Source organism: Zobellia galactanivorans, assembly GCF_000973105.1.
GTDB classification, from domain to species: Bacteria; Bacteroidota; Bacteroidia; order Flavobacteriales; family Flavobacteriaceae; genus Zobellia; species Zobellia galactanivorans.
Genome location: NC_015844.1, coordinates 1,227,626 through 1,342,968, shown reverse-complemented (window position 1 = coordinate 1,342,968; position 115,343 = coordinate 1,227,626). Strand labels below are relative to the sequence as shown.

The window sequence follows — 115,343 nt, the reverse complement described above, 5'->3', positions numbered from 1 at the left end:
GATCGATATTTTGGACTATGAAAATGAAACGGCCCGATACGAATTGTTCGATTCTAGGGGGAGTCTTATAAAGAGTGAGCGTATTCATACAGCTACAACAAAATTACCGATGGACGATCTTAGGTCGTCCACTTACTTTTTAAAAGTGAGCGTATTGAACCGATTTGAAAAAACACTGACCTTGTTGAAATTATAGCTGATGACGACTGTGGGACTATCGGTGATTTTTTGGGGAAAACGATCTAAATAAGGGTATTTTGTCGATATTATAATATATTACATCGATTATTAGTAATTCTGCAGATCTTGTTTTTTCCAGTAAATTATTAATCCAAAACAGGTAATTTCACGTATACAAGTAGCCTTTGTCCCCCAACGATAGCGCTACTTATGAAAAAAATTGTCCCCTTGTTAGTATTGGTTTTCGGCTATGCTTGTGTGCAAGCTCAGCAGAATATAAGTAATACATCCGAAAATATGGTAATCTATAATGCTTCAGGAGGTGATGCTCTTTCCGGCAGTGGGTCGGTGGCCTATTCCCTTGGAAGTATTTTTTATAGTGTAATTGAATCACCCCGTATATTGGTTTGTGAAGGCGTGCAACAGGCCGAAATGGAGGAAGAAACGGTAGTCGATGAAGAGGAAGTCGATGAAGAGGAAATCGAAGATTCCGAAGAAAATCCCACCTTACCCGAGACTCCGATTGAAACCCCTGATCCCGTAGTGGATGAGGTCCCGTCGGAACCCTTGCCGGAAGCACCGGTAGACGAGGGGGAAGAGGAAGGTCCTGAGGAGAACCCTAGCCTGCCCGAACCCGAGACTCCGATTGAAACCCCTGATCCCGTAGTGGATGAGGTCCCGTCGGAACCCTTGCCGGAAGCACCGATAGACGAAGGGGAAGAGGAAGGTCTTGAGGAGAACCCTAGCCTGCCCGAACCAGAGACTCCGATTGAAACCCCTGATCCCGTAGTGGATGAGGTCCCGTCGGAACCCTTTCCGGAAGCACCGGTAGACGAGGGGGAAGAGGAAGGTCCTAAGGAGAACCCTAGCCTGCCCGAACCCGAGACTCCGATTGAAACCCCTGATCCCGTAGTGGATGAGGCCCCGTCGGAACCCTTTCCGGAAGCGCCGGTAGACGAAGGGGAAGAGGAAGGTCCTAAGGAAAACCCTAGCCTGCCCGAACCCGAGACTCCGGTTGAAACTCCTGATCCCGTAGTGGATGAGGTCCCGTCGGAACCCTTGTCGGAAGCACCGATAGACGGAGGGGAAGATGCCCAGGCACCTCCCTTGAGTCCCCTGCCGGAACCTGTTGTAGTAGACCCTCCGGTGGAAGAGGAAGTGCCGAACACCGACCAAGAACCCGGGTTGGGCCAGTCTTATGAACTGCCTCGCCCCTTAAAGGCCCAAGATATTGTAGGGCATGCGCTTCAAGACGTGGGAGAGGTTGACATTGTCACCTATCCGAACCCCGTAGTGGACGATTTTTCCATCGGAATTAAAAATTATAAAAATCAGAACGCCTGGTATCAACTTTTTGATCAGCGGGGTAGGGCGCTTCTCGATGGGCGAATCTCTGGGAGAACCACTGAGGTCGCCATACCCCATTTGAGTCCCGCTACCTATGTACTGCGAATATATATTGCCAACCAAACGGTCAAAACCTTAAGAATTTTAAAAAAGTAACGCTATGAAATTGAAAGTTCTATTTGCCTTTATGCTGCTCGCCTTCATGGACATGTCGGCGCAGGCCCCCGAAAAAATGAGCTATCAGGCCATTATCCGGTCGAGTGACAACAGTTTGGTAATCGATGCGCCGGTCAACCTTAAGATTATTGTGCGCCAAGGAAGTGTAAACGGAAGCGGCGTATACGAAGAGTCGCATTCGGCCACCACCAATGCCAACGGTTTGGTAAGTTTGGAAATCGGTGCCGGTAGCCAAATTTCAGGTGATTTTAGTGAAATACCATGGGACAACGGTCCCTTTTTTATAGAGACCCAAGTAGACCCCAAGGGCGGAAGCAATTACTCTATTATCGGGGTGAGCCAGTTGTTGAGCGTGCCCTACGCCATGTATGCCAAATATGCCGAAAACGTCTCGGGTGCGGCTACGGGCGGTGGGGGGTATTCCAGTGCCGCTGTAGTATCCTTACAGGCGTCGCGTAATATTGCCGCAGGTGATATCGGGAATACCTTGGAATGTACCAAGACCGCTACGGTAACCCTTACTTCCGGATTTTCGGATATGAAGGTGGGGGAGACGGTAAATTTAGAGGCCCATAACGGGGCTTCGCTTACCGTAAAAGCGGCAAGTGGTGTATCTTTGAATTACAAAGAGGGCGGTACTGCCAATTTTAAAAGCGAGAGCGGAAACGTACGCTTTGGACTATTGCGAAAATCAGGGGATAACGCCTATATAATATCAGGACAATGAGGTATTTTAAATTTCTATTTCTATTGTGCGTAGTTTCGGTAAGTGCGCAGAACTACAATTATGCATTGGATGAAAAACCGGTGCCTGACCCCCAACATCCGGAGGTAATTGAGGCGGAGAACCTGCCTGAGGAAAAACTCTATTTCGATTCATATCTACTTCCGCTTGAAGATGCATATAAATTACAGGAAGCCTTGGATACTTATGGATCAGTAAGGCTTGAAAAAGGTACATATCCTGGTACGGAAATTACTTTAAAAACTGGACAAAGGCTTTTTGGACACCCTAGTGTTACTAAATATAATAATACTATAACCATCAAAGCGGGAAGTAGTAATGTAAGGGTGCAAAACATGTATCCTCAAAAGATAGTTTTTGAAAGCGGCTCCACTATAAAAAATAGTACTTTCAAAAGTATCCGGAATACTAGATTAAATTGTGATAATTGTATACTTGAAGATAATACTTTTATTAATTTAGACGATTGTTCATTGAGATTTGATTGTAGTGTAAGTGGTTATTTTCGGAATAATAAGTTTATTAAACTTAGGTCGCATGCTCTATCGAATCAAACTATAATGAAGGGTAATTCTATCACGCCAAGTTATGGTAATGTTGTCTTGTGGAGAAATTATCTCATTCCGAGTGGTAATGCTACCGACTTTTCTAATCTGGAATCCTTTACTTTGGTAGGCTTTGATGCGGAATCTTGGAACTATAATAACCAAGGTAACAAACCTTTACTATATATGCGCGAGATGGGTGATGTTAAATTAGGAAGTATGTCTGGTTTAAATCATGGGAAAAGTCCAACGCCTGTTTTTGATATAGAGGCTGAAAACCTAATAATGTTTGGTAAGGATATTTATAGTAAATCTAGCGATGATATAGTTCGTTCTGGCACGAATATGATGATGATTTCAGGGAAGCATGAGGATTATGTTTATGAATCTTCGCCATCTTCAATAGATTTCAAAGCATACTTTAATAGTAAAGATTTATATTTAAATGAAAATAAGATAGACACGGAAATAGCAAGTAATTATACTGATCAGATAAGAAATAATCTGGTCGATAAACGCGCTGTCCCTTGGGAGAAACCCTTTTTTCCAAACCTTCCTAAAACGGTTAGTGATGAAGCGTTGGCCCTAAGGGGTTCCAAAACTGATAGGTCATCAGAAATACAAGAATTGATTGAAAAAAATGACATAGCACAACTTAAGGAAGGGGTTTATTATATTTCCAAACCGATTGTGATAAAAAGAAATCAAGGAATTATTGGAATGGGTTCAGGTAAAACTGCAATTGTTGGAATTACTGATGATTTTCCTTTAATTTTTGCTCAAGATGATGTTAGTCATAAATCTCTAACAAGCTCAAAATACTTTTTGGCACATATGACCTTGCAGGGAGGGAATACAGGTTTTTATGTGAATCCAATTGGTAAAGAGAATCATTTATTGCAATTGACATCATGCACATTTAAAAATTTAATTTTTAGAGACCAGAAAAAAGGAATCCATTTTGATAAATTCTATGGTGTTGACAATAATTTTTTTGACCAAATTAGTTTTGTGGATTGCGAAATTGGATTGTTTCAAGAGCCTGATCCAACATTTGATATGTCTAAAGGGGAAACCACCACAATGATGTATATGGATAAAAATGTTTTTTACAATTGTCAAATTATCCGATGCGGTGTAGGCTTTAGCATGTTGTCCAAAAGACCTAATAATTTGAACGCTTGGATTGATTCTAGTTTTGATGGAAATGGTATATCTGTAGATTTAGAAAATCAAATCAATGCAATTTTTGCTAATAGTATATTTAAAAATCATACAGGAGATTATATTATTGGGAAAGAAAAATCAGCAAGCTTCTATGGTTGTAAATTTTATAATAACTCATCAACAAAAATATTTGAACTAAGAAAGACATATATAGAAGGTTCTAGTTTTGAAGATAATTCCCCATTATTTTTAAATTTATCTAGTGAAGTTTTTATGTTGAATACTGAAGTTAACGGGGGTCTTGGGACAATGTCAGACGGGCTTTTGATGAACAACGTTTTTAAAAATAATACTTCTCTTAGTAACTTAATTGTGGAGATGCGCGATGAAAAAATTATTCAAATTCTATCGGGAACCGGTACAGGAAAACCACAGTTTTTAGTGAAGCTTAAATAGTTATATCTATTTTAATTATTTTTTCAAACTTTCCTTAGGGTTAACAATATCGTTGGATAAAGTGTTTTATTCTAGAGATATAGTGAACATTAATTGGTGTTTTATATTAAGCCTGTAAAAAATGAAGAAATCATTAAAAATTCATATAAATAGTTTGAAATTGCTTTGTAATTAAGTGATATTTACACCGCATAATTTTTTGTATTTCGCATGGAGAATGTAAGGGAGTTTATCGTTGATTATCACCTATGAATTATAGGTTAAAATTTGTTCGAAGACTATAATACATTGGTTTTCTATAGATAGATTAATAAAACGATAAAAATTAGTTGTAAACTGTTTTTAATGAAAATCAATTATTTTTTTCGTCACCCCAATGTTGGGCATTCAATTCATCGAGTATTTCGTACCATTATCGGAGAGATAAAAAAAACGAAGGATGTTACCATGTATGAGGTTCCATCTGAAGGTTCCATGCCTGCAGATGTTGTAAAAAATCTTTGGTTCACATATTCAAAAAGGGAGAAGAAAGCCATTCATCATGTTACTGGTCATATTCATGATGTGCTTTTAGCTTTGATTGGGGTAAAAACAGTTCTGACAGTTCATGATTTAGTGTTTCTGGATAATGTGAAGAATCCATTCAAACGTCTTTATAAATGGTTATTTTGGCTCTATTTCCCTGTCAAGATAGCGGATGTTGTGGTTTGCATCTCTAATCAGACCAAGCAAAACATATTGCAAAAAATAAAAACGGATAAACTAAGGGTTATTTATAATGCCATAGATCCAATATTTGTCCCGGTAGCAAAACCTTTTAATCAAGAAAAACCGATTATACTGCATATTGGAACAGGATGGAACAAGAATTTGGATCGTACCATTGAAGCTTTATCGGGAATATCGTGCCATCTTCGAATTATTGGAAAGCTGAAGGTTTCGCAAGTAGCTTTGTTAGAAAAATATAAAACAGACTATTCCAACCAATGTAATCTTACGGATGAAGAAATAAGGGATGAATATAAAAGTTGTGATATCGTAAACTTTCCTTCAATGTATGAGGGATTTGGGATGCCCGTGATTGAAGGACAAATGACAGGAAGGGTAGTGATAACCTCTAATATTGAGCCGCTAATTGAGGTGGCTGCCGATGCGGCCGTTTTGGTAAATCCCGAAGATGTGTCGTCAATTAGGGATGCATATGAAACAGTAATATCCAATGAGTCTTATCGTATTAATTTAATAGAAAAGGGACTTAGAAATGCCGAAAGGTTTTCAGTGGAGTATATAGCGCAACAATATCTTGAACTTTATAAAACTCTTTAAAATGAAGATACTCCGAGTGATTTCTAGTATGAATCCTAAACAAGGGGGGCCCTGTCAAGGTATACGCAATGCTATTCCTGAAATGGAGAAGCAAGGTGTAGAAAATGAAGTTGTTTGTTTTGATGAACCTAATTCTGAGTATTTAGGACAAGATACGTTTAAGATTCATGCATTAGGAGCGAGTAAAACACCTTGGAAATATAATAAGAACCTGATTCCATGGTTAATTGATAATTTTAACCAATATGATATAGTTATTGTTCATGCGCTTTGGTTATATCATAGTCATGCTACTATAAAGGCGTTGCTTTCGTTAAAAAAACAGAATATGAAAGCTCCAAAAGTATTTATTATGCCACATGGTATGTTGGATCCTTATTTTCAAAACGCTAAAGAACGAAAATTAAAGGCTTTGCGAAACGAGGTGTATTGGAAGCTAGTTGAAAGTAAAGTTATAAATCAAGCCAACGGTGTCTTGTTTACTTGTGAAGAAGAATTATTATTGGCACGCACTACATTTCCAAAGTATCAACCTAAAAAGGAAATTAATGTAGGATATGGTATTCAGCCCCCTCCTTCGAGAGCTGTTAAGATGAAGGAGGCCTTTACCCATACCGTGCCTCAATGGAATGGCAAACCTTATCTTCTTTTTTTAAGTAGAATTCACCCTAAAAAAGGGGTGGATTTATTAATTCGTTCGTATTTGCGACTTGAAAAGGAAATGGAAGGCTTACCTCAATTGATCATTGCCGGACCAGAAAATCATGAGTATGGAAAGGAGATGCAGGCCTTGGCCGCAGCATCTCCCAATATTTTGTTCTCAGGAATGTTAAGCGGGGATGCGAAATGGGGGGCTTTTTACGAGAGTGAAGCTTTTGTTTTACCGAGCCACCAAGAAAATTTTGGTATAGCCGTGGTGGAAGCTTTGGCTTGTAAAAAACCTGTATTAATCAGCAATAAAGTAAATATTTGGCGTGAAATCGCAAAAGGTCAAGGGGGGATTGTAAAAGACGATACAGAAGACCAAACCTATGGTATGCTTAGAGAATGGCTTTCGATTAATTTATTAGAAAGAAATAAAATGAGTCGTGCAGCGGAAAGAGTATATAAGGATTATTTTACCATAGCACAGGCCGCTAATAAATTTATAAATGAAGTCAAAAATGCATAATGAAGATACTTATACTGGAGCATCTTTCTCTATTAAAAATAGAACAACAAGATTAGTTTGGAACATAGTATATCTTATTTTTTTTAAATATTCTCCTAGGCCGTTGCACAATTGGCGTTCTTTTCTTTTGCGATTATTTGGTGCTAAAATTGGTAAAGGCGTACATATTTACCCAAAAGTTAAAATTTGGGCTCCTTGGAATTTAGAAGTTCATGATGAAGTTGGTGTTGCTGATGGTGCGGATTTATATTCCCAAGGTAAGATAATTCTTGAATTTCGCTCAATTGTATCCCAACGGTCCTATATCTGTACAGGCACCCATGATTTTACTTTAAAAGGACACCCACTTTACACTAAATCTATTAAGATATCAAAATTTGCTTGGGTGGCGGCAGAGGCATTTGTTGGACCTGGTGTGACTGTAGGCGAGGGTGCTGTTGTTGGTGCTAGAGCAGCTGTATTTAAAAATGTAGAACCTTGGGCCGTAGTCGGAGGTAACCCTGCTAAGTTTATTAAAACACGCGAAATAAAAGACTGATGCATTCCATCTCTACCTTTATTCTGACCTATAACGAAGAAAAGCATATTGAGCGCTGTGTCAAAAATGCGCAACGCTTTTCTGAAACCGTATATATTGTCGATTCTTTTTCTTCGGATAAAACCGTTGAGTTGGCGCAATCCTTAGGAGCAAAAGTTTATCAGAATAAGTGGGAAAATAATCATGCCAAACAGGTCAACTGGGCACTTGAAAACTTACCGATTCAGACTGAATGGGTTTTTCGTCTAGACGCCGATGAATATTTGACCGACGAACTCATCTTGGAAATTGGGAAAAAACTTCCTACGCTAGAGCTCCATGTTTCGGGTGTGGTTTTTGAGCGGAAAATGTATTTTTTAAATAAGCTCATGACCAAGGGAATGATTCAGATGAACATCTTGCGGATGTTCCGTTATGGGAAGGCGGTTTGTGAAGATCGTTGGATGGATGAGCATATAGTGCTTACCGAAGGAGATAGTATACAGTTCGATGGGTTTTTTGTAGACCATAACTTGAATCCTTTAGGCTGGTGGATTGAAAAACATAATAATTACGCGATTCGTGAAGCTGTAGAACTGTTAAATTTAGAGTTTGGGTTAATAGAGCCGAAGGGTGAAACTGCAAAATATGCCATGTCTGCCGATGCCCAATCCAAACGGGACAAGAAAAAAAAGTACGCGAATATGCCCCTGTTTTGGCGGTCCTTTATCTACTTTGTCTATCGTTACTTTTTTAAATTCGGCTTTACCCAAGGCAAGGAAGGGTTTTTATGGCATTTCTTGCAAGGCTGGTGGTATCGTACTTTGGTTGATGCTAAAATATACGAAGTAAAAAAAGCTTGTGGAGGGGATATAGATAAAATGAAGGAGTTCTTGGCAGAGAACTATCGTATATTTATATAGCTGAAAAATATAGTATTGTCAGGATTTGTGAAAATGCTCCCAGCCGAGTCCGGTAAAACAGGGGCCTTGCGTAACTTCTGAAAAAGCAACATCGCTACCATAGCCATTCCATTCCATTAAAACCGTTTTGCCCTCTTTATCAATAATAAGGTCCCAGCCAATAACCCCTACCATCGGCATTTGTTGGTGTAAGGATAGGGTATCGGCAACAGCTTCTTTAAAATTTGGGATGACTAGGCCTTTAAAAGCGATATGGTGGTCCGGGTGGTGGGTGCAACTTGTCCAGTTGGGATGGTAGCCTGTTGCATGCAGTGCTCCACTTGCCAAGTCAATGGCTATGGCAATTTCACTATGGTATTGTACATGGGTATCATTTGCCTGGCCAAGTCTTAAAAAAGCGCCTCTGAGTTCGGTCTGTCCATTGGGGGTTATGACCGTGGTCAGGCGGATACAGGCGGTGGAGACAGATGAGAATTGGTCAAAAAAATCGTGTTGCTCAATAAAGCGCTGCACCAAGCCATTTCCTTTTTGTGCCAATGCCCCTAAAGATAAAGTATCGGTTGGGCAAACAAAAATTCCCTGCCCTTGGTATGATCCGTCTAATTTGTATACGATTTTATCGGTTGCCGCTTTAAGCATTACTTGTATTTCTGCTTCAGGGAGGGGGGAGTGGTCCATGGAGTACCAGTTGCCATTGCTAAAGTACGCCAAGTCAGGGTGAACATCCCCTTTGAATAACTTATGGGTTAAGGATCTAAGGTTAGAGGTTTTTCCGTAATTGCCTTGTATTTTGGGGATGACGTTCGGGCCAAAATAGTTTTCCGGAATCCAACCTTCTTTGAATAGGCCCGATCGTAAGGTATAGAGGTAGAGCCACGGAGCATAGCCTTTCCATCCCAATACTTCGAGGGCGTAGGTATCACATAACCTTTTGTTGGAGCTACTTAATGGGCCAGTTTCTGTGGTTACTGCCTTAATTCTTTTTCTTACAAAACTATTTTGGTTTTGGTGATAGCGCCAAAGGAGCAGGCGTTGACTATTGGTTTTGATAAAGTTTTTTAGATACTCGGATTGTAACATGCGAAAACTTAATTGAGATGACTAATGATTAATGGAGTTTTAGTCGTTGTCCGTTCTATTTGGTCTACCCTTTTAGCAGTTACTACAATCTCGGATCGTGCCCTTTGCATCAAGAGATTTGCCATTTTTTCGGCTTCTTTTTGTCCTTCATTAGCTGTTCTAGGTACATATGCAATACAAACCGAAAAGTCGCCTTCCTGTTGCAGTTGGATTTCCTTAAAAACCTTCATATACCCGTTGAACATGGCCATCAGATGTTCCCCTCTTATGCGTAGACCGGAGGGGGTTTTGATGTTTACAGTTTGTCTGCCCCTTACATTTTCCATTAGAGGTAAAGGTCGGCCACAAGAACAGGTATGGTCGAGGTATTTGCCTTCGTCACCAATTTCATAGCGAATCAAGGGGAAGGCGTAATTGGTGAGGTCGGTCAGAAGTATTTTGCCCGTGGTATTGGGGGCTACGGGCTGATTATCTTGGTCAACGAACTCAATATGTACGGTGTCTTGCATGATATGCAAACCATTTTGTTCGGGGCATTCGGCCGCAATCAACAAAATTTCGGTATTGCCGTATTGGTCACATACAGGAGCCCCAAAAGCTTTTTCCATAAGTTCGCGCTGTTCTTCAAACAAGGGGGCGGAGGTGACCCATACCATTTTAGGGGGGTGTATTTTAATATTATTATCAAGGAGGTATAGGGCGAATTCGAATACAACATCTACATAGCCTTGTAACAAGGTGGGTTTGATACGATTAAAATCGCGAACAAATTTGTTAAGCTTTTTTTCGTTAAGGTCGGCGGCCGCCAAGAATATCCTTTGGGTAGGCCACCAAAGTAGGTTGTTTTTCAATCGTTTTAACAAAGGTCTCTGGTAGCGATAGATAAAGGCTTGGTTTTCCCATGGTTGAACACTCCACCAGTTTAAAATACGCCAGCGTATGGGGGTTTCTGGATGCCGGCGATCATGAAGAACTGAAATCGGGGATCCCGTACTGCCAGAAGTGGTGGCTTTTCGATAATCGGATTTGGAAATGTTATCCGCTTGTATACTGCCAAAGTTTTCCCTGAGTTCGGATCGGGTCAATGGGGGGAGCTTTGTAAAGTCCTCATTACGAATTACCCCCTTTTTTAAAAAATCCAACCCTTTATATTTTTTTTGATAAAAGGGGGACTGGGTCAAGGCGTGTTTGAGAAGGTCTTGACGCTTTCTTAGGTTTAATTCGGTTAAATCCTCCACTTGCAAGTTTGCGGCCGTACTGCGGCGTAAACCTTCAAGTTTTGGATTTACAATTTTGGTCTTAAATGAAAAAACCGCTTTTAAAAAGCTATTCTTCATAATGGTCAGGTATTAATGATAACCAAGATAAGGATATCGGATAATTATTTGGTCTTTCAAATTGGTCTGGCACTGTCAATTATGTTGTGGGGGATGATGCAATGAGCTTAAAGTTACAAATGAATCTGCAAACCGTACGGGATACTTTATCAATAGCGCTATTGATCGATAAACTACATGTGTTAATTCGCTCAAGTATACAGTTTTTTTTCAAATGTCTTCATGATGGTGTCGATGGCCAAATAGTTCTCGGCATAGGTTCTTGCCGCTTTTTTTATGGAAGCGTTATCTTGGTTTTGAAAAGCTTCTAAAATTCCCGTGTTTAAAGCTTCTTGGTTTTCGGCCGCAACTAAAAGCCCCATGTTGTATTTCCGTACAATTTTGTGCAAACTAGATTGTTCATTGGCTGTAATCAGGGCCAAACCGCCCACGGCCAAAATAGTAGTCAATTTTGAGGGCATAACGAGGTCACTGGCCTTTTCTTTTTGTATGACCAAATGTAAGTCCGCCATATTTAAAAAAGCATTAAAATCGGCTTTGGGCTGTAAGGGAAGAAAATGCATGTTCGGCAGGCCCATTTCCTCTGCCATATGGATTAGGGTTTCCTTATAAGGCCCTGTACCACAAATAGCGAATTGTAGTTGCTTATGACCTTTAAGGGTTTGGGCGGTATGGAGAATGGCTTCAAGGCCCTGTTTTTCACCAATGGCGCCCGAATAGAGTACCACCCAGTCGTTTGGGGCAAAACCAAATTTTTCTTTTAACCCCCCTCTATTCTCAATCATCGGATAAAAGCTATGGGTCTCCGTCCAATTTGGAAAGAACAATAGGGGTTTTTGGGCCTTTTTTTCAATGCGGGCCATCATACCGTCCGAAATACTGCTGACCACATCGGTATTCCTGAAAATAAAGCGTTCGGTGCCGTATAATAGCTTGAGCAGTCGAGGTGATTTTATGAGTCCTAAATCTTGGGCGGCTTCAATCTGCAAGTCCTGTATATGATGTAAGTGTTTGGCTCCCCTTAGTTTTTTATATAGAACCCCTAGAAGACCAAATTGAAAGGATGGGGCGACGGAGATGCTCCAATCGTATTTTTTTTGAAAGAGGAGGGGGAGCATACGAAGCAGGGCCGTGACCGAAAATGAGGTGTCCAGGATCATTCGTTTAAGACCACTAGGTTGTTCAGGCACGTACATAGGGCAGCGCAGCACGCGTAGTTTTCCTCCCGAAGCAAAGTTTTTAATCTCTTTCTTATACCAAAACCGATTTTTTCGATAAGGCTCCTGTACCTTCCAGTAAGGGTAATAGGGATAGGCGGTAAGTACGGTACATTCATGACCTTGTTCGGCCAACCACTCCAACATCTCGCCGGAGTATTTACCGATACCGGTCAGTTCAGGGGAGAAGTTGTAACCGATAAAAAGGATGCGTTTCTTCGTTTGTGTCTTCATAGGCGAAAATTAGTATAATTTATGGGCTGTCCTCTAAGTAAATGATGGGTATGTTTCAGTGTTTTAACTTGATTTACTTGATACGTTTGTATATTTTTTCAATTTGATCAAGAATCGTTTTTCCGTTAAATCTAGATACATTTTCTAGCCCTTTTGAAATCAGAATGTTTCTATCTTCTTGAGGGATTCGCAAAGTGCGCTCCAGTATTTTAGCCGATTCCGTAGCCCATGAATTCATCTCTTTGTTACTAGGGCAACGGTCTATATAAATAGCCGCGTCACCTCCCACTTCGTTCATTGGGGCTTCATCTGTAGTTATAACGGGACAAGCACAAGCCATGGCTTCAGCAATGGGCCATCCGAAACCTTCAAATAAAGAAGGAAAGAGAAATATTCGAGCACCTTGATATGCTTTCGCTAATTGGGTATTAGTTATGTCAGTTAAAAAGTGAATGTCTTTTTTGTATGGGGAAACTTCGTAACGACTATAGATACTCGAAGATGGGGGATATCCAATCATTAGCAGAGGTAATGGATTATTTGTTTGTTTTCTCCATGCATCATAAATAGCGATTACACCTTTTCTGTTTTTATAGAAACCATTGCCTCCTACATGAAGAATGTACCCGTCTTTTACCTGAAGTTTATGAGTGGTTTTGAAAGAAAAACGAGCTTCTTCAATTGATCCGGGTTTGAATAGATAATCAATAGCATTGTAAACCTGTTCGTTAAGTAAAGGTGTTTTGTTTAAGTATTGAACTAATTCATTTTGAGTGTTCTTTGATATAGGGATAAAATTATGGGCTGCAGAAAATCCTTTTAATATTAGTTTTTGATAAATTTTACCCGACCAAGAGGTAGGATTCTCTTTAATTTTACCTTCGGCCGATTTTAGTGCAATGAAGTCATGACAGTGTACGACATGTTTTTTTGCCTTAATCAATGGCATCCACATGCCAAGGGCTTGATCGGTGAGTACATAGAGTGTGTCTTGTGGCAACCGTTTGCTCTTCTGTATAAACCAAATAGGAAATAGTATAAATTGATCTAAATATCCCAGCCATTTTTTTAGACTCTCTGGAAAATTTGATTTTGCAAAATAGGTCTTAGGAAACCATATCTCTGTGTCAAAATCTCTCTTTTGCATACCCTCTTTCAAAAAATTCGTATAACGGGTCATGCTGTAACCCTTCTGATTTTCGTGGTGGGTAAGAAAGATAATTTTCATTAGAAAATAATTTTATTATTCTAACTTTTTTGGGGCTAGAAATCTAATCTTTATTATTTTGTCAAATAAAGAGGCTCATTTTTTATTCAAAACGACTTTATTAAATAAATAAATTGGTTTTAGATAATCTAACTCTAGAAATTTTAATTTCCATAGTAAAGACTTCTTTTCCAGTAAGTAACAACAAACAATAAAAGGAGGGATAACTAATAATTGATACTTAAGACTTATGCCTAGTTTCTGAAAGTATATCAAAATAGGATAGTGTAAAGCATAAATGGCATAACTCCCTTCACCAATTTTGAAGAATAACCTATTTATAAAGTTTTTAATTTTAGTCGTATTATACTGATCCAGAATAATCATCGAAAAGTAAAATAGGCCGTTTAAAAGCATTCCTTTTCCAATAACTTTTACGGTTTCCGAGGGTATTTGAGAGCTGCCTATAGTTACTGCTATACCAATCAGTAGGTTAGCTAGAAAAAAGAAGTTTCTTTTTTTCCAATAAACATAGTACTGGGCAGATATGTAACCTTGTATCCATGTAATAAATCCACCTAAAAATAAGAAGTAAGGAATAAAAATTATTTTTTTATTTACTACTATACCGAGTAAGACTAATGCTACTAAACAGACATATTTAGTATGCAAGCTAATTTTTATGAACCATTTTTGATTTAGGAAATAGACTAGTGGGAATAATATATAAAAAAACATTTCAAATGCCAATGACCACAAAGGCCCATTTAAGCCATAGGGGACAGCCCATGATTCAGGTATTGATGCACTGGTCTGAACAAATAGTAAATTTCCTAAGAGATTGTGAAAACTGAAATCATTCAAATGTAATATGCCTAGCACAGTGCCAGTTATAAAAGCCAATAATATAGCTAACCAATAAATGGGTAAAATCCTTTTAAACCTTCTGTAGAGATATGAGTTTAAGGTATTCCCATTCGTTAAAGGCCTTTTTGCTATGCTTAATGCGATAGAAAAACCTGAAATTATAAAAAATAGTAATACGGCTTCAAGGTTCAACTCAGAAATAAAGTCCATTACGTCAAATGTTAATGTGCTTGTATGGCTTTTCAATATTTCTTTGTTTAATTTGAAAATATGATGATATAGTACTAATAGAGCCGCCATTCCACGAATACTATCTAAGATTTTTAACCTTCCAAATTCTCTTTTTTTATTACTTAGCATAGACTTTTGAATCTTATCCATTTTTATTACTGAGTGTGTTTGTTTAGAAAATTAGAATGACATGCCATTGTAAGGGAAATTTAAAAAAATTAATCACATGTGAATTTGACTATTCTCCAAGTAAATATTTCCGGGATATGGGATTTTTCTTAAAAACATAATAAAGTAAAGTTGGAGTTAAAACTGAAATGGATAGAATAAGCCAAGGGTTAAGGTTAGGTTCTATATAGAGAATAAAATAATTGAAGGGTAAATGCAAATACATAATGACCATTGACGCTCTGCCAAAAAAACTAAATAAATGAAAATTTTTAAAAGGTTTAAATATTAGAATGCAACAAAAAGCGGAAATAACACTAAGGATAAAACTGAGAAAAGGTACGCCATAATCAGCAATTTTCATGTTTATGTATAGATTATTAAAGTAGAATGTACTTGTTAAAAAAATTAGGAACAGGATAGAAATAGGAAAAACAATTGATACCGATGTTTCTTCAATTATTTTTTTAAATAGAAACCCCATAAAAAATAGAGGGCATGAATATAAACAAAGATTAATGCTTAAAGGTATATTTATTGAAGGAAAAAAAATATCATTAACATAAGAGAAAAGTAAAAAAATAATCATTAGAATTGTTATATTCTTTATTTTCCAATTCGAAAATAGATTGAAAATTTGTTGGGTAAAAAAAAGGCATGTTATGAACCAAAAGACTCCGGTCCATGCATACAAATATGGGCCTCCTAGGAGCAGTCTGGCGATATATTCAATAACCCCTTTCTCTTCAAAAAACATTTGAATTGCTAAAACAGGAATAAGGTAAACTAAATAAGGAACTAAAAGATGCATTACCTTATGTTTGAAATAGGACTTACGCGGTTTGAACTTGAATAAATATCCGCTAATCATAAAGAAGGTAGGCATTCGCATTATAGAATTAAAGGTGTTATCAATACTTCCATCCGTGATGATATGCCCAAGTGCAACCAAAATTATCATTACGCCTCTTATATTGTCTATCCATTCAAAACGCTTTCTCATATTTTTTTTAATTAGGAAAAACCGATAAATTGTTATCTGGTCAATTGGAATATTTATTTTTTAAAATAACAGACTGGTATCATCCTTTAGTTTTCTTCTTTCGTTTGAACAGCGGCATAAGCTAGGCCATTAATGAATATCCCAAAGCCTAAAATGGTTGGCTGCCACCACTGCGATTGCAAAAGATTGATTAGTCCTACGCTAAGTAGTAGCCAAGGCAAGAGTTCTCCCTTTTTCATTTTTGCCAAGCTTCCAAAAACGAGTTTACTTGCTAAAGCGACGCGAACCAAAATCAAGGCAGTGCCTAAAAACACTCCCATCTCAGCTACGATGCGATTCCATTCAAATTCAGCAACCAAAAACTGCCTTTTACCACTTAAGATTTGACTTCCTACATTCGTGCCCATTCCTAAGCCGTACCCCCAAAAAGGAATTTCATTTGATGAAGTATAAGCCCTGAACATATAGCCGAATATTCGGTCAAATAAGGAGTTTGAGACCCCACCTTCGATATCACTTGCGGTTTCAAGCCTATTTATGAATACTGTAACAGCGGTATCAATAGCTTCAAACTGCATAAGTCCTAAAAGTATGAGGATTGAACCGGCTGCAATAAAAATAATATTGGTTATGCGTTTTGGTTCGAAAATGATACTACATAGATAGAAGACTATAGTAAGGCAAATAGAGTAGAAAAGCGTTCGACTAATTGATAATGGTATAGAAGCAAGCAAAGCTATGGTTGCTAGGCTTAAGATGATTGGGCTCAATTTAGATTTGCTTGTCCAAAAATAAACTACAAACACTCCTACAAGGCTAAAAAAAAGGGTGTTACCTACCTGAAAGGAGAAGGTTCCGGGAGGTCGAAAATATCCCATAGCACCTGTAAATCCAGCTCCCTCTGTATCTCCACCAACACCTAAATTGACCCAAGCGGATTGGGGGCTATAAAATTGTGCGGCAATAAGTAATAGCATAGGTATTGAGAGCCACATAATAAATTTGCCAAATCTATAAATGTCATTTTTGTTAAGTACTTTTCCCATTATTATTATTAAGGGAAAATGGATTAGTGTAATTCTTGCTCCGAACAGGGCCACCCAAATGTTGCCATGTCCAAATAACAAAGCGGTAATAACTCCTAAAATCGTAAATGCGGTCATAGAGATGATGAAATAATTTCTATTGACCAAGTTGAACTTCCATGCGTTATATATAATCCATATAGCGACTGGGTCCCGCACTACCAGTAGAGGATCTGAAAGGCTAGGAAGAAACCATTTACGAAGCGCCCCTTCAAAAATCAATAAGATAAAATAAAGCCATATCCCCGTCTTTATATCTTTTGGGATTGAGCCTTCGATTGAATTATCAATAACTCGACTTTCTATATTTTTTTTAAAAATTTTCACGGTCGATTAAAATGTAGTTTTTTAAGAGATTTAAAATCATTAAAACCATCCACTAAAAGTCCTTTAAGAGACATCCGCATTATTTTACATCCCTCCGGCATAACCAGAAAGACTAGTATTAAATCGAGGGATACGGCACCTATTGCCGCGCCTATGAGGCCCATTTGATGTGATAATAAATAGGTCAGCAGAACCGATAGGGCCGCTGCAATTACTCCGTACAAACCCATTTTCTTAGGTTCGTTTACGGCACGGAATACCATTTCGGTAGTATACCATAGGGCATTGAGTAACATGCCTGAAATAAAGAGATACCACATGGCTTGGGGGACTTCAAGCTCATGGTTGGTCCATATGCCATAAAACCAAAGGCCGAACACGGCCAAGAAAACAAAGCCAACGGCCGATAAGGCAAATACGCCCAGTATCGCTAATCTAAAAATCTTTTGGGCGGTCTTCCAGTCCCCTCTTCCAATTTGATTGATCAGCTCAGGGAAAACAGTGGGCTCGACCATATATAGGACCTGGTTAAATGAACGACTCAAGGTGCGTACCGTGTTAAAAATGGCAACGGCTTCTGGCCCTAAAACAATACGTACCACAAAGGTGGTGCCTTGAAAATAGATGATCTGCCACAGGGGTAACATCAAATAACTCAAGCCTTTGGTGGTGATGGCTTTTAGAATGGTGTTGTCTCTTTGGCCTCGATGTATCTTAAACAATCCGATGACCTGACGGCCTTTTATCCAGTATAAGGCCATAAATACCAACATGACCAGAAGTTGTGAGATGGCAAATTCTACAATGCCATACCCGAGGAGTAGGACCAATAATCCCGCACCTAAATTAGCGGCGGCTTTGGAGGTGATCAGATTGATGCTCAGGGCAGCTTTTTCGGCAGCTCTGTAGTAGGCTTCAATCAATTGAAGGTAGAAGTTCAATAATTGGGCGAAAATTAGAATAGAGACCGCTAAGATGGCTTCTTGGCTATCGATAAGGGATTTGTCAAAAACATGAAAGTGGTCTAGTGTAAAAATAGCAATGCTACTTATCATCATGGCTACAAATACCATGATGGTAATAATGTATATCCCGGTTTTACTAATGTTGGCCGCTTCTTGTTTGCGACCGGCGGCATAGCTTAAGACAAAGCTATTGGCTGCTGCGGAACCAAACCCTAGGTTGGAGAAGGCAATAATACTTGGGATAATGGTCAGCGTTAACCATTCCCCATAATAGGCGGCTCCCCAAGCCGATATAAAAAAAGGAACCAGAAACAATTGTTCCAGCACCCGAATCCCTTTTTGGAAAACGGATGCCAATCCATTACTTAGTACTCTTTTCTTTAATGACATTAAATAGTGGTCTTAACTCCGTAGCCATAACTTTGGGCAGCTTCGGTATCATTTAATAAGACCATGGTATTTCTTAATTTTCCGTTCTTATGAATTGATTCTATGGTCTTGGAATGTTCATTTTTAGTCAAATTTTTTCGGGTCACGTAAATTGTGCCATCTATGTATGCGTTTAGTGCGAAAGCATCTGAAATAAGTCCAATCGGAGGAGTGTCGATAATGATGCGGTCGTAGTCCTTTTTTAAGCTGTCCATTAAAACTTCAATTCGCTCGCTCAACATTAAACGGCCTACTTGGTTGATTTCCATTCCTGAGCCTATCAGGTAGAGATTGTCTATGGAGGGGTGTTTTTGAATGATGTCGGAACTATGGAGGTCCTTCTGGATTATAAAATCGGTTAACCCTGGCGTATCGGATAGGTCAAAACTTTTCATTAGTCGAGGCATTCTTAAATCAAACGATAGTACCACCACTTTTTCGCCGTTTGAAGCCATGGTTATGGCGAGATTTGAAGCGATGTAGGTTTTGCCCTCACCTTGGATAGTTGAGGTTACCAATAAAGTCTGATTCGTATCCGTTTTTTTTAAATATTCCAAGTTAAAGCAAAGTAAACGGAACAATTCAGCAGCTGGTGTGCGACTATTGCCTTCTGTTGATATTAATTCTCCATCTTTACTTTTAGCTATTTCTCCCAGAATTGGTGCTGAAATTAAATTCGAAAGATCTTCTATTGAGGTGATTTTGTTATTTAGGAGCTCTTTGGCATAAACCGTTGAGAAAGGTAGAAATAGCCCTAGGAGTAACCCTCCTAAGTAAAGCGCCGTTTTGTTGGGGCTTACAGGGTAGCGATTTGCTCTAGGTAAGCTTACTATTCTTGTTGAAGAAACTGGGGCCGCTAAAGAAAGTACTTCTTCTTCGCGCTTTTGTAGCAAGTATAGATAGAGGCTTTCTTTTGTGCTCTTATCACGGCTGATGTCTACCAATTGGCGTTCCATTGAGGGAATCTTGGCAATCTGGGCCTGGTATTTGTTGGCATTTGATTGCAAATTGCGCTGGGCAATCATCAAACGGTTTTTGGCACTACGGGCGTTCTCTAAAATGGCCTTCCCTAAATCGTTTAAAGTTCGGTCTAAGTTGACGATTATGGGGTTGGCGCTCGAAGCAGACTGAGACATTTGTCCTTTTTCTAACAGGGTTGCATTGTACTGTTCGATCATACTGGTCAAGGAGGGATCGTTGGCACTCAAGGCTGCAGGAATGGGTACATCTGAGTTACCTTGTAGTAAATAGGTTTCTATGGCATTAATAACATTTATTTCAGTTTGGTAATCAGTAATTAACTTTTTGTAATCGTTAGCTTGGGCAATGTAAATCTGTGTATTGTTGGCTACGCTACTTGGATCATTTTTTGTTTTAAACTCTTCCACGGTTTTTTCTACGCCCTCAATTTCACCCGAAAGTAATTTTAAGCGGTTGTCGATCATTTTGATCGTATTTTCCGCCAATTCGTTTTCGTACTTGATCATTTCGTCTACGTAGGTTTCTATTAGGCCGGCAACCACGGCTTCCCCTTTTTCTTTGTTTCCACTTACAAACCGAATTCCTAGAAGATTACTCGCTTTGTTAATTTGTTCAACATTTAGGTTTTTAAGAAAAGCGTCGATTATAATATCCGTATCGCGTATGACAAAATATAAGGGTTTTCCGTTGTCAATGTATTCGTGGTTTTCTTTTGCTGTAACGGTAAACGTACCGAAGGGTGCAGTTACTAAGTCGCCAAAAGTGTGTTGTGTCTTGTAACTTTGGTCATTTACGGTGGTTTCCAACTCGAATTCGGTATCGTTTAAGAACTTTATATGGATAGGGAGATTGTATATCAGGTCGGTAGCCGTTTCGTCTACCAATATTTCAATTGGGACGCTTTTACCGTAGACCTCGACGTCGCGAACTTTTCCTTCAATAAAATAGTTGATGTTTAGGGATCGATCAGCAATAACCTTTTCCATTAAACCAGTACTACGCAAAATGCCAATTTCATCTTCGACATCAGTGTAATTTTTGATGAGGCCTAAATCTTTTATGCTCTCTGCTTTAGCGGTTCCTTGGCCAATGTCCTTGTTTTTTACCAAAATTGTACTTACCACCTCATATTCCGTATCTGCCCAATAGCGTATGTAAAGAAATACGGCTGCTAAACAGGTAACAGTCCCAATGGCAAAAAGAGGCCAATGTTTAAAGTATTTTGAGAGTAGTTTGTTAATGTTTGTCTGTTCCATATAAAATCGGTTTAATACAAATCTTCAAGTTGAGTGAATCGGTTATTTGAGTGTGAAGCAGGATTCCATGATGTCAGTATAAGCTTTTTCTTTTTTCGAAAGCTTCGTAAAACAGTCAAAGAAACGGCATTTTTAGTATACCCAAAACTTTTATTCCCTTTAAATAAAACAGGGGATAGGAGCTTATTTGCAATCTGTTGAAATTGCGGATGGCCTATTGAATTAATATAAATTAGGGGCTTGTGAAACTGTATAAAAAACAAATCGAGGGCCATTTTATAAGAATATGAAATTTAACATTTCCGCTAGTTTTATATCGTTAGCCTAATAGGCCTTTTCTTCCCCGCGTACGGCATTGACTACGGTTTGTACTATGATCTGTAAATCCAACAACAGGCTCCACTTTTCCACATAAAAAATATCGAGTTTGGTGCGGTTGAGAATATCTTTCTTTTCCGCAATTTCGCCCCGATATCCTTTTACCTGGGCAAGGCCGGTAATGCCGGGCTTTACAAAGTGGCGTACCAAATACTTGTCTACCGACACTTCATAGTCCCACGTATGCAACTCCATATGCGGTCTGGGGCCTACCACACTCATATCGCCCAAAAACACATTGAAGAACTGGGGTAGTTCGTCTATGCTCGTTTTTCTGATAAACTTGCCTATACGGGTCACGCGCATATCGCCCTTGGTGGCCATTTTTGAGTCGGCATCCTTTGAGGGGCGCATGGATCGGAACTTATAACACCAAAAGGTCTTACGCTTTAGACCGTGCCGTTTTTGTTTAAAATAAAGGTCGCCCGGTGATTCCAATTTGATCAATACGTACATAATGGGCACGAGCCAAGAGAGTACGGTAAGAATCACAAGGGAAGAGAAAAGAATGTCGAAGCTGCGTTTGGAGATACGTGCAAATTCGGTATCCAAGGGTACTTTTCTCAGGTTGAGGACAGGAATCGTATCATATAGTTCAATCGACATGCCTCGGGAATATACTTCCTTGTTATCCGGAATGATCTTTATACGGATCAGGTTGTTGTCGGCAAAATCGATCAGGTTGCGCAGCTCTTTGTTGTTGAACTTTGAGGCAACGCAGTAGATTTCATCAATGTCGTTCTCCAAGATATAAAGGAAGCAGTCGATGACCGGCCCCAGATAGGTCTTGCTTTTTGATTTTTTATCGTCAAAGTAACCCATGTAACGGTAGCCCAATTCGGGCTCGTCAAATACCTTTCGTATTTTTTTTAGGTTTTTGTCACGGCCAATGACTACCACTTTTACGGAGTTGCCGCCCCATAGACGGTATTTGCGGCGAACCCAGAAAAATAGGGCCCTGTACAGGGTCAGGGCAATGCATATGGTCAAATAGACAAAGAGCTGGTGCTCCAACGATTCATAAATGCGTCCGGTAATGCCAAAAAGGGCAAAATAGGCCAGGCCATAGATAAGATAGAGCTGGACCATCTTATGTATGTTGGTCATAAAGCGCTCTTTACGCACCCTTACGTAGTACCCTAAACCATAGGTGATGAGCAGCCACGATATGTTGTAGTGTAAAATGTAATAGACATGGGTGTAGGTGTCGGGGGTAAGTAAAAACAAGAGCCCGTTTATGATACACAAATGTGCCGTTACGGATATGGGTAAAATTAAGTCTGAATTCTTTGCATTTATCATCTCCGTAGTTCTAGTAAATTGTCAACTGGAACACCTTGTTCGTTTGCAATGTAGTCTTTTTTATGTCGTGCATTTCAAAATGGACCATTGTAAGAATTTAATACATGGTTGATGTCACCGTAACAATAAATTTCAACACATTACCTCATTGTTTTAAAAAGATTTTAATAGTAATTTTTTAGCTTATGGGCACCTTTTAAATACGGCGACAAATATAAGATTTCGGCTATAACGGGCAAAATTATTAGGCTTCAATAAGCGGAATACGCAATCGTTTGGCAGGGATTTAATTCTTTAAAATGTAGACAGTTGTAATGAAGATAAGGGCTGCCAAAGGTTGGGGGCGAATGCATTTTTTTAAATTTTAATTTGTTCGTTTTTTTCTTGTTTTTTCAAGAAAAAATAGGGGTGCAATCTTCTCAAAATCCTCTATTCGATAATTTTCAACGGGGCTTTTGAGAAAGCTGAAATTAAATCGGCGGTTTGTTGTTGTATTCGCAGTTGAAATATGTAAAATCTTACTTTTTAGTATTTTTTAACCTTCGTATAAATGGGGCTTGCCCAAGATTGGGGCATAAAAAAGGGAGCGCACCCCTACGCTCCCTTTAACTAATTATACAATTACTATTTCACAAGTGAAATAGGTAATCAACCTACTTATGAGTTACAAAGATGGGGTGGTTTACCTTACTGTATTGACCCTAAAAAAATCAAGATTGACGCTATTGCCAACCCTAGTTGATCACATAGCCCAGTATCCAGTACAGAATGATAAAAACCACAATGCTGCCTATACATCCGCATTTGCCTCCGCCTATTTTCTTGGCGCCCCAACCGGCCAGTAGGGCTTTTAGTATATTTTTCATAGCGTTCTGGGTTGGGTTTCTGTTGGTCCGGTCCTATACTTGGTATTGTAATCCATTCGCAGACTTTGAATGGTGCTGTTCAAATCTTCTGCCTGTGATTGTAACAGGGCACTTGTAGTTTTGGGCAACTTATCAAAGGCCAAAAGGTTTTGATATTGTAGAACCAAGGCTTCTTCGTTGGCCGTAATTAAAACAATCACTTCCCTGTCCGATAGGTTCTTTTCCAACAACTGTTTTTCCAAGGGCTCAAATATAGGGGTATCTGTCCGAATATCGGGGACCACTTTATTTTCGTTTACGGCATGGTATTCGTCGGCTAAGATTTTATCAAAATCCCGTTCCTCAAAATGACGCTTTTTAAAATAGGTCTGCCAGGTGGGGTATCGGTCCGATTGTATTAAGGTACCGTAAGTGTGTTCACAAGCTTTTGTTTGTGCTACAAGTTCGTTCAGTGCATTTTCCCATGCGCTTCGTTCTCGTTCCATGTTTTAAAATTTTAAAGGTTCATTTCATTTTTTTTCGTCGCCATCAAATCAACCAAAAGCGGATTCTACGGCACCCCCATCGATACGGACATTACTTCCGTTAACGAAACTGGCGTGTTCCGAACACAAAAAGGCCACAACGGCGGCTACCTCTTCGGGCTTGCCCCTTCGTTCCATGGCAATATGGGGGCGTTTGTTTTTTGCAAACCATTCCACGGCTTCCTCTACCGAAATGTCCTTTTCCTTGGCCAAGGTTTCCATCATGGCGTCGGTCATCGGGGTTTCTATATAGGCAGGGGAAATACAGTTGAAAAGAAGGTTTTCTTTGGAGTAGGCCCGCGATAGGCATTTAGACAGGTTGATGATACCGGCTTTACACGCGTTGTACGGACTCTCTTCTTCGTAGGGTTGGAAGGCATTTTCACTGGCCACCAGCACCATACGGCCCCATTTCAGTTTTTGCATTTGGGGAATAAAGGCCCGGGCTACCCGTACGGCTCCCATAAGGTCGATGTCAATGGTCTTCATCCAATCGTCATCGGTCAGTTCTAGAAAATCGCCTGCGGCACCACGGGCTCCCGCCGAATGGAAAATGATGTGCGCACCGCCAAATTCGGCTTCGATTTTCTTGGCGAGGTCCAGTACTTCTTGGTTCTTTGAAATGTCAGCGGCAATACCCATTACCTTGGCACCGTCTTGGGCGTCTTTCTCTACCTGTTTGACCGCGTCCCTCAGTTCTTTGCCATTGGCTTTGTCCGATAAGACTACGTTGACGCCTTCCCTGGCTAAAAACTTGGCGGTTTCAATGCCTAGTCCTGAATCCCCTCCGGTTACGAGGGCCGTTTTTCCTTTTATATTTAAATCCATTGTCTTTGTTTTTACTCGATAATCGAGATTAAATGCTCCGAGGCTTGCCTCGTAATCAAGGTGTATTCCTTTTAATGCCTCGTGGGCTTGCCTCGAGGTAGTTTGCGTTATTTCTAATAGGTTGTCTTATCCGTTCGTGGTAAAGCCCGGGTAGCAGGTCATTCCGCCATCGACGAAAATAGTGGTACCATTGATGTATTCCGATTCGTCGGAAGCCAACCAACTGGCCACGCTGCCGATGTCTTCGGGTACGCCAATACGTTTATAGGGTATTAATTTTAGCATGTCTTCCTTTCCTTGTTCCGTGCTCCATACATCCTTGTTGATATCGGTCTTTATGGCTCCGGGAGCAATACTGTTGCACCGGATTTTATGTGGGGCGTAGGCTTGGCATATGCTTTCCATCAACATAAGGAGTCCCCCTTTTGACGCGGCATAATTGGCATGGCCGGCCCAGGGAATCTCTTCATGTACCGAGCTCATATGGATGATTTTTCCCAAGGAACGCGATACCTCCTCGCGCATGCCCCTTCTCAGGAATTCGTTAATGGCTTCCTTGGCACACAGAAACTGTCCGGTGAGGTTGACGTCCAAGACCTTTTTCCAAGCCTCCAAGGGCATCTCGTGTAGGGGGTGGTCTATTTGTAGGCCGGCATTGGCTACACATACATCGACCGTACCGAAATGGGAAATCGTTTGCTTGAACAATGCTTTTACGTCTTCCTCCTTACTTACGTCGCACTTTAGAACGATCGCCTCGCCACAGCTTTGGTGGGAATTGACCCAGTGGGCCACTTCCTCCGCAGCTTCCTTTGAACTGCGGTAATTGACTACAATATTGGCGCCTTCGGTCCCTAAGGCCTTGGCCACGGCGGCACCTATACCACCACTTGATCCGGTGATAATACAGGTTTGTTGTTCGAGTCTTTTATTGGGTTTTTGCATTTCTATCGTGGTTAGAACCTAAAATTACATTGGTGGGCCGGGCCGGAATGGCTCGATACATAAAATTGATAGCTCTATGCCATTAAACCTAAATGAAGGGGAACGGTAGCTGTCCCTTTTTGTTTTTAGGGCACAAATTTTTGTTATCAAGTCTGTCGAAGGCGTCAGCATCCTGTTATTTTGTAAGTAGAGTAGCTGACAGGGCTATTACATTTCAAATTGAATTGAAGCGAAACCTAAAATGTAAATTAAGGATGATTAAACCTAAAACGGAAGTACCCAAGATAGAACTCCCCCTTATAAATGATACGCAATGGAACTTGGCCGCCCAGAAAAGCGAGTCTTTTACAGTGTTGGTCTTTTACAGGGGGCTACACTGCCCGGTATGCAAGAATTATTTGGAGGAATTGGCAAAGAGATTAAAAGACTTCACCGATAGGGGCGCCCATGTGGTGGCCATCAGTAGTGATAGTGAAGCGCGTGCAAAAAAATCGGGAAAGGAATGGAACGTTCCCGAGTTGCCCATAGCTTACGGATTATCTATTGAGGAAGCGCGGAAATGGGGACTATTCGTTTCCAAGGGAATAAAGGATTCCGAACCCGATGCGTTTTCCGAACCTGGGGTATTTCTCGTGCGGCCCGACCATACCTTGTATGCCAGTGCCGTCCAGACAATGCCCTTTGCACGGCCCGATTGGGACGATATACTCAATGCCATCGATTACATAGAAAAGAACGATTACCCGGCAAGAGGAGGGGAATAAAGATGGCCGTTCTAGGGCGAATAGTTACGTTGTCGCCCTATAGATAACGGGAGGTAATCTTCGAATGATTTCCCAACTCTAGGCGTGAAAAATAATATATGCAAAGAAACACCATGGGAATACCCTGATCTCAAGGCTTGGGTAGGGAACATGTTAAATGCACAGGATTATGGAAGTGAATTATAAAATTTATCGGAAAGTAAAAATCTACTTTAACAAGGTCTGTGCCGCTATACCCCATCTTGAGCAATTACAGGAAAGGTCTTCGTTGGCTTTTGGCGCCTCCTTGGTTCAATCGAGAATTGAGGAAATGCGTTTGGTTCAGGCCGAATTGGTTAGTTTTTTTATGAATCCTTCCTTGAAGGTGCCCTTCGTGCCGGCTTCCAGGTGTTTGGCCTTGATGAATTGGTATTCCGATAATGCCTTGTTCTCTTGTGCAAGCCTAGCGGCCTACAGTGAGATGCTCGTCACGGAAGACCACAAAGTAATACAAGACGCCAACTATATTCTTTCCGATCGACTCTTGCCTTCAAGGTTGAAGGTGATATTTGAAAACCATAGGAGCAGGCTCCAAGGTATTCAAACCTCTAGCGATGTGTTAAACAAAGACTAGATGAAGATATATACAGGTTTGAAATACGAGAAAATAGGAAGGGGAAAAAAGACCATCGTCTTTGTGCATTATTTTGGGGGCGATGCCGGAAGCTGGCGTTGGCTGGCGAAGCGCTTACGCAAACGCTACACCTGTATCTTGCTGAATCTGCCCGGTTTTGGGGGGACGAAACCCCTATCGGAACCCTCGATTTACGGTATGGCGGAGTATATCAATCTGTGTCTGGACGAATTAAAACTTAAGGACTATATCCTCTGTGGACATTCCATGGGCGCTAAATTGATCCTCTACGCCGCACAGATCAAAAAAGGGAATCTACCCGAAAAGTTATTGCTTATTGCACCTTCGCCACCTACCGTGGAAGACATGGCCGACGATGAACGTCAACGTATGCTCAGACATCCCAATAGGGAAGAGGCGGCAAAGACCGTACTGGGCGCCACCAAAAAGAAAATGGGGAAGAAGAGAAGCTTGTACGCGGTCAATTCCCAATTGCGTATCGATGAGGCCACATGGCAATGGTGGTTGAAGGTGGGAATGAAAAACAATATTGCCGAACGTATTAAGCGACTCGATATGCCTACAACGGTCATCTTTTCGAAAGATGACCCCGTAATCGCTACTGAGGCCATCTACAACGAGGTCCTTCCCTATTTGTGCCAACCGTCTACCGTAACCTTGAGCAGGGTGGGGCACTTGATCCCAATGGAAATGCCGCGAAAATTGGCCCACATCATTAAAAAGTGGGACCGGTAGTCCACCTCTTATAGGGGTAACGTAGGTATAAGGTCAAGATGAATAGCAATTACGTCAATTTATGATGGTGAAAAGTATGCAAGTCATGGGCTTATTACTGATCTTTGTACCTTATGCAAGAGGAGAAAAGGAAATATAGGTGGCTAAGGCGCTTCGGACGGGTGTCTTTAGTGCTGGTCTTGCTATTTCTAGCCTTGGTGCTTTTTATTCGAAGCCAATGGGGGCAAGACCTCATTGTCGGTAAACTGACGGACTACGTTTCCCAAAAGACCAACACCAAAGTGACTATCGACCGCTTGTTCCTTACCTTTTCGGGGAATCTTTTTTTGGAGGGACTCTATTTGGAAGATACCAAGGGGGATACCTTGGCCTATTCAAAAAACTTGGAGGTCAATCTGGCCCTAAGGCCTTTGATCTTTGGGAATGAACTGAATTTAAAATCGGCTACTTGGGAAGGTCTCCGGGCAAATGTCCATAGGGCCGAAAATACCGAGGATTTCAATTTTACTTTGTTGGTCGATGCTTTTGCTACTGCCGATACCACTACGGTGTCTACAGATACGGAACCCATGAAAATACGCATAGGGGAGCTTCATTTTACGGATTTTAAAGTGGACTATCATGATGCTTATTTGGGAATGGACGGCCGTATCCGACTTGGTAAATTGCTATTGGATGCCGATGAAACCGATTTGGAAAAACTGAGGTTCGAGATCGATGGGTTTCAGCTATCGGATACGGAAATCTTCTATAGGCAAACAAAAGCCTTTTCTTCCGAAGATACGACCCAGACATCCTTACCTTACCTGGCCGTAGACCATCTTCAATTTAATAACGTAAAGGCCGACTATGCTTCGGTTCCCGATTCCACGTTTGCCCATTTGAATTTTTCAAGCTTTGAACTTGAATTGCCCAAAGCCGATTTGGCAACAAATACGATAGAGGTGGATAGAATGGCCCTAAAAGGTTCGTCATTAGCTTTGCATCTTCCGTCAGACGTCGCCGCGGTAGATTCGACCGAAACCGATGTTCCCGATGCCGCCTTTGAGTGGCCCAAGTTTTCGGTACGTGCCGATGGGGTCGATTTTGAAAACAACACAATTGTATATACTAGGGGAAGGGCCCAAGCCCAAAAAGGTGATTTCGATCCGAACGCGATTTCCCTATCGGAATTCAAGCTACAGGCGGGGGCGATACGCTATCAACCTAGAATGGTGCAAATGGATTTAAAGGCCTTGTCCTTTATTGAAAAAAGTGGAATCGTATTGCGAAACCTTGCCTTCGGTGCCGAGATGGATGATACTTCCGCAGCCTTGGAAGGCTTGCAATTACGCCTTAACGAGAGTGCTTTGGCAGGGGAAATGACATTGAGTTATCCCTCCGTGGAAAAGCTGATGGATACCCCAGGTCAAACCGAGGTAGATATGGCACTTGGGGAAGTATACCTCGATTTAAACGATGTGTTCACCCTTCAGCCCCAACTTGCGGATAACACCTATCTAAAGTCCGCGGCGCAACATCCCGTTCAGGGCGCAATTATGGCAGAGGGTACCTTGGAAGAGATCGATATAAAAAATATGCAGTTGAACTGGGGAAAGACAACCCAATTCATTGCCCGTGGAAGCCTCCAAAATATAACCCGGCCAGACGCTTTGTTCTTCAATTTCGATACCATTCGACTCAATACCGTCAAAGCGGACATCGCCCAATTTGTTTCTGAAAAGGAGTTGGGAATATCCCTTCCCCAGACCGTAGCTGTCGATGCGGAAGCAAGGGGGGAAATAAATGACCTAAGGGCCCAGGCAAAGCTAGTCATTCCGGAAGGGACCATAGCCGCAAAAGGCGACTACCAAGAAGGTACGGAGATGCGGTTTAAGGGAGACCTAAAAGTAGATGGCCTTCAACTCGACAAGCTGTTGAACAATCCGAAATTAGGCGGGCTTTCCTTTACCATGGATGTATCGGGAGGTGGCGATGTCAATAACCTCGACGCCAAACTTAAAGCCGATTTCTCTCAGCTTCAGCTAAACGACTACGACTTTTCGGCCCTAAAACTCGAAGGGGATATACAGAACGGTAAAGGGGCCATAGATCTTTCTTTTAAGGATGATAACTTGAACTTTACGGCCCAGACCAAGGTGCTGCTCGATTCTGTAAGTTCAGGGTTCGATGTCGACCTGAACATGATAGGGGCCGACCTCTATGCTTTGGGGCTAACAAAGGAGGACATTAAAGCTGGACTTCAAATGAATGCCCAATTCAAGGGCAATGCCGAGGTTTTTAATATAGAGGCCCAAATTGAAAATGGGGTGGCCGTCTATGATAATGAGCAGTATCAATTGGGAGGCGTTCAGCTAAGTTCTTCCGTAGATCCGGCCCATACAGGATTAAGCCTTGATAGCGATTTTTTGACGGCCCGTTTAGAGTCGAACGCCTCCCCGCAAGATTTGGGCAAAGCCTTGCGGCAACAGTTTGAAAACTATTTTAAGGATAGCCTCGCCGAAAAATCGGAAACGGATTCGGTAAAGGTGAAGATGAACCTAAAATTGTCGCCTACCCCCATTTTGACCGAAGTGTTTTTAAGGGGAGTAGAACGATTGGATTCCCTTTTGGTCGAAGCGGACTTTGATGCAAGGACCAAAAAGATGAATGCGGATGTATTTGTGCCTTCCCTGGCCTACCAAGGCAGTTCCATCGATAGTTTGGGCGTCCAATTGAGGGGGACCGCCACCGACCTGAATTTTAGTGCGGGCTTTGGGGGCTTGGTGTTCGAACCTATTCGAATGGAAGGTACCTATATCACGGGCAATCTAAAAAACAAGGAGCTTCTCTTGGATTTTGTGGCCCTGGACGGTAAGGAGGAAATGGTCCATGTTTCCTCGGTCATGACCCTTTCCAAGGACACTACCTTAATCCGCATCGATTCCTCCAACCTGCTATTGAACAAGAAAAAATGGACCCTTCCCCAAGACAACCAAATTGCCGTAGGTGAAAAATTATTGCGTTTTAGGAAGCTGAGTTTTTCCCGTAACGAGCAAGAACTAACCTTTAGCAATAGTATGGAAGGGGTTGAAAAGGAACATATCGGAATCGGCTTTGAGAATTTTAAGCTACAGACCTTTTTGAGCTTGTTGAACCCGGATGAGAACTTGGCTTCCGGTCTGGTCAAGGGCGATTTGGTAATCGAGAATCCCTTCGGGGCTACGGGCCTTGTGGCCGATTTTAAGATCAATTCCCTAGAGGCGCTCGAAAATCCCTTGGGCAATTTAAGCCTTAAGGCCAATTCCACCGGGGTCTCGGCCTATGACTTTAATCTGGCCTTGAAAGATGGGGGTGTCGATTTGGACTTGGTGGGCGATTATGCCGCAGCCGAAAAAGGGGCCTTGTTGAATTTAGACCTCGATTTGAACCGTATCGAATTAGGAAAGCTTCAAGGGTTCACCAAAGGCGCCCTTAAGGATGCACACGGTGCCATTTCAGGACGGATTAATGTATCGGGAACTACGGCATCCCCAGAATACAAAGGGGTGCTCGATTTTAACGGGGTCGATTTTAACGTAGCTTCGCTCAATGCCGTTTTTAAGATTTCCGAAGAGCAGCTCAAATTAGATACCGAAGGCGTATATTTCGATGGTTTTCAAGTGACGGATGCGGATGGAAGTGCCTTTACCGTGCAAGGTGGTATCGGCACCCAAAGCCTACTGAACCCCAGCTTTGACCTGAAGTTGAACGCCGAAAAATTTCGGGTCTTGAACTCTACCGAAAAAGACAATGAACTTTTTTATGGGGAAGCAAGTTTAGATGCCGATATCGCCGTTCAGGGCGATTTGGAGTTACCGAAAATCACCGGAAAACTAAGGATCAGAAAGGTTACCGATATCACTTACGTGGTACCTGAATCGCAGTTGGATGTAGAGGAAAGGGACGGGGTGGTACTTTTTGTAAACCGAGAAAATCCCGATGCCATACTGACCCGTAACGACCAAGAGGAAGTGCCTTCCTTTTTTCAAGGTATGGATGTGAGGACCGTATTGGAGATTGCCGAGGATGCCGATTTTCATGTTATTATTGATGAGCGTACCGGAGATAATCTAGAGGTTTCGGGCGAGGCGGCCCTGAACCTGAATATAGAGCCCAACGGAAGAATGAACCTTACGGGAAGGTATGAGCTTAAATCGGGCCATTACGAGACCAATCTTTACAATCTGGTGAAGCGCCGCTTCGAGATCAATCCCGGAAGCACCATTACCTGGCAAGGGGATCCCGCCAATGCCAAATTAGATGTAACGGCCGTTTATAAAGTGGAGACTTCGGCCGCGCCATTGATGGCCACGGTTACCTCAAGTGAAGATTTGGGCGTGTCGAGCCAATACCAGCAAGTACTGCCCTTTTTGGTGTATTTGAACGTCGATGGGGAACTTTTACAGCCTGAGTTATCGTTCGGGCTCGATATGCCCGAAGACGAACAGGGTTCCTTGGGAGGTGCGGTTTACGGAAGGGTACAGCAACTCAACGGTCAGGAAGCGGAACTGAACAAGCAGGTGTTTTCCTTATTGGCACTCAATCGCTTCTATCCCGATTCGGGAAGTGACGGAAGCTTGGGGGGTACGGCCGCCATCGCCAGGGACAACGTAAACAAGGTGCTCTCGGGCGAACTCAATGCTTTTTCCGATAAGGTTTTCGGCAGTACCGGCCTTGAGGTCGATTTTGACCTCGATAGCTTTACCGATTATCAGGGCGATACCCCCCAAGACCGCACCCAACTCAATATCAACGCAAAGAAGAAATTGTTCGATGACCGTTTGGTGGTTACCGCGGGTAGTGCCGTAGATGTAGAGGGAAGTGCCCAGTCGGGACAGGAGCAGACCCCTATTATAGGGAATGTAAGCTTGGAGTATCTGCTTACACAAGATGGACGGTACCGCCTTAAGGGCTTTCGAAAAAGTGAATATGAAAATATTGTTGACGGTCAGTTGATCGTTACCGGAATGGCCGTTATTTTTAATCGGGAATTCAATAAGTTCAGTCAGTTGTTCAACCCCTTAAAAAAGGAAACGGGCACGGACAAGAAGAAAAACAAGACCAAAGAAACCCAGGAGAATCAATAGATATGAAGTGGAGAACGCCCTTTATTTCACGCTTTTTTTTACTGCTCTTTCTATCGGGCCTGACCGCCTGTAGCGTGCGCAAGTACATACCTGGGGATGAAACCCTGTACAAGGGGGCCGAGGTCGACGTGGTTACGGATGGGGGCAAGGGTGCGAAGAAGGCCGTAACGCAAGAGTTACATACCTTGCTCAGGCCCGAGCCGAACGCTACGGTTTTGGGGATGCGCCTAGGCCTGTATTACCATTATAAGTCTCAGCGCAAAAAACCGGGGTTTTTAAACAAATGGCTCAATAAAAAGTTCGGGGAAGAGCCCGTCTACCTCAGTGACGTGGATCCCCAGCGTATAACGGAACTTATGCGCAATAGGCTCGATAATCGAGGGTTTTTCTATAGCAAGGTGTCGTCGGCCATTGACAGTACCCGAGACTATGCCTCTGTGGCCTATTCGGCCGAATTGTCAAAACCCTATACCTTACAGCAGTGGAAAATCGACAAAGATTCCTTGGCGATTTATGGGGAATTGGAGAAGGCCATGGCCGGTACACGGCTAAAGGCGGGCGAACGTTTCGATCTTGAACTGCTGAAGTACGAACGGGAACGCATAGACGGGGTTCTCAAAGGCCGGGGATATTATAATTTTAACCCTGATTTTTTGATTTTTGAGGCCGACACCAATCGTTATGACCAGAGAAAATTCGATCTGTTCCTGCGCTTAAAGAAGGGAACGCCACAGAAATCGGTGATTCCGTATACGATCGATTCCATTGCGGTCTATCCTAATTATTCGATTGAAAACGACAGTCTGCCCAAACCATGGGCAACGACCGAAGAGAACGGTATCTATTTTGTTCAGGAGGAAGAATTCTTTAAGCCCAAGCGCTTGGAGCCCTACATCCTTTTTGAAAAAGGGCAGGAGTACAATGCGGAAACGGCAAGATTGACGAGTAACCGACTTTCCGATTTGGGAAGTTACAAGTTCGTAAACATACGATTTAACGAAAACGATACGGTTTCCGCAGACGGAAAGGGCTCGCTTACGGCCGATATTTTTCTCTCGCCCTTGACCAAACGCTCGGTGAGGGCAGAACTTCAAGCGGTGACCAAATCAAATGGCTTTGCCGGGCCGGGTATAGCCCTGACCTACAACAATCGGAATGTTTTTAAGGGAGGGGAGACTTTTAGCCTAACGGGTGATTTTTCGTATGAAACCCAGCTATCGGGATCCCAGAATTCCGGTTTAAGCAGTATAGCGGGCGGGTTAAAGGCCAATTTACTATTGCCGAGGCTCCTGCCTTTTTCTCCCAGTCGTTTTAACTATGCGGTACCTAAGACCAAGATCAGTTTGGGGGGCGATTTCCTTAAGCGGAGCCAACTTTATACCTTGACCTCGTTTAATGGCTCTTTTGGCTATACTTGGAAGGCCAACCGCTTTGTGTTCCACGAGTTGAATCCCATTAATATTACCTATGTCAATCTTTCGAACACCACGGCGGAGTTCGATGCGATCTTAGAGAAAAATCCGTTTTTGAGCAGCAGTTTTGAACAACAGTTCATCGCCGGTCTCACCTATACCTTTAGCTATAACGAGCTGGTCGATGAAAATAAGGACCATCCTATTTATTTGTCCACAAGCTTAGATGTGGCGGGCAATACCCTGAGCCTTTTGAACGGGGGGAAGAGCACGGCTTTCGGTTTGGAATACGCACAGTATGCCAAGGCCGATATCGATTTTCGGTACTACCTCAAATGGGGCAAGGAGAGCGCCTTGGTAAGTCGCGTTTATGCCGGATGGGGTATTCCATACGGTAATTCTTCGACCCTTCCCTTTGTAAAACAGTTTTTCTCGGGAGGGCCCTATAGCGTTCGAGCCTTTCAGATCCGATCCTTGGGTCCCGGAACCTTTAGCAGTGATGAAGATGGGAACAGTTCGTTTTTTGATCAATCGGGAAACCTGCGCTTAGAGGCCAATCTTGAATACCGTTTTCCGATATGGTCGTATTTAAAGGGTGCTTTTTTTGTTGATGCGGGGAATGTCTGGTTGACCAATGAGGTGGAGGTAGACGAGGACGAATCGGCCGAAAGTATTGCCTTTAACCAGCGTCTGGCCACCGAAGGCAAGTTCGGTTCCGATTGGATGAAGGAGCTGGGTATTGGTTTGGGCTTCGGACTCAGGGTAGATATACAGAGCTTTGTCATCCGCTTCGATTTTGCTTCGCCCTTGCAGGTGCCCTATTGGCCCGAGGGGGAACGTTTGCGTACGCCCTTCATCGATGGGGGCAGCAATAATCTTATATTTAATTTTGCCATAGGGTATCCGTTTTAGGTATTCCTCCCAAAGGGTAACCTGTGGTAGTACTGTTTTTTACGGGTTTTACGTTCGTATCTGGTAATTTGTAATTACTTTTGCTATCTTCATGCATGCTGTTTGTGAAGTTTTTATTTAGAAATGGAAACGAGGGCAAGGAGCATTAGAATTTGCTTTGTACCATGGACTAGGGTCATGGGCAAAATAATCATCCCCATTCTATTTTAGAAATGTATACACTTACTTACGAGTCAAAAGCGATCAAAGGGCTTTCAAGTGCCGACATCGAAGCCATCTTAGAGACGGCTATAAATTTTAATAAGGACAATGGATTGACAGGTTGCCTCATTTTCTACAAGCGAAAGTTTATTCAAATCTTAGAAGGGGAAAAGGAAAAAGTGCAAGCGCTTTTTGAAAATATCAAACAAGATTCTCGGCATACCGGTGTTTACCTGTTGTCGGAAGGCGAAACGGAAGAACGGAATTTCCCGAACTGGGGAATGGTCTATTATCCCATAGACGATAACGAGCTCAATAAGAACGAGTACGAACAGTTCAAGAGAAATTTGCTGCTATTGGCCGATTTGTCGGTACATTCCAATAAGACGGCCATATTGTTTTGGAAACGGATGAAGGTCTTGATTACCATGCCCCCGGATACTAGGTAAGGTATGGGTTGTAAAAACATAAAAAACGGCGATATTATCGCCGTTCTTTGTTTGTTGATTGATCGGTTTTAATCGAACTGTTTTAAGGAGGCCCTTAGCATCCAAGCCATTTGTTCGTGGGCCTGAAGGATTCCTGTAATGAAATCCGCGGTACCTTCGTCGTTATGGGCCTCGGCATTATCGCCAATACTTTCCCTGATGAATTTGATGACCTTGTCGTGGTCTTTCAGCAATACGGTCATAAAGCTGGCGCTGTCGGTTTGGTCGGGCTTGTTCTCATCTAAATTTGACAACTCTAAAAATTCTTTTAATGTGCCCGGGGAATAAAACCCTAGCATGCGGATACGCTCGGCTACCTCGTCTATAAAGGTTTCCAGTTTTCCGTACTCTTCTTCAAAGAATACGTGCTTGGTGTGAAAATCTATGCCCTCAACGTTCCAGTGGGCATTGCGGGTCTTGGTATAGAGTAAAAATTCATCGGCCAATAACTGACGGAGCATTTTGACTACAGCCTCACGGTTTGATTTTTTTATACCTATTTCGGCTTTTTGTGCTTCTTTAACTTCCATGATGTTGTTTTTAGGTTCATAGGCAATGTACTATGGAAATGAGGTATTTGTTGACCTGAAAAATATATTCTTTATCCCTAAAAAAGTAGGGAATAGGAACGGGGTGACCTGGTTGTATTACAGCACTTTTTTCTTTAATCAGGTCAATTTTCTATGGCTACCTTGCTTATTTTTAGGCTTGCAAATAAGTAGTATTAATTTGAAAAGAGAAGGAATATGAAGACGTTGAACGACTTATTCGAGCATAAACTTAAAGATTTGTACAGTGCCGAAATCCAATTGTTGGCGGCACTTCCCGATATAGTGGAACACGCTAATGACAAGCGGTTGAAGCAGGCTTTCGAAAACCATTTGGAGGAAACCAAGGAGCAAAAGAGCAGAATTGAAAATATTTGCCGCGAATTGAACATTACGCCAAGTGGTGAAACGTGCCAGGCGATGAAAGGACTGATCAAGGAAACGAAACAGTTTATTGGGCAGGCCGAGGGCGATGAGCTCATGGACGTTGGCTTGATCGCGGAAATCCAAAGGGTACAGCACTATGAGATTTCCGGTTATGGTACCGTGGTGCGCTTCGCCAAGGAATTGGGCTACCGACAAATCGCAAAGACCTTGCAAGAAACCTTGAACGAAGAGTACGATGCCGATAACGTTTTAGAGAAACTGGCCGAAACCCGACTCAACAAAAAGGCCATAAACGACGCTTAGTCCATTTCTTGGCCATCCCCATTTTTAATTCTGTGAATCTATTTTGATAATAGGCCGTGTGGCATGGCCCCCGAAAGAGGGCATCACATCGTTATACGGCTATATTTCACTTTATCTATCTTCCTTTGGGGCACACCTCTTGATATAAGGGAGTATTACCTTAAGTTTCCCATTGCCTAAAGTGAGCCTAGGGTTGTTATGCATAAAAAAACCGGCACGTTATGTGCCGGTTCTTATCAACAACCAAACTATATAAGCGAATTTATTATGCCGATACGGCCATCATGTTTTGCTTGTCTTTGTATTGTTTAGGGCTACAGTTGTATTTGTTCCTGAAAATTTTAGAGAAGTAGCTACGGCTGGTAAAACCAATGCTATAGACCACCTCTGAAATGTTGAGGTCGGTGTTTTTGATCAGCTCTTCGGCTTTTATGATCCGTACCTCGCGGATGTAGTCGGTTACCGTAGTACCGTGCATGAGTTTAAAACCTTCTTGCAATTTACAAGGTGAGAGTCCTGATTTACGACAAAGCTCTGCAATGGACAGTTGTCTCTCGGGATAGTTGTGTACAAAACTGGAAATCTCCCTCACCGATTCCATTTCCCTGGTGTTCAGGCTTCCGGTCTGGTTCTCTTGGTTCTTAAGGTCGTCCGTGTGTTGTTGAACCTCTAGGGCCAAAATCATATGTACCAATCCCTCTATAAGAAGGCTGCGCACGATGCCCTGTTGCTTAATGGCCTTCAATTGTTTGATTTGATCGGCAATCTTTAGGTTGTACGAACCGATATAGATGGTGTTCTCTGCGGTCTTTCCCTTTAAGATACGTTCTTGAAGCCTATAGTTCAATCCGTTTCGTTTTTCGGTCTGTTCGGCCCCAACGGTCTTAACAACGATCAATGAGGTGTTGACCCGAACATCCTTTCTAAAGTATAAGGTATTTACGGCATTGCTCTCATTGGTCAATATTCCGGTTTGGAAATTCTCCAAGGTATGTCTTTCGCTCTCGTTGTTAAAACTGTGCTCGATACGTCCTTCGGAGCAGTAAGCAAAGCATATAGGGGCGTTCTTGTCCGTGCCGGTTCTTAAGGTTACGTCTTCCGAAAATTCCATATCGAATTCTAGGTAAGAAATTCCTCCTTTAAAGGTAATTCCCCTAATGTGTCCTCGTCCTAGCTCATTGTCAAGGGTTAGGATATGTTCTTTTACGTTTACCGAAAGCGACCCCCCAAAGTTGTGGTGAAGTTGTTCGAACATATTTTTAATAGCTGCGGATGATAAGGTGATAGTTGTCATAGTGTTCTTTTTTAAGGTTGTTAATTTCTTTTGGTTGAAATTGATTATCCTTGGGGGTGTTGTTCCGTTCGGGATGCCCCCATATTGAAATGGTCGGATGTTGCTCCATTAGCGGAGAACTCATGAATCGATCGTACGCGGCCTACTTTGGCCAGTTGTTCGGATACTTTTTCCATTAAATTTTTCATAAGGACCAGTTCAATTGTTTAACTGTTACAAATATCGGATGAGAGGGAGCCTAGCCTCTTACACAATTACTGCATTGTGTTATACAATTGTGGGTTTTGGTCAAAAAATGCGTTAAAATGGTCTAAAACGAAGGGTAGGGAGTGTCGTCCTTACTCGGTTTTAAGTCAAGTAAGGAGATATGTAGGCCGGGGTGGAAAACAAAAAATGGGAGCTTACGGGTTAGGCCGGAAGGTAAAAAATAAAGGCGGAACCTTTTCCTAGTTCACTAGTGGCATAGATAAAGCCATGGTGATTTTCAATAATCTTTTTACAAATGGCGAGTCCGATTCCCGTACCCGAATATTCCGATTTTTGGTGGAGTCGCTGAAATACTTCGAATATTTTTTCAGCGTGTTCGGAAGAGAAGCCGATACCGTTGTCGATTACGGTAATCTTATAATAGGTGTTGGCCGTCTTAAAGAAATTCTCGGGAATTTGTTTGGAATGTACTTTTTCGGCCTGAATGGTAATAGTGGGGACCGCCTCGACGGCCCTATATTTAAGGGCATTTGAGATGAGGTTGTTGAAGAGTTGTTCCAACTGGTACGACACCCCTTTTATGGAGGGGAGGTCTTCGCTCTTGATCAGGGCGCCGGTATCGGTGATATTGGAGGAAAGGTCTTCTTTTACTTTTTTCAGCACTTCGTTAAGGTCGATGAGGTCGAAATCCTCATGTTTTGAATCGATGCGGGAGTAGGTGAGCAGGTTCAATACGAGCGATTGCATACGCGAGGCGGCATTGACAACTTTTTGAAAGTAAATGCGTCCCTTTTCTGATAGGTTTTCGGCCTCGGTGCTCTCTAGGCGCGATATGAACATCTGTGTCTTTCGCAAGGGCTCCTGAAGGTCGTGGCTGGCTACCCGGTTGAACGATTCCAGTTCGGCATTGGAATGTTGTAATTGTAGGTTGCTCGCCCGTAGTTTTTCTTCGGCCGCGATGTTTTGGGTAATATCTTGGGCCACCCCTAGCATGACCGACGTATTGTTTTTCTCGATTAATTGTCCGTTGACTTCAAAATGTTTTACTTCTCCCTCGGTGGTGATAATACGGTACCGGTGTTCCTTGACCTTTAGTTCCTTTGTTGAATTTTCGATGTTTTCGTCGAACATCTTTACATCTTCGGGATGGATGAACTTACGAAACGCCTTTAATGACGATTTAAAACCTTTGGGCTCAAAACCTATCATACGATAAAAGTTATCGGAGATTTCAATTTCATCGGTACCTACGTGCCATATAAAACTTCCAATTTTGGCAATGCGCTCGGCATCGGTAAGTATGGAGTTCTGAATGGAGAGTTCTTGGTTGAGCGCCGCCACCCGATTTGTTTTTTCTTTTTCTTCGGTTACGTCGAGAACGACCCCCACCGAGGCTTTTCTTCCGTTTCGGATCATACTACGCCCGTTCAGTTCAATATGTTTTATATCGCCCTGCTTGGTGATGATGCGGTAGCCGTTTACCTGTGATTGGCCGTGTTCCGAGGTTTCCTTGCCCAATTGGTCGTACATCTCGCGGTCATCGGGATGAACAAACCTACGGTAGCTGTCGTAGTTGATTTTAAAGGCATTGGGCTCATAGCCCAAAATGCGATAGAAGTTGTCGGATATGGTAGCTTCACCGTTATCGAGATACCAAATGTAACTACCGATATTGGCAACGTTTTCCGCATCGATAAAAATGGAATTCTGGGTCTCTAACTGTGTGTTCAGGTGCAGCAGTTCGTCGGTCTTTTCCTTTTCTTCGGTAATCTCCCGGGTGGTAAGCGTAATGCCATCGCCTAGTTTAATGGCCCGGGCACTGAACCATTTGGTCTTTCCGTCTACCTCATAGGGTACTTCGTAGGAAGTAGGTTTTCCCGAGTTGACTACCTCTTTTAGATAGCCGAAGATTTCCGTTTCAAATATGGTAGGGAAGACGCTCGAAATGTTCTTGTTGATGATTTCCTGGGGCAGGTCTCCCGTAATCGGGGTAATCTTATCGTTGATGAACAGTATTTTAAAATCGATTATGGCGCCGGAACCATCCCTTACCGATTCAAAGTTCATGACCACATGGGAGATGCTTTTAAAGATATTGTTGAGAAAGGCCCGGTGATCCAACAACTCTAGGTTTTGTTCTTCCAGCTGTTGGTTGAGCAGTAACTGCTCTTCCTTTGCTTTTTCTTCGGCGGTTGAATTGCGTGCGGTAACCATAATGCCATCGGCCAATGGGGTAATGATCGATTTAAACCATAGTCGTTGGTTAGGGCCCAAAATTTGTCTGTCGAGCGTTATCTTTTTTTTCTCGGTGTAACAGGTTACCAGTTTTTCGAATTCGCCGTCCAACATTAGAAACGGAAAAACCTTTGAAATGCGCTCGCCTATGATTTCATCTGGGTCGAGCCCTAGGTAGTCGCGGTTGCATTCGTTGGCAAAGCTGATCTTAAAATCGATTATTTTTTTCTGGGTATCGAATATGGGTTCGTAATAATTGACGATGTTATCGGTGGTGGCCAAAACGCTACGCAGAAAACCTTCTGACCTCCGAATGCGCAATTTGTTCCGGTAAATTTTAAAGAAGGCCAAGACAAAGACCAATAAAGCAAAGAAAGCCAAGAAGAGCGATGTTAGCGGGGCCAGGTATTTATTGGTGTCGTATTCACTTCGGGCATTCTTTATGGACAAACGCTCTTCGGCCAGCATTTGGTTCTTGATGTTCCGAATACGATAAAGGGTAAAGTTGATGTTGTTCTTTTGCAATTTTTCGGCATCCTCCAAACTCAGGGTGTCGGAATTTGCCGTAGGTTCTTTCGACAAATTATAAAGGTCTTCGTACAGCGTATCTAGAAGCAATTGCATCGGGGCCAACCTAATCTGCTGCGATGAATCGCTGGCGGTCAATTTTCTTAGGGTGTCGAGTATCTTGGTGCCGTCTTCCTTATAGCTATTGAAAAGGGCATCATTCGTATCTACGGTTTTCAACTGCTTTCTAAACTCCTCAGACTCGGCTTGGGTATAATGGGCGCTGAGCTCACTTATGGCATTGTTCACCTGAAGGGTGTGGGCCACCTTTTCCGCAAGGTCTTGCATACGCATGATCTGATAATAGGCCATGTTCGCCGTAAATAAAATGATGGCGAAGGAGATAATCAGTAATACAATGTAGGTCTTTGAAGATTGATATATTCGTTTGAAATCCATAAAGTCTATATGCGGAACAGAAAAGTATCTTTGTTTAGGTTTGACGTATGGTACTGCCAATTAAGCTGCAATATACGTTCAACCGAATCTTGCAATTTAACAAAGTTGTTGGGCTTATTCAGATAAATATTTGCCCCATTTAAAAAGGTTTCCTCGATATCTTTTTCAGAGGAAGAAGTTGAATATATGGCAATGCAAAGGTCTCGCAAGGCCGGATTGCTTTTGATTTCCTTAAGGCATTGCATGCCGTTTTTGATAGGCATGTTGAGGTCAAGGAAGATGAGGTTGGGCAATGCGATATTGGGCGTGTTCAAATGCTCCATCAATTCCTGTCCGTGCTTGAAGCAGGTCAATTGGGTCTTGATAGCGATTTCTTCAATGGCTTCACTGAAAAGCATTCTATCATCTTCATCATCATCGGCAAGTACAATGTTTAACAGTTTGTTGCTCATGAGTAAAATTTAAGTTCCCGAAGGGGTCGTATAATTCGTCTTTTTCGCCATAATCCTTTGAAATGTGCTAGGGGTAAGGCCGGTGGTCTTTTTAAACTGCCCAGATAAATGGGCCACACTGCTATAATTCAATTGAAAGGCAATTTCCGTAAGGGTCAGGTCCGTATTACAGATCAGTTCCTTGGCGAGGTCTACTTTGCGCAAAATAATGTAATTTTCAATGGAAGTATAGGTACTCTCCGAAAAAATGGAGGAGAGATGGGCATAGGAATAATTTAAGGTGTCGGCCAAATACGAGGATACTTTGACGGATTTTAGCTTTTCGTCCTTTAAGAGTTCGTCAATGGCATTTTTGATCCGTTCCACCAAGGTAATCTTTTGGTCGTCTAAGATTTCAATTCCATATCGCTTTAACGAACTGGCGAGCGCTTGTCTTTGTTCTTCGGGAAGCTTCCCTTTTATATGGACTTCCCCCAGACTGCCCAAGGTGTATGAAATACCAAAAGCATCAAGATGTTCCTTTAAAAGTGTCTTGCATGCCAGGTTAAAATCATATTTCACAAAGAGAGTCATAGGGTAACGGTCAATGAATTTTATGAATAGGAAAGATATGTACTTTATTTTAAAAATTAAGCTATTTAATTTTCGATGGGAAGGAAAAGTGCAAATTGAAGATTTTTTTGATTACCGTTGTATTCACTTAGTTTTTCGGAGCCCTTGTCGACTGTGATAATATAGGTGTCGGTTAAATGATCCTCGGAAATACTATTTGGGCAAGACCCAAAAAAAAGCGGGAGCCTCCCCAAGGGAGAGCTCCCGCTTTAACAACCAACCAAACTTATTCTAATTGTCGTCTACAGCATCTTCGATACCGTCTTCAACATCTTCGGCGCCTTCTTCAATGGCATCTCCTGTATCGTCAATGGCATCCTCTATCTTATCACCGGTATCTTTATGCTCTTCCCTGCAACTTGTCAGGGTAGTGAAAGATGTGGTCATTATGATCATTAGCATGATATATAGTGTACGTTTCATATGTTTCGATTTTATAGATTAATATAGGTTATACGGTCTTCTTTCCAGTGAACAAAGAGATCACGAAAAGGATGAGAAAAATAAAGAACAAGACTTTGGCGATGCTTGCAGCTCCAGCTGCGATTCCTCCAAATCCGAATATAGCGGCAATGATTGCCAGTATTACAAAAGTGACTGTCCAGCGTAACATAATATGTGGTTTTAGATTAGTAATTCTTAGTGTCGTACTTATCCGACTTCTATGATACAAAGATGGGGGATAGTCACCGTTCGGGTTGACACTATAAATTTTGATTTTGCCTTAAAACAACAAGGGTGTGGGGCGTACTACGCTTAAATACAAGGGGGTAGGACTTAGTTCTCGTCTAGGTAAATGTTGTTCTGGTACAACAGCTCGCTTAGGGAAGTCGGCAGAAAATCTTCTTCCTTTAAATGGGGGAGGTCGCCATAGGCATCGGAATGCATGTCGTAAAGATAATCTTCAGCAACCGCTTCGGCGGTCAACGTGAGGGTAGCCGATAGGTCTACTTCGTTCACCGATATCTTATCTTCCAGCCATTCCCTGCGTTGATGATCCGGTATCAAAACCGGCATTTGATCATCGATGTTATGCACTTCGGAAAATGAGCCGTAGGCCTTTCGGGTGATGAGGGCGCTGGTGACAAAGCCGTCTTCGAGTTCGTTGCAAATTCCGGCAAGACAAAAGGGTTTGCCCGATTCTTGGGCCATATGGAAAAAGAGGGGTTCGCCTTCATGAACGAAAGTGGTGAAAAAGCCCGTTACGATCAAAAGGCATCTTTCCGTTTCTTCGGTCTGGGCATACCACGGTTTTGAGTATAAGGAAGTCCAAGGTACCGAAAGGGTATTTACGTGTTTTTGAAATACGGCCCAATCGCCTTGGAATTTCTTGGGCAATAGGCCCCAAATAGAGGTGATAATGGTTTTTTGCTGCCTTGAGGTAATTATGGGAACGGTACTCTCCTCGAGTCCGTTTACAATAGGTCGGGGCTTATAGATGTCGGGAAATCGAAAGTGGGCACCATAGGCTTGCTCGATCCGCTCCCGGTCTGCCCTGATAGATAATTTGTTGTACATGTCTAGCTTATCAATGGTTTGTAAAATGTAAAAAAGGGATACAAACGCATCCCTTTTTATTTTGGTCTTTACCACGCTTATAGCGCGTCTTCCACTCTTTTGATATTGTTTAGATCGGTACTGATCTTGTTCATCTGCTGGGTGAGTAGCGTAGTGGTCGAGGTAGGCAGGGAAACTTCCTTCAATACTTCCTTGTACTCGTCTATAGCCGCCTTTTCACCGGTAATAGCTTCCTCTAGCATGGCTTCGTCATTGTCTGCGCTAAACCAAGCTTTTACGTCCATCCAGCTGCGGTGCATAGCTCCAGCGGTGCTTCCGCCCTTTTCAAAATCTTGTCCGTAACGTACAATCTCCGTTTTTAAATCGTGACCGAAGCTATAACGTTCATCGGCCTTGCGCTTAAAAAAGGTTTTTAAATCCGTGCTCTTGGCGTGTTCGGCCGCTTTTTTAAAGCCTTTTTCCGCATCGTACGTTTTCTCCAATATGTTATTCAATTTAGTCTGTACTTCTTCGCTATATGTGCTCATAATAGTATCTGTTTAAATGAACGGCAACTTGTTTCTGGGGGATGTGTGCCGCATGACATCTTGTTAACTGATAGTAAAATTAAGGAGATGTTCTTGCGGGCCTTTACCTGAAAAAATCAATTCTTGATGCAATCCGTAAATGCGGCGTTCAAAGGGTATCTATTTGTAATTCAATGTGAAGTAAAATAAAGATCCGTGTTAAAATTGGGGAGTGTACTGTTCAAAGAGTTCGAGTATGACCATTTCGGAAGTGGAAAAATGTTCCGATTGAGAATCGCTTTTATGGGTCTTGTCGAAGTATTTTTTTATGGACCCGTCTTCATAGGAAGTAGGCAAAACCGGATGCACGTAATATTTGCGACATACATTTCTGGTATTACCTAGGGCCGCAGCGGCGGCATCAAAACCCATGAGCAGGTTTTTTTGGGTTTCCTTTTGGGTTTCCGCTAGGCCCAGGTCTAAAAGGGTATCGAAAAAAACCACCGAAGCGGCCCAAGTCCTAAAATCCTTGGCGGTAAAAAACTCACCGCTGATCTCGTGCAGGTATTCATTGACCATAGCACTGTCTACTGATTGTTTTTTGCCCGCTTCATCGTAATACTGAAAAAGTTCCCAACCCGGTATGTCTTCACAACGACTGATAAGGCGCATTAATTTTTTGTTGCGTACCGTAACCGAGTGCTTCTTGCCTTTTTTTCCCACGAACTCGAACTTGATATTGTTTTTAAAAACTTCAATATGTTTTTTGCGCATGGTAGAAAGTCCGTACGATTTGTTGCGTTTGGCATATTGCTCGTTGCCGATGCGTATGTGGGTTTCATCCATCAACTTTATGATCAGGGCCACCACTTTGGCCTTTGACCATTCTTTTAACGAGAGGTCTTTTTCTACCTGGGCCCTGATGACCGGCAACTTTTTTCCGAATAGGGCCATTTTATAAAACTTGGTCTGCTTTCTGATTTTTACCCAAGTCGGGTGGTAGCGGTATTGCTTCCTTTTTTTAAGGTCTTTGCCTACGGCTTGAAGGTGGCCATTGGATAGGTGGGTAATCTGTACGTCTTCCCATGCAGGTGGTAAAACAAGGCTTGTAATGCGCTTCAGTTCCTTGGGGTCGGTAAGGGGCTTTTGATTGTATATATAGGTAAACCCCTCTCCCTTTCGAAGCCGGGATATCGACAGCTTACCGTGGTCTACATAGACCAAGTCGAGGTTTTCGATGGCCAATTCGGGAGCTTTTAATAGTTGGCTTAATAATTTCGCTTTGGTCATCGGTCCGTGGGTGAAAAAGGGTTGTCTATACAGTTCAGTTTAAAGATATCCCAAATCGTATATCGGCTTTGGGCTCAATCGATTATTAGTTTGACCGTTTTGGTAAAAGCGCTTTTTAAAGCAAAAAATCGCTGTATATTGAAACAAATCGAGGGCTAAAACCTGAATATTCAAAGGGTTTTCCATCGTTTGAATAGGCTATTGACAAATCGAAAAAAAGGAAAATAAGTATGGAAAATAAAGTAGAGGATAAAAAAGTAGAGAAGGAGGAGACCGAATTGGCCAAGGAAGCCCACGACCCAAAGGAGTCGTACATCTTTCAAAAGAACGGAATCACTATAAAAGGGTTTTTCATCATTGTCGCCATTTTGGTGCTTTTGATCGTGGCCCTTGTGGCATCGGGAGTGGCTTTTTAAATTTAGGTACGACCTTAGAACGTTTGGAGTAAAATAGATAGAATAGTTACAGCCCTTTAGTTAGGGCCGTAACTATTTTGTTTTTAGAGACGACTTGTTTCAAGACCACTTTTATTACCGTATATGCGGGTACGGCCAGCATCATGCCCACAATACCGAAGAGCAGGCCGGCACAGAGTATTACCAAGAATATTTCAAGGGGATGCGACTTTACGCTATTACTAAAGATAATGGGTTGGGAGAAAAAATTATCGATAAGCTGGCCGATTGTCACCCCAAGAAGTACATATCCTACCTTGGGTAGAATAATGGTGCTAAAATCTAGGCCGGGATTGCTGGTAACGGTAAACATCACCATAATCGTAGCGCCTATCATAGGGCCCAAATACGGAATGATATTAAACAGGGCGCACATAAAAGCTATGAGAACGGCATTCTCCAAGCCCACCAAGATCAGGGTAATGGCATACAGGGAGAATAAGATGAAGAGTTGAATCAAAAGTCCGACAAAGTATCGCGAGAGCAGGTTTTTGATCTTCGTTAGGGAATTGAGGGTCTTTTCCCTATGGGCGTCCGGCACCGATAGCAAGATGGACCTTTCTATCATATTACTGTCCCTAAGGAAGAAAAAGGAAATGAAAAGTACGGAAAACATTCCGATCCCAATATTGTCCAATACCTGTAAAATCGATTTGATAAATGAGGGTACCAAATCTTTCCCGAGGTCATTGACCGAATTTTTATCCAAGGCAGCGTCTTCTACCAAGTCTTCAACCACTTTTTTGGTCGTACCAAAATACTCGGAAACCATAAGGTATAGTTTGTCGAATTCAGCTTGGATGATGCCAAAATCGAATAGGTACAGGTTTTTGCCCTGTTCGGTAAGTAGGGGTACGAGCAAGGTGATGATTCCGCCGAAAAGCGCGGTCAAAATCAGCATGGTAAAAATAACGGCCATGGTATTCGGTATTCTCAAGCGGGTCTTCAGTAGGGTTACAACAGGTCTCCCTATCAGGGCCAATACGGCCGAAATAACCAGGTAGGCCACTATTGACTGTAGTTCGTAGATCAGGAATAAAAGAAGTAGAAAGCCGCATACCGCGGCGATCGCTTTTAGAATTCCTTGGGCTATTTCGTTCGATTTCATGAATTCACTTTAAGTGTATGAGTGTATGTTGAACAATAGGGTAATTTGGCCTCGTTGTTTTTCTGTTCGCCGGTCCTAAGACTCCGCTTTGATCGTATTGGCGTTCATGTTCAGGCTATTCTTTCCGAAATCCAAGGTGCGGATGGGGAAGGGAATATTGATGTCTTTGGCGTCAAAATGATACTTGATCAGTTTTACGGCTTCATGTCTGGCTTCGAGTTCTTGCTTGGCTCCTTTCATATCGATCCAAAAGCGGACCATAAAATTAATAGAGCTATCCCCGAATTCGGTAAAGAAAAATTCTACCGATTCATTTTTTTTCTGGGGAAAGTTTTCACCGATAATCTTCATTACCAAGTGCTCTACCTCCTGAAGCTTACTCTCGTATCCTACACCACAATTGACCGCAATACGACTTCTTTCGCTGAGGGAATAGTTTTTAAAAGACCCGTCAATAAATTTAGAGTTGGGTATGATCACGTAATTGTTATCGGGTTGACGGACGACAATATTGCGAAGGCTTATTTCCGAGACGAACCCTTTAATACCGTCACTCTCAATAAAGTCGTCAATATTTATTTTCGGCATAAAGGAAAGAATGAGTCCCCCAAAAGTGTTGCTCAATGTCCCTTGCAATGCCAAGCCGATAGCTAGGCCGACGACCCCGGCACCTGCAAGAATGCTGGTAAGGACCTTGTCAAGCTCGAGTACGCCCAAGGCGATGAAGAAGCCGATTAAAATTACGGTTAAGAAAACAAAGCGCGCAATAATATCTTGAATGGATTGTTGGCTGATACGCTTTAACAAAAACTTTAACAATAGCTTACGTATGCCCCGGGCTATAAAATAGAACAAGACCATAATGAAAATGGCCATTACGATGTTCGGAAGCTTTAGGATAATGGCATCGAGCCATCCGTCTAATTTGCCCCATAATTTACCGATTGAATTTTCTACTGAGAATTTACTTTCCATAATTCATATTCTTATAACATATTGGTTAATAAAAGGGAAGCCACTACCGCCAGAATAAGGCTCAAAAGGCCACCAATGATTAAAAAATGGCTAAACCTATAGTTTCCTAGGCTATATATAAGTGTGTTGGTCTGGTATCCTACGGGGGTGAAAAAGCTAAAATTGGCAGCGAACATAACCGCCAGGATAAAAGGTTTGAAGTCGTATTGCATTCCCTGTGCCACGGCTATGGATATAGGGGTCATAATAATGGCCGTAGCATTGTTGCTTATTACGGCACTTAATATCATTGTAGAAAAGAAGAGTGTACCTATGACCACATATCCGGGTTGGTCAAATAGAAATTTTAAAAGTCCTTCCGAAATAAAAACATCCGCCCCCGTGTTGTGCATAGCCGTACCTAAAGGAATCATACCGGCCAATAGAAAGAAAATCTGCCAGTTTACCTTTTTGTAAACCGTAGACAAGTCCAAATTTTTGGTCAGTAGTAGGATGCAGACCCCCGTAAGGGCACTGACCATAATAGATAGTATACCGGAAGCTGCCAGACCTATGACCAAAAGGAGTACGGCCAAGGAGAAATATCGTTTGAACTTAGAGCTCGATCGTACACTGTCAAATTCTTCGAGCAGTAAAACGTTCTCCATGGTGCTCAGTGTTTCTAGCTTCTCCCTAGAGGTTTCCAAGAGCAGGCGATCGCCTACCTTTAAAACCAATTTGTTCATGCTGCTACGGACCAACCTCTCCTTTAGGTTGGTCAGGGTTTTTCTTTTTTTTATGGCAATAGGAATAATATCTTGTATCATGGAACTCCTAAGCACACCTAAGGTCTTACCTAAAAATTGGGCCCCGGGAAGCATAAGGAGTTCAACAAAAACCCGTGCCTCGAGCTCACCTTCCTTTTCCTGGGCTTCTTTTGGGCCGATTTCGTCAAATGTTGATGCGGTAATATGTTGTTTCTCGTTCAGGCTGAGGTTTTCCGATGCATTTATCCGCGATAGGTTCTCTAGGTCGCACATCAGGAGCAGTTCGTCACCCGCCTTAAAGGTGATGTACTTTCCCGGGGAATTGTGGACTCTATGGTTTCGGGTCAATTTAAGGAGCGTAACATCGGGGTTTTCAAATAGAAAACTTTCTTGAACGGTCTTTCCGACCAATTGCGAATCGGCATTGATATGCACATGGGTCACATAATTATCGAGGTTATAGTCCTCGTCAATATTTTTTGTTTTTCCCCAAGGCAGCCAGTGTAGGGTAAGCGTGAGGTAAACCATTGAGATGATGAGAAAAATAGATCCCAAGAGGGAGAATTCAAAAAATCCCAGTTTTTCAGCGCCTAGGTCGGTCGCCACAGAATTTACGATCAAGTTGGTAGAGGTGCCCATAAGGGTGCAAGAACCTCCTAGAATACCCGCAAAAGATATGGGCAACAGCAATTTGCTTTGGGGTACATTGTATTTTTCCGAGAGCTGGTTTACTATTTTAATAAAAACAATAACGACGGCAGTAGTGCTGATAAAGGCCGATATGCCCGCGGTTACGAACATAAAGAGAGGGGCCATGACATAAAGGGGGAAGCCCTTGATCCGGCCCATGCCCGATGCCAGCCAATTGATGACGCCATTCTCTTCTAGGGCAATGGCAAGAATCATTAAGGCAAGAACGGCTATGGTGGCGCTGTTGGAAAAACCGCTAATGGCTTCCTCAGGTTTCACCAAACCCAACAGGGTAAGGGAAACGATAATCAAAAAGGCAATCTTATCGACCGGAAAAACCTCGAACACAAATAGGATTACCGTCACCAGTAATACACAAAACATTAAGGTTATTTCCCAAGTCATTTTTTTGTTCGGCCTTGAACCAGAGGTACAGGGCCAGATTAATTAGCCTTTAAGTTTTTTTCTCTTTTTCCTTCCCTTGCCTGATTCTTTGCTCTGTATGAGTTTGTATCCCAAGTAGGCAAATTGCATTCCTACCAAGGCAAGTTTGAGTTTTCTACTGCTGGCCAGTGCCGAGGCAATGCCAATAAGCGATGTGGGTTTCATATTCGTTCTTTAAAGGTTTTACATTGTGAGACATCGGTTTAGTGTTCCGACATCTTCTCTTTTATTTTTCGCAGTTGGTGTTCTAGGTCGCGAACGGTCTCGTTCAAGGCCGTATCAAAGGTCTCGGCATTGGAGGAAGCGAAGATGCGTGGTCCGGGCATGCTCAAACGGATATCGCAGAACATACCGTAGTCGTCGCTTCGGTTCTCAGTCTTGAAAAACACATCGGCGCGATGTACGAAATCGTATTTCTTTTCAAGCTTTTCGAGTTTTTCCTTGGCCAAGCCCTCTAAACGTTGACTGGCCGATACATCGTGATACTCATAGATAATTTGCATAGTATTTTCTTTTAGGTTATAATTTTTGATAGCTCTTGGTCGAGCCGAGCTAAAAAATGTTCTATAGCCAGCATCATGTTATATTAGGGATACTTTCAAAAAGTACTTAGCCCGATTAGGCTTATTGTTAATGCTATAAAACTGCTAGTGCTCTGGGGTTTCTGCTCTTATGCCCTTTCCCGATTTTTAGGTTAAGGTTTTAAATGTCAAGGCTCGTCGTGACTTATCTCTTTGCCGTATTCTTGTTTATAGATTTGAACGATGATAAGAAAGAGGCTGACAAATAGTGGGCCGAAGATCAATCCGATAAAGCCGAAAAGGGGAATACCGATAAGTACCCCGATCAAGGTTATTAGGGGATGGACATCATCTAATTTCCGGAGGATGTACAATCGGATGATATTGTCTGTAGAACCTACCACAACGATGCCGTAAATTAGAATACCCCAAGCCTGAAAAGTGTCTCCGTTCGATAAGGTCAGTATGAATACGGGCAGCGTGCCCAACATATTGCCTACGAAGGGTATCATTGACCCTATGGCTACGATGGCCGCCCAAAAAAATGGGTTTTCGATACCGAAAATGAGGAAGCCTATTAAGGCCACAACCCCTTGGGCAATCGCCACTAAGGGAATGCCAAGGGCATTGGCACGTACCATCTGTCTTATTTTACTGCCAATGGTTTTTAAATTGTCCGTGCTGATCGGAATGTATTCATAGAGCGACTCTCGCATTTCCTTGCGGTTCGTTAGCATAAAGTAAAGAATGAAATACATGATGCCAATAGCGATAACCGAGGTGAAGGTACTGCCGGCCAGTCCCTGTAGGTTGTCGGAGAGCCATCCCGATACGGCCGAAACGTCAATTTGCGACGACAGGTCGTAGCCGACATAGCGCTCTAGGTTTTCCAGTTGTGACTTTACGGCTTTTACCACTTTTTCTGAATTTTTGACCGTTTGGCTCACTTTGTTTCCCAACATGAGCACCGCACCGGAAACCGGTATTAAGATGACGATGACCGAGGCGAACATCAAAAGGCCCGCCGCAAGATTGGGTTTCCAGCCCTTTTTGATCAGTCGGGCCATGGGCTTTTTTAGTAAGACGTAGAGCGTAATAGCCCCTAGAACCCCTGAAAAATAGGGCGCCATTTCTTTAAAAATGAGTCCGCCTATAAGTACTATAAGCAATAGCACGAAAATTTGGCGAATGACTTTTGGATGTATCGATTTCATAGGGCATAGTTAAAATGGGAAATGACCGGGCGGCCTACTAATTGTTCCGAAGGGCATGGATGAGCTCTGACTTGCTCATTTTCGAACGGCCCTCAATGTTTACATTTTTGGCTTGTTCGTAAAGCTCCTCTTTGGTCCGTTCTTCATATGGCTTTGCTTTTCCGCCTTTCTTTCCGGGGTGGCTAGAATTGGCTATCCTCGCTGATTTTTCTTTGCTGTACCCCTTGTCCCTCAGCGCCTCGTATCGGTCTTCGTTCTTTATGCTAGGTATGTCCATTTTGTGCGTTTTATAAGTGAATAATCCGTTTCAAATCAAATGGGCCATTCTATTTTTGTTGCTCTGTAGGCATGATATAGACATCGTTGATATTGGCCCTGGCAGGTTGTGTCAAGGCGTAGTGAATGGCCTCGGCAATGTCTTTCGCTTCTAAAAAGGTCATTTTTTGCATCTCCTTAAAGGTTTCCTTGATATCCTCGTCGGTTATGGTATCGGTGAGTTCAGTAGCGACCGCGCCGGGTTCAATAGAGGTTACGTTAATACCATATTTAGGGGCAAGTTCTTGTCTAAGGCCTTCGGAAAACATTTTTACGGCCGATTTTGTGGCGCAATAGACGGCCCCGCCCGGGAAGTAATTGTGGGCCGCACTCGAAGATATATTGATGATGCTTCCTCCTTTGTTTTCGATCATGGTTGGAAGTACGGCCGCTACACCGTTCAATACACCTTTGATGTTTACGTCTACCATCTTCTCCCATTCGTCCGTCTTTAATTTTTCAACGTAAGAGAGCGGCATTAGACCCGCGTTATTGATAAGGACATCAATCGTTTTAAATTTGCCCAGCGTTTTTTCGACCAGTTTTTCGTAATCCGATTTTTTGGTAACGTCACCTGTGATGATCAAGGCTTCACCGCCCCTTTCCTCAATTTTCTTCTGTAGGTCTTTGAGTCGGTCTTCCCGTCGTGCGGTAAGTACAAGCTTGGCACCTTCTTCCGATAGTTTAAGGGCGGTAGCTTCCCCTATTCCACTTGAAGCTCCGGTGATGATGACAACTTTATTATCTATGTTCATTTTTTTATGTTTTTAAATTGAAAGTTAAAGTGTTACAAAGGTTCCGATTCGGGGCGTAAGGGCTTGATCACATCAAAAAAAATATTGACTATAACCGTCTGCTGGTGAAGAGGATTATTCGACCAGCTTTTCGGAAGACTCCTTGGGCACCCCATGCCCATATCGTCTGGCATAGACCCATGTGAATTCGGCCCCGAAGAAAAGGATCAAGCAGGAGTAGGAAACCCATAGAAGAATCAGCACTATGGTACCCGCCGCGCCATAGGTAGAGCCTGGGTCTGCCTCGCCAAAATAATAGCCTAAGAGCGACTTGCCCAGAACAAAGAGAACAGCGGTGATAAGGGCGCCTATCCAGACCGTTTTCCAGCGTATTTTCGTATCTGGAAGATAACGGAAAATCAAGGCAAAGAGCACGGTAATGATTCCTACGGAAACGGCAAAATCAAGAATATAGGCAATGTAAACAATAACGTCGGGCAAGATACTGCGGATGTATCCGTTGAGGGCCGAAATGGCAGCGGTGACCAAAAAGCTGATAAGCAACAAAAACCCTATGGCGAGAATAAATGCGAAGCTTCGGGCCCTATCGATAAGCATTTTTATAAAATTGGAATCGGGTTTGGGGTCGACCTCCCAAATCTGGTTAAGCGATAATTGCAAGTGGTAGAAAACCCCGGTGGCCCCAAATACCAGGGTTCCTATACCTAGAATGCTGGCAATGGTACTGCGGTCTTTGTTTTGGGTTTCGATCATCATCGACTGTATGGCCTCGGCGGCATCACGCCCTAGGGCACTCGATATTTCTTGGGTGAGCTCACCTTGAACGATTTCCGTACCCCAGACCGAACCTACCAGATTCACGATAATCACTAAAAGTCCGGGCAAGGAAAGCACCGCATAGTAGGCGATAATGGCACTCAGCCGAAAGGGGTCATCGGCCTCCCAAGCCTTGTAGGTATCTACAATAAGCCGTGGCAAGTGCTTGAGTTTAAATCTTTTTTCAGAATCTGTAGCTGTCATAAGGTTTAGGCTCAGGTAGGGTCTGCAAACCTGAGCGTGGTAAAATTAGCCTTAGGCTTTTCAAAGGCTTGACCGAAAAGCGTAATGTTTTAATGGGATTGCATCATGCGGGCTATGCTTTTTTATGGGAAGGCGGTTTAGGTAGGGAAATAAAAAACCATCGGGCGGACCGATGGTTACGGGAACAGGAAGGAAGTCCTGATTTTATATTTCGAGTTGGGGAAGAAGCCGTTGCTGAATGAATTCGATCCTGTCTTTGGCACGGGGCATAAAACGGGAGCTTATGGCCACGACCGTTTTCTTTTCCGGGCTCACGTAAATGATGTTTCCGCCATCACCAATGGCCGCAAAGCAAGGGTTTTCGGCCCCATCAATAATCCACCAGAGATAACCATAGTGTCGCTCTTTCCAGCGACTATGTGTTTTGGTGCTTGTTTCTACCCATTCTTCGGATACGATCTCTCGGTTTTGCCACTGGCCTTTGTTGAGGTAGAGTTGGCCAATTTTTGCCATGTCGCGTGTGTTTAGGGCCAGTCCCCAACCCGCTGTATTGACCCCTTTGGGGTCGATGACCCAACCTTTGACAAATCTATCTTTGAGGAAGGCAAAATGTTCTTCCTTATTATGGATGCTTACGTTAGGGGGCGTTTTGATGTTCAGGGGCTTGAACAGGTGTTCCGTGGCGAAATCGAGTACGGAGGTTTGTGTGGCGTTTGCGAGTATTCCTGATAATACCTGTAGCCCTACGGTGGTGTATTTAAAATCACCGCTTAAAGTTTTTCCTCCCAATAGATCCAATACGGCCTTTGTCCAATCGTCGCTCGAATACACTTTGGTATAGGGTTCGTATTTGAATTTGAAGGGCGCGGTCATGGTAAGCAAGTGCCTAAGCTTTATTTTTTGGATGGTTTTCTCCCTTTTTTTGAGGGTGTATTCCGGAAAAAAATCCAAGATATTTTGATCGACACTAGCGATAAAGCCCTTGTCTATGGCGATGCCTATGAGAATGGACAATACACTTTTGGTCACCGATGCGATATGAACCGTATCGTTCGGGGCGTATCCGTGAAAGTAGCTTTCATAGGCCATTTTACCGTCTTTTAGAACTACCATGCCCGCAATGTTATCATAGTCCCTCTGTATGAGTTCCACCAGCTCTTTTGGAAGTTTTTTCGTCATGGTCAAGGTATCGTTTTTTTATGCGTAAATGGTTTGACAAATATTTCTTGACTGTATATAAGGCTTCCTCCCTAAGACCGATTGGTAAAGGGGGAGTTTGGAATTGAAGATAGCACATTTACCTAATTTAGGCTAGGGGAGAAACGCGAAGTACGGGGTTTTGGACCTCTATTTTTTAAAAGAGTAGTAGAGTTGTTTGTGAATTACAGGATGTCATAAGGTTTTATAAAAAAGGAGAAGGGCTTCGGTCTATTTCAAGGCTGTGGCCAAATGCTCCAAATAGGTATCGGTATATTTTTCCCCGAAACTGTCAATGGCAATGGCAAAACCCAAATGCAGGATAAGGGCCGTAAAGATACCGAACAAGATCGATTTTGATGCTAGGAAGGACATGGTCACGACCAATGCCACAATTAAGATTCCGTAGATCAGTTTAAGCCAGAAGAACGATTTTAAGGCCTTTTGGGTCGCTACGGATTCCGCTTTAAGGAATTCGGTGTGATTATTTTCGTAGGTGGATATCTTATCCTCTATTTTTTGTGAATATTTCAGGTAATTAGGAAACATGGCGGCCATTTCCAAAAGCCCGATGACGATCATGGTCGTAGCAAAACTCTTCTGACCGGAGAATATGAGGAAGAGCAGACCGAGCACCACCGAAGCCGTGCCGATTATTCCCGCGAAAAGATATAGTGTTTTTTCGCTGTTTAAAAAGTCCGATATAAATTCCATAATCGAGGGTTTGTTTAGCACAAGGTCTTTGTTTTGGGGTAAGAACGATGTTTTTCTTGTCTGCGTTGGTTTTGGTCCGCATGGCATGGGTAGGGGAATATAGTAAAAATCCCATTAGGACTTATAACTAGCTATAGAAAGGGGAGGGATATTTCCTTATTGGCAAACTGGGATTTCCTTGGTCAATAGGAGTAGATTTTATAGGGGAGTTTCAATACCCTATTTTCTGTTTAAAAGGAAAATAAAAGGATGGGGCCCAATCCGTGAAAGTTCGTTTTTTACTCGATAATCGAGATGTATTCCTTTTAATGTTTTGCGGGCTTGCCCCGAGGTAGTTTAGGCTGTTTTTAGAAAGAGGCAAGGCAAGAAAGTGAAAAATAATAATGGGAAGTGAAACTAGGGCCATCCGTTTGTGGTGCGGGGTTCTTGTCTTATTGTTGGCTGTAAATGAGTAGGTTAAAAAAATCATTTATGTAGGATAATTAGGTCAGTCGGAATATTTGACCTATATTTGTCACTGTTCTGGATATGAAAATTGAATCCCACGAACAAGATAAATAGTAAAAATAGGCTACTCTTCCAGTAGTTCTCCGTTAAGCAATTCTTCACTAGATTTTACTTCAACGTTTCAATTTGATTTCACAAGTCGAATATCATTTTTACCCTTTCTCGAAGTAAATATTGTTTAACTAATTTCTTTTCCTATTAAAAATTTAACCTTTTCTAGATCAGTAAGCTCTGATTTTTCCAAAACACTGAAAGTTCGTGTTTCGGAATATTTTAAAAGCACAGAAAAAAGTAGGTACGGCAATACACGTATGGTTTTTAAAACCGCTATTATGTTGTTGTTGTTCTTCACGCCATTATCAATCATCATTTTCTCATCGATAACCAGTGTTCCATTACTGTTCGGTCTTTATATTCTGAGCGGCCTCGGTATGGCCGGTATCGGTATGGGCGTAATGCACGATGCGATCCACGGCTCCTACTCAAAGAACAAGACCATTAACCGGATCATGGGGTACACCATTAATTTAATTGGTGCGAACGACAAAGTTTGGAGGCTACAGCACAATGTGCTTCACCATAGCTTTACCAATATCGATGAGCATGACGATGATATCAATGCTCCTTTTTTCCTGAGGTTTTCCCCCCATGCCAAGCGGAACAAACTACATAAGTACCAACATTATTATGCTTGGTTCTTTTACGGATTATCGACTATTTCGTGGATTACGTCAAAAGACTTTATCCGATATAAGCGATACTATAAAATGGGATTGATCAAAGATCGAAGTACTTATAGAAAAGGTATGATGAAGATCATAGCGTGGAAACTGCTGTATTATTCCTATGCCCTGGTACTTCCGATCGTTCTGACCGCTTTTGCACCTTGGACCGTAGTGTTAGCTTTTTTGGCCATGCATTTTGTAACCGGGTTGAGTATCTCCTTGGTCTTTCAAACGGCCCATGTTTCTCCCAATGCCGCATTTCCCTTACCGGACGAAAACGGACATTTGGAATCGGGACGCCTGGCCCACCAGCTGGAAACCACCTGTAATTTTGCACAAAAAAGTGTGCTCCTATCATGGTTGATAGGTGGCCTTACACATCAAATAGAACATCACCTTTTTCCGAACATCTCGCATGTACATTACCGGAAAATAGCACCGATCGTTAAACGGACCGCAGAAGAGTTCGGACTGCCTTATCATTCCAATGGCTCTTTTGTATCTGCCGTCTCTAAACATTTTCAAATGCTCCGCGACTTGGGGCGCATGGATATGCTTCCTATTGAAGCAATTCCCACAAATCAATAAAATACAAGAATGAATTATAAAAAGAATAAGTTCCGGACGAAAACGTCTGGAAGAAGGCCAGCCTCTACCTTAAACCCAGAATTGCTGGTCAAGAAATCAACAGGGGTTTTAGTAACACCTTTTGAGTCGGAACGCAGTTTCGACCAGTTGGAACTGAATTCCACACTGTTGAAAAACATAGAGGGAAAGGGATATAAAAGCCCTACCGAAATACAAGAAAAGTGCATTGATCCGTTGATGTCGGGCAAAGACCTCATAGGTATTGCCGCCACCGGTACGGGTAAAACGGCCGCTTTTCTAATTCCCATAGTGCAGCAAATGCTCGCCTCTAAGGATACCACCGGATTGGTGGTCGTGCCTACCAGGGAATTGGCACAACAGGTGTACAGCGAATTTAAATCGTTGACCAAGGGTACGGCTTTGTCGGCTGCCTGTTTTATAGGAGGAACCAGTGTGAACAAAGACAGTTCGCTGGCCAGAAGAAACCCAAGCCTGATCGTAGGTACTCCGGGAAGGTTGAACGACCTGATCGACCGGAAGGCCCTAAACACCCAAGCACGCTCCGTTTTGGTCTTGGATGAATTTGATAGAATGCTCGATATGGGCTTTATCAAAGACATCAGGAAGATTGTATCGGGAATGCACGGCAGAAGGCAAACCATGCTCTTTTCGGCTACCGTAGACCCGTCACAAGAAAGGGTGATCAATGAAATTATTGGAGACCCTTTACGGATCAGTGTGTCTAGCGGCACGAAATCTAGCGACAATGTTGATCAAAGTATCATCAGGGTCGGTAGGGACGAGAATAAGTTCGAAGTCCTTTTTAACCTAGTCAACGCGCCCGCTTTTGAAAAGGTGCTGTTGTTCGCGGAAACCAAAAGAGGAGTAGACAAATTAAGCAAGCAACTTATGCAATCAGGTATTCGGTCTGATGTGATCCATGGCAACAAATCACAGAACTACCGATCTAGGGCCATTGAGTTGTTCAAATCGGGTAAAACCAAAATATTGGTGGCAACGGATGTTGCGGCCAGGGGAATTGACATAAAGGGGGTAACCCATGTCATCAATTACCAATTGCCCCAAACCATGGATAGCTATATCCATAGAATAGGTAGGACCGGCCGGGCAGAGAGCACGGGAACGGCCTACACGTTCGTCAATTAATAAACATTAAATAAAATAATATAATAATGAAAGAAGGAACAGTAAAATTTTTTAATGATGCGAAAGGATTCGGTTTTATAACACCGGCCAATTCGGATCAAGATATTTTCGTACACGCATCGGGTCTAATCGATGAGATACGTGAAAATGACCAAGTTCAGTTTGAAACGGAACAAGGTAAAAAAGGCTTAAACGCCTTTAATGTTGAAGTGATTTAACATTCTCAAGAAATAGATTGTTGAGAAGCGGCTCTTTTTAAGAAAGGGGCCGCTTTTTTATGTTTAAAATTGTTTGGGTTTCTGTTTTTGGGAAGCCCGTTCGGCGATTTCCTGTATGCGCTTTTGTCGGGTCTCGGGCCGTTTGGCAAGTACTACCCATTGCAACATGGCCTTGCGCACCGATTTGCTTAAGCTGAGAAAATAGTCCTTCGATTCAGTCCTTAGGCCTAACTCCTTCTCTAGGTCCATTGGGATTTCAAGCTTTTCAACACTGTCTAAGAGGTTCCACGAGCCATTTTGCTTGCCGATTTCAATACTTTTTAATCCCGATTCGGTAAGGAGTCCCGATTTTTCGAGTTGTACAATTTTCTCCTTGTTTATCTTCGACCAGGTACTATTGGCTTTTCGCTTGCTGAAGTATTGCTTGTACCGCTCAGGGTCTATAGATCTTTTTACACTGTCGATCCATCCGAAACAAAGGGCTTCATCAACGGCATCGCTCCAATTGATGTTCGGGGTAGGAGCGTTTTTCTTATGGATAATAAGCCAAATGGCATCTTCTTTTGCGTGATTTACTTCTAGCCATTTTCTCCAATCTTTTCTATTGGAGGGGGTAAAGCTTTGTACCTCATTGTCCATGAACACGTTTTTTTGGGATGGAAGGCAAACCGAAGCGATTTGACAACGTCATAAATATACGCAAGCTTTTAAATCTAAGGCCGATACCCATATCGATTTTTAGGGGATCGGCCTTGTCAAATATGCTATAGGCAAGCTATTTTTAAGAGGTATTTGATGTCGATTGGAAGCCTAGCTTTTATGTAGGGCCAAAATTAGATGGCGCCTTGGGTTCCATTGTCTATTACCCACCATCTACTGGCGGGACTGTAGTTGCACTATCAAAGGTTTTTCACCGGACAGCCGATGGCCTTGGTGAAATTGGGGTTTGCTTGTTCTCCATTTTCCAATGCTTTAATGGCATTCTCAACGTATTTTACTTTTACATCTTGGGCAGAACGGGCGTTGTCGTCTATAGTGCCGATGTATTGAACCTTTTTTTCTTTGTCCAATAAAAATACGTGAGGTGTTCTTACCGCTCCGTATTGTGGCGATATCTTTTGTCCCATATCGGCCAAATAAACAAAGGGGAACTGCTTTTCCTCGGCCCTTTTTTGCATCGCCTTAAAACTTTCCCGCTCATTGGTTTCACTAACGTTGGGATTAATGGCGATTACGGGATATCCACGAGGGGCATATGTATTGTGCAGCGCAATTAAGCGATCTTCATACATTTTTGCGAACGGACATTCGTTACAGGTAAAAACTACAATATAGCCCTTGGCATCTTTGATATCTGACAATGAAAATGTATTTCCATCAACATTTTTAAGTTGAAAATCAGTTGCGGCTTCTCCAATTTTGTAACCTCCTATTTCTTCCAAGGTTTTTGATTGTACGGGGCTATGGCCGCCTGGAGGTGGGCCCTTACGCTCGCCATTTTGCGGAGGCCCCTTTCTTTCCTGGGCGTTGATGTTGACAGTTACTAAAAGACTGCTTAATAAGAGAATCGTCGTAAAAAATACATTGCTTTTCTTCATGCTTATTTTTTGTTTCTTATTTTATTTATTTCACTTTTTAAATCTTCGATATTTTCAAAAACCCGTTCGTGATAGGAACGGTGCCTATGGTTGAATACTATGGTAAACGGAATCGCCCCTGACCAATTGGGGTCGATTTTGTCAATCCAGCTGTTCGCACCGGGGTCATCCAATAAGATTACCTTTGAGGTAATGCCTTTCTTTTTTAAAAAAGGCTTGAGTTTTGTTTCAATATTTTCAGGGAAATCAAGGCTCACCAATAGCACTTCTACATTAGGATCGTTCTTTTCATATTCTTGAATTATGGGGAGTTCCTTGACGCAGGGGGCGCACCACATAGCCCAAAAATTGACGATATGGATTTTATCGGAATCGGTATGTAGCAAAGGTTCTAAAGCGTCAAAATCGTAAATGGCGATTTCTCTACTTGCTTCTTGCCCCTTAAGCTTGGGGGGGGATGTAGACGAACTTACCTGGGCGTAGGAAAACGGCATGAACAATAGGCTTAATAAAATCGTGTGTAATCTCATCTTTAATCTTTAAGGGATGAAAGATGGGACCATAAATTGCCATGACGAAAATGAATAGACGTATGGGCAGATTGGCTATACCAAGCCCCTTGTTTTATCGATGGAATTTTGGGTCCAGTAGATTTGATAGGGATACTAGGTACACGCTGTGCTTAGGCCGCGCATACGGGGTGATGCTTTCTTTCTCTGAAGTAGATTGTTTCTGTTCAATCAGGGGCTTGACTAAAACTGATTTTCCAGTTCACCCCAAATTTGTCCAAACAGATGCCGTAATACGAGCCCCAAAACTGTTCTGAAATAGGAAGTTTTATCCCTCCTTCTTGTGCCAATGAACTAAACAGTCTATCGGCTTCTTCCCTGCTATCGGTATGAGAAGTGTTTTGCCGTGTTATTTTCTTTTTCACTGAGGTCGATAAGGTCGGCTCCCATCAACATTGTTTCCTTGCTAATGGGGAGGCCAATATGCATAATATGTTGATCTTCGCAATGTGGGAAACTGGGTCGTACAACTTCCGGAACATCTTTATAGCGCCCAATGAATTTGAATTTTTTGTTAAAAACGGATTTGTAAAAATTAAATGCTTTTTCGCAATTCCCGTTAAAATATAAATAAGTGTTCACTGTTGCCATAATTTTCTTCTTGAATTTTCTGACCTAGTTATTGTGATGGTCGAATTTTCGAAGTACGACAAACAAAAACAGTTGGTCATCTTCAAAAGCTTCCCTGATCTTGGTAAAGGCAATGCGCATTTGCGCTTCAACGGTTTTGATGGATATGCCCATGTGTCCGGCAATGTCTTTGTATTTAATCCCTTGAATTTTGTTCATTTGAATGATCTCTTTGCACTTGGGGGGAAGTGAGTCAATAACCTGTCTCATTTTTTGAATTCGCCTTTCCTTGGCATCCATATCCTCCTCAATTCGGTCCCTTAAGGCACGTTCCCAGATTACGCTCATTAGTTTCTCCTGCTTTTTTTTGGTTTTTAGCGTATCGCAATATATGTTGTAGGCAATGGCGTAGAGGTAGCCTTTAGGAGATTGGTCCTCATCTAATTTCTGCCTGTTGTCCCAGAGCCTTATAAAGGTTTGTTGAACCACATCTTCCGATTGGGCAATATTGTGGTTATAAGTCGTAATGTATGCTACAAGACGATTGTAGTAGGTGTTAAACAGATATTTGAAAGCGACTTTACTTCCCTTCTTTAAGTCCCTGACAGCTTCTATATCATTCATTTATTTCTCACTTCGTTAAGGGGAATCGTTTAGGAGTATACAAATATCAAAAAATATATGAGTTTGTTTTAAGGGTTTTGTATTATTCTGTAGTATAGACTGTGTTATGTGTATTATTTTGGGGTTAAAAGGAAATCGCATCGCTAAAAATACAATCGCAATAAATGAAAAATAATATTACCAAACTACTAATGGGGACTATTTCCGAAGAAGAGCTTGTTGCCCTGAGGAAATGGTTGGACAATCCGGAAAATCAGTCCATTCTTGAGACCTACGTTAAAGAGTACCACGATCTGAACTTAAGTTTGTTAAAAGACAATGTGGAGGAAGCCTATGGGAAAACCATACGGCAAATCGAGAGGACGGAACGGCCTGTTAGAAAACTGTTCCCCAATTGGGCGAAGTATGCCGCTGCGGCCGTTTTGATTTTCGGGCTCGGCTTGATGTACCAACAAGGGGTTTTTTCTACAAAGAAGTCCCATATCCTAGTTCCCAATGACGATGTAGTAACCTTGGTAACGGAGAACGGTAGCGTGCAAACCATCGATGTACAGACCTCCGAAATCGTCAAGGACGAAAATGGTAATGTCATCGGCAAGCAAGAAAAAAATCAAATCAACTATTCTGTAGGGAACGAGGTTAAAGAGTTGATCTATAATACCCTGAACGTCCCTAAGGGGAAAACGTTTCAAATTACCTTGTCAGACGGTACGGTCGTGCATATGAACGCCGGTAGCTCTTTGCGATACCCTGTAAACTTTTCACCTACCCAGTTGCGAAAAGTATTTCTTGATGGGGAGGCGTATTTTGACGTAACCAAAGACAAATCGAGGCCCTTTGTCGTAAGTGTCGATGATCTTGATGTCAAGGTTTTAGGAACCGAATTCAATGTTTCCTCATATAGTGAAGATACCAACATTGAGGTGGTACTTGTTGAGGGGGCGGTGGGCCTTAACAAAATATCCGAATCTCCTGAAGAGGGCGTGGAACTCGTTCCGGGGCAAAGGGGGGCGTACCGCCGCAATTCTGAAAACATCCACATAGATAGCGTAAATACCGATTTGTATACGTCTTGGATGCAAGGCCATTTGGTGTTTAGGGAGTTGACTTTCGATCAAATACTGACCAAGCTAGGGCGCCATTACAACATAGAACTCGAAAATAGAAATAGCGAGTTGGGCCAAGAAGTTTTTAATGCAAGTTTTAACGATGCCACTATCGAAGAGGTCATGAGTTTCTTTAACGATACCCATGAAATCGATTATGAAATAAGCGATAACAAAGTAATCATTAAATAAAAGGAAGTTGAACCCATAAAAGAAGTTTATATGACATAGCCTATTAAGAAAAACAGGCGACACTTTGTTTGTAAAAAAACAAAACCGAAAAATGTTGGAGCATTTTTCGGTAGAAAAAAAGTGATCGCGCAACTATTTGCTAACCACGATAAATCACTCAAAAATATGAAAAAAGCAATGAACCGACGAGGGTTATGCCAACCTTTGTTGAAATTCGACCTGAAAATGAAACTGACCACACTGCTATTGATGACGACCTTGTTCGGGTTATATGCCAATGACAGTTATGCCCAAAAGACAAAAGTAACATTGAATGTTAAGAACGCTACCGTTCGAAACGTTATCGATAATATCGAATCTTCTACCGATTTCCGATTCATTTATAAGACGAAAGATGTAGACCTAGAGCACAAAATATCGCTAAGGGTTAGCAAGGAATCTATTAAGAAGGTACTAGAAAGTTTGTTCGGAAATACCAATACCGTTTATAAGGTTAGGGGAACCCATATTATTTTAAGGAGGAGTTTGAAAGAACAACCATCGCCCGAAACAATTTTGGAAGATATTCTGATAGATAGGGGACAAGACTTTACGGTGACCGGTACAATAACAGATGGTAATGGTATGCCCTTGTCTGGAGCGAACATTGTAGAAAAGGGGACTGTAAATGGGGTAACCGCGGATTTTGACGGGAATTTTTCGCTTAGTGTAGCGGATGTTGACGCCGTTTTGGTGGTTTCCTATATCGGTTTTGCTACCAAAGAAGTTTCGGTAAACGGAAGAAATTCTATTGCCGTGAGTTTGGAGGAAAGTGCGGCGGCTTTGGAAGAAATAGTCGTAGTGGGTTATGGTACCCAAAAGAAAAAAGATTTGACAGGGGCAGTAAGCTCTGTCGATGGGGAAGATATACAAAATAGCGCAAAGACCTCTATTGATCAAATGTTACAAGGAAAAGTTGCTGGGGTGAGAATTTCACAGACCAGTGGACAACCAGGAGGCGGGGTGTCGATTAGGATTAGAGGTAATTCATCACTAAACACCAGTAACGAGCCTTTGTACGTTATTGATGGTATGCCGATTGATAACAGTGCCGCCATTACCGATAATGGACCGAACATATCCAGTAGTGCCCCTACAAACCCGTTAAATACCATCAATCCTCAAGATATAGAATCGATCCAAGTGTTGAAAGATGCTTCGGCTACCGCTATCTATGGATCAAGGGGAGCGAACGGCGTAATACTGATAACGACTAAATCGGGAAAGGAAGGTCGATTAAAAATAGATTATAGCACCAGTGTCGGTATTCAAAAGGTGGCCAATCCCTTGAACGTGTTGGACGGGAATGAATACGTTGAAAATATTGGCGATATTTTAAGTCAAAGTGGTTCTTCCTTGCAACCGGAACTATCCAATTCAGCCAATAATGTAGATTGGCAAGATCAGATCTTCAGGTCTGCCGCGACCTTGCAACACAACTTATCCCTTTCAGGAGGTAGTGCCGAAAATAAATACTTTGCCTCGTTCAATTATACGGATCAAGAAGGTATTTTAATTGGCTCAGGTTTTAAACGGTACGGAGGACGACTTAATTGGAAACACACCAAGGATAAGTTTTCGGCAAGCGTGAATATCAATACATCGTTAACAGAAGATGATATCACCCCTCACGGTTCATCAGGAAATTTTGATGGCGGGGTGATAAGCACGGCTGTTTTTTTACCGGGAACCGTACCCGTTTACAATTCCGATGGGTCATATTTCAAACCGAGAATCCTAGATTTGGACAACCCGTTGAGTATAGCCAATGGAATAGATGTTAAGGGAAGTACCAATAGAACATTGGTGAATCTGAAAACGTCTTACGAGGTGTTAAGGAATGTAGAAGCTTCCATAAGTTTAAACGCTGATAATATCTATTCTAAAAAGAATGCCTACCGATCAAGATTGACTATTGTAGGTGAAGAGTCGGGAGGTGTGGCCAGTATAATTACGAGTAAAAGTTCCAATTATGTTCTAGAGGCTCTTTTAAACTATAAAAATTCCTTCGGGGATCATTCGGTCTCTGGAGTGGCAGGATATACTTACCAAAAGAATGATTTTCAATGGTCAAGTTCTAGTGCTAGGGGCTTTATAGGTGATGAAGTAAAAACGGATGACCTTAGTTCAGGAGATCCCGCCCTTAATCAAGTCGGTAGTCTACGTACAAGTGATGCCTTACTATCATACTTGTCCCGAATAAACTATTCATATCTCGACAAGTTGTTGGTAACCGCTTCTTTTAGGGCCGATGGTTCGTCTCGATTGGCAGAAGGGCGCAAATGGGGTTACTTTCCCTCTTTTTCGTTAGGGTATCGTCTTACCCAAGAGCCTTTTATGGAATCGTTGAGTTTTATTAATAATTTAAAAGCTCGTTTGGGATGGGGGCAAATCGGTAATGTTAGAACGCCCGCTTCAGCGGCTATTGCCAGTTTTGTAGCAGGTTCTTCCGCTGTCTTCAATAATGAGACCAAAGCAGGATTGACACCGGCCCGTATTCCAAACCCAGATTTGAAATGGGAGACTACCGAACAGCTTAATATAGGTATGGATTTTGGACTTTTTGGAAGTAGAATCAACGGGTCTGTAGATGCCTATAACAAAAAAACAAAGGACTTACTATTTCAAGAACCCGTACCACCGCAGACCGGCTTCGATAATTGGTGGGTTAATTTGCCAGATAGCGAGATTACAAATACAGGTATAGAATTGTCTTTGAATACTATAAACGTTAAGAGCGATAAGTTTAACTGGGAAAGTGACCTTAATTTTACTTCGAACCGAAATAAGATTACAAAGTTAGATGGAAGGGAAATTATCATTAGCTCCGATGTTGTGGCAACGGTTGCCAATATTGAAGGAGAGGCGGCATTTTCCTATTATGGCTTGGAAAAAGTGGGAATTTGGCAAATTGGTGATAATACCGCTGGTTCCGCACAACCAACTGCCGTACCCGGTCAACCCAAATGGAAAGATCAGAACAATGACGGCGTTATTAACGCCGATGATAGGGTAATATTGGGCAACCCATATCCTGATTTTACCTGGGGGTTGAATAATAGTTTTAGTTACGGAGGTTTCGATCTTTCAATTTTTATTGAAGGGGTTCAGGGCGTTGACCTGTTCAATACCCAATTGGCCAACACCTATTTTCCTTTCAATAATTCCAGAAACAGGTTTGCCGAACCCATTGTGAACAGATGGACACCGGATAACCCTACAAATGAATGGCCTTCCTTTGTAGATCCCTCAAGCTATGGAGGCGACCTTACAAATGCCTTTACAATACAGGATGCTTCTTTTGTCCGTTTAAAAAATGTTACCCTAGGTTATAATTTCAACCTTAAAGAAAGCAGTGCTATTAGAAGTTTGAGTGCCCATATTTCTGGTGAAAATTTGGCAATATCTACAGATTATTATGGATATGATGCCGATTTGGGAGGTACGGGAAATTCCAGATTGGACGCTAACAGCTATCCTACAAGCAGAACTTTTTCGCTTGGAATAAATATTGGCTTCTAATTGACTTTAATCTTTTAAAAAACTTCAAAATGAAAAAATTTATCAATATAAAATTAGGTATACTAACCATTTTGGGCCTTATGTGTACCCAATGCGAAGACCCATTAAAAACGGAAGTATATGGTGAGTATTCATTAGTCGATGGCCCTGCTTCTAAAGGTTTTATGGATGGGTTGCTGAACGGGGTATATGCCGAATTTCAGTTCAACGGGGTTCAAGGAAGGGACTTCTTCTATTTTTCCGACTTTAGTGGTGATCACCTCTACAACGAAAGGGGAGGTTTAAGCCGGGTAACCGCATTTGTTCAAAATTGGAATTGGGATGCACAAAACCCTTCTTGGTTTAGGGATGATTTTTGGACCAAACCTTATGCGGCCATCAGAAATGCCAACTTCTTTTTGGAAGTCGTCGATAATTCAGAGCTGTCGGCAGAGGAGAAGAATCAATATAAGGCTGAAGTGCGTTTTGCCAGGGCTACAACCTATGCCTTTATGTACAATTGGTTTGGATCCGTGCCGCTAAGAACTTCAAGCAGTGACCCAGCCGATATGGAAAGGGCGTCAGATGACGAAATGAGAGAATTTATCGAGACCGAATTGGCCGATGCGGCCAAGGATCTTCCTATTACGGCTGAAGAATTTGGGCGAGCTACCCAAGGAGCTGCCTATGGTATTTTAATGAAACATTATTTAAATACTAAAAATTGGGATAAGGTTGTAGAATATGCAAACTTAATACAAGACTTGGGTGTATATAGCTTGTACACGGCAGGGAGTAATCCTTATCGGAATCTTTTTAAGGTGTCTACCGAGGGGTCTGAGAATGAAACAATTTATTCCTTTCCGGCAACATCCTTGATCGAGAGTACTGCCAATGCCATTATGTCCCATTCATACCCAGAGAGTAATTACAAGGCCTTGGTCAATGGAGATGATGTTAAATTGTCTAACCAATCTATTTCCGGTACCAAAAATCGAGCCTATGATTTTTTCCTCAACTCCTTTGAACCGAACGATGATAGAAAAAAGCAGATTATAAACCAATATATCAATTCGGAAGATGAGGTTGTTACCCAGGCACCGGATAAAAATGCTGTCTTTAAATATTGGCCCGATCCCAATATGTTGGAGTGGAAAAGCGGGCATGATTTTAGAATCATTAGATATGCAGATGTTTTATTGTCTAAGGCCGAAGCATTGAATGAAATTAACGGACCTACCCAAGAAGTGATTGACCTGATAAACGAGGTGCGGGGTAGGGCGAAGGCCTCTGTGTTAGAGTTGGCCGATTATCCAAGTACGGAAGGGTTAAGGGATGCCATTCTCGAAGAAAGAGGCTGGGAGTTTTATTTTGAAGGCAAACGAAGGGAGGACTTGATCAGGCACGGTAAATTTGTTAGTGCCAAAAAGAACCACCCTATTCATCCCGTTCCTTCCGCCGAAGACTTTAGGGTGTTAATGCCGATACCTCAGGAAGAAATCGATGTAAACCCTAATATGGTTCAAAACCCGGGGTACTAATACTATCTAATTGTTTAAGTAATTTATAATAGAATAAAGGGGCTAGATATAGTACTACATCGTGTTACATCTGAATGTAACGCGATGTAGGCTATAATGACAGATAGTCCACTGTTCGATCTTTTTTTATTTGATTAAGTAATAAAAGCGGATGGAGGTAACGGATATGCCCAAATAAAGGTGCTTGCGAATTAGAGGTGTCATATGAATTAATAGAATCGATCAGATGAAAAATATACTAGTCCATTTAATTGTTCTTCATTTTGCATTTGTTGCAATCTCTCAAGATAAGAAGAAGTCCTTTACATTATCAGGTAACAGTGTAACGCTAACCTATGAATCGAGTAATTGTGAAATTGAGGTTTTGACATCTGCCGTGGCGGATGGAATTGATGTAGCGACTATTACCTTAAAAGGAAATAAAAAATTTATTCCGGGGCGCATTTTTGTGAAATGGTCGGCCCCTGCGACCAATATTGCCGGCTATTGGAGTAGTCAAGCTTTTTTAGACAAGACCATTACCCCTGATTGGGGACCCGCAAAAGTAACATCGATGTTGGCTAGGGAGGCACCAGTGATGACCCTTTATGGTTATGACGATTTAAACCGCCAGACCTTTGCCGTTTCCGAAGCTTTGAACACTGTTGTTACCAGCACCTCGGTTAAGGAAGAGAATGGAGTGGTCTATAATGAAATTCAACTTTTTTCAGAACCACATAAGGAAATTTTAGAATATACGATCAAGCTGTATTTAGACACCCGTGCTGTTCATTTTTCCCAAGCTTTGAAGGATGTGAGCCGATGGTGGGAAGGTTTTGATATGTATAAACCGGCCCCTGTACCAGAGGCTGCTAATTTGCCGGTATATTCCACTTGGTACAGTTATCACCAAAATGTAGGAAGCAATGCTATTTTAAAGGAGTGCCGACAAGCTAAAGGCATGGGTTACGAAACCGTAATCGTTGATGATGGGTGGCAAACAATGGATAGTAAAAGAGGATATGCCTTTACGGGTGATTGGCAGCCGGAAAGAATTCCAGAAATGAAACAGCTTGTCAAGGAAGTGCACGATATAGGTATGAAGTTTATGTTGTGGTATGCCGTACCCTTTGTTGGTGAGAACTCCAGCGCATATACCCAAATGCAAGGTAAATTTCTAGATTATTGGGAGGGCCAAGGAACCTATGTTCTCGATCCAAGATATCCAGAAGTAAGGGAATTTATTATAAACACCTATGTGAGGGCGATTAAAGAATGGGACTTGGATGGTTTTAAATTAGATTTTATCGGAAGGTTCCGTGCCAATAAAAACACTGTTCTTACCGCCGAGAATGGGAGGGATTACGCATCAGTGAACTTGGCGACCGATAAGTTAATGACAGACTTGATGACGGCTTTGCGGCAGATTAAACCAGATGTTTTAATCGAGTTTAGACAACCGTATACAGGACCATTAATGAGAAAATATGGAAATATGCTTAGAGCTTCCGATTGTCCAAATGCGGCAATGGTCAATAGGGTAGAAACAACAGATCTTAGGCTTGTTAGTGGCAATACTTCTGTGCACGCAGATATGTTGATGTGGCATTACGATGATCCGGTCGAAACCGCTGCCTTACAATTTCTAAATGTTTTGTATTCCGTACCGCAAATCTCGGTTCGCTTGGCTGACATTCCCAAAGACCATCATAAAATGATCGAATTCTATACGGACTACTGGTTAAACAACAGGGACGTTCTGTTACAAGGTGAGTTCTATGCCGAAAGTCCACTTATGAATTACCCATTGATCCGCGCTAAAAACAACAGGAAAATGATTACCACTGTTTTTTCCGAAAGAGTTGTGGATATTGATACGACATTAGAGCTGGACATTGATGTTGTCAATGCCAAGTCCACTCAAAAAATTATAATCGATAACAGGGGTGAAGCTAGGGAATATCAATGTTTCGTATTTGATTGTATGGGAAATACCCTAAGGAAGGAACAAGTTAAATTGAATAATGGCATATCTGTGTTTGAAGTGCCACCGTCGGGGCTTATACAGTTGGTGGCACTTTAAAAGCTATGGAGATGAGTTTCAATAAATAGGAAAAATACTTAAAACCTCGATTATAGAATGAAAAAAAATATTTTGCTGATTGTATTGGCAGCAACACTATTCGTATCGTGTAAAAACGGGGATACACGACAAAAGGAAGGGAATGAGAATACAACTAAGCCCAATATCCTTTGGATATATTTAGAAGATACCGCTCCGCTTATGGGATGCTATGGAGAGCAACTTGTTGCCACTCCGAACATTGACAGCCTAGCTATGAAAGGTGTTTTGTATACCAACGTCTTTATGCCCGCTCCTGTCTGTTCGGCCAGTCGATCAAGTATCATTACCGGAATGATGGCGACCACCATCGGAGCCCAGAACCATCATGGTTCAAGAACTGTGGAATCGGCAACATATTTGCCGGAGAATATAAAGACCATTCCTGAACTTTTTAAGGAAGCAGGGTATTTTACGTTTAATAACGGTAAGGACGACTATAACTTTATATATGACAGAAAAGAATTGTATGATCAAGATTATTCGTACCATCCTTTATACGGTAAAGGAGGAGTAAGACTGGATTTGGCAACACTAACCGAAAAGGAACCGTTTTTCGGTCAAATACAGATGTACGGCGGCAAGGAAATTTTCAATTCCAAGTTCAAGGAAAACGTTACTTCACCTGTAGATCGGTCGAAAATTCAACTACCGCCCTATCTGCCAAATCATCCCGTCATTATTGAAGAATATGCCAACCACTTGGATGCAATTCAGATTACGGATGAAAAAGTAGGTGAGGTTATGAATAAATTAAAAGAAAACGATTTGCTAAAGAATACCATTGTTTTCTTTTTTTCCGATCATGGTATGCGCCTGACCAGAAATAAACAGTTTTTATATGATGGAGGGCTACAGGTACCCTTGATTATAGCGGATTTTAGAGCAGCCGATAAGCAATTTAAACCGGGAAGCGTGAATGATGACCTGATCAGTGGCCTAGACCTAGGAACCAGTTCGCTTGCTTTAGCCAGTATTCCGATACCGGAATATATGGAAGGTCGCAATATGTTTAACCCTAGCGGTACACCAAGGGAATATGTAATCTCAACTAGAGATCGTTGCGATTTTACCATAGACCGTATTAGGTCGGTACGTTCAAAGGAGTATAAGTATATCAGGAATTTTATGACGGATAGACCCTATTCCCAACCGACTTATATGGATTTTGACAAGATAGAATTCGTTGGGGTGATGAAACAATTGTATGCTGAAGGAAAGCTAAATGAGGTGCAGAGACGATTTATGTCAGATGAACGCCCTTCGGAAGAATTATACGATTTAAAAGCCGATCCCTTTGAGTTGAACAATTTGGCGGTGAATTCGGAATATTCTGAAATATTGACAAAATATCGCTCCATACTGGATCAATGGATCGCTCAAACAGGCGATAAGGGACAGTATGGAGAAGACGAAGCAGGTTTGAAATTCATGTTGGGCATATGGGGAAAGGAATGTGTAAACCCCGAGTATGATGCGCTTAGGAAAAAGTATCCCAATTTTGAAGGGTCGTTGATTTATTTAAAAAGTGAATCCTTTACAAAGGTTGATCCAAACTTTAAAGGAACACCATTATTTGATGTAAGTGCTAATCAAGTAGTGAATATAAAATTAGGCCGGTAAAAAGTTGACGGTATTGCTCTTTAACCATTTTTTTGATACTTATACTACCTAATAAGGGAAGGGGATTTTCGATAATACTACTTTTCAAAATCAGTAATGTCTTAAAAAAAGGATAAGGCTGGGTATGTAAAAAACGGTCTTTGCATTAGCAAAGACCGTTTTTTTTAAACTTAATATTTTGGTTCTGTTAAATGAAGTATACCAGTATTTTACTGGCCTAATTTTGTCTACATGTGGAAGGTTTTTTGATAGACACCTTTTTGTGGTTGGCCTACCTAAGCTTTTTAGTACTCCCGTAGTACGGGAAGAGAACTTTACAAACTTCAGTAAATCGTAGTCTAGGGTATCACATTGATGAGAATGTGTAAAGTATTTTGGGGAGGACGGTCTTGTAGGTGTGCGATTAAAATAATTTTATAATCGGTGTGAAAAAGAGGGCTTTTTATTTGATCGGAATCATACGCATAGACAATTATATTTTAACTTCATTTATTGAAAATACCTAGTTTATAATAGCCGCTAAAATGTTCCTGCATCTTTTGCCTAAACTCTTCGACCGTTCCTGTCTCCAAACAATCGACGAGGCTAGAATGATTGATTTTTGACTCTGAAACTTTAAAATTCGATTCTAATTCGAGAACATAGTCGAATACAGTCTTTAGGTATTTTTGAAAACCGAATAAAGTCTCGTTGCCGGTTATTTTGTATAGGGCGGTGTGAAAAGTTATTTCATGGGCAATTTTAGTGTCCTTTTTAGGAGAGGACATGTAATCGGCAATGATTTTTCGCAATTCCTTTATATGTTCAGGAGTTATCTTTCGGTATAGGGTATCGGCCATTCCTATTTCTAGCATAATGCGCAATTCAAAAAGTTCATGTAGGGTTTCTTTGTCCATGACCGTAGGGTCAAGTACCCTTTCCAAAGCAGGAAATAAATTGAACTTGATAAGTGTTATTCCATTTTTTTTATTTGAATCGATCAACCCTAGCATTTTAAATCGGCTAAGGGCTTCACGGACTACGTTTCGGCTTACGTTCATCGTCATTGCCAACTCATTCTCAGTGGGGAGGGTGTCCCCTGGTTTAAAGCCTCGCTCCTTAATAAAAGTACGAAGATTGTTCTCAACCTGATCGACCATACTTCTCTTTTGTACGGGCCTTAACTTTGATTCTGCCTTCTCCATAATTGAATTTTTGCGCTCATATTAATATGGGTACAAAGATGTAACAAATATTTATAAAATAGGTTAAAAGCATTTTTTTATTGTACAATAAAAGTAAAATACTATATTAGCTAAATCATATTGTCCTACAATATAATCAACTAAATTTTAAATTATGGAAACAATGAAAAAAACCAAACAAAATTCTTGGCAATTGATTTTGCTTATTTTGTGTTTAATGGCTTCTTCTGCAACCGTGTTGGGGCAGACTAAAACCAAGGTGACTGGTACCGTTTATGATGAGAACGATGCCCTTTTGCCAGGGGTAAATGTTGTGATTGATGGAAGTTCAGTCGGAACAGTTACTGATTTTGATGGGGTTTTTACACTTGATGTATCAGATTCCGATGTTCTTGTCTTTTCTTACTTAGGATTTGAATCCAAGAGCGTCCCCTTTAATGGGCAATCTACCATGACAATTAAGTTAATGCCAGATTTTCAACAGTTAGATGATGTTGTAGTTATAGGTTATGGAACACAGTCAAGGGCCAAAATCACGAGTTCTATTTCAAAAGTAGACGATGAGGAATTGAGAAATATTCCCTCGGTAAGCCCGGCGCAAGCTCTTCAAGGAAAAATGGCGGGTGTCTCGGTACCTGTATTGACCGGTCAGCCAGGGGAAAATCCCAATATAGTAATTAGGGGCGGAACCACTTACAGTCCGTATGCCACTACTGAAACGGGAGGTGGTCGCCAGGCCAGTGACCCATTATATGTTATTGATGGTGTATTTCGCAGCATCGGAGACGTAAATCCTGATGATATAGAGTCCATTCAGGTAATGAAAGATGCGGCATCTACCGCAATATACGGGGCTAGAGGTGCCAATGGGGTTATCATTGTTAAAACCAAAACGGGTAGTTCAAGTTCAAAACCGAAGATTACTTTTAGATATCAGCATGGTATCGAGACCCAAGCCCGTAATTTTGAATATTTAAATGCAAGGGAATATATCGAAACCTTTAGGCCTGCAAAGTTAAGGGGAATCGATAATTACGACCCAGAAGTCTTTCTTCAGTCCGCAGGTTCAACAGGGGTGCCTACCTTCAACAATCCTGGGGAATATGGTGAATTCAAGTTTACGACTGCCTCGCTTAATAACTTAATAGATGTTGAGGGACAGGCTTATGTCGATAATTTATTGTCAAACGGATGGGAAACGATGCCTGATCCGGTTGATCCTTCTACAACTCTGATTTTTAAAGACAGTCATTATCAAGATGTCGTTTGGAATACGGCCAACACCAGTAACTACAACCTTGGAGTTAGCGGAGGGTCCGAAAATGTAGATTATAATGTGTCATTGGGCTATGTTAATCAGGGCGGTGTCTTTTTGGGAACCAATTACGAACGATTCAGTGGTCTCGCCAATATTGGATTAAAGGTAACCGATAAATTGCGATTGAATTTAAATACGACTTATCTATGGAACGATAATCAGAATTCCCAAAGCACTCAAAATGACATTACAAGGGGAACAAGAGTCCCCTCTTTAAACAGGTTGTATAATGACGATGGCACACCGAACCTTGGGGAAAGTAATAATCCGAGAAACAGATTACATCAGTTATACTATCAAGACTATAACAGAAACACCAATCAATTTGTGGTCCGTCTATCTGCAGATTACACCATTTTCCCAGGATTGTCTTATCGGCCTTCCGTATCGCTGAACACCAACCTCTATACGAGGATGGATTTTGAAAAATTCTACCCACAGCAAAGCAATCCGCGCTATAAATACCAAAGAATCGATGATAGAAAGCAATTGATGACGGATCATATTTTACAATATGATAAAAACATTGGGAACAAACATCACTTTATGGCATTGGCCGGATTCAATTTTACCAGAAATAAACTGTTCCGGGTTATTGGTACTTCCCAACGTTCTGCAACAGATATAATTACAACAATAACAGGTGACCCTGCAAGTACTACATTGCCGGGCGGGGTTGTTTCCCCAAATATGAGCTCGTCATCTCTTTTTGATGAAGAAAAGAGCGCCAGTTTCTTTGGGCAATTTAGTTATGACCTTAGTGCCAAATACCTTTTTTCCGCTTCAATTAGACGTGATGGTTTTTCCAATTTTGCCCCAGAGAACAGATGGGCTTTGTTTCCATCGGTATCTGCGGGATGGGTTGTTAGCAAAGAGGATTTTTGGAAGGTGGACTGGATGGACAATTTGAAAGTTAGATACAGCTGGGGGGAAACGGGCTTGTCCAATCTGTCAACAAGTGACACTTATGGCCAATATTCAACCACCACCTATGCGACCAATTCGGGTATTTATAGGAACAACCTTCCTAATCCCAATTTATTATGGGAGACCACCTCGGCTTTTGATGCTGGTATCGATGTCGGTCTTTTCGGTAATAGGTTAAGTTTTGTTTTTGATTATTATAACAAGCTTACATCGAATCGGTTAGAGTCCCTTCCGTTGCCTGCTGAAACCGGCTTTAGTAGTATTAAATACAATGTAGGTTCACTACGGAATAGTGGTATTGAAGTAGAACTAGGTGGATTCATAGTAAACAACCCAGACTTTTCATGGCACTCTAATTTCACTTTTGCCTATAACAAATCAGAGATAGTGGAATTGCCCGAGAATACAAGGGAAAAAAACAGAATTGGGGGCGGAGTGGTCTATGACCCCAATCTTGGCAAGGAAGTGGAAATTGGTGGTTTTGCCGAAGGTGAAAGACCATTAGGGCTTTGGGCCTGGAAGTCGAATGGAATTTTTGCTACAGATGAAGAGGCTGCTGCTAGTCCCATTAAAGATATGATGGCCATAGGGGCGCTACAAGATGAGCCTCGCCATGGTGGTGATGTAGATTGGGCAGATTTAAACGGAGATAATATAATTGACGGCAAGGATATCGTATTTATGGGATATAGAACACCTGACAAGATCGGAGGTTTCCAAAATACGATTCGTTATAAGCGCTTTAGTCTTCGTGTCAATATGGATTATGCCATGGGCCACGTCATCAATAATGGTTCTCTTGCAAGAGGTCTGGGGCAAGGTCGGTCGTACAATGAGGGGGCGCCGGTAGAAGCTGCAGGCAATGATATTTGGAGGGAGCAAGGTGATGTAGGTAAAAAATATCCTAGAATTGGCTTTGGTGATTGGGATGTGGGAAGAAGAAACCATTTGCGGTTTCTCGGAAGCTTAACGGGTTATTCTAATACGGGTCTTTCAAGTGCTTATGGTACCGATAACTCTATCTATTATTCAAAAGGGGATTTTTTAGCTTTTAGAGAAGTTTCCTTGTCGTACAACTTTCCGACTGATTGGTGCAAGATGCTTAGAATAAGTAGCCTCGTGTTAAATGGAGGAGTGTATAATATAGGATATTTAACAGCCTATGACGGATATAACCCGGAAGTATACACAGGATATGATGGCGGTGCCTATCCGCGCCCTAGACAGTTCACTTTTGGGGCAACATTGACTTTTTAATTAATACAAGTTAAAACATAACGATGATGGAAACGAAATACTTAAAATACATACTAGCCTTTTGGGTCATGGTATCAATATCCGCCTGTGAAGATATGTTGGAGCCAGAGGTTAAATCTTCAATTACGGGACAAAACTATTGGAAAACCGAAAATGATTTTATGCCCTATCTTTTTTCTGTTTATGCTCGGAATAGAACCTTGATGGCGGATAATATGATTCGTATAGGAGAGGAAAGAGGTGAAATGTGGGAAGAAGGCTATAATAACAGGTTCCAGTTCTGGGATCAAAATTTAACACCGGGAACCACTTATAACTGGACGACCTTTTACGGAACCATTGGTCATTGTAATTTGCTTTTGGAGCAAATTGAAGCTTTTGAATTTACGGATCAATCGCTTAAAAACCGGGTTAAGGCCGAAGCTTTAGCGCTTAGGGCCAATACTTATTTTTTCTTGGCAAGGGTTTGGGGAGATGTGCCCATTGTCCTAAATTCCGTTGAAGACGAAAATACGCCATTGTACGCTAGGTCTCCTGTAGCGGAAGTCTTTAATCAGATCAATTCCGATATTAGTGAAGCTCTCGAATTATTTCCCGAAAATGGATATCAAGATAAATACCGATTTTCAAAACCGGCGGTTTATGCTTTGCAGGCTGATGTTAAAATGTGGACGGGTAGTGTTCTAGGTGGGGGAAAACCCGATTTTGACGCAGCTATTAATGCAATACAGCAAGTAGAGGCCTCGGGCGTTATTTTACTCGATGACTATGGAAACATTTTCGATACGGATAAAAATGAAGAAATTATTCTTAGCGTGTATTGCGACAGGTATGAATATACTAGTTCAAGAATCAACGAAGCGTTTCTCCGTTTTGACACTAGTAATGGAGCTGATAATGTAGTTGAGCTCCCTATTCGGTTAGCTGCCCAACAAGCTTATGCTGTCGGTCCTAGATTATTGGAACTCTTTGAAGACTTTCCAATGGACAAGCGTATTTCGCGGACTTATATTCCAGAGCTTTATGAGGGGGTTCCAAGAAAATATTGGGCCAATAAGTACAGAGGTACGCAGTATGCCGATGATCGTACCCCCGACAGTGATATAATTGTCTATAGACTATCGGGCCTTTTGCTTTTAAAAGCTGAAGCATACCTGGCGTTGGATGATTTGGAAAATGCTAGGATTGAGTTGAATAAAGTTCGTGACAGAGCCGATTTGCCCGATGTGGTAGAGACCGATAAAACCTTACTTGGTATAGAGATTTTGAATGAAAGAGGTCGGGAATTATTTCATGAAGGCAAACGCTGGTTGGATTTGAGAAGGGCTCATGCAACCGGTCTGATCAATGTTTATGAATATGTGCCAAACCTTGTGGGTAAAACCACACCTTTATATTGGCCGGTCCATACCAATGTCCTAATAAAGAATGATCTACTTACAGACCCACTTTATCAATAATAGTATTTGAGTTAGCTAGTTAGTTAGAGCTGAGACGGAGGCGGAGTCTATGATTCCGCCTTATGTTTCGGTGAATACTGAATTTGCCTCATTATTATCACTGATTACAGAAGAGAAAACCAATTTCAATAAGTTGATCAAAGGAGGCGGTTAAGATGATGAAAACAAGATTGAGTTCTTGGGCCATCATCAAAAATTGTGGCCTAATCATAGTGTAGAATTAAAACAAATAGAATGAGATTAGATATAAAAGGATTGATAGCGGCGGTGTTCAGCCCTTTCGACAAATCGGGTTGTGTTGATATGGCCCCCATACCGAAATTGGTGGAGCACCTTATTGATAACGGCATCAATGGCCTTTATGCCATGGGCAGTACCGGGGAGGGTCTGTCGATGACGGTGCGCCAACGAATGGATGTCACCGAAGCCTACATAGGTGCGGTCGACGGACGGATACCCGTTATCGTGAATGTCAGCCATACGAGTTACGATGCGACCGAGGAGCTAATCAGGCATGCCGTGGGGGCGGGGGCGTTTGCCGTATCGGCTACCTTGCCGGCGTACTATACGGTTTCCAGTATAGAACAGCTCGTGCAGGCGGTACGCAAAATAGCCGAGTGCCAGAACGATGTGCCCTTTGTCTATTACCATATACCGGGCAAGACGGGGCTCAATTTCAAGATGCACACCTTCTTGGAGAAGATAGGCGATACCTTGCCACAGTTGGGCGGGATCAAATATACCTCCGGGGCCATCGACGATTTTATGATGTGCCAAGAGCTCTACGGCGAGAGGTACAAAATGTTCTTCGGTGTAGACGAGCTCTTCCTTCCCGCCTTGGCCATGGGTGCGGATTCGTTCGTGGGGAGCACCTATAACTTTATGGCGCCCACCTACCACAATATCACCGAAAGATACACAAAGGGCGACCAAGAGGGGGCAAGGACGGAATACTTCAAGGCCGTTAGGATAATCGATGCGCTCTTGGGCTATGACGGTCTGGCCTCGCAAAAGGCGATCATGCAAATGTCCGGACACGATTTCGGTCCGCCACGCTCACCCTTGCTTCCCCTATCGCAAAACGAGTACGATACCTTTTACCGAAACCTTAAAAATATCGGACTGTTTTGACCTGAAGAAGCTATAATCAAATGAGGTTTGTTGTTTAAGTATGTGGACGTAATCAAGGGAATAGTCGATAGGGTATGAAATACCTGATATTGCGAAAAATGATTGTATATCTAAAATAATATGGGAAGGTTAGAGAAAAAGGTAGCCATAATTACGGGAGCGGCCAGCGGTATTGGGTTGGCCATATGCAAGGCTTTCGCTAAAGAAGGGGCCATTGTGGTTATGGCCGATATAAATATGGAAAAATGTGCAGGAGAGGCCGAAGAGTTGCAAAAAAAGGGTTACCCGGTTGAGGTATACAAGTGTGATGTAGGTGATGCCGATAGTGTCGCATCCCTTATTGAAAATACTGTAACTGCCTTTCAAAAAATAGATGTTCTTGTAAATAACGCAGCCATAGCAAAGAGTTACGATATAACAAGAATGAAAGAAGATGAATTTGACGAGTTGGTCAACATAAACCTGAAAAGTGTATTTAGGGGAATAAAAATGTCACTCCCTTATATGTTACGCCAAAATTCCGGAAGTATTATAAGCATCTCATCGGTACAGGCCCATCGAAGTTGGGATGATTGGACCGTGTATGCCGGCATTAAAGGGGCTATAATGGCTATGAGTAGCCAGTTGGCGGGACAATATGGTAGGTTTAATGTTCGCTTTAATACTATTTCCCCCGGGGCAATTATGACCCCACTTAATCAAGAACGTATAAAGAATGAGGGAGAGGAGTTCCTGAAAAAAAGTGAAACACAAGCTGCGATGAATAGAATGGGAACTTCACAAGAGGTGGCTATGACTGCGGTTTTTTTGGCTTCTGATGAGTCTACATTTATTACGGGAGAGGACTTGAAAGTAGACGGGGGGCTATGTACCCTACCGAGATATATTTAAAGGAATTGCATTAATGACCCAAAGCTTAGGGCAGTTAACCAAAAGACAATAGATCATAACTTATGAAACAGGCATTGGAAGGAATAAAGGTATTAGATTTTTCACAGTTGTTACAAGGGCCGTACGCTACTCAAATGTTGGGCGATGTGGGTGCTGATGTCATTAAAGTTGAGCGAATTAAGACAGGTGATATTTATCGCGATATGACCTTTTTCAACAAATGGATTGCAGGTGATGAGTCACCTTGTTTTATGGCATGGAACAGAAATAAGAGGTCCATTGCCGTCGATATGAAATCGGAACAAGGAAAGGATATTATTTATAAACTGGTACAGCAGGCAGATATTATTGTTGAAAATTTTCGTCCAGGGGTGATGAAGCGACTTGGGTATGGTTATGAAGATTTAAAACAAATAAACCCCTCCATTATATATTGCTCAGCAAGTGGCTGGGGAGATGAGGGGCCCTATTTAAAAAGACCGGGGCAGGATTTATTGGCGCAAAGTATCAGTGGGGCCGTAATGACCAGTGGTAAAGAGAATGACGGTCCGGTAGCAATAGGTACGGCACTTTGCGATCAGGTTAATGCCTTGAACTCTGTATATGCCATTTTAGCGGCATTGTTTTATCGGGAAAGAACTGGGATTGGTCAGGAAATCAAGACGAATCTGCTGTCTTCTGCCATTGCCTTTCAGATGCAAGATTACTTCACCATTCAAAATTTAGGGGTTCCTTTTGAAAGACCGAATTCTAATATAGGTCACCCCGGAAATGCAGCACCGTTTGGGATGTATGGGACAAAGGATGGATTTATTTCTATAGCCATGTGTCCTTGGTCAAAATTGGTGAAGGCACTTGAAGACGATACTTTGAACAAGTACGATGATGCTCAGATTTTATACGATAAAAGAGATGAAATTCATGGGGAAGTCGAAAAAATCATAAAAACTAAAACCACCCAAGAATGGCTGGACATCATGCTGTCTTTTGATATTTGGGTAGCCAAGGTCAACAAACAGTCCGAAGTTGAATTCGACCCTCAGGTCAAGTTCAACAATACTTTTGTTGAAATTAGACATCCTAAAGCGGGCAAGGTAAAAGTTACGAATATTCCTTTTACAATGAGTGAGACACCCGGTGAGATTACAAGGGCATCTCCATTAATAGGAGAACATGGTGAGGAAATTCTTTCAGAATTGGGCTATACGGAGGAGGAAATTGCCGATTTGATAAACGTTGAGGTGATAAGTGTTGAGAAGGTAAAATAAAAGTGACTTTAGTATGGTGTTCAAATTTCTAAAATATGAGGTATCCAACCGGGTGGCATGGATAAAATTTAATAGACCCGATCAGCTTAATGCTATGAATCGTCAAATGATGAATGAAATCATTGAATCACTTGAGTTGGTCCATTCAACTAATGACGGTAAAATAGCCGTCGCTGTTATTACTGGCGAGGGCAAGGCATTTATGGCGGGCGCCGATATTAAGGAATACGCTCAACAAACCGAAGAGGAATTTGAGGCATTTCAATTAATGGGCAGGAGGCTTTACGCAGCCATAGAGAAAAATTCCAAGCCGATTATTGCTGCGATAAATGGCTATGCTTTTGGTGGTGGGTTTGAAATTGCCCTGTCATGTGATATGATCTTATGTAGGCAATATGCGAAACTCGGCCTGCCGGAAATTAACCTTAATCTAATTCCAGGTGGTGGTGGAACCCAGAGATTAACCAGAAAAATCGGGAGTAATTTGGCCAATGAGATGATTATGACCGGCAGGGCAGTTACTGCCGAGGAAATGTGGGCTAAGGGAGTAGTAAACCACATCTATGAAAAAGAAGGGTTCAATGAAAGGGTTGGAGAATTTGTGGCTCAATTGACCGATAAGCCAGTTGATAGGTTAAGGGCGATTAAACAATTGACACGCAAATGCTTGGGTGAAGTGGATGTCTCGGCCTTGGATATGGAAAATGAACAGTTGGGTAAATTTTATAGCTCTGAAGAGGGTCAGGGAAAAATACAGGAATTCTATCAAAAAAGTTTGAATAACAAATAATGGCTTCAATAACTCTTAAGGGGATAACATGGGATCATCCAAGGGGTTATGACCCACTTATTGCGGCCTCTGCTGCATATTACGAAGAAAAAGGGATAATTGTTGAATGGCAAAAACGATCTTTGACCGACTTTGGGGATTTTTCCATTGAGAGTTTATCGGAACAATATGATTTACTAATCCTTGATCATCCACATTGCGGAGTAATTGCAGGCACAGGGTGCCTTGTTCCTTTGGAAGAACATCTTTCAGATGAGTTGTTTTTGTTGCTCAAGGCGCAATCGGCGGGTCCAAGCTTTTCAAGTTATTCTTTTCAAAAGCACCAATGGGCATTGCCAATCGATGCGGCATTTCAATGTGGTAGTTACCGAAAGGATTTGTTGTCCGATAGTATTCCTAAATCTTGGGAAGAGGTGTTTGCATTGGCCCACAGGTTGAGATCCAATGGGAAATATGTCGGGATGGCTCTCTGTCCGACCGATAGTCTTTGTGCATTTTTATCCCTTTGTAATCAATTTGGAGCACCAATAGTAATGGATTCAGAGGAATTGGTGCCTCATAAGGTGGGAATTGAAATATTGGGCTTAATGAAAAGAATGTGTATGGAGTTTCATCCAAACGCCTTGGATTGGAATCCTATAGACCTATATGACTATATGGCACAAACTGATGATATCGTTTACGCTCCTCTGGCCTTCAATTATACCAACTATTCCCGTAAGGGGTTTAGGGAAAACCGACTTGTATTTACAGATTCCCCAAACGCCAAGACAGTTTTAGGTGGCGCTGGTATTGCGGTTTCTTCACAGTGCAAAAATAGTATTGAAGCAGTAGATTACTGTTATTGGGTTTGTAGTGAAAGAGTTCAAAAGGACATATACACGGTTAACAACGGACAACCTGGAAATATAACTTGTTGGATGGATCCCGATGCCAACAATTTAACCGATAATTTTTTTCAAAATACACTTCAAACATTGGAAAGTGCATATGTGAGGCCTCGTTATTTTGGTTGGCCCAGTTTTCAAGAGTATTTGGGAAGGGTTTTGCATAAACATCTAAAAAACGATATCGATCCAATCGTGACCTTAAGGCAATTACAAAACTCCTTTAATGAATCTAAAACCTTAATGTATAAATGATTATAGAACATTGGGGGCGATGTGAATTTAGGAATAAGGGTTGAAAACAAGAATCTTGACTAAAATTCCAAATATGGGGTTAAATGTTAGATATAGGGCGGTACTTGTAAAATTAGAAAGACGTAATACTAATATACTTATGAGATATAGCAACTTTTATAAAGATGCACTTTTGAATGATATTATCCCATTTTGGGAGAAAAATTCCTTGGATAAGGTTGATGGCGGCTATTTTTCCTGCTTGGACAACCAAGGAAAGGTGTATGATACCGATAAGTTCATGTGGCTTCAAGCTAGGCAAGCATGGATTTTTTCAATGTTATATGGCGAAGTAGAACAAAATAGTACGTGGCTCAATATAGCGAAGTCCGGCATAGATTTTATAGTGAAAAATGGAATGGACGGTGAGGGGAATTTTTATTTCTCCACTACAAGAAGTGGATCGGCTTTGGTTCAGCCCTACAATATCTTTACGGATTGTTTTGCTGCAATGGCTCTTTGTCAATATGGAAAAGTTTCTGGCGATGAAGAATCACTCATTCTGGCCGAAAAGACATACCAAAATATCCGCAAAAGGTCAAGTAGCCCAAAGGGTATTTACGAGAAAAATACAGGTGGGCGTCAATTAAAGAGCTTTGCGTTACCTATGATTTTGGCTAATCTGGTGCTGGAGTTGGAGGGTATTTTAAAAAAGGAAGAGGTCAATGAAGTCTTGGAAAATATTGTACATGATATTATGTATGGTTTTTTGGATAAAGAAACAGGGCTCATTTTTGAATCGGTCCGACCAGATGGTACCCATGATGATAGTTTTGAAGGTAGGCTAATTAACCCGGGGCATGGATTGGAAGCTATGTGGTTTGTGATTGATATTGCTGCGAGAAACAATGATAAGAAGTTAATCGAAAAAGCCGTAAATACAATTATTCATATTTTGGAGTACGCTTGGGATAATAAATATGGAGGAATATATTATTTCATGGATGTCAGAGGAAAACCACCCCTACAGTTGGAACATGATCAAAAGCTATGGTGGGTACATTTAGAGGCTTTGATCGCATTGGCCAAAGCATATGAATGTACCAAGGATAAATCGGTATTTGATTGGTTTCAAAAAGTACATAACTATGCTTGGACGCATTTTTCTGACCAGGAAAATGGAGAATGGTTTGGCTATTTAAATAGGGAAGGTAAGATTCATTTGAATTTAAAAGGAGGAAAATGGAAGGGTTGTTTTCACACGCCCAGAGCCATGTACCAATGTTGGAAATCTTTTGAAGGCGTTGGGCTTTAAAAAGACAATAATGTGCCGCTTAAATGGATATATTGGATTTAATGTACTATTTTAGTAAAATTATATTGTAGTACAATATAATTTTTAAATATGGAGTTGAATGAAATGCAGTTTTTTTGAAGACGATTGTCTTTTGTTCTAATCGTTTTGGAGAGATTCTTATAGTGATGGCCATCTTAAAAAACTAAAAATGAAAAAAGAAAAAACAACATAAAATGAAGCCGTTAAAATTTGATGGTATAAAGGGCAATTGGGCTACTTTGATACTTCCCATAAATTCTGATGAGCGTATTGATTATCCACTGCTGTCCCAAGAAATCGATTTCTTGATTGATGCGGGCGTAGACGGGATTTATTCCAATGGCTCGGCAGGGGAATTCTATAATATCACTGAAGATGAGTTCGATATGGTCAGTGAAATTTTGGCCGACAAATGCAATAAGGCTTCCCTGAATTTTCAGATAGGGGCAAGCCATATGAGTCCTATAACCTCTATTGAACGGCTAAGGCGGTCCGTAGACTTAAAACCAAGTGCGATACAAGTGATCCTGCCCGATTGGTTCGTGCCTACCAATGAAGAATCTATTGTTTTTTTGAAGAAGATGGAAGAAGTGGGCAATGGTATTGGTCTGGTGCTGTACAACCCTCCGCACGCAAAAAAGAAACTTACAATTCAAGATATAGATGTTTTAAAGGAAAATGTGGCGGGACTAATAGGTGTTAAGCTTGCGGGAGGGGATAGTGATTGGTATGCCTTGTCAAAAAGGATATCTTCAAAACTTTCTGTTTTTATTCCAGGGCACCATCTTGCTACCGGGATCAAGGCGGGCTGTCACGGTGCCTATTCCAATATGTCTTGTTTAAATCCCGTTGCCGCCCAAAATTGGTATGATAATATGATTTCGGGAAAACTTGATGAGGCCCTTGAATTAGAGGGAAGGATAATAGAATTTTTAGATAAATATATTGTCCCGTTGATGCTAACTGAGGGCTATTCCAATATGGCCATGGATAAACTGTTGATGCAAATCGGAGGATGGCTGGAATTCAATCCTAAACTCAGGTGGCCCTATAAAGGAGTGGATTCCGACACGGTTGCAAGAATAAGGCCTAACGCCAAGAAAATGATTCCCGAATTTTTCAACATTTCCTAAGTCGAGGTAATTGAAAACGGAAAATTCACAAGTATAAATTTTACTGATTAAAAGAAAAAACATGATGAAAGATCAAAATCCATTAAAACAGCTTCTAGCCCTAATTATTTTTGCAACAATAAGCTATTCCTTGCCAGCTCAAGAAACAACGGTGAGCATGGCGGACTTCAACAAACTCGACTACCTTTTTAAAAATGGGGAGGAAGGGTACAACTGTTTTAGGATACCTGCCATCGTAACTACCAACAAGGGCTCACTACTTGCTTTTGCAGAAGCAAGAAAAAAATCATGTAGTGATACTGGAGATATCGATTTGGTCATGAAACGTTCCGATGACCAGGGAAAAACATGGAGTGATCTGCAAGTAGTTTGGGATGATAAAAATAATGTTTGTGGTAATCCTTCACCAATAGTAGATCAAGCAACAGGTAAAATTGTACTCTTATCGACTTGGAATCTAGGGGAGGACAGGGAACATGAAATTATTAAGGGAACCAGTAAGGATACAAGAAGGGTGTTTTTGTTGAAATCAAACGATGATGGTCATAATTGGAGCTTTCCTGAAGAAATTACCGATCATGTGAAGCTTACGGACTGGTCTTGGTATGCCACAGGTCCGGGTTCGGGAATTCAAGTGAAAGATGGCAATTACAAAGGCCGTTTGATTGTTGCTAGTGACCATATCGAAAAAGGCACTAATAAATATTACTCCCATATCATCTATTCCGATGACCATGGCGAATCTTGGAATTTGGGCGGGAGAACGCCAAAGGACCAAGTCAATGAATGTGAGGTGGTAGAGCTTTCCGATAACAGACTTATGCTGAACATGCGTAATTACGATCGTTCGCAATCTTTAAGGCAGATCGCTTATAGTTCCAATGGAGGATATACATGGGACAATATGCAATACTCCGAAGAATTGATAGAACCTATTTGCCAGGCCAGTATATTGCGTTTTGATGCCAATAATAAAACATATCTAATCTTCTCAAATCCGGCACACAAGGATAAAAGGGAAAACATGACGATTAAGGTTAGTTCTGATGATGGAAAAACATGGCCTATATCGAGGACAGTTTTTAAAGGCCCATCTGCCTATTCCGACTTGGTTGCTTTTGATGGTCGTGTTGGTCTTTATTACGAAGCAGGTAAAGAAAAAGCGTATGAAGGTATCGTATGGGTGTCTTTCGATGCACGTGACCTGATTAACATGAACTGATCAAAGCCTTATTCGAGTAAGGGAGCCATTTGGGCCATCATCAAAAATTGTGGCCTAATCACAGTATAGAATTAAAACAAATAGAATGAGATTAGATATAAAAGGATTGATAGCGGCGGTGTTCAGCCCTTTCAACAAATCGGGTTGTGTTGATATGGCCCCCATACCGAAATTGGTGGAGCACCTTATTGATAACGGTATCAATGGCCTTTATGCCATGGGCAGTACCGGGGAGGGTCTGTCGATGACGGTGCGCCAACGAATGGATGTCACCGAAGCCTACATAGGTGCGGTCGACGGACGGATACCCGTTATCGTGAATGTCAGCCATACGAGTTACGATGCGACCGAGGAGCTGATCAAGCATGCCGTGGGGGCGGGGGCGTTTGCCGTATCGGCTACCTTGCCGGCGTACTATACGGTTTCCAGTATAGAACAGCTCGTGCAGGCGGTACGCAAAATAGCCGAGTGCCAGAACGATGTGCCCTTTGTCTATTACCATATACCGGGCAAGACGGGGCTCAATTTCAAGATGCACACCTTCTTGGAGAAGATAGGCGATACCTTGCCACAGTTGGGCGGGATCAAATATACCTCCGGGGCCATCGACGATTTTATGATGTGCCAAGAGCTCTACGGCGAGAGGTACAAAATGTTCTTCGGTGTAGACGAGCTCTTCCTTCCCGCCTTGGCCATGGGTGCGGATTCGTTCGTGGGGAGCACCTATAACTTTATGGCGCCCACCTACCACAATATCACCGAAAGATACACAAAGGGCGACCAAGAGGGGGCAAGGACGGAATACTTCAAGGCCGTTAGGATAATCGATGCGCTCTTGGGCTATGACGGTCTGGCCTCGCAAAAGGCGATCATGCAAATGTCCGGACACGATTTCGGTCCGCCGCGCTCACCCTTGCTTCCCCTATCGCAAAACGAGTACGATACCTTTTACCGAAACCTTAAAAATATCGGACTGTTTTGAAAACCCCCAAATTTCTAGTTCCTAAAAAAAACCATCTGTTGCTTCTTAGGTCACGGCAATGGCTCATTGCTTTTGTTGGTCTTCTAATATGCTCATGTAATACCGTTCATGACAAAGAGGTTGTACCCAAAAAGATAAGTCCAATCGAACTGGCTGTTTTACCGGCGGTTGATGGGAAAGCCTCTTCTTTGGGCTATGCCGGCATGTTGGGGGGCGTCCACAATGGGGTGGTCATCGCTGCGGGAGGCGCTAATTTTCCCGAGGGGGCACCTTGGGAAGGAGGGGCTAAGGTGTGGTCCGATTTTATTTTCATTTTGGAAAATGGACAATGGCGAAAGGCTGCTAATAGACTACCTACGCCCTTGGGCTATGGGGCTTCTATTCAAACTCCGAACGGAATTTTGTTAATCGGGGGCAATAACTCTAAGCATACTTCGAACAAGGTATTTTTATTAAGCTATAATACCAACGATAAAAGCGTGGAGATAAAAGGCTACCCCGATTTGCCCGAGTCTTTGGCTTATACGGCCGCAGCAATTCAGGGTGATCAGGTATATGTGGTAGGGGGCTTTGACGGTGTTGCTTCAACGAATTCGCTTTTTACTTTAGATTTAAGCCGTCCTGAAAAATGGGAAAGAGGGAAAGATTTTGTTGGGGGGGCTCGGAGCTTTCATAGTGCGGCAATACAGGAAACTTCAGATGGTTCCAAACTTTTTGTTTTTGGAGGAAGAAACCAGGTAGAGGGAGGGGCTAAGGATATTTATAACAACTATATTGCCTATGACCTAGAAAGAAAACAATGGGAAGAACCTAGGCCTATATCGCCAAATGGGGTAAACAGGGCAGTCAATGGTTCGTCTGCCCAAACAATGGGATCCATGCACATTTTGGTATATGGGGGCGATGATGGGGTGTTGTTTTCGGTTTTACAGGATTTGGACGAAGAAATTAAACTTCAAGAATCCGACGAAATAAAAGCCCGGCTTATTTCAAAAAAGAAAGCCATTTTAAATACCCACCCAGGCTTTAGTAAAGATATACTCGCCTTTAATACGATTACCCAAAAATGGTACGTATACGGTCAGCTAGAGGAAAGTTTACCGGTGACGATGTTGTCTTTCGGAAAAGAAGATGGGTTTTACATGATTTCAGGGGAAATTGCTCCCGGCGTCCGTACCCCAAAAGTTAAGCAGCTGGTTTTAGGTGAAGCGGTAAACAGCTTTGGGGCTGTAAACTATGGTGTTGTACTGTGTTATTTTATTATAACTATGGCCATTGGCCTATACTTTTCCAAGAAACAAAAATCTACAAAAGACTACTTTACGGGCGGCGGTCGTGTTCCGTGGTGGGCCTCGGGTATCAGTGTGTTTGGGACCCTTTTAAGCGCTTTGACCTTTATGGCCATTCCCGCAAAATCGTTTTTGACCGATTGGTCTTATTTTTTCCTTAACATCACCATGATTTTGATCGTTCCTGTTATCGCCTTTGTCTTTATCCCATATTTTCATAGGCTCAATATTTCTACGGCTTACGAATTTTTGGAGAACAGGTTCAATTATGTGGCAAGGGTGTTGGGTAGCCTATCGTTTATTTTATTTCAATTGGGGAGGATAGGTATTGTACTCCTTTTGCCGTCATTGGCTATTTCCATAGTAACTGGTGTTCCCGTAGAAGCGGCAGTTTTGATTATGGGCGTTCTCTGTGTCGCCTATACTACCTTCGGGGGGATCGAAGCGGTAATTTGGACGGATGTATTACAAGTGGTCGTATTATTGGGGGGAAGCATATTGGCCATATTCTGCCTTCTATCACAATCGGAAGTCGGTCTAATGGAGGCATATCACTTTGCGGTAGATCACAATAAGATCGATTTGGCCAATATGGATTTAAATTTTTCGGAGTCTACGTTTTGGGTCGTTTTCTTGGGAGGACTTGCCTCTGCACTCATTACTCAAGGTACAGATCAAACCATTGTTCAGCGCTACCTTACAAGTACTAGTGTTAAAGATGCGCAGAGAACTTCCTACCTGAATGCGGCACTAACGCTTCCGGCGACCATCATCTTTTTTGGTATAGGAACCTTGCTTTTTATCTTTTACTCAAAAGCTCCGGAAAGGCTTCCGGCCAATCTATCCAATAACGATTCCATTTTTCCATGGTACATTGTAAATGAACTTCCCATAGGAGTGTCAGGACTTTTGATTGCAGCTGTATTTTCAGCGGCCATGTCAAGTATCAGTAGTAGTTTAAATTCGGTTTCTACGGCGTTTTGCAATGATTTCTATAAACATTTTAAACCAAAGAGTCCTGATTTGAAACTTTTAAGGATAGCCCGTATGACTACTCTAGTTTGTGGTTGTTTGGGTATGGTATTGGCTCTATGGATGGCAAATTCCAACATCAAATCGCTGTGGGACCAGTTTCTTTTGTTTATCGGACTCATTACCGCAGGTCTGGGAGGAATGTTCCTTTTGGGCATGATTACCAAAAAGGCCAATTCAAGGGGTACCTTGATCGGGGTTGCGGTAAGTACGGTATCCCTTATTTTTATTAGCCTTTATACTACCCTGCACATATTGTTGTATTCCTTTATGGGATTGGTGATATGCTTTTGCGTCGGGTATGTTTTTAGTCTGGTTTTTGATGCCAGATCGATCAATAAAACCATATAGCAACGATCAACATTATATTATGAAAAGAGTAGACGATTTAGACGATAAAAATTTGCAAAAAAAACTGCGTAATGATTTTTTAGCCGATGGTTTTATTTTCTTTCCCGGATTTTTAAACGCTTTAGAGATAAGTGAAGTCACCGAAAGACTAAACGCATTTAAGAAATCTCAAATAGAGCATATGCCCAGGAGTGATGTGTATTATGAGGATATCAATGATAAAACATCCTTAAAGCAACTACAGCGTCTTTTTAAGTACGATTCCTTTTTTGCCGATATGATGGACAGCAGTAGGTTTGAGAAACTGGCCTCTATCTTGTTGGATGATGGGGTCGTGGGAAAAAACATTCAATATTTCAATAAGCCGCCTAAAATAGGACAACCGACCCCGGCCCATCAAGATGGATATTATTTTATGCTAGAACCCAATGAGGCCGTGACCATGTGGATGGCTTTGGAGCCGGTCGACGAAGAGAACGGCTGTGTACGTTACATCAAAGGCTCACACCTTACCGGTATGCGTGAACACGGAAAAACGGGCACCCTTGGTTTTTCACAGGGTATTGTAGATTATGGTGGGAAGGAAACCGATAAAAATGAAGTTTTCTACCCTACACAAGCAGGCGATCTATTGGTGCACCACTCCATGACCATCCATCGAGCCGATGGAAACTCTAGTGAAAACCGCACCAGGCAGGCTATGGGATTTATCTATTACGCCAACAAGGCTAAAGAAGACTATGAGGCGCAAAAAGCGTATCAAAAGAAATTGGCCGAAGACCTAACCAAGGAAAACAAGGTCTGAATATGGAATATAGAACTTTGGGGCGTACGGGTTGGAAAGTGAGCGAAATAGGTTTCGGGGGCTGGCAATTGGGCGGTACCTGGGGACGAGTTGATAATAGGGAGTCCGTAGATACCCTCCTATACGCCTTTGAACAGGGTATTAATTTTGTTGATACGGCCTTTGCTTACGGAAAGGGACGCAGTGAAGAGGTTATAGGTAAGGCATTGAAAGAATGGTCAGGTGATAAAATCTACGTAGCCACTAAGGTAACCCCGGTAAAACAGGAAATGACCACCTTGGATGTGGATGGCAACCCACCCATAAAAGGAAGGTATCCCGAATGGTACATAAGGCAAATGGTAGAGGGGTCTTTACGTCGTTTAGGTGTAGAACGTCTCGACTTATTACAATTGCACTTATGGTTCGAAAGTGGGGTATATGAGCTGGAATGGCTCGAAACATTAAATGCCTTACGGCTCGAAGGCAAAATTGATAAAATAGGGGTGTCCCTCGCTGATATCCGACCAAATCAGGGAGTAGATTTGGCTCAATTGGGCCTTGTCGATACCATACAAGTAATGTTCAATATTTTTGAACAGCAACCTATGGATGAATTGTTTCCCATGGGGAAAACCACAAATACCGGGTTTATAGCCAGAGTTCCCTTAGACTCAGGGGCATTGACCGGAACTTGGACCGATGCAAGCTATTCCGAATGGGGAGTAGAAGATAAGCGACATGCAATGTATCACGGTAGCCGCTTCAAAAAAACCTTGCAAAGAATAGAGGATATTAAAAACGTATGCCAGCCATTTTACAATAAGCTTGCGGATGCAGCTTTACGGTATGCCTTGCATCCGGAAGAAGTGGGGTTGATCATTCCTGGTATGCGGAATAAAAACGAGGTTGATCTAAATATTGCCATTTCCGACGGTGCCAAGTTTCCTGAGGAATTGGCCAATAGTTTAAAGTCACATCGTTGGAAACACGAATTTTACGACTAGACGATTTATAATGGTAAAAAAGGATTATGGGCAATTCCAAATTGAGCAATTGAACCCAATTCAAATCGAAGCCGCCCTCAAGAAGCGCTCTCTTATTTATTTGCCTTTAGGCGCGATGGAATGGCACGGCATGCATTTACCTATGGGTCTTGATAGTCTTACTTCCCATGGTGTTTGTTTGCGGGCGGCCGAAAAGACAGGTGGGCTAGTAATGCCACCCTTATATTATGGTATGACCGGAAGTATCTGGCACCATCCGTATACCATTTTGATAGAAGAGGAAGAGGTGCTGCTTCAAATCTTAATGACCACATTGCAACGTCTGGAGACCGATAACATTGAAAAAGTTGTAATTTTTACGGGACATTTTGCCCTGAAACAATTGGAAATGTTGGCCAGGTTAGAGGAGAGGTGGAATGCTCAAAAAAGGGTTTTAGATGTAATTGTAATGTCTATTTCCGAGTGTCCGAATGTTACCATGAAGGCGGATCACGGCGCTATTTTTGAGACCTCTATATTGGCTCAAATCAAGCCTGGGTTAGTACGGTTGGAAAACTTGCCGGACAAAGACGTAGAGCCTGCAAATGACCCTGAAGGAAATAGTATGGGTGATCACAGAAGGGATCGTAATAATGTTTTATTCGGCGTGTTTGGTGATGATCCAAGGTTTTATGATAAGGATGAAGCGGAAACCTTATTCGATACCATTGTTGAATGGGTAGCGGAAATAGTGGAATAGGGTGTGGCCTTAAATTATTTTTGATGTCATTACGTATATAGGTATTTTTTCATGGCTTCAAAACATACTCCCCTTATCAAGTTCAACAACCGAAATTTCTGGAGACCATTCGGATTAAAACTTAAAAACGTATTATGTTATCCTTTTTCGTAGGCAGTTATACTAAGTCGATTAATCCAGAAGCAGTATGTGTTGGCCATGGTATTTACAGTCTAATGTTGAATACGGATACGGGGGGAATAGTTTCTTTAAGTACGGAGAATTGTTGTAATCCCAGTTATTTGATAACTAGCGAAAATGGAGAATTCCTATACTGTATTACCGAGCTTAATGAGCTTGACGCCCCCCAAATAATTGCCTACAAAATAAATGATGGCTTTTCGCTTTCCTTTTTAAATAAACGATCAATTAATGGGGGGTATCCCTGCCATTTAGAAAAATTCGATTCAAATATTTTAGTGGCTTGCTATGGGACGGGTAATGTCATTCGGTTCCCATTGGAAAGTTCGGGAAGATTGCAAGTCGGCAAAGAAAATTACTATCACGAGGGTTCTGGCGCGGTAATGAATCGACAAGAATCCCCACATGCACATCAAATAGCCATACAGCCCGTAACAAGTAATATTTATGTTTGTGATTTGGGTATTGATTGTATTAAGGCATACAGTCTTAAGGAAGGCAAACTATATCCCAATGCACATAATGATTTTAAAATGCCGGATGGTAGTGGTCCCCGACATCTCGTATTTAATAAAAATGGCGATTTAGCCTATGTATTGAACGAGTTATCCGGTGCCGTATCCGTTTTAAGGAATGAAAACGGCAGTTTTAAATCTTTGTATGCTTATAGTTCTTTGCCAGGGAAATATTTTGGAAAGCCTAGTAGTTCGGCAATTCGGCTCCATCCGAAAGGGTTGTTTTTATATACGGCAAATAGGGTTCTAGAGGCAATTACAATTTTTAAGGTAATGAAAGATCAATTGCTTCTAGTAGGTTTTCATTACACAAATGGTAAAGAATTGAGAGAGTTCAATATAAGTCCCGATGGAAAATGGTTAATAGCCTGTCACCAGAATTCCCATGATATTGTGGTCTTTAGAATAAAGGAAAACGGAACACTGATGGAAGTATCTAGGACTAAGAAAATGAAATCACCCGTCTGTGTTGCTTTTTCTAGAGTTGATTTATATGCTTCGGTCTAAAAGTCGGGTTGTTGAATTTAGCGTTTTTTTTGCACTGTTTAAGCCTTGTTGTTCTGTCCCATGCAGACTTTAATATCCTGTATAGCCTCTTCCGTTGAACTTGAACCTACTTGAGTCGATGTGTGGTGGCCTGTTTTTAAGAATAGCTTGTCCAATAAACTTCTTCATTTGGTTTTTTTAGTGAACGGTTCTTGTATGTGGAAGGTTTTTGTTTTTTTCAGTATAAAAATTATTGAAGTATTTCCCGCCTGCAATGTTTAACCATATTCGACACAATATATTGAATGTCGTTCCAGTGCCTTTTCTTTGAGCGAGCTAGGCCGCCATGACGCTAGCCATGGCTGGTATTTAAAAGGTAACGGAGACGGCACATTTAAGGTTCAATATTCAGGTGAGAGTGGCTTTAGAAGTGAAGGAGAGCTTCGAGATATAGAAGTATATCATACGGCCAAGGGGCAAGTTAGGGTTGCGGTAGCTAGAAACAATGATAATTTGCAAATCTTTAAACTTCTAGACTAGCTTCAAGTAAAGCTTATGTGAAATCTGATATAAAGATGGGCGCTGCCCTTGGTCTGTTCCTAGAACAGGTTGAGGGATATGGGTATGAACGGATACATGGAAGGATGCAACTAAGATTCCGTAGTCGTATGGATATGGTTATGGGAAAATTTTCAAGGTTCAATTCTTTTTGACAAAGGCCTTTAATGTGGAAGAATTGGAACTCACTAATAGTATAGAGCGACCTGAGGCCCCTGTGATAATTTCAATGTCACGGGCGTCGTGACACTATCCCAATAACTGTGTAAGTTACAAATAACGGGGGTTTGACCTTATTTAAAGTCTGCCCCTTTTTTCATAGATCGTGAGGAACTGATTTCGTATTATGCCCCAGTTCCTGATGGGCACGGATATCTCGGACTCCTTGGAAGGTACATACCTCCTTTTTGGAATGGCCATTACGGGAGTTGCCGTCCTTGGATCTCTGGTGTTTTCCTAATCTAGGTGGCCGTCGAGCTCCCCTTCGAGCTTCTTATCGATGCAGCGCTTCTGGAGTTCCGCCACCGGATTTGAACGGTTTTAAAAACTCCTCATTGGATAATTCTTCTTTCTTCATAAGGTGCAAATATTAAAATTAAACAAAAAAATAGCGGGAGCATGCCCCCGCTATTTTCTATTTATACACTTTATGAGATAGTCCTACCATTTTTTTTGATACTGGACTACCTAATAACGGAAGGAGGTCAGATAGCGGTTTTAATTGATGCCTACCTCCCGTTTTTTGGCTCAACATAGGTTTTGCCCACATAGGCAGGGCGATTCTATATTCTATCCATTTGCCAGATTGTTTGCGCCCAATATTTTTTATGCTTGTTCGTAATGTTATCTTTAACACCGAAATGAATTGCAATCCCTTTTGCGATGACCTTACTGAACATTAAATCATATCTGACTTTAATATTTGGTACATCTTCTATTTCTTATTAGTTTTTTTGTTGTGTTCGACTTAACGTTCGATTAATTATCTTGGTCAGGTATATAAGGGCTTTGGGTCTTTTGTAATGATATTGAAAAATGTAGTTGAAAAAGTCATGGTCGGATTTACACTTTCTTTTTTTTCTTTAAAAAGCTATAGAATAGGCTTGACTATGTCCGTTCTATTGTTAAGCTTTTTTGGTAATGCCCAGGGGTATGACTACGAGGTAGGTACTTTTAATGATAAGAACTTGGTAACCGATAATGTCGTGTCATCCATCTCTAAAGATAGTTTGGGCTTTGTTTGGGTCGGAAAAATGGACGGCCTATACCGATATACGGGGTATGACGCCGATGTTTATTCCGCTTCTTCAAACGATAATAGTGGTTTGAGTAATCCTTGGGTGACCGATGTCATAGCCAATGGTCATATGTTGATCATTGGTACTAAAAGGGGGGTCAATTTTCTTGATACTAAAACAGGAGTGTTTCAGTATCTATTTCCTTCCGATATCAATGCCGAACTTAGTAATGATATAACATCACTTCTCAACTTAGGTGGGGGCACTTTACTGGTAGGTACGGTCAATGGTCTTGTTCTAGTCCGGTCCAATACGGTTACCAAAGTAGAAGAGGTGTCTTTTTTTGATAGGGAAACCCCAATAGGTCAAGTAGCGATAAAAGGTATGCTAGAATCTCCACACGGGGTGTTGGTCAATACAGATCGAGGTCTTTTTATATTATCTGGGCATGGTACAAAGGCGAATCGATTGGAACTGACCTTTGATACTGAAAAATTGGACGATTTATATGCCGTGTATATTACGTCAGATCAAAATGTTCTGATTTCTTCTGATATCGGTTTTTTTTATGTCAACGTAAACATGTGTCGATTAAGCAAAGAAAAGATTGGTCTAAAGCCCATTGGAGAGCTGTATGGGAATTGGCCGACCTTTAAGGCGGCAAACGTTATTCTTGAAGACTCTAATGGGGTAATATGGTTGGGAACCGAAGGTGAAGGCCTGTTTTCATATTACAGGGAAACCGAAGGATGGCAAAATTTTAGGTATGAAATCAACCAAAAAAATGTTCTGAAAAACGACTTTATAAGGGCCCTTTTCGAAGATGAATCAGGTATGATCGTGGTCGGAAGTGATGCCGGTATAAACACTCTGGTGGCCAAAGATGGTAAATTCGACCTAATAGACAATTTAATGTGCGAGGCCGGTAAGGAAGATGTGTCTAACGTTCATTCTATTCTAAAGGACCATAAGGGCAGACTCTGGATCGGAACAAAGGGGAACGGACTTTTTGTAAAAGGGGAAGAGCTTTCCGTAAATATTCACCCTAAAGAGAACAGTAGTTTCGGACATATACGCTCTATTATACAAGATAAGGAGGCCCACATTTGGGTGGGAACACAGAAGGGAGTGTTTATTGTGGAAAATGGCAATATGATGATCCAAAATATTGGCCACGATTTAAAAACCAGGCGGGCATCATTGCTTCCCGGAGAAGAAGTATACCATATTCTAGAAGATAATGTTGGCAATAAATGGATCAGCACTTCAAGTGGTCTATACATTAACACACCTAAGAACGAGCTGAAAAAAATAACCAATACCTATGTTCGCACCATTTTAGATAAAAAAGTGGTTTATTCCATGTTCTTAGACAGCAATGAAAGAATATGGATGGGCACGTTGAACGGAGCCATAGCTTTTTTAGACTTAAATGACTATGACAATCCGTATTTGTTTTCGGAATACATCGGTAAATCTCTTGATTTTCATAGGGTTACCGTCGCTCCTGATTATGAGGAATATTTTGAGAACTATGGGGTGTATTCGCTCACAGAAATTGATGACGGTACTATTCTGGCCGGAACTAATTTTGGGATATGTAAAATTGACATTGGAAAAAAGGAAATTGCGCCACTTTTTTCAATCAATAAAGCGAAGTCCCCATCTAATCTGGCCAATAGTTATGTTTATGGTCTTCTATACAATAAAGCCCAAAACCAACTGTGGGCAAGCTCAAACAACGGACTGTTCTCCTATGATTTCAATACCGTTGAAATTGAGAATTTTGGCATTAAGGACGGCCTGCAATCGCTAGAGTTTAATGGCAATGCTATTTATAAGGATAATCAGGGTAAACTTTATTTTGGAGGAGCTAACGGTCTTAATATTTGTGACCCTAGTTTAAAGTTTGAGAAGAGCAGTTTTAAACCCAATATTGTTTTGACCAAGGTTTTTATCAATGGAAAATTACTGAAGAACGGTGTAGGGGATAAAGTCTTGGACAACGAAATTGTTTACGCCCGATCACTGACCTTATCATCAAAACAAAATACGGTGGGCTTTGAGTTCGCCTCCCTACATCTACCGCACCCTTTAAGCAATTCCTTTAAATGTAAATTGGTGGGGATAGACGATAACTGGATCGAACTTAAGAACAAGCGCTCCATTAATTACGGTAATTTGCCTAAAGGGAATTATAGCTTTCAACTCATGGCAACGAACAACGACGGGGTGTGGAATGAAAGTCCGCTCACGGTAAGCCTTAAAATACTTCCCGCATGGTATAATACTTGGTACATGATGTTATTATGGCTTGTGCTCGCCATGGCTATTGTAATTTCATTCGTTCGTATTTTGGTAAAGAACCACAACAAGAACAATGCATTGAAAATAAAGGAGATAGAGCAAAAAAATCTTCAGGATCTATATGAGGCGAAGTTGGTGTTTTTTACCAATCTGTCACATGAGCTTAGAACCCCTTTGTCATTAATTGTCGACCCCATAAAAACTTTAATGTCGCATAGGGAAATTTATGGTAGAAAACCTGAACTGTTCAATGTGTTGAACAATAATGCGGATCGCTTGCGAAGATTGATTGATCAAATTATGGATTTCAGAAAGTATGAATATGGAAAACTGGAATTAAAGGTCGCCCGTGCAGATATGGTACAAACCATAAAATCTATTACGGCTTCATTTGACTTTCATTCGGCTCAAAAGCAAATAAAATTTAAGACAAGGCTGCCTTCCCAGGTGTTGCCCATGTACTATGACGAAGATAAAATAGAAAAGATAGTTTACAACGTTCTCTCCAACGCTTTTAAGGCCACACCCATAGGGGGTATGGTGAGAATCTCATTAAGAAACTTTGATTCTCGGAAAATAAAGAAAATGAGTAAATATAAGGTCATATGTGGTAACGATAAATTACAAGAATTAAAAGATCATATATATATTAAAGTAGTTGACAGCGGTACGGGTATACGTGAGAACAATCTTGAAGAAATATTCACTCGGTTTTATCAAGACAACACCATAAATTCGGGTACGGGCATCGGACTTTATATGGTAAAACAATTGACCGAACTACATTCGGGTACCATTTTAATAAAAAGTAAGCGTAATAAGGGAACCTCATTTGTAATCGTTCTGCCCAAGAATGAAGATATCTATGCTCCTACAATAGTTGATAGCCCAGAAATAATGAGTGAAGGCAAGGTGGGAGCAAATCTAAACGCGTTAATTCTGCAAAACATAGATACAAAAAAAGCAGAGAACAAAACACATAGTGTAGCGGTAGTCGAGGATAACGACGAACTTCGTATGTACCTGAAGAGTATTTTGGAGCAAGAATACATAGTATTTACGGCTACCAATGGGGTTGAAGGGCTAGAGCTGATCAAAGATGAAATACCCGATTTGGTCTTAAGCGATGTTGTTATGCCGGAAATGGACGGCCTAGAGCTTTGCAGGCGGGTAAAGAACAACTTTGATACCAGTCATATTCCGATTATATTGCTCACTGCCAAAACTTTTGATTCGCAAAAATTGAGCGGCTTAAAATCAGGAGCGGACGTATACCTAACCAAGCCATTTAATAGAGAAATAGTTCTGGCCAATATTGCCAACCTTATTAAAGGTAGGGAAAAGCTTAGGTTGATTTTTCAAAATGACAAGATATTGGAACCGTCAAAAATAACGGTCAGTTCAGTAGATGAGACCCTAATGCTGAAATTAAAGAAATACATAGAAGAGCACATACAAGACCAAAATCTTACCTTAGAGCGTATGGCAACTGAAATAGGCGTGAGTCGGGCCCAGCTTTTTAGAAAAATGAAAGCGCTGACAGGATTGACCCCCAATAACTTTATTAAATCGGTACGCTTGAAATTTGCCGTACAGCTCTTGGAAGAGAATAAGTTGCAGATTTCTGAAGTGGCACTCCTCTGCGGATTTAAAGAACCTAGTTATTTTTCCAGATGTTTTAGGGAAACTTACGGGTGCACTCCCAAAGAATACATGAAGTCCTAGTCAAGCTCGGCATTGTTTGCCGATAGGGTTTAAAATACCGTTCCGACACAAATTTGAGTGCGGATTTTGCGTTCATATGGTATATCCATCTATAGTTCAGGCGACCATCTTTCCTTTTTAAAATTGTTTTTCCCTTCCAGCTAAAAGCACCAAAGCTACAACTACACCTTAGGTGATTACTTTTTTTGTAAGGTTTTAACAGCAATTATGCCCAAATAGCTTCTAAATCATCGATTTGATACGATTTTATTAGTAATTGATACTTGTTTATCACTGCCCAAAGTCTCTTCATACTAATTTCAAACCATCTAACAAATTCTAAAAACAATTTGCATATGGCTAACACTTATTAAAGGAAGAAACAAAGACTAACAGATAACTAAATAACGCCAAGTATGAAAAACAAACAGAATAAGAAACAATTTTTGCTGGCCCTGATATTTTGCCAGCTCATTTTCGCTCAGCATATATTTGCACAAGAAGCAACCTCAACTAAAATAGAGGTTACAGGTGTGGTAACCGATGAGTTCGATATGCCCATGCCCTATGTAAACGTATATGTTAAAAATACGCGATCGGGTACTTTAACAGATTTTGACGGAAATTATAACATACGGGTCACACCGGGCCAAGTTTTGGTCTTCTCTTATGTAGGTTACAGTAATCTTGAAAAAACTGTTTCCGAAAGTACCGAGCTTTCCGTTTCATTAGTGCCCGATACCAGCGAGCTATCGGAAGTAGTGGTAACCGCACTAGGGATAAAAAAGGAAAAGAAAGCGATAGGTTATGCGGTAGACGCAATATCGGCAGATGAGATAAATTCAACAGGAGAGCCCAATGTCTTATTGAACCTATCGGCCAAAGCACCCGGAGTTCAAGTATCCGGTTCGGCCAATGGTGTAGACGGATCTCCTAGAGTATTAATTAGGGGGGTGACTTCCTTATCATCGGATAATCAACCACTATATGTTCTTGATGGTCTGCCTTTGCTTAGCAATAGATCACTTTCCGAAAGTTTATTTACATCATCCTCGGGACAATCGGATTTGGGGAACCCATTATCGGACATCAATCCCAATGATATTGAAAATATTAGTATTCTTAAAGGAGCGAGTGCTACGGCTTTATATGGGGCCAGAGGCGCAAACGGGGTTATTATGATAACCACTAAAAAAGGAAAATCCGGCCAGAAAGGTTGGGGGGTGAATCTTAGCACTTCCACCACCTTTCAATCGGCTTTGATTTTACCTGAACCTCAATTGAATTATGGTCAAGGGAACAATGGTGAGTTTTCATATGTAGATGGGAACGGTGCAGGTACCAATGAGTCTGATACAAGATTATGGGGTCCTCGATATAATGGCCAACCAATATCCCAGTGGGATCCGGAAACAGGAGGCTCAATAGTAAAACCATGGTTGCCCTACGGATCTAAAAACTTGGACAATTTTTTTGAAACCGGCCACACGTATCAACAAAACATATCGCTTACCCATGTTACGGAGACATCCAATGCCCGTCTGTCCCTTGGGCATCAAGATATAAAAGGAATTACCCCTAACACCGGCTTGGAGCGTATCACAGGAAGCTTTAATTCAACTTTTAGGCTAGGGGAAAAATTAAGTCTGAATTTTGTAGCAACAGGTTCTACAATGGACAGTGATAACAGAACCAGTTATGGTTTTGGTAATGGTGGTATGTGGCAGGCGCTTTTCATTCCTACGAACATTGATATTAGGGACTTAAGGGATTATAAAGATGAATTCGGCAATAAAAAAAGCTTTTATCAAAACGGACCGAACCCTTATTGGGATCTATATGAGAACGTCAACCCTGTTACCCGAACACGCTTCAGTTTTAATGTAGGACTTGATTATGCGCTTACCGATTGGATGTCTTTACAGGCAAACGTATTTCAAGATACCAATACAACCGAATACGAGAGGATTGTAGCGAAACACTTGTTTAACACAGGTAGCTATCAAGAAGGTATTGATTTAAACAAGGAAATTAATGCAGACGTACGATTGAATATAAACCAGGATATTTATAAAGATCTGAACGTGAATTTCATGATGGGCGCCGCAAACAGAAATGAAAAGACCAACAGCAAATTTGCCAGTACCGATGGTGGGCTTTTGGTTTCAGGGGTTTATAACCTTGGTAATTCCGCTAAACCGGCCACTGTAAACAATAGAAAGACAGAGAAGGAAGTCAGCAGTGTGTTCAGCTCGGTAGAGTTTAATTTCAAAGATTACTGGTATGCTACTTTTACGGGAAGAAATGATTGGTCTTCTACGCTGCCAAAGGATAACTGGTCTTTCTTTTACCCATCGGCTTCAACGAGTTTTATTTTTACCGATGCGTTGAATATCAAGAGCAAATTATTGACCTATGGAAAACTACGGGGTAGTTGGGCCAAAGTGGGTAACGATACCCAACCTTATGCTTTAGATCGCTTTATTACGAGAAGCTCTACTGCTTTTAACGGGCAACCTGTTGCTGGGATAGATAATGTTATTCCTGCAACAACTTTGGTGCCTGAGGAATCGACTTCGTTTGAAGTTGGCGGGGAACTTTACCTGTTTGATTCAAAGGTGAAATTAGATATAGCTTACTATAAAAATGAATCGAGTAATCAATTGATCCAGGTGGAGAATGCATGGGAAAGAGGAGCTCGTTTCGCTTTTATCAATGCAGGAACAATTACCAATAAAGGAATTGAGGTAAAGCTTGATATTACGCCTTTTGAAACCAAGAATTTTCGTTGGGATATAAATATGAACTGGTCTCGAAATAGGGGAACCGTTTCGGGCTTTCCTGAAGACCTAGTAAACTTTAAGCATATTGCAGCTTGGTTCGGACCGGAAATCAGGGCGACTAATGGGGAGCCTTATGGCCACATAGTAGGCTTTGAATATTTTAGGGACACCCAAGATGCCTTGGCCAACGTTCCCAATATGGCAGATGACTTCAATAATTTTGGCTATACCGCAGAAAACAATATCTATGGAACGGGACAAATACTTACCAAAGATGGCTTTCCTATGCATAACCAATGGAGAGGAACGAGAGACTTGGGAGTTTCCGCTCCATTGGATTGGACCGCAGGTATCAGCAATAGTTTTAGGTATAAAGACTTTAATCTGAATTTTCTCTTCGATCTTAGATATGGAGGTAAAATAATATCTACCACATATCAATATATGTCGCTCAACGGTCTTAATCCGGAAAGTGCCGGGGACAACATAAACGGGGTCGCCGTAAGGGAAAGTACAGAGAATGGAGGCGGTTTTATTTTTGAAGGTATTGATGTGGAAACCGGAGAACCGAACACTACAGCTATAAGTACCCAAGATTTGTACGCCAATTTCAATTATCCGACTTCTGCACTGATGAGGGACGCTACAAATATTAAACTCAAAGAGCTTTCGATAGGATATAGATTAGATAGAAAAGTAACCAAAAAACTAGGGTTGTCCGATGTGAACATATCCTTAGTGGGTAGAAACCTTTGGTTGATAAAGAACAACCTGGATGGTATCGATACCGAAACGGCAAATATGGGTAGTTTGAACAATGGATCTGGATTTGAAACCGGGTCGCTTCCCAATACCAAAAGTTTTGGAATGAATTTCTCCGTTAGTTTCTAATCGAATAAAAAGATATCAATATGAAATATTCAAATTATATAATGATCATTAGTTTTCTCATTTTCTCGCTACAGGCCTGTACCGATGATTTTGAGGAAATAAACACAAACCCTAATGCGCAAGTTGTAGGTAGCAATGAAAGTTTATTGTTAGGTGCGGAAATAAGGGCATCGCGGGAGTTATTGGATAATATCAACAGCTACAATAAGGGAACGGCAAAATGGGTGCAATATTACACGAATACCACGGCTCCTACTGACTTTGTGGCATCCAATCCACGTGAAGATTTCAATGATTTTTGGGTGTATCAAAATCTAGTAACCCAAACAATTCCGTTGATAGAAAGAATTTTGGACAATACGGAAGAAACCCCCCAACCGAATTACCAAGCGGTAGCCCTAGTGTTAAAAGGGTGGATATATAGTAATATGGCAGAACTTTGGGGGCCCATTCCATTTTCCGATGCGCAATTCGGGGAAGTCTCGGAAGAAGAACAGTACAATAAACCAAAGTTTGATTCGCAAGAAGAAATTCTCAAAGCGGTTCTTGATTTGTTGGAAGAGGCCAATGGCACTTTTGATCTGTCTGGAGAGCCTAGTATAGCATTGAACGCCGAAAGTGACGCTTATGCCGGTGGAGACCTGTTAAAATGGAAAAAATTCGCCAATTCCTTACAAGTACGTATTTTAATGCGTATTTCCGATGCAGATGCCGGGTTTGCCAAGGCTAGACTTGAGTCTATTTTCGCAAACCCTAGTAAATATCCATTATTGGAAAGTAATGAGGATAATTTTGGTATGACATGGGAGGCTACTATAGGTTCTTATTCCGACCCTTTTGCCCAATATGTCGAGAACAATACCAATTCTCCTATCGCTATTACCGGTTTTGTAAATACCCTTGGGGGCTTGGAAGACCCCAGAATGAAGGTCCTTTTGAATCCGGCTCCAGGTTATACGGATAGTGATACGTACACCGGGGTTCCACCGGCTTTCGATGAAGAGAATCCAAGTGGATATACCAGGGTGGCTTTGGATTCGGTAAGTCAACTATCCGATTCGTATACCTCGGCCCAAAAGAGATTTATTATGACCTATTCAGAGTTGTTGTTTATAAGGGCGGAAGCGGAGAGCAAAGGCATTGAAACAGGGATTTCGGTCGACCAGGCATACCAAGAGGGCATTAAGGCCAATATGGAGCAGTTAGCAGTAGATCAAACGGCAATTGATGCTTATTTGGCCTCTCCAGGGGTGACCTTTGATTCGGCGAATGCATTGGAGCAGATTATTACGCAACGTTATATAGCACAGTTCGGTCAAAGTATAAATACCTTTTCAATGATCCGAAGAACGGGATTGCCGACCCTGGACTTTTTCGATATAGGGATAAACAAGGAAAAAGGTTATCCGGTACGGGTTGGTTACCCACGCGAGACCATGCAGAATTTCAACCAGACCAATTTTGAAGCGGCCATTCAAGGGGTGAATATTGTAGATAACGTGTTTGGAGATCCACTTTGGTTTGCTCGGAACGCCCCGACGGTAAAAATGGTCCCGACCATTCAAGAAGGGCCCGTTCTGTTCAGTTATTAATTTTTTGAGTTGGTTAAAAAGGCTTATTGTAAGGTGATATTCCCCCAAAGTAATCGCTTTGCCTTGATCAATAAGCCTTTTGTTTTTATATGGTCTGTAGGGACGGCCCAAAAGTGGGACTAACACGACCTTTCGGTTTTAATCTATATTGAATTCATGAGAAAAGTAGTCAGTTTAATAGTACTGTTGTTTACTATAGCCACTTATAGCCAAGCACGGCAATCCGGTGCGGAGAAATCTGCTTATGGTATTTTGAATCGCATTTTACCTGAACGTGCTTCCTCCTTCGTTTTTAAGGAAATTACAGCTTCAAAGGATAAAGATGTTTTTGAGGTATCTAATGGACATGCAGGAAAGATCGTCATATCTGGAAATAGCGCGGTGGCGATGGCATCTGGTCTTGACTGGTATTTGAAAAATTACTGTAACGCCCACATATCGTTAAATTATAATCAACTTGACCTTCCTAAGACGCTTCCTAGACTGACCTCTAAAATCAGAAAAGAGACACCTTTCGATTATCGCTATTTATTTAACTATTGCACTTACGGCTACACCATGCCTTGGTGGAACTGGGATAGGTGGGAGGAGATGATTGATTACATGGCATTGAAAGGAGTAAATATGCCTTTGGCTATTATCGGTCAAGAAGCTGTATGGCAAGAGGTTTTGAGTGATTTTGGAATGTCTCGGCAGCAGATTGATGATTTTTTTGTAGGTCCTGCACACTTGCCCTGGGGATGGATGGGGAATATAGATGGAATGGGCGGTCCTCTACCCCAAAATTGGATAACACAGAGGAAAGAACTACAAGTTAAAATTTTGAACCGTATGCGGTCCCTTGGTATGAAGCCGGTATTACAAGCGTTTACGGGCCATGTTCCCCAAGTCTTAAAAAAACTCTACCCAGAGGCCAATATTTTTCAAATAGAAGATTGGGCAGGAGTAGAGGGCACTTATTTTCTTGATCCTACCGATGAGCTATTTCAAAAAATTGGTACGGCCTTTATTAAAAAACAGACCGAACTTTACGGAACGGATCATTTATATGATGCGGACTGTTTTATTGAGGTAGACCCGCCTTCTAAGGATCCTGCTTTTTTAAAACAGGTAAGTGAAAGTGTATACAAGTCTATGGAATTGGCAGATTCAAAAGCCACATGGGTACTTCAAGGGTGGTTTTTCTTTTTCAAAAAAGATTTTTGGACAAAGGAAAGGGGTCGGGCATTTTTAGATGGGATACCAAAGAATAGAGCAATTGTGCTCGATCTTTATGGAGAAAAGAATCCTACTTGGGATAAAACAGATGCATTTTATGGACAGCCTTGGATATGGAACGTAATCTGTAATGAAGATCAGAAAGTGAACATGAGCGGAGATCTCGAAGAAATGCAAAGACAGTTCCAAGAGGCTTATACATCGGAAATAGGTAATAACCTTAAGGGTATAGGGGTGATTCCGGAAGGTTTGGGGTATAATCCCATTGTGCAGGATTTTATTTTTGAAAAAGCTTGGGACCCCCAAAAAGTTAACGTACAAGAATGGATTGAAGATTATGCCACGATCCGTTACGGAACAAAAAGCCCGTCCGTAAAAAAGGCTTGGCAACTTTTAGGGGAATCGGTATATGGTAGAACCCGAACAATGTGGTCTCCCCTGATTACCACCCCGCGATTAATGATTTTTGAAGAAGGTAGTAAAGAAGATATTAGACACGTAAGAAAGGATTTTAAAATAACCGAGACGGACCCCTTTGCATGGGATTTTGATGTCTATAAGCTGGCCAAGGCGGCTGGGTTGCTACTGGGGGAGGCCAATGAACTACAAGACGTTGAAACATATAATTTCGACCTTACGAACGTATACCGTGAGTTGCTGTTTAGCTTAACCCATAAATCTATAAACGATGTAAGCGTGGCCTATCAAGAAAAAGATCGGCAAGCGCTTGACCGAAGCGCTAAATCCTTGTTCAAGCTCATGGATGACCTTGAGGCCATTACAGGTGCAAATGAGAATTTTTTATTGGGAAAATGGTTGGAAGATGCCAAAAGTTGGGGAAGCACACCGGAAGAGAAAGAATACTATGAATGGAATGCCAGAACAATTGTTACGATTTGGCAGCCCTACCCAGAAGGGGGGCTTCGAGATTATGCGGGTAAACAATGGAACGGTCTCTTCAGTGGGTATTATAAACCTAGATGGCAACTATTCGTTGATCACTTACGGAGGTCATTGACCGAGGGTGTCGATTTTGACCCCAAAGCCTATGATGCTGAGGTGCGGGAGATGGATTATAAATGGACTCGCTCCCATCAAATATACCCTAGTGCGCCAACCGAAAAAACCATAGATGTAGCCCGTAGGATACAAACAGAGTACGCTCATTTGTTCAAAAAATAAAAAACATGATATTGAAAAAAAACATTTGTTTAAGTCTATTTTTATTGCTCCTAGGAGCTTTATCGGGAGGTGCCCAAATATCTAAGGTTGATCACGGAAATTGGGACGTGCTGCCCAGTCCGACACAGATGGTCAAGGAAAAGGGATATTTTAAACTAAACGGCCCCACTTTGGTTGGTGTAGCCCAACCCGAATTAAAACCATTGGCAGAAATTTTGGTCGCCTATGTCAACCGCATTGCCGGAGCGGATTTAAAATTGGCCCAAGATTCAGAAAATAGTCCCAAGATATTACTGGGCATAAATGAAGACCTGAACGAAAACTCCCATACCATTAAAGTGGGTAGAAAAATTGAAATCGAAGGGCAGACCTATGAAGCGGTATCCAATGCGGTAGCGAGCTTGGTTCAATTGGTAGAGGTCTCCAAAAAGGGGGGCGCAATACCACGGCTTGTTATTTCCGATAGCCCAAAATCTAATTTTAGGTCTGTAATGCTAGACCTTGCCCGATTTTGGCATCCTACGGAAACTATTAAGGAAACCATAGACTTGTTGTGGTTGTACAAGATAAAGTATTTAAGCCTTCATTTAACGGATAATAAGCGTTTTACCTTTCCATTGGAGAAATTCCCGAAAGTAAATAAAACCCATTCGGATGGCAGTCGCGAATTCTATACCAAGGAAGAGTTGAGAGATTTGGTGGAGTATGCAAAAAATAGGGGGGTTACCATCATTCCTGAAATTGAGGTTCCCGGTCACTCGGGTATTTTGTGGAGTACCTATCCTGAGGTTTTTGGCAGTGTCGATGAGCAAACGAAGGAGGCAAAGCCCTTGTATGTGGTCAATATGGCCAAAGAGTCTACCTATTCGGCCTTGAATACAATTATAAAAGAGGTCGCCGAGGTATTTTACACCAGTCCGTACATACATGTTGGCGGAGATGAGGTGTATTTGGAAAACTTGAAAAAAATACCGGAATACAAAGCGTATACCCTTGAACATAATTTACAGGAAGCGGCCAATGGCGATGCGAATGAACTCTTTTGCCACTTTATCAACCGAATGAACGGCATGGTAAAGGCTACGGGAAAAAAGACCCTAATTTGGGAGGGCTTTCACGGTACGGGATCTAAATATGTTACCGTGGACAAAGACATCACGATAATCGTTTGGAACACTACCTATAACCATCCCCAAAACCTATTGGATAATGGGTATAAAATTGTTAACTCCACCTGGGTGCCTTGGTATATGGTGGGAGCCATGAATTTTGCCCCGGAAATAAAAAAAGCATATGATTGGAGTCCGACCAAATGGTCACATTGGCAAGACGCTATTGAAGATATTGAGGTGACCGGCGATGAAGCAATTCTAGGGGGGCAAATTTCTTTTTGGGAGCAAAACCACTTTAAGGTTATTCCTGTCCTAAGAAAGAGGGTGCCCGTTTTGGCGGCCCATCTTTGGAGTGGATCTATAAATACAGGTTACGATAACTTTTTAAAGACACTTGAAAAGACGGACCAATTGTATTCCCGTCTTTTTAATCCGGTAAAAATAGAAGTGAGCGGCTTGGTGCATGAGGAAGATCAACGTTTTACCGACAAAATAACCATAGCATTTCAGTCTAAGGAGGAAGTAGAGTTCAAATGGAATTTCTCGACCTCCTGGAGCTTGCCCAATATGGGGAAGGCAAAACCATACGAGGGTCCAATTGACATTGCAAACGGGGGAATTCTTACCGTGCAGGCCTTTACTGCATCGGGAAACCCATTAGGGCATCCTCAGCAAGAGTATTATCAGAAAATAGTACCGGCTTATTCTTATAAAGTTTATGGCCCCATATCAAAAGAAGTTGGGGGAAGTGTGCCCGATTTCTCGGAATTGAAGTTGGTAAGGGAAGGGGTTACCGGCTTTATGACCAGTGATCGACTAGATAAAATAAACGGCGAACTTTTTGCCAAGGTCGCTAGGGATGGACATATCGATACAAGGTTTTACCGACTTTATAACCCATATGCGGTTGAGCTTAACGGACAAATTTATATTCCAGGAAACGAAGACTATACATTTAGGCTTACAACCGATGACGGATTTGCCAATATCTATATCGACGATAAACTTGTAGCCAAAGGAAGTGAGACCAACAAAACTCCTCAAGATTTTAATGTAGCTCTTTCCGAAGGCAAGCATACCTTGAGGATAGAATATTATTATCGAAAGATTCAGAACCAATTGAACATAAAATATAAAACCGACCCAATGCACGGTTTTCTGCCTTTTGAGAAATTAGTTACCCCTTTAAAAAATTGATTTGAAAAAAAGAACTCTTTTATACGTTGCCTTAATGGCTTTGTTTTGTTCCTGCGAAAATACGGACTCCGCATACGGGAAGGTAAAGGGCTCAAAGCCCAATATTATATTCATTCTAGCAGATGACCTAGGTTATGGGGATTTAGGGTGTTATGGGCAAGAAACCATATCGACACCACATATTGACCGTATGGCCTCGGAAGGTTTGCGATTTACCCAACACTATGCGGGGGCTACGGTATGTGCCCCGTCTAGAAATAGCCTTATGACCGGACAGCACATGGGCAATACCACCATTAAGTCCATGGAAAAACCCATAAAAGATAGCGATCTTACCGTGGCAGAAGTGCTTAAGGATGCCGGATACCGAACAGGGGTAATAGGGAAATGGGGCTTGGGAAATGTAGGTACATCAGGATACGCCAATGCCCAAGGATTCGATTATTCCTTTGGTTATTACGATCAGATTAGGGCACATAATTACTATCCGGACTATCTTATGGAAAATGGTGAAAAATTTCCTTTGAAAAATGAAGTAGTCTATGTTTCCGATAGTACCAATTATGCAGTAGGTATCGGAAATGCCGCTATAAAAAAGAAAGAATACTCTAATGATCTGTTCACGGAAAAGGCTTTGGATTTTATAAAAACTGATGCGAAGGAACCCTTTTTTCTATATCTGGCCTATACGATACCGCACGCCAATAATGAGAGCTTTTTAATTAATGAGCACGGTATGGAAGTACCGGATTATGGAATTTACGATAAAGAACCGTGGCCGTCGGAAAAAAAAGCCGGTGCGGCAATGATAACCAGATTGGATAGCTATGTAGGGCAAATATTGGATTTGCTCAAGAAAAATAATCTTGATGGGAATACGCTCGTGATTTTTACTTCGGATAACGGACCACACCAAGAAGGAGGTTGGCAAGTGGATTATTTTGACAGCAATGGACCTTTGAGGGGAATGAAAAGAGATTTATATGAAGGAGGTATTCGAGTGCCTTTTATAGCAAAATGGCCAGGGAAAATAGAGAAAGGGGAAACTGATCAAGTTGCAACTTTTTGGGATTTTTTACCTACGGCATGTGAGTTGTCAGGTCAGGATAAACCTATTTCAACCGATGGAATTTCATATTTGCCCACCCTTTTAGGCGACAATGAACAGCAAAAACAACATTCTTTTTTGTATTGGGAGTTCAAGACGAGCATTTCAAGACATGCGGTACGGTCGGGAGATTATAAATTGGTGACAATCAAGGATCCTAAAATCGATTCAACAAGTATTGAATTGTACAACCTTGCCGATGACATCTCCGAAAAAAGAAATATTGCCGATCAAAACCCCACAAGGGTAAGCGATTTGGAGGCTATTATAAATAGATTTCGATAGTAATTCGCAAATTGTCGAGGCCAAAACACCATAAATAATATGAAGATACGCTATAGAAAGAAAGGTTTGATCAAACGGAACCTAAACAACTCCCATTTGTTCTTTATATTTTTTATTGCGATTAGCATATTGCAGAACAGTTGTAAAGAAGAGTCGTCAAAGCAAATATCAGAAATGGAAACCGAGGTCGTATCTACTTTAAATCGGCAAGAACTATACGATATCTATACCGATTTAACCGAAAATTTTAAGCACTTAAGCACAAAGGTGATTCAACCGGCTGAGGGCTATCTGGAATATCCATACCTCATACCGGCCGGTTTTTACAAGCAAATGTGGGATTGGGACGGGTTTTTTATGGGGAACTATTTTGTGAGTAAAGGCAAGCCCGAATATCTAAAGTATTGGGCGCTGAACTTGATTAAGGGGATAGATGAAGAGGGGTATGTGTCCGGTTGTGCTACCATAAATGGGCCTCGCCCCATATTCGGCAAGTTTGCAATGAAACCTTTTTTGTCCCAAGGTGTGTATTTGGCTTCTGAAAAATTGAACGACTTTGAATGGGTAAAGCCTCATTACAATCAAATTAAAAAGGTATTGGAGTATAGGGAGAAAACCCAAAGAGATAGTATTACCGGTCTGTTTTTTTGGGATATAGCAATGCAGAGCGGGGCAGACAATAACCCGGCCCTCAATTATTTTATAGAAGATAAGCGCTCTTTTTTAGCTCCCGACGCTAGTACATGGCAATACAAAGAATATATAGCTCAGTCTGCACTCGCAAAAAAAATGGGAAATGAGGTAGATGCCCTTTTGTACGAGCGGAAAGCAAAGGAATTAAAAACGGCAATTAACAAAATTCTATGGTCGGAAGAAGATTCTATTTTTTATACCGTAGATAGGGAAACGGGAGATTTCTATAAAAGGGTTACTTTTTCCTCTTTTTTACCATTGGCGGCCCATATCGTTCCAAAACCCAATGCAAAGAAAATGATAGAAACCTATTTGCTGAGTGACGAACATATGAAGGCAAAATATGGTTTTAGAACACTTTCTGCACAAGATCCCGATTACAATAATAAAAACATTATTGTGCCTTTTTCAAACTGGCAAGGCCCCGTATGGCCCATAGCCAACTATATCTATTCCATAGGGTTAAAAAATTATGGGTACGATCAAGAGGTAGCTTGGTTGGGACAAACCGTAGGCAATTTATTGTTGGACGATATTGCAAAGTACAAAACCACCCATGAAAATTATCATGCAGATACGGGCCAACCATTGGCTCCAAGCGATGACCATGTTGATGAAGATGGTAATATCGTGGGTTTTATCAGTTGGAACCTATGTATGGAAAATGTGCTTGACGGAGTGGTAAATGACAACTGGATGTTACTTGAAATAAAGTAATTTAATAGTGATAAAGATGATTATAATGTATAAAAGAATTAGTACAATAATTTTTCTGTTTGTTGCCCAATTCCAGTTTGCTCAATTCTCCCAACATTGGACGATAGAAAATACCAATGAGATTAAATTGAGTCTTTCGGAGAAAAAGAACGTGCCTTATAGCGATAACATAGAGATGTCTGGCAAACGGGTTTCGGCCATAGTTTCCTATGATATAGACAAGCAAAAACAGCTCTCGGTTTCGAGACAGATTTTTTTTCCTCAATTAAGAACGTATATAAAAACCAATGACCCGGATTGGAAGCACTATAGGGCTTACTTAGCCCGTACGTATTCTGATGATATCTTGCCAACACTAATAGTAAACGAAAAAATCTATTCGCCTGGAGCGGTTAAGGATGTTAGGATAAATGGCACCTTGGTAATAGAGCATGAACCTGAAGAAGGGGTGGGCTTGATTCGCACTTTTTTTCCATCTACGAACCAACGTCTCTTTATTGAACAATGGGAATTGATCAACACCACCGATTCAACAATTCGTCTTCTTGGAAAAACAACACAGACCAAAAGGCATGTGAAAGGTGTTAAGGGGGAATACGTCATTAATACCGGCAGCAATATCAAGGAGAATATCAATTTGGCCGGAGGGGAGTCTTGCCAATTTTCGGTTCATGTTTCCGCTACGCTGAACGAAGAACCGCAATTGATAGTTCATGAGGATGAATATTATAGGGATCGTATTGATTTTTTGAATAAAATGAAGAGCTCGTTACAGCTTGTAACGCCAGATTCAACCCTCAATACCTTGTTTGAGTTTTCTAAAATCAGGGCATCGGAAAGCATATTCGAGTCAAAGTTGGGGTTGGTGCATTCCCCTGGGGGTGGACGCTATTACGTGGGGTTTTGGGCAAATGATCAAGCCGAATACGTAAATCCCTTCTTTCCATATTTGGGATATGAGTTGGGAAACAGTGCTGCACTGAATATGTACGATCTGTATACAAAGGAAATTACCCCCGATTACCGAAATATTAGGTACTCTTTTGAAATGGAGGGTGACGCCCCAATTAGTCCTTTAGACCGTGGTGATGCTGCAATGATAGCATACGGGGCTGCACAATTTGCTATGGCTTCCGGAGATAAAGAGGTGGCGGAAAAGATATGGCCCCTAATTAA

The 115,343-nt window shown here is 41.7% G+C and carries 91 protein-coding genes (2 of these 91 running past the window's edge); 49 read left to right on the top strand and 42 right to left on the bottom strand.

Going from position 1 to position 115,343, the window contains the following annotated elements; translation table 11 throughout:
- The 8 genes from ZOBGAL_RS05285 to ZOBGAL_RS05250 all read left to right on the top strand — a co-directional run.
- Window positions 1–196: the 3' portion of a T9SS type A sorting domain-containing protein gene (locus ZOBGAL_RS05285; RefSeq protein WP_013992491.1), read on the top strand. It extends 308 nt beyond the left edge of the window; only the last 196 of its 504 coding nucleotides appear in the window; the start codon falls outside the window, past its left edge; its stop codon occupies window positions 194–196.
- A gap of 194 nt (window positions 197–390) precedes the next feature.
- Entirely contained in the window at window positions 391–1,683 is a 1,293-nt protein-coding gene (locus ZOBGAL_RS05280) for a T9SS type A sorting domain-containing protein (protein ID WP_046287361.1), read from the top strand.
- A gap of 4 nt (window positions 1,684–1,687) precedes the next feature.
- Complete coding sequence (locus tag ZOBGAL_RS22610) at window positions 1,688–2,431, top strand: hypothetical protein (RefSeq protein ID WP_013992489.1); 744 nt, start codon at window positions 1,688–1,690, stop codon at window positions 2,429–2,431.
- Window positions 2,432–2,496: 65 nt separating this feature from the next.
- Entirely contained in the window at window positions 2,497–4,617 is a 2,121-nt protein-coding gene (locus ZOBGAL_RS05270; RefSeq protein WP_148560691.1) for a hypothetical protein, read from the top strand.
- Between the two features lie 345 nt (window positions 4,618–4,962).
- A complete protein-coding gene (locus ZOBGAL_RS05265) occupies window positions 4,963–5,943 on the top strand; it encodes a glycosyltransferase family 4 protein (RefSeq protein ID WP_013992487.1) in 981 nt (326 codons plus the stop codon).
- 1 nt (window position 5,944) lies between these two features.
- Window positions 5,945–7,114, top strand: a complete 1,170-nt coding sequence (locus ZOBGAL_RS05260; RefSeq protein ID WP_046287360.1) for a glycosyltransferase — start codon at window positions 5,945–5,947, stop codon at window positions 7,112–7,114.
- Window positions 7,095–7,652: an LbetaH domain-containing protein gene (locus tag ZOBGAL_RS05255; RefSeq protein WP_231854798.1), complete on the top strand. Its 558-nt coding sequence runs from the start codon at window positions 7,095–7,097 to the stop codon at window positions 7,650–7,652. The genes ZOBGAL_RS05260 and ZOBGAL_RS05255 overlap by 20 nt, the downstream gene beginning before the upstream one ends.
- Window positions 7,652–8,554 (top strand): glycosyltransferase family 2 protein, encoded by a 903-nt coding sequence (locus ZOBGAL_RS05250; protein WP_013992484.1) that lies wholly within the window; start codon window positions 7,652–7,654, stop codon window positions 8,552–8,554. The genes ZOBGAL_RS05255 and ZOBGAL_RS05250 overlap by 1 nt, the downstream gene beginning before the upstream one ends.
- 18 nt (window positions 8,555–8,572) lie before the next feature.
- Here ZOBGAL_RS05250 and ZOBGAL_RS05245 read toward each other — a convergent pair whose 3' ends face one another.
- The 14 genes from ZOBGAL_RS05245 to ZOBGAL_RS05175 form a co-directional block, all read right to left on the bottom strand.
- Window positions 8,573–9,634, bottom strand: a complete 1,062-nt coding sequence (locus ZOBGAL_RS05245) for a sugar-transfer associated ATP-grasp domain-containing protein (RefSeq protein WP_013992483.1) — start codon at window positions 9,632–9,634, stop codon at window positions 8,573–8,575.
- 8 nt (window positions 9,635–9,642) lie between these two features.
- The gene (locus ZOBGAL_RS05240; RefSeq protein WP_013992482.1) at window positions 9,643–10,971 is read right to left on the bottom strand and encodes a phenylacetate--CoA ligase family protein; all 1,329 of its coding nucleotides are present in this window, start codon (window positions 10,969–10,971) and stop codon (window positions 9,643–9,645) included.
- Between the two features lie 191 nt (window positions 10,972–11,162).
- Window positions 11,163–12,422: a WcaI family glycosyltransferase gene (locus ZOBGAL_RS05235; protein ID WP_013992481.1), complete on the bottom strand. Its 1,260-nt coding sequence runs from the start codon at window positions 12,420–12,422 to the stop codon at window positions 11,163–11,165.
- A gap of 73 nt (window positions 12,423–12,495) precedes the next feature.
- Window positions 12,496–13,650 carry a glycosyltransferase family 4 protein gene (locus ZOBGAL_RS05230; RefSeq protein WP_013992480.1) on the bottom strand — a complete coding sequence of 385 codons (1,155 nt, stop codon included), beginning with the start codon at window positions 13,648–13,650 and terminating at the stop codon, window positions 12,496–12,498.
- Between the two features lie 75 nt (window positions 13,651–13,725).
- Complete coding sequence (locus ZOBGAL_RS05225; protein WP_013992479.1) at window positions 13,726–14,877, bottom strand: acyltransferase family protein; 1,152 nt, start codon at window positions 14,875–14,877, stop codon at window positions 13,726–13,728.
- Between the two features lie 88 nt (window positions 14,878–14,965).
- Window positions 14,966–15,898, bottom strand: coding sequence for an acyltransferase family protein (locus ZOBGAL_RS24020; RefSeq protein ID WP_013992478.1), 933 nt, complete (start codon window positions 15,896–15,898; stop codon window positions 14,966–14,968).
- Window positions 15,899–15,984: 86 nt separating this feature from the next.
- Entirely contained in the window at window positions 15,985–17,310 is a 1,326-nt protein-coding gene (locus ZOBGAL_RS05215) for a hypothetical protein (RefSeq protein ID WP_013992477.1), read from the bottom strand.
- Window positions 17,307–18,665, bottom strand: a complete 1,359-nt coding sequence (locus ZOBGAL_RS05210; protein ID WP_013992476.1) for a lipopolysaccharide biosynthesis protein — start codon at window positions 18,663–18,665, stop codon at window positions 17,307–17,309. Before ZOBGAL_RS05210 ends, ZOBGAL_RS05215 begins: the two co-directional genes overlap by 4 nt.
- Window positions 18,665–20,941 carry a GumC family protein gene (locus tag ZOBGAL_RS05205; RefSeq protein WP_013992475.1) on the bottom strand — a complete coding sequence of 759 codons (2,277 nt, stop codon included), beginning with the start codon at window positions 20,939–20,941 and terminating at the stop codon, window positions 18,665–18,667. Before ZOBGAL_RS05205 ends, ZOBGAL_RS05210 begins: the two co-directional genes overlap by 1 nt.
- A gap of 324 nt (window positions 20,942–21,265) precedes the next feature.
- A complete protein-coding gene (locus ZOBGAL_RS05195) occupies window positions 21,266–22,621 on the bottom strand; it encodes an exopolysaccharide biosynthesis polyprenyl glycosylphosphotransferase (RefSeq protein ID WP_013992473.1) in 1,356 nt (451 codons plus the stop codon).
- Window positions 22,622–23,355: 734 nt separating this feature from the next.
- Window positions 23,356–23,487: a hypothetical protein gene (locus ZOBGAL_RS23900; protein WP_013992472.1), complete on the bottom strand. Its 132-nt coding sequence runs from the start codon at window positions 23,485–23,487 to the stop codon at window positions 23,356–23,358.
- On the bottom strand, window positions 23,484–23,972 hold the full coding sequence (locus ZOBGAL_RS05185; RefSeq protein ID WP_013992471.1) for a hypothetical protein: 489 nt from the start codon (window positions 23,970–23,972) through the stop codon (window positions 23,484–23,486). The genes ZOBGAL_RS23900 and ZOBGAL_RS05185 overlap by 4 nt, the downstream gene beginning before the upstream one ends.
- A 48-nt stretch (window positions 23,973–24,020) precedes the next feature.
- The gene (locus ZOBGAL_RS05180; RefSeq protein WP_013992470.1) at window positions 24,021–24,839 is read right to left on the bottom strand and encodes an SDR family NAD(P)-dependent oxidoreductase; all 819 of its coding nucleotides are present in this window, start codon (window positions 24,837–24,839) and stop codon (window positions 24,021–24,023) included.
- A 126-nt stretch (window positions 24,840–24,965) separates the two neighbouring features.
- Window positions 24,966–25,784, bottom strand: coding sequence for an SDR family oxidoreductase (locus ZOBGAL_RS05175; RefSeq protein WP_013992469.1), 819 nt, complete (start codon window positions 25,782–25,784; stop codon window positions 24,966–24,968).
- Between the two features lie 254 nt (window positions 25,785–26,038).
- Here ZOBGAL_RS05175 and ZOBGAL_RS05170 point away from each other — a divergent pair, with 254 nt between their 5' ends.
- The 6 genes from ZOBGAL_RS05170 to ZOBGAL_RS05145 all read left to right on the top strand — a co-directional run bounded on the left by ZOBGAL_RS05170 (window position 26,039) and on the right by ZOBGAL_RS05145 (window position 35,999).
- Complete coding sequence (locus ZOBGAL_RS05170; RefSeq protein ID WP_013992468.1) at window positions 26,039–26,548, top strand: peroxiredoxin-like family protein; 510 nt, start codon at window positions 26,039–26,041, stop codon at window positions 26,546–26,548.
- A 169-nt stretch (window positions 26,549–26,717) separates the two neighbouring features.
- Window positions 26,718–27,161 (top strand): hypothetical protein, encoded by a 444-nt coding sequence (locus ZOBGAL_RS05165; RefSeq protein WP_013992467.1) that lies wholly within the window; start codon window positions 26,718–26,720, stop codon window positions 27,159–27,161.
- Entirely contained in the window at window positions 27,162–27,917 is a 756-nt protein-coding gene (locus ZOBGAL_RS05160) for an alpha/beta fold hydrolase (RefSeq protein ID WP_013992466.1), read from the top strand.
- Window positions 27,918–28,030: 113 nt separating this feature from the next.
- Window positions 28,031–33,025, top strand: coding sequence for a translocation/assembly module TamB domain-containing protein (locus tag ZOBGAL_RS05155; RefSeq protein ID WP_046287358.1), 4,995 nt, complete (start codon window positions 28,031–28,033; stop codon window positions 33,023–33,025).
- 2 nt (window positions 33,026–33,027) lie between these two features.
- The gene (gene tamL, locus ZOBGAL_RS05150) at window positions 33,028–35,349 is read left to right on the top strand and encodes a translocation and assembly module lipoprotein TamL (protein WP_013992464.1); all 2,322 of its coding nucleotides are present in this window, start codon (window positions 33,028–33,030) and stop codon (window positions 35,347–35,349) included.
- 212 nt (window positions 35,350–35,561) lie between these two features.
- Window positions 35,562–35,999, top strand: a complete 438-nt coding sequence (locus ZOBGAL_RS05145; protein WP_013992462.1) for a BLUF domain-containing protein — start codon at window positions 35,562–35,564, stop codon at window positions 35,997–35,999.
- 68 nt (window positions 36,000–36,067) lie between these two features.
- Here the strand turns inward: ZOBGAL_RS05145 and ZOBGAL_RS05140 are convergent, their stop codons facing one another.
- Window positions 36,068–36,568 (bottom strand): Dps family protein, encoded by a 501-nt coding sequence (locus ZOBGAL_RS05140; protein WP_013992461.1) that lies wholly within the window; start codon window positions 36,566–36,568, stop codon window positions 36,068–36,070.
- A gap of 216 nt (window positions 36,569–36,784) precedes the next feature.
- Here ZOBGAL_RS05140 and ZOBGAL_RS05130 point away from each other — a divergent pair, with 216 nt between their 5' ends.
- Complete coding sequence (locus tag ZOBGAL_RS05130) at window positions 36,785–37,276, top strand: YciE/YciF ferroxidase family protein (RefSeq protein ID WP_013992459.1); 492 nt, start codon at window positions 36,785–36,787, stop codon at window positions 37,274–37,276.
- Between the two features lie 265 nt (window positions 37,277–37,541).
- Here ZOBGAL_RS05130 and ZOBGAL_RS05125 read toward each other — a convergent pair whose 3' ends face one another.
- From ZOBGAL_RS05125 to ZOBGAL_RS05085, 10 genes are all read right to left on the bottom strand, one after another.
- The gene (locus ZOBGAL_RS05125) at window positions 37,542–38,570 is read right to left on the bottom strand and encodes a helix-turn-helix domain-containing protein (protein ID WP_013992458.1); all 1,029 of its coding nucleotides are present in this window, start codon (window positions 38,568–38,570) and stop codon (window positions 37,542–37,544) included.
- Window positions 38,571–38,614: 44 nt separating this feature from the next.
- The gene (locus tag ZOBGAL_RS23525; RefSeq protein WP_158499718.1) at window positions 38,615–38,758 is read right to left on the bottom strand and encodes a hypothetical protein; all 144 of its coding nucleotides are present in this window, start codon (window positions 38,756–38,758) and stop codon (window positions 38,615–38,617) included.
- A 220-nt stretch (window positions 38,759–38,978) separates the two neighbouring features.
- Window positions 38,979–41,978 (bottom strand): PAS domain-containing protein, encoded by a 3,000-nt coding sequence (locus tag ZOBGAL_RS05120; protein WP_013992456.1) that lies wholly within the window; start codon window positions 41,976–41,978, stop codon window positions 38,979–38,981.
- Window positions 41,979–41,983: 5 nt separating this feature from the next.
- Entirely contained in the window at window positions 41,984–42,430 is a 447-nt protein-coding gene (locus tag ZOBGAL_RS05115; protein ID WP_013992455.1) for a response regulator, read from the bottom strand.
- Window positions 42,431–42,439: 9 nt separating this feature from the next.
- On the bottom strand, window positions 42,440–43,003 hold the full coding sequence (locus ZOBGAL_RS05110; protein WP_013992454.1) for a helix-turn-helix domain-containing protein: 564 nt from the start codon (window positions 43,001–43,003) through the stop codon (window positions 42,440–42,442).
- A gap of 270 nt (window positions 43,004–43,273) precedes the next feature.
- A complete protein-coding gene (locus ZOBGAL_RS05105; RefSeq protein ID WP_013992453.1) occupies window positions 43,274–43,465 on the bottom strand; it encodes a hypothetical protein in 192 nt (63 codons plus the stop codon).
- A 28-nt stretch (window positions 43,466–43,493) separates the two neighbouring features.
- Entirely contained in the window at window positions 43,494–43,655 is a 162-nt protein-coding gene (locus ZOBGAL_RS23025; protein ID WP_013992452.1) for a DUF1328 family protein, read from the bottom strand.
- Window positions 43,656–43,819: 164 nt separating this feature from the next.
- On the bottom strand, window positions 43,820–44,560 hold the full coding sequence (locus ZOBGAL_RS05095) for an SOS response-associated peptidase family protein (protein ID WP_123772311.1): 741 nt from the start codon (window positions 44,558–44,560) through the stop codon (window positions 43,820–43,822).
- A gap of 77 nt (window positions 44,561–44,637) precedes the next feature.
- Entirely contained in the window at window positions 44,638–45,087 is a 450-nt protein-coding gene (locus ZOBGAL_RS05090) for a ferritin-like domain-containing protein (protein WP_013992450.1), read from the bottom strand.
- Between the two features lie 198 nt (window positions 45,088–45,285).
- Window positions 45,286–46,356, bottom strand: coding sequence for a DNA topoisomerase IB (locus ZOBGAL_RS05085; protein WP_013992449.1), 1,071 nt, complete (start codon window positions 46,354–46,356; stop codon window positions 45,286–45,288).
- Window positions 46,357–46,586: 230 nt separating this feature from the next.
- Between ZOBGAL_RS05085 and ZOBGAL_RS05080 the strand changes: the two genes are divergently transcribed.
- Window positions 46,587–46,772: a hypothetical protein gene (locus ZOBGAL_RS05080; RefSeq protein ID WP_013992447.1), complete on the top strand. Its 186-nt coding sequence runs from the start codon at window positions 46,587–46,589 to the stop codon at window positions 46,770–46,772.
- A 46-nt stretch (window positions 46,773–46,818) separates the two neighbouring features.
- On the opposite strand, the gene ZOBGAL_RS05075 is transcribed toward ZOBGAL_RS05080, so the two are convergent.
- The 11 genes from ZOBGAL_RS05075 to ZOBGAL_RS05030 form a co-directional block, all read right to left on the bottom strand.
- Window positions 46,819–47,919: an AI-2E family transporter gene (locus tag ZOBGAL_RS05075; RefSeq protein ID WP_013992446.1), complete on the bottom strand. Its 1,101-nt coding sequence runs from the start codon at window positions 47,917–47,919 to the stop codon at window positions 46,819–46,821.
- A 75-nt stretch (window positions 47,920–47,994) separates the two neighbouring features.
- A complete protein-coding gene (locus ZOBGAL_RS05070) occupies window positions 47,995–48,894 on the bottom strand; it encodes a mechanosensitive ion channel family protein (RefSeq protein ID WP_013992445.1) in 900 nt (299 codons plus the stop codon).
- Window positions 48,895–48,905: 11 nt separating this feature from the next.
- Window positions 48,906–50,735 carry an SLC13 family permease gene (locus ZOBGAL_RS05065; protein ID WP_046287357.1) on the bottom strand — a complete coding sequence of 610 codons (1,830 nt, stop codon included), beginning with the start codon at window positions 50,733–50,735 and terminating at the stop codon, window positions 48,906–48,908.
- A 42-nt stretch (window positions 50,736–50,777) separates the two neighbouring features.
- On the bottom strand, window positions 50,778–50,939 hold the full coding sequence (locus ZOBGAL_RS23520; protein WP_013992443.1) for a hypothetical protein: 162 nt from the start codon (window positions 50,937–50,939) through the stop codon (window positions 50,778–50,780).
- 38 nt (window positions 50,940–50,977) lie between these two features.
- The gene (hpf, locus tag ZOBGAL_RS05060) at window positions 50,978–51,277 is read right to left on the bottom strand and encodes a ribosome hibernation-promoting factor, HPF/YfiA family (RefSeq protein WP_013992442.1); all 300 of its coding nucleotides are present in this window, start codon (window positions 51,275–51,277) and stop codon (window positions 50,978–50,980) included.
- 206 nt (window positions 51,278–51,483) lie between these two features.
- Window positions 51,484–52,509, bottom strand: coding sequence for an AI-2E family transporter (locus ZOBGAL_RS05055; protein WP_013992441.1), 1,026 nt, complete (start codon window positions 52,507–52,509; stop codon window positions 51,484–51,486).
- Window positions 52,510–52,546: 37 nt separating this feature from the next.
- Complete coding sequence (locus ZOBGAL_RS05050; protein ID WP_013992440.1) at window positions 52,547–52,786, bottom strand: DUF7218 family protein; 240 nt, start codon at window positions 52,784–52,786, stop codon at window positions 52,547–52,549.
- 49 nt (window positions 52,787–52,835) lie between these two features.
- A complete protein-coding gene (locus ZOBGAL_RS05045; protein WP_013992439.1) occupies window positions 52,836–53,579 on the bottom strand; it encodes an SDR family oxidoreductase in 744 nt (247 codons plus the stop codon).
- A 114-nt stretch (window positions 53,580–53,693) separates the two neighbouring features.
- Window positions 53,694–54,599 (bottom strand): YihY/virulence factor BrkB family protein, encoded by a 906-nt coding sequence (locus tag ZOBGAL_RS05040; RefSeq protein WP_013992438.1) that lies wholly within the window; start codon window positions 54,597–54,599, stop codon window positions 53,694–53,696.
- A gap of 204 nt (window positions 54,600–54,803) precedes the next feature.
- Window positions 54,804–55,778, bottom strand: coding sequence for a serine hydrolase domain-containing protein (locus ZOBGAL_RS05035; protein ID WP_013992437.1), 975 nt, complete (start codon window positions 55,776–55,778; stop codon window positions 54,804–54,806).
- 249 nt (window positions 55,779–56,027) lie between these two features.
- Entirely contained in the window at window positions 56,028–56,510 is a 483-nt protein-coding gene (locus tag ZOBGAL_RS05030) for a hypothetical protein (RefSeq protein WP_013992436.1), read from the bottom strand.
- An 839-nt stretch (window positions 56,511–57,349) separates the two neighbouring features.
- On the opposite strand from ZOBGAL_RS05030, the gene ZOBGAL_RS05020 reads away from it, so the two are divergent.
- Genes ZOBGAL_RS05020 through ZOBGAL_RS05010 form a run of 3 tightly spaced genes read left to right on the top strand, consistent with a single transcriptional unit; the run spans window position 57,350 to window position 59,715 of the window.
- On the top strand, window positions 57,350–58,330 hold the full coding sequence (locus ZOBGAL_RS05020) for a fatty acid desaturase family protein (RefSeq protein ID WP_084724382.1): 981 nt from the start codon (window positions 57,350–57,352) through the stop codon (window positions 58,328–58,330).
- 9 nt (window positions 58,331–58,339) lie between these two features.
- Window positions 58,340–59,497, top strand: a complete 1,158-nt coding sequence (locus ZOBGAL_RS05015) for a DEAD/DEAH box helicase (RefSeq protein WP_013992433.1) — start codon at window positions 58,340–58,342, stop codon at window positions 59,495–59,497.
- 26 nt (window positions 59,498–59,523) lie between these two features.
- The gene (locus tag ZOBGAL_RS05010; RefSeq protein ID WP_013992432.1) at window positions 59,524–59,715 is read left to right on the top strand and encodes a cold-shock protein; all 192 of its coding nucleotides are present in this window, start codon (window positions 59,524–59,526) and stop codon (window positions 59,713–59,715) included.
- A gap of 63 nt (window positions 59,716–59,778) precedes the next feature.
- On the opposite strand, the gene ZOBGAL_RS05005 is transcribed toward ZOBGAL_RS05010, so the two are convergent.
- The 5 genes from ZOBGAL_RS05005 to ZOBGAL_RS04985 all read right to left on the bottom strand — a co-directional run bounded on the left by ZOBGAL_RS05005 (window position 59,779) and on the right by ZOBGAL_RS04985 (window position 63,076).
- Window positions 59,779–60,354 carry a YdeI/OmpD-associated family protein gene (locus ZOBGAL_RS05005; protein ID WP_013992431.1) on the bottom strand — a complete coding sequence of 192 codons (576 nt, stop codon included), beginning with the start codon at window positions 60,352–60,354 and terminating at the stop codon, window positions 59,779–59,781.
- A gap of 260 nt (window positions 60,355–60,614) precedes the next feature.
- A complete protein-coding gene (locus tag ZOBGAL_RS05000) occupies window positions 60,615–61,313 on the bottom strand; it encodes a thioredoxin family protein (protein WP_013992430.1) in 699 nt (232 codons plus the stop codon).
- Window positions 61,314–61,315: 2 nt separating this feature from the next.
- Entirely contained in the window at window positions 61,316–61,843 is a 528-nt protein-coding gene (locus tag ZOBGAL_RS04995; protein WP_046287355.1) for a TlpA family protein disulfide reductase, read from the bottom strand.
- A 206-nt stretch (window positions 61,844–62,049) separates the two neighbouring features.
- The gene (locus ZOBGAL_RS23320; protein WP_148560690.1) at window positions 62,050–62,247 is read right to left on the bottom strand and encodes a VOC family protein; all 198 of its coding nucleotides are present in this window, start codon (window positions 62,245–62,247) and stop codon (window positions 62,050–62,052) included.
- 250 nt (window positions 62,248–62,497) lie between these two features.
- Entirely contained in the window at window positions 62,498–63,076 is a 579-nt protein-coding gene (locus ZOBGAL_RS04985) for an RNA polymerase sigma factor (protein WP_013992428.1), read from the bottom strand.
- 164 nt (window positions 63,077–63,240) lie between these two features.
- On the opposite strand from ZOBGAL_RS04985, the gene ZOBGAL_RS04980 reads away from it, so the two are divergent.
- The 5 genes from ZOBGAL_RS04980 (at window position 63,241) to ZOBGAL_RS04960 (ending at window position 73,179) form a co-directional block, all read left to right on the top strand.
- Window positions 63,241–64,374 (top strand): FecR family protein, encoded by a 1,134-nt coding sequence (locus ZOBGAL_RS04980; protein WP_013992427.1) that lies wholly within the window; start codon window positions 63,241–63,243, stop codon window positions 64,372–64,374.
- Window positions 64,375–64,539: 165 nt separating this feature from the next.
- On the top strand, window positions 64,540–67,935 hold the full coding sequence (locus tag ZOBGAL_RS04975) for a TonB-dependent receptor (protein WP_052725489.1): 3,396 nt from the start codon (window positions 64,540–64,542) through the stop codon (window positions 67,933–67,935).
- A gap of 29 nt (window positions 67,936–67,964) precedes the next feature.
- Entirely contained in the window at window positions 67,965–69,455 is a 1,491-nt protein-coding gene (locus ZOBGAL_RS04970; RefSeq protein ID WP_013992425.1) for a RagB/SusD family nutrient uptake outer membrane protein, read from the top strand.
- Between the two features lie 226 nt (window positions 69,456–69,681).
- On the top strand, window positions 69,682–71,517 hold the full coding sequence (locus tag ZOBGAL_RS04965; RefSeq protein WP_013992424.1) for a glycoside hydrolase family 36 protein: 1,836 nt from the start codon (window positions 69,682–69,684) through the stop codon (window positions 71,515–71,517).
- Window positions 71,518–71,574: 57 nt separating this feature from the next.
- Window positions 71,575–73,179: a sulfatase family protein gene (locus tag ZOBGAL_RS04960; protein ID WP_013992423.1), complete on the top strand. Its 1,605-nt coding sequence runs from the start codon at window positions 71,575–71,577 to the stop codon at window positions 73,177–73,179.
- Window positions 73,180–73,664: 485 nt separating this feature from the next.
- Here the strand turns inward: ZOBGAL_RS04960 and ZOBGAL_RS04955 are convergent, their stop codons facing one another.
- Window positions 73,665–74,363 (bottom strand): FadR/GntR family transcriptional regulator, encoded by a 699-nt coding sequence (locus ZOBGAL_RS04955; RefSeq protein ID WP_013992422.1) that lies wholly within the window; start codon window positions 74,361–74,363, stop codon window positions 73,665–73,667.
- A 163-nt stretch (window positions 74,364–74,526) separates the two neighbouring features.
- Between ZOBGAL_RS04955 and ZOBGAL_RS04950 the strand changes: the two genes are divergently transcribed.
- The 25 genes from ZOBGAL_RS04950 to ZOBGAL_RS04830 all read left to right on the top strand — a co-directional run.
- Entirely contained in the window at window positions 74,527–77,865 is a 3,339-nt protein-coding gene (locus ZOBGAL_RS04950) for a SusC/RagA family TonB-linked outer membrane protein (RefSeq protein WP_013992421.1), read from the top strand.
- Between the two features lie 68 nt (window positions 77,866–77,933).
- Window positions 77,934–79,325, top strand: a complete 1,392-nt coding sequence (locus ZOBGAL_RS04945; RefSeq protein WP_158499717.1) for a RagB/SusD family nutrient uptake outer membrane protein — start codon at window positions 77,934–77,936, stop codon at window positions 79,323–79,325.
- Between the two features lie 234 nt (window positions 79,326–79,559).
- Window positions 79,560–80,456, top strand: a complete 897-nt coding sequence (locus tag ZOBGAL_RS04940; RefSeq protein WP_013992418.1) for a dihydrodipicolinate synthase family protein — start codon at window positions 79,560–79,562, stop codon at window positions 80,454–80,456.
- Between the two features lie 120 nt (window positions 80,457–80,576).
- Window positions 80,577–81,347 carry an SDR family NAD(P)-dependent oxidoreductase gene (locus ZOBGAL_RS04935; protein ID WP_013992417.1) on the top strand — a complete coding sequence of 257 codons (771 nt, stop codon included), beginning with the start codon at window positions 80,577–80,579 and terminating at the stop codon, window positions 81,345–81,347.
- Between the two features lie 62 nt (window positions 81,348–81,409).
- Window positions 81,410–82,615 carry a CaiB/BaiF CoA transferase family protein gene (locus ZOBGAL_RS04930; protein ID WP_013992416.1) on the top strand — a complete coding sequence of 402 codons (1,206 nt, stop codon included), beginning with the start codon at window positions 81,410–81,412 and terminating at the stop codon, window positions 82,613–82,615.
- Between the two features lie 13 nt (window positions 82,616–82,628).
- Entirely contained in the window at window positions 82,629–83,405 is a 777-nt protein-coding gene (locus ZOBGAL_RS04925) for an enoyl-CoA hydratase/isomerase family protein (RefSeq protein ID WP_013992415.1), read from the top strand.
- Window positions 83,405–84,547 (top strand): extracellular solute-binding protein, encoded by a 1,143-nt coding sequence (locus ZOBGAL_RS04920; RefSeq protein WP_013992414.1) that lies wholly within the window; start codon window positions 83,405–83,407, stop codon window positions 84,545–84,547. Before ZOBGAL_RS04925 ends, ZOBGAL_RS04920 begins: the two co-directional genes overlap by 1 nt.
- A 139-nt stretch (window positions 84,548–84,686) precedes the next feature.
- A complete protein-coding gene (locus tag ZOBGAL_RS04915) occupies window positions 84,687–85,841 on the top strand; it encodes an AGE family epimerase/isomerase (RefSeq protein ID WP_046287353.1) in 1,155 nt (384 codons plus the stop codon).
- Between the two features lie 215 nt (window positions 85,842–86,056).
- Window positions 86,057–86,995, top strand: coding sequence for a dihydrodipicolinate synthase family protein (locus tag ZOBGAL_RS04910; protein ID WP_013992412.1), 939 nt, complete (start codon window positions 86,057–86,059; stop codon window positions 86,993–86,995).
- A 61-nt stretch (window positions 86,996–87,056) separates the two neighbouring features.
- The gene (locus ZOBGAL_RS04905) at window positions 87,057–88,217 is read left to right on the top strand and encodes a sialidase family protein (protein WP_013992411.1); all 1,161 of its coding nucleotides are present in this window, start codon (window positions 87,057–87,059) and stop codon (window positions 88,215–88,217) included.
- Between the two features lie 85 nt (window positions 88,218–88,302).
- Complete coding sequence (locus ZOBGAL_RS04900; RefSeq protein ID WP_013992410.1) at window positions 88,303–89,199, top strand: dihydrodipicolinate synthase family protein; 897 nt, start codon at window positions 88,303–88,305, stop codon at window positions 89,197–89,199.
- Complete coding sequence (locus ZOBGAL_RS04895) at window positions 89,196–91,871, top strand: sodium:solute symporter family transporter (protein WP_231854797.1); 2,676 nt, start codon at window positions 89,196–89,198, stop codon at window positions 91,869–91,871. The genes ZOBGAL_RS04900 and ZOBGAL_RS04895 overlap by 4 nt, the downstream gene beginning before the upstream one ends.
- A gap of 19 nt (window positions 91,872–91,890) precedes the next feature.
- Window positions 91,891–92,676 carry a phytanoyl-CoA dioxygenase family protein gene (locus ZOBGAL_RS04890; RefSeq protein WP_013992408.1) on the top strand — a complete coding sequence of 262 codons (786 nt, stop codon included), beginning with the start codon at window positions 91,891–91,893 and terminating at the stop codon, window positions 92,674–92,676.
- A gap of 2 nt (window positions 92,677–92,678) precedes the next feature.
- Window positions 92,679–93,662, top strand: coding sequence for an aldo/keto reductase (locus ZOBGAL_RS04885; protein ID WP_013992407.1), 984 nt, complete (start codon window positions 92,679–92,681; stop codon window positions 93,660–93,662).
- A gap of 10 nt (window positions 93,663–93,672) precedes the next feature.
- The gene (locus ZOBGAL_RS04880) at window positions 93,673–94,401 is read left to right on the top strand and encodes a creatininase family protein (protein WP_013992406.1); all 729 of its coding nucleotides are present in this window, start codon (window positions 93,673–93,675) and stop codon (window positions 94,399–94,401) included.
- Between the two features lie 134 nt (window positions 94,402–94,535).
- Entirely contained in the window at window positions 94,536–95,603 is a 1,068-nt protein-coding gene (locus ZOBGAL_RS22600; protein WP_013992405.1) for a lactonase family protein, read from the top strand.
- A 306-nt stretch (window positions 95,604–95,909) separates the two neighbouring features.
- Window positions 95,910–96,122, top strand: a complete 213-nt coding sequence (locus ZOBGAL_RS04870) for a hypothetical protein (protein WP_013992404.1) — start codon at window positions 95,910–95,912, stop codon at window positions 96,120–96,122.
- 1,127 nt (window positions 96,123–97,249) lie between these two features.
- Window positions 97,250–101,410, top strand: a complete 4,161-nt coding sequence (locus tag ZOBGAL_RS04865) for a hybrid sensor histidine kinase/response regulator transcription factor (protein WP_158499716.1) — start codon at window positions 97,250–97,252, stop codon at window positions 101,408–101,410.
- A 395-nt stretch (window positions 101,411–101,805) separates the two neighbouring features.
- Window positions 101,806–105,063 (top strand): SusC/RagA family TonB-linked outer membrane protein, encoded by a 3,258-nt coding sequence (locus tag ZOBGAL_RS04860; RefSeq protein ID WP_013992399.1) that lies wholly within the window; start codon window positions 101,806–101,808, stop codon window positions 105,061–105,063.
- A 20-nt stretch (window positions 105,064–105,083) separates the two neighbouring features.
- On the top strand, window positions 105,084–106,655 hold the full coding sequence (locus ZOBGAL_RS04855; RefSeq protein ID WP_013992398.1) for a SusD/RagB family nutrient-binding outer membrane lipoprotein: 1,572 nt from the start codon (window positions 105,084–105,086) through the stop codon (window positions 106,653–106,655).
- Window positions 106,656–106,811: 156 nt separating this feature from the next.
- Complete coding sequence (locus ZOBGAL_RS04850; RefSeq protein ID WP_013992396.1) at window positions 106,812–109,055, top strand: alpha-N-acetylglucosaminidase; 2,244 nt, start codon at window positions 106,812–106,814, stop codon at window positions 109,053–109,055.
- Window positions 109,056–109,060: 5 nt separating this feature from the next.
- Window positions 109,061–111,364, top strand: coding sequence for a family 20 glycosylhydrolase (locus ZOBGAL_RS04845; RefSeq protein ID WP_013992395.1), 2,304 nt, complete (start codon window positions 109,061–109,063; stop codon window positions 111,362–111,364).
- 1 nt (window position 111,365) lies between these two features.
- On the top strand, window positions 111,366–112,757 hold the full coding sequence (locus tag ZOBGAL_RS04840) for an arylsulfatase (protein ID WP_197541282.1): 1,392 nt from the start codon (window positions 111,366–111,368) through the stop codon (window positions 112,755–112,757).
- Window positions 112,758–112,796: 39 nt separating this feature from the next.
- Complete coding sequence (locus ZOBGAL_RS04835) at window positions 112,797–114,167, top strand: MGH1-like glycoside hydrolase domain-containing protein (RefSeq protein ID WP_013992393.1); 1,371 nt, start codon at window positions 112,797–112,799, stop codon at window positions 114,165–114,167.
- A 25-nt stretch (window positions 114,168–114,192) separates the two neighbouring features.
- Window positions 114,193–115,343, top strand: partial view of a hypothetical protein gene (locus ZOBGAL_RS04830; protein WP_013992392.1) — the 5' portion only. Its footprint extends 871 nt past the window's final position; the window shows 1,151 of its 2,022 coding nt (coding positions 1–1,151); its start codon is at window positions 114,193–114,195; its stop codon lies off the right edge, out of view.

Excerpts from the sequence above, each read along its gene's own strand:
- ZOBGAL_RS05280 (WP_046287361.1), top strand. The coding sequence starts at position 391 with ATGAAAAAAATTGTCCCCTTGTTAGTATTGGTTTTCGGCTATGCTTGT.
- ZOBGAL_RS05175 (WP_013992469.1), bottom strand. The coding sequence starts at position 25,784 with ATGCAAAAACCCAATAAAAGACTCGAACAACAAACCTGTATTATCACC.
- ZOBGAL_RS05000 (WP_013992430.1), bottom strand. The coding sequence starts at position 61,313 with ATGAAGAAAAGCAATGTATTTTTTACGACGATTCTCTTATTAAGCAGT.
- ZOBGAL_RS05260 (WP_046287360.1), top strand. The coding sequence starts at position 5,945 with ATGAAGATACTCCGAGTGATTTCTAGTATGAATCCTAAACAAGGGGGG.
- ZOBGAL_RS04935 (WP_013992417.1), top strand. The coding sequence starts at position 80,577 with ATGGGAAGGTTAGAGAAAAAGGTAGCCATAATTACGGGAGCGGCCAGC.
- ZOBGAL_RS04995 (WP_046287355.1), bottom strand. The coding sequence starts at position 61,843 with ATGAGATTACACACGATTTTATTAAGCCTATTGTTCATGCCGTTTTCC.
- ZOBGAL_RS04880 (WP_013992406.1), top strand. The coding sequence starts at position 93,673 with ATGGTAAAAAAGGATTATGGGCAATTCCAAATTGAGCAATTGAACCCA.
- ZOBGAL_RS05065 (WP_046287357.1), bottom strand. The coding sequence starts at position 50,735 with ATGACTTGGGAAATAACCTTAATGTTTTGTGTATTACTGGTGACGGTA.
- ZOBGAL_RS05265 (WP_013992487.1), top strand. The coding sequence starts at position 4,963 with ATGAAAATCAATTATTTTTTTCGTCACCCCAATGTTGGGCATTCAATT.
- ZOBGAL_RS05240 (WP_013992482.1), bottom strand. The coding sequence starts at position 10,971 with ATGAAGAATAGCTTTTTAAAAGCGGTTTTTTCATTTAAGACCAAAATT.
- ZOBGAL_RS04925 (WP_013992415.1), top strand. The coding sequence starts at position 82,629 with ATGGTGTTCAAATTTCTAAAATATGAGGTATCCAACCGGGTGGCATGG.
- ZOBGAL_RS04920 (WP_013992414.1), top strand. The coding sequence starts at position 83,405 with ATGGCTTCAATAACTCTTAAGGGGATAACATGGGATCATCCAAGGGGT.
- ZOBGAL_RS05085 (WP_013992449.1), bottom strand. The coding sequence starts at position 46,356 with ATGACCAAAGCGAAATTATTAAGCCAACTATTAAAAGCTCCCGAATTG.
- ZOBGAL_RS04955 (WP_013992422.1), bottom strand. The coding sequence starts at position 74,363 with ATGGAGAAGGCAGAATCAAAGTTAAGGCCCGTACAAAAGAGAAGTATG.
- ZOBGAL_RS05155 (WP_046287358.1), top strand. The coding sequence starts at position 28,031 with ATGCAAGAGGAGAAAAGGAAATATAGGTGGCTAAGGCGCTTCGGACGG.
- ZOBGAL_RS04975 (WP_052725489.1), top strand. The coding sequence starts at position 64,540 with ATGAAAAAAGCAATGAACCGACGAGGGTTATGCCAACCTTTGTTGAAA.
- ZOBGAL_RS05230 (WP_013992480.1), bottom strand. The coding sequence starts at position 13,650 with ATGAAAATTATCTTTCTTACCCACCACGAAAATCAGAAGGGTTACAGC.
- ZOBGAL_RS05010 (WP_013992432.1), top strand. The coding sequence starts at position 59,524 with ATGAAAGAAGGAACAGTAAAATTTTTTAATGATGCGAAAGGATTCGGT.
- ZOBGAL_RS04905 (WP_013992411.1), top strand. The coding sequence starts at position 87,057 with ATGATGAAAGATCAAAATCCATTAAAACAGCTTCTAGCCCTAATTATT.
- ZOBGAL_RS04930 (WP_013992416.1), top strand. The coding sequence starts at position 81,410 with ATGAAACAGGCATTGGAAGGAATAAAGGTATTAGATTTTTCACAGTTG.
- ZOBGAL_RS05225 (WP_013992479.1), bottom strand. The coding sequence starts at position 14,877 with ATGGATAAGATTCAAAAGTCTATGCTAAGTAATAAAAAAAGAGAATTT.
- ZOBGAL_RS05095 (WP_123772311.1), bottom strand. The coding sequence starts at position 44,560 with ATGTACAACAAATTATCTATCAGGGCAGACCGGGAGCGGATCGAGCAA.
- ZOBGAL_RS04845 (WP_013992395.1), top strand. The coding sequence starts at position 109,061 with ATGATATTGAAAAAAAACATTTGTTTAAGTCTATTTTTATTGCTCCTA.
- ZOBGAL_RS23520 (WP_013992443.1), bottom strand. The coding sequence starts at position 50,939 with ATGAAACCCACATCGCTTATTGGCATTGCCTCGGCACTGGCCAGCAGT.
- ZOBGAL_RS05160 (WP_013992466.1), top strand. The coding sequence starts at position 27,162 with ATGAAGATATATACAGGTTTGAAATACGAGAAAATAGGAAGGGGAAAA.
- ZOBGAL_RS04885 (WP_013992407.1), top strand. The coding sequence starts at position 92,679 with ATGGAATATAGAACTTTGGGGCGTACGGGTTGGAAAGTGAGCGAAATA.
- ZOBGAL_RS04950 (WP_013992421.1), top strand. The coding sequence starts at position 74,527 with ATGAAAAAAACCAAACAAAATTCTTGGCAATTGATTTTGCTTATTTTG.
- ZOBGAL_RS05055 (WP_013992441.1), bottom strand. The coding sequence starts at position 52,509 with ATGAAATCGATACATCCAAAAGTCATTCGCCAAATTTTCGTGCTATTG.
- ZOBGAL_RS05250 (WP_013992484.1), top strand. The coding sequence starts at position 7,652 with ATGCATTCCATCTCTACCTTTATTCTGACCTATAACGAAGAAAAGCAT.
- ZOBGAL_RS04915 (WP_046287353.1), top strand. The coding sequence starts at position 84,687 with ATGAGATATAGCAACTTTTATAAAGATGCACTTTTGAATGATATTATC.
- ZOBGAL_RS05235 (WP_013992481.1), bottom strand. The coding sequence starts at position 12,422 with ATGAAGACACAAACGAAGAAACGCATCCTTTTTATCGGTTACAACTTC.
- ZOBGAL_RS05035 (WP_013992437.1), bottom strand. The coding sequence starts at position 55,778 with ATGACGAAAAAACTTCCAAAAGAGCTGGTGGAACTCATACAGAGGGAC.
- ZOBGAL_RS05115 (WP_013992455.1), bottom strand. The coding sequence starts at position 42,430 with ATGAGCAACAAACTGTTAAACATTGTACTTGCCGATGATGATGAAGAT.
- ZOBGAL_RS23025 (WP_013992452.1), bottom strand. The coding sequence starts at position 43,655 with ATGTTACGCTGGACAGTCACTTTTGTAATACTGGCAATCATTGCCGCT.
- ZOBGAL_RS23525 (WP_158499718.1), bottom strand. The coding sequence starts at position 38,758 with ATGAAAAATTTAATGGAAAAAGTATCCGAACAACTGGCCAAAGTAGGC.
- ZOBGAL_RS04980 (WP_013992427.1), top strand. The coding sequence starts at position 63,241 with ATGAAAAATAATATTACCAAACTACTAATGGGGACTATTTCCGAAGAA.
- ZOBGAL_RS22610 (WP_013992489.1), top strand. The coding sequence starts at position 1,688 with ATGAAATTGAAAGTTCTATTTGCCTTTATGCTGCTCGCCTTCATGGAC.
- ZOBGAL_RS05075 (WP_013992446.1), bottom strand. The coding sequence starts at position 47,919 with ATGAAATCGAACGAAATAGCCCAAGGAATTCTAAAAGCGATCGCCGCG.
- ZOBGAL_RS24020 (WP_013992478.1), bottom strand. The coding sequence starts at position 15,898 with ATGAGAAAGCGTTTTGAATGGATAGACAATATAAGAGGCGTAATGATA.
- ZOBGAL_RS04940 (WP_013992418.1), top strand. The coding sequence starts at position 79,560 with ATGAGATTAGATATAAAAGGATTGATAGCGGCGGTGTTCAGCCCTTTC.
- ZOBGAL_RS05245 (WP_013992483.1), bottom strand. The coding sequence starts at position 9,634 with ATGTTACAATCCGAGTATCTAAAAAACTTTATCAAAACCAATAGTCAA.
- tamL (WP_013992464.1), top strand. The coding sequence starts at position 33,028 with ATGAAGTGGAGAACGCCCTTTATTTCACGCTTTTTTTTACTGCTCTTT.
- ZOBGAL_RS05030 (WP_013992436.1), bottom strand. The coding sequence starts at position 56,510 with ATGGAATTTATATCGGACTTTTTAAACAGCGAAAAAACACTATATCTT.
- ZOBGAL_RS22600 (WP_013992405.1), top strand. The coding sequence starts at position 94,536 with ATGTTATCCTTTTTCGTAGGCAGTTATACTAAGTCGATTAATCCAGAA.
- ZOBGAL_RS05205 (WP_013992475.1), bottom strand. The coding sequence starts at position 20,941 with ATGGAACAGACAAACATTAACAAACTACTCTCAAAATACTTTAAACAT.
- hpf (WP_013992442.1), bottom strand. The coding sequence starts at position 51,277 with ATGCAAATTATCTATGAGTATCACGATGTATCGGCCAGTCAACGTTTA.
- ZOBGAL_RS04970 (WP_013992425.1), top strand. The coding sequence starts at position 67,965 with ATGAAAAAATTTATCAATATAAAATTAGGTATACTAACCATTTTGGGC.
- ZOBGAL_RS05105 (WP_013992453.1), bottom strand. The coding sequence starts at position 43,465 with ATGAAACGTACACTATATATCATGCTAATGATCATAATGACCACATCT.
- ZOBGAL_RS05210 (WP_013992476.1), bottom strand. The coding sequence starts at position 18,665 with ATGTCATTAAAGAAAAGAGTACTAAGTAATGGATTGGCATCCGTTTTC.
- ZOBGAL_RS05050 (WP_013992440.1), bottom strand. The coding sequence starts at position 52,786 with ATGGACATACCTAGCATAAAGAACGAAGACCGATACGAGGCGCTGAGG.
- ZOBGAL_RS05185 (WP_013992471.1), bottom strand. The coding sequence starts at position 23,972 with ATGGAACGAGAACGAAGCGCATGGGAAAATGCACTGAACGAACTTGTA.
- ZOBGAL_RS04865 (WP_158499716.1), top strand. The coding sequence starts at position 97,250 with ATGTCCGTTCTATTGTTAAGCTTTTTTGGTAATGCCCAGGGGTATGAC.
- ZOBGAL_RS05140 (WP_013992461.1), bottom strand. The coding sequence starts at position 36,568 with ATGGAAGTTAAAGAAGCACAAAAAGCCGAAATAGGTATAAAAAAATCA.
- ZOBGAL_RS05255 (WP_231854798.1), top strand. The coding sequence starts at position 7,095 with ATGAAGTCAAAAATGCATAATGAAGATACTTATACTGGAGCATCTTTC.
- ZOBGAL_RS04850 (WP_013992396.1), top strand. The coding sequence starts at position 106,812 with ATGAGAAAAGTAGTCAGTTTAATAGTACTGTTGTTTACTATAGCCACT.
- ZOBGAL_RS04835 (WP_013992393.1), top strand. The coding sequence starts at position 112,797 with ATGAAGATACGCTATAGAAAGAAAGGTTTGATCAAACGGAACCTAAAC.
- ZOBGAL_RS04985 (WP_013992428.1), bottom strand. The coding sequence starts at position 63,076 with ATGAATGATATAGAAGCTGTCAGGGACTTAAAGAAGGGAAGTAAAGTC.
- ZOBGAL_RS05110 (WP_013992454.1), bottom strand. The coding sequence starts at position 43,003 with ATGACTCTCTTTGTGAAATATGATTTTAACCTGGCATGCAAGACACTT.
- ZOBGAL_RS05040 (WP_013992438.1), bottom strand. The coding sequence starts at position 54,599 with ATGACAGCTACAGATTCTGAAAAAAGATTTAAACTCAAGCACTTGCCA.
- ZOBGAL_RS05015 (WP_013992433.1), top strand. The coding sequence starts at position 58,340 with ATGAATTATAAAAAGAATAAGTTCCGGACGAAAACGTCTGGAAGAAGG.
- ZOBGAL_RS23900 (WP_013992472.1), bottom strand. The coding sequence starts at position 23,487 with ATGAAAAATATACTAAAAGCCCTACTGGCCGGTTGGGGCGCCAAGAAA.
- ZOBGAL_RS04910 (WP_013992412.1), top strand. The coding sequence starts at position 86,057 with ATGAAGCCGTTAAAATTTGATGGTATAAAGGGCAATTGGGCTACTTTG.
- ZOBGAL_RS05125 (WP_013992458.1), bottom strand. The coding sequence starts at position 38,570 with ATGACAACTATCACCTTATCATCCGCAGCTATTAAAAATATGTTCGAA.
- ZOBGAL_RS05020 (WP_084724382.1), top strand. The coding sequence starts at position 57,350 with ATGTTGTTGTTGTTCTTCACGCCATTATCAATCATCATTTTCTCATCG.
- ZOBGAL_RS04900 (WP_013992410.1), top strand. The coding sequence starts at position 88,303 with ATGAGATTAGATATAAAAGGATTGATAGCGGCGGTGTTCAGCCCTTTC.
- ZOBGAL_RS05165 (WP_013992467.1), top strand. The coding sequence starts at position 26,718 with ATGGAAGTGAATTATAAAATTTATCGGAAAGTAAAAATCTACTTTAAC.
- ZOBGAL_RS04855 (WP_013992398.1), top strand. The coding sequence starts at position 105,084 with ATGAAATATTCAAATTATATAATGATCATTAGTTTTCTCATTTTCTCG.
- ZOBGAL_RS04945 (WP_158499717.1), top strand. The coding sequence starts at position 77,934 with ATGGTATCAATATCCGCCTGTGAAGATATGTTGGAGCCAGAGGTTAAA.
- ZOBGAL_RS05120 (WP_013992456.1), bottom strand. The coding sequence starts at position 41,978 with ATGGATTTCAAACGAATATATCAATCTTCAAAGACCTACATTGTATTA.
- ZOBGAL_RS05045 (WP_013992439.1), bottom strand. The coding sequence starts at position 53,579 with ATGAACATAGATAATAAAGTTGTCATCATCACCGGAGCTTCAAGTGGA.
- ZOBGAL_RS05170 (WP_013992468.1), top strand. The coding sequence starts at position 26,039 with ATGATTAAACCTAAAACGGAAGTACCCAAGATAGAACTCCCCCTTATA.
- ZOBGAL_RS05005 (WP_013992431.1), bottom strand. The coding sequence starts at position 60,354 with ATGGACAATGAGGTACAAAGCTTTACCCCCTCCAATAGAAAAGATTGG.
- ZOBGAL_RS04960 (WP_013992423.1), top strand. The coding sequence starts at position 71,575 with ATGAAAAAAAATATTTTGCTGATTGTATTGGCAGCAACACTATTCGTA.
- ZOBGAL_RS04890 (WP_013992408.1), top strand. The coding sequence starts at position 91,891 with ATGAAAAGAGTAGACGATTTAGACGATAAAAATTTGCAAAAAAAACTG.
- ZOBGAL_RS05080 (WP_013992447.1), top strand. The coding sequence starts at position 46,587 with ATGGAAAATAAAGTAGAGGATAAAAAAGTAGAGAAGGAGGAGACCGAA.
- ZOBGAL_RS05180 (WP_013992470.1), bottom strand. The coding sequence starts at position 24,839 with ATGGATTTAAATATAAAAGGAAAAACGGCCCTCGTAACCGGAGGGGAT.
- ZOBGAL_RS05070 (WP_013992445.1), bottom strand. The coding sequence starts at position 48,894 with ATGGAAAGTAAATTCTCAGTAGAAAATTCAATCGGTAAATTATGGGGC.
- ZOBGAL_RS05145 (WP_013992462.1), top strand. The coding sequence starts at position 35,562 with ATGTATACACTTACTTACGAGTCAAAAGCGATCAAAGGGCTTTCAAGT.
- ZOBGAL_RS04965 (WP_013992424.1), top strand. The coding sequence starts at position 69,682 with ATGAAAAATATACTAGTCCATTTAATTGTTCTTCATTTTGCATTTGTT.
- ZOBGAL_RS04860 (WP_013992399.1), top strand. The coding sequence starts at position 101,806 with ATGAAAAACAAACAGAATAAGAAACAATTTTTGCTGGCCCTGATATTT.
- ZOBGAL_RS05195 (WP_013992473.1), bottom strand. The coding sequence starts at position 22,621 with ATGATAAATGCAAAGAATTCAGACTTAATTTTACCCATATCCGTAACG.
- ZOBGAL_RS05130 (WP_013992459.1), top strand. The coding sequence starts at position 36,785 with ATGAAGACGTTGAACGACTTATTCGAGCATAAACTTAAAGATTTGTAC.
- ZOBGAL_RS05090 (WP_013992450.1), bottom strand. The coding sequence starts at position 45,087 with ATGAGCACATATAGCGAAGAAGTACAGACTAAATTGAATAACATATTG.